Origin of the sequence: Bacillus sp. TL12, assembly GCF_022625245.1 — a bacterium.
GTDB lineage: Bacteria > Bacillota > Bacilli > Bacillales > Bacillaceae_G > Bacillus_A.
The window spans coordinates 115343-230685 of sequence record NZ_JAJJBY010000003.1 but is presented as its reverse complement, the minus strand read 5'-3'; the positions used below and the strand labels follow the sequence as shown (position 1 = coordinate 230685).

At 34.6% G+C, this 115343-nt stretch carries 106 protein-coding genes, 14 pseudogenes, 2 riboswitches and 1 other annotated feature (1 of these 123 cut by a window edge); of the genes and pseudogenes, 89 read left to right on the top strand and 31 right to left on the bottom strand.

The window, feature by feature from the left end; translation table 11 throughout:
• On the top strand, window positions 1-526 hold the final stretch of the coding sequence (locus tag LOK41_RS04760; protein ID WP_241815485.1) for an MATE family efflux transporter. 830 nt of this gene lie to the left of the window's left edge; 526 of the gene's 1356 nt are visible here — the last part of the coding sequence; the start codon falls outside the window, past its left edge; it ends in the stop codon at window positions 524-526.
• Between the two features lie 19 nt (window positions 527-545).
• Here LOK41_RS04760 and LOK41_RS04755 read toward each other — a convergent pair whose 3' ends face one another.
• Window positions 546-1223 (bottom strand): DUF421 domain-containing protein, encoded by a 678-nt coding sequence (locus LOK41_RS04755; protein WP_241815484.1) that lies wholly within the window; start codon window positions 1221-1223, stop codon window positions 546-548.
• A gap of 180 nt (window positions 1224-1403) precedes the next feature.
• Between LOK41_RS04755 and LOK41_RS04750 the strand changes: the two genes are divergently transcribed.
• The 8 genes and pseudogenes from LOK41_RS04750 (at window position 1404) to LOK41_RS04715 (ending at window position 8194) form a co-directional block, all read left to right on the top strand.
• The gene (locus LOK41_RS04750) at window positions 1404-1985 is read left to right on the top strand and encodes a YdcF family protein (protein ID WP_241815483.1); all 582 of its coding nucleotides are present in this window, start codon (window positions 1404-1406) and stop codon (window positions 1983-1985) included.
• Between the two features lie 112 nt (window positions 1986-2097).
• A complete protein-coding gene (locus LOK41_RS04745; protein ID WP_174103078.1) occupies window positions 2098-2415 on the top strand; it encodes a magnetosome magnetite crystal formation protein family in 318 nt (105 codons plus the stop codon).
• 129 nt (window positions 2416-2544) lie between these two features.
• Window positions 2545-3279: an oxygen-insensitive NADPH nitroreductase gene (gene nfsA / locus LOK41_RS04740; protein ID WP_241815482.1), complete on the top strand. Its 735-nt coding sequence runs from the start codon at window positions 2545-2547 to the stop codon at window positions 3277-3279.
• Between the two features lie 238 nt (window positions 3280-3517).
• Complete coding sequence (locus LOK41_RS04735; RefSeq protein ID WP_241815481.1) at window positions 3518-4489, top strand: ArsR/SmtB family transcription factor; 972 nt, start codon at window positions 3518-3520, stop codon at window positions 4487-4489.
• On the top strand, window positions 4480-5289 hold the full coding sequence (locus LOK41_RS04730) for an ABC transporter permease (protein ID WP_241815480.1): 810 nt from the start codon (window positions 4480-4482) through the stop codon (window positions 5287-5289). The genes LOK41_RS04735 and LOK41_RS04730 overlap by 10 nt, the downstream gene beginning before the upstream one ends.
• A 13-nt stretch (window positions 5290-5302) precedes the next feature.
• Window positions 5303-6286 carry an ABC transporter ATP-binding protein gene (locus LOK41_RS04725; protein WP_241815479.1) on the top strand — a complete coding sequence of 328 codons (984 nt, stop codon included), beginning with the start codon at window positions 5303-5305 and terminating at the stop codon, window positions 6284-6286.
• Window positions 6283-7086: an ABC transporter permease gene (locus tag LOK41_RS04720; RefSeq protein ID WP_241815478.1), complete on the top strand. Its 804-nt coding sequence runs from the start codon at window positions 6283-6285 to the stop codon at window positions 7084-7086. The genes LOK41_RS04725 and LOK41_RS04720 overlap by 4 nt, the downstream gene beginning before the upstream one ends.
• 286 nt (window positions 7087-7372) lie before the next feature.
• Window positions 7373-8194: pseudogene (locus LOK41_RS04715) on the top strand (GNAT family N-acetyltransferase).
• Window positions 8195-8278: 84 nt separating this feature from the next.
• On the opposite strand, the gene LOK41_RS04710 reads toward LOK41_RS04715, so the two are convergent.
• Both LOK41_RS04710 and LOK41_RS04705 read right to left on the bottom strand, forming a co-directional pair.
• Window positions 8279-8749, bottom strand: a complete 471-nt coding sequence (locus LOK41_RS04710) for a VOC family protein (RefSeq protein WP_241815477.1) — start codon at window positions 8747-8749, stop codon at window positions 8279-8281.
• A gap of 374 nt (window positions 8750-9123) precedes the next feature.
• Window positions 9124-9726 carry an HD domain-containing protein gene (locus LOK41_RS04705; protein WP_241815476.1) on the bottom strand — a complete coding sequence of 201 codons (603 nt, stop codon included), beginning with the start codon at window positions 9724-9726 and terminating at the stop codon, window positions 9124-9126.
• A gap of 401 nt (window positions 9727-10127) precedes the next feature.
• Here LOK41_RS04705 and LOK41_RS04700 point away from each other — a divergent pair.
• The 14 genes and pseudogenes from LOK41_RS04700 to LOK41_RS04635 all read left to right on the top strand — a co-directional run.
• Window positions 10128-10691: pseudogene (locus LOK41_RS04700) on the top strand (IS6 family transposase); the annotation flags it as partial.
• Between the two features lie 249 nt (window positions 10692-10940).
• Window positions 10941-11864 carry a DUF5667 domain-containing protein gene (locus LOK41_RS04695; RefSeq protein ID WP_241815475.1) on the top strand — a complete coding sequence of 308 codons (924 nt, stop codon included), beginning with the start codon at window positions 10941-10943 and terminating at the stop codon, window positions 11862-11864.
• 78 nt (window positions 11865-11942) lie between these two features.
• Complete coding sequence (sigI, locus tag LOK41_RS04690; protein WP_241815474.1) at window positions 11943-12665, top strand: RNA polymerase sigma factor SigI; 723 nt, start codon at window positions 11943-11945, stop codon at window positions 12663-12665.
• Window positions 12658-13800, top strand: a complete 1143-nt coding sequence (locus LOK41_RS04685) for an anti-sigma factor domain-containing protein (protein ID WP_277818477.1) — start codon at window positions 12658-12660, stop codon at window positions 13798-13800. The genes sigI and LOK41_RS04685 overlap by 8 nt, the downstream gene beginning before the upstream one ends.
• A gap of 600 nt (window positions 13801-14400) precedes the next feature.
• Window positions 14401-14559, top strand: a pseudogene (locus LOK41_RS04680) (IS6 family transposase); the annotation flags it as partial.
• A 135-nt stretch (window positions 14560-14694) separates the two neighbouring features.
• The gene (locus LOK41_RS04675) at window positions 14695-18048 is read left to right on the top strand and encodes a trifunctional glycoside hydrolase family 18/polysaccharide deacetylase/glycosyltransferase family 2 protein (RefSeq protein ID WP_241815472.1); all 3354 of its coding nucleotides are present in this window, start codon (window positions 14695-14697) and stop codon (window positions 18046-18048) included.
• 114 nt (window positions 18049-18162) lie between these two features.
• Window positions 18163-18447 (top strand): annotated as a pseudogene (locus tag LOK41_RS04670) (DDE-type integrase/transposase/recombinase); the annotation flags it as partial.
• 217 nt (window positions 18448-18664) lie between these two features.
• Entirely contained in the window at window positions 18665-19564 is a 900-nt protein-coding gene (locus LOK41_RS04665) for a DNA-binding domain-containing protein (protein ID WP_241815471.1), read from the top strand.
• A gap of 100 nt (window positions 19565-19664) precedes the next feature.
• The gene (locus LOK41_RS04660; protein WP_241815470.1) at window positions 19665-20072 is read left to right on the top strand and encodes an NUDIX domain-containing protein; all 408 of its coding nucleotides are present in this window, start codon (window positions 19665-19667) and stop codon (window positions 20070-20072) included.
• Between the two features lie 201 nt (window positions 20073-20273).
• A complete protein-coding gene (locus LOK41_RS04655; RefSeq protein WP_241815469.1) occupies window positions 20274-20987 on the top strand; it encodes an alanyl-tRNA editing protein in 714 nt (237 codons plus the stop codon).
• A 35-nt stretch (window positions 20988-21022) separates the two neighbouring features.
• A pseudogene (locus LOK41_RS04650) lies at window positions 21023-21853 on the top strand (TrmB family transcriptional regulator).
• A gap of 26 nt (window positions 21854-21879) precedes the next feature.
• Window positions 21880-22578: an AzlC family ABC transporter permease gene (locus LOK41_RS04645; protein WP_481748794.1), complete on the top strand. Its 699-nt coding sequence runs from the start codon at window positions 21880-21882 to the stop codon at window positions 22576-22578.
• Window positions 22569-22880, top strand: coding sequence for an AzlD domain-containing protein (locus LOK41_RS04640; RefSeq protein WP_241815467.1), 312 nt, complete (start codon window positions 22569-22571; stop codon window positions 22878-22880). The genes LOK41_RS04645 and LOK41_RS04640 overlap by 10 nt, the downstream gene beginning before the upstream one ends.
• A 62-nt stretch (window positions 22881-22942) precedes the next feature.
• The gene (locus tag LOK41_RS04635) at window positions 22943-23113 is read left to right on the top strand and encodes a DUF3951 domain-containing protein (RefSeq protein WP_241815466.1); all 171 of its coding nucleotides are present in this window, start codon (window positions 22943-22945) and stop codon (window positions 23111-23113) included.
• A 77-nt stretch (window positions 23114-23190) separates the two neighbouring features.
• On the opposite strand, the gene LOK41_RS04630 is transcribed toward LOK41_RS04635, so the two are convergent.
• From LOK41_RS04630 to LOK41_RS04610, 5 genes are all read right to left on the bottom strand, one after another.
• Entirely contained in the window at window positions 23191-23550 is a 360-nt protein-coding gene (locus LOK41_RS04630) for a hypothetical protein (protein ID WP_241815465.1), read from the bottom strand.
• A 12-nt stretch (window positions 23551-23562) separates the two neighbouring features.
• Window positions 23563-24168 carry a dienelactone hydrolase family protein gene (locus tag LOK41_RS04625; RefSeq protein ID WP_241815464.1) on the bottom strand — a complete coding sequence of 202 codons (606 nt, stop codon included), beginning with the start codon at window positions 24166-24168 and terminating at the stop codon, window positions 23563-23565.
• Window positions 24169-24171: 3 nt separating this feature from the next.
• Entirely contained in the window at window positions 24172-24507 is a 336-nt protein-coding gene (locus tag LOK41_RS04620; RefSeq protein WP_241815463.1) for an antibiotic biosynthesis monooxygenase family protein, read from the bottom strand.
• Between the two features lie 241 nt (window positions 24508-24748).
• Window positions 24749-24928, bottom strand: a complete 180-nt coding sequence (locus LOK41_RS04615) for an H-type small acid-soluble spore protein (protein WP_241815462.1) — start codon at window positions 24926-24928, stop codon at window positions 24749-24751.
• Between the two features lie 68 nt (window positions 24929-24996).
• The gene (locus tag LOK41_RS04610; RefSeq protein WP_241815461.1) at window positions 24997-26211 is read right to left on the bottom strand and encodes a helix-turn-helix domain-containing protein; all 1215 of its coding nucleotides are present in this window, start codon (window positions 26209-26211) and stop codon (window positions 24997-24999) included.
• 117 nt (window positions 26212-26328) lie between these two features.
• Between LOK41_RS04610 and LOK41_RS04605 the strand changes: the two genes are divergently transcribed.
• The 7 genes and pseudogenes from LOK41_RS04605 to LOK41_RS04580 all read left to right on the top strand — a co-directional run bounded on the left by LOK41_RS04605 (window position 26329) and on the right by LOK41_RS04580 (window position 30558).
• Window positions 26329-27597 carry an MFS transporter gene (locus LOK41_RS04605; protein ID WP_241815460.1) on the top strand — a complete coding sequence of 423 codons (1269 nt, stop codon included), beginning with the start codon at window positions 26329-26331 and terminating at the stop codon, window positions 27595-27597.
• Between the two features lie 137 nt (window positions 27598-27734).
• Window positions 27735-28259: a hypothetical protein gene (locus LOK41_RS04600; RefSeq protein ID WP_241815459.1), complete on the top strand. Its 525-nt coding sequence runs from the start codon at window positions 27735-27737 to the stop codon at window positions 28257-28259.
• Window positions 28260-28471: 212 nt separating this feature from the next.
• Window positions 28472-28633, top strand: a complete 162-nt coding sequence (locus LOK41_RS04595; RefSeq protein WP_241815458.1) for a peptidase — start codon at window positions 28472-28474, stop codon at window positions 28631-28633.
• 169 nt (window positions 28634-28802) lie between these two features.
• Window positions 28803-28948, top strand: a pseudogene (locus LOK41_RS29240) (cupin domain-containing protein); the annotation flags it as partial.
• A gap of 48 nt (window positions 28949-28996) precedes the next feature.
• Window positions 28997-29262: pseudogene (locus tag LOK41_RS29235) on the top strand (cupin domain-containing protein); the annotation flags it as partial.
• A 222-nt stretch (window positions 29263-29484) separates the two neighbouring features.
• On the top strand, window positions 29485-30051 hold the full coding sequence (locus LOK41_RS04585) for a histidine phosphatase family protein (protein ID WP_241815457.1): 567 nt from the start codon (window positions 29485-29487) through the stop codon (window positions 30049-30051).
• A 117-nt stretch (window positions 30052-30168) separates the two neighbouring features.
• On the top strand, window positions 30169-30558 hold the full coding sequence (locus tag LOK41_RS04580) for a hypothetical protein (protein WP_241815456.1): 390 nt from the start codon (window positions 30169-30171) through the stop codon (window positions 30556-30558).
• Window positions 30559-30600: 42 nt separating this feature from the next.
• On the opposite strand, the pseudogene LOK41_RS04575 reads toward LOK41_RS04580, so the two are convergent.
• The 3 genes and pseudogenes from LOK41_RS04575 to LOK41_RS04565 all read right to left on the bottom strand — a co-directional run.
• Window positions 30601-30891 (bottom strand): annotated as a pseudogene (locus LOK41_RS04575) (alpha/beta hydrolase); the annotation flags it as partial.
• A 21-nt stretch (window positions 30892-30912) separates the two neighbouring features.
• Window positions 30913-31242, bottom strand: a complete 330-nt coding sequence (locus LOK41_RS04570; protein ID WP_241815455.1) for a DUF3147 family protein — start codon at window positions 31240-31242, stop codon at window positions 30913-30915.
• Window positions 31226-31636, bottom strand: a complete 411-nt coding sequence (locus tag LOK41_RS04565; RefSeq protein ID WP_241815454.1) for a MarR family winged helix-turn-helix transcriptional regulator — start codon at window positions 31634-31636, stop codon at window positions 31226-31228. The genes LOK41_RS04570 and LOK41_RS04565 overlap by 17 nt, the downstream gene beginning before the upstream one ends.
• Window positions 31637-31796: 160 nt before the next feature.
• Here LOK41_RS04565 and LOK41_RS04560 point away from each other — a divergent pair, with 160 nt between their 5' ends.
• The 3 genes from LOK41_RS04560 to LOK41_RS04550 all read left to right on the top strand — a co-directional run bounded on the left by LOK41_RS04560 (window position 31797) and on the right by LOK41_RS04550 (window position 34469).
• The gene (locus LOK41_RS04560; RefSeq protein ID WP_241815453.1) at window positions 31797-32591 is read left to right on the top strand and encodes a PP2C family serine/threonine-protein phosphatase; all 795 of its coding nucleotides are present in this window, start codon (window positions 31797-31799) and stop codon (window positions 32589-32591) included.
• Between the two features lie 205 nt (window positions 32592-32796).
• Window positions 32797-33363: a sigma-70 family RNA polymerase sigma factor gene (locus LOK41_RS04555; protein ID WP_241815452.1), complete on the top strand. Its 567-nt coding sequence runs from the start codon at window positions 32797-32799 to the stop codon at window positions 33361-33363.
• Window positions 33360-34469: a DUF4179 domain-containing protein gene (locus LOK41_RS04550; protein WP_241815451.1), complete on the top strand. Its 1110-nt coding sequence runs from the start codon at window positions 33360-33362 to the stop codon at window positions 34467-34469. Before LOK41_RS04555 ends, LOK41_RS04550 begins: the two co-directional genes overlap by 4 nt.
• A gap of 50 nt (window positions 34470-34519) precedes the next feature.
• On the opposite strand, the gene LOK41_RS04545 is transcribed toward LOK41_RS04550, so the two are convergent.
• Window positions 34520-35590 carry a beta propeller repeat protein gene (locus LOK41_RS04545; protein WP_241815450.1) on the bottom strand — a complete coding sequence of 357 codons (1071 nt, stop codon included), beginning with the start codon at window positions 35588-35590 and terminating at the stop codon, window positions 34520-34522.
• A 224-nt stretch (window positions 35591-35814) separates the two neighbouring features.
• Here LOK41_RS04545 and LOK41_RS04540 point away from each other — a divergent pair.
• Window positions 35815-36002 (top strand): annotated as a pseudogene (locus tag LOK41_RS04540) (cation diffusion facilitator family transporter); the annotation flags it as partial.
• Between the two features lie 218 nt (window positions 36003-36220).
• Window positions 36221-36391: a Fur-regulated basic protein FbpA gene (gene fbpA / locus LOK41_RS04535; RefSeq protein WP_241815449.1), complete on the top strand. Its 171-nt coding sequence runs from the start codon at window positions 36221-36223 to the stop codon at window positions 36389-36391.
• Window positions 36392-36453: 62 nt separating this feature from the next.
• Here fbpA and LOK41_RS04530 read toward each other — a convergent pair whose 3' ends face one another.
• Both LOK41_RS04530 and LOK41_RS04525 read right to left on the bottom strand, forming a co-directional pair.
• Entirely contained in the window at window positions 36454-37125 is a 672-nt protein-coding gene (locus LOK41_RS04530; RefSeq protein WP_241815448.1) for a GntR family transcriptional regulator, read from the bottom strand.
• A 16-nt stretch (window positions 37126-37141) separates the two neighbouring features.
• Window positions 37142-38107 carry a DMT family transporter gene (locus LOK41_RS04525; RefSeq protein ID WP_241815447.1) on the bottom strand — a complete coding sequence of 322 codons (966 nt, stop codon included), beginning with the start codon at window positions 38105-38107 and terminating at the stop codon, window positions 37142-37144.
• A 158-nt stretch (window positions 38108-38265) separates the two neighbouring features.
• Between LOK41_RS04525 and LOK41_RS04520 the strand changes: the two genes are divergently transcribed.
• Window positions 38266-38601 carry a DUF3784 domain-containing protein gene (locus LOK41_RS04520; protein ID WP_241815446.1) on the top strand — a complete coding sequence of 112 codons (336 nt, stop codon included), beginning with the start codon at window positions 38266-38268 and terminating at the stop codon, window positions 38599-38601.
• Window positions 38602-38637: 36 nt separating this feature from the next.
• Here LOK41_RS04520 and LOK41_RS04515 read toward each other — a convergent pair whose 3' ends face one another.
• Complete coding sequence (locus LOK41_RS04515; RefSeq protein WP_241815445.1) at window positions 38638-39825, bottom strand: GTP-binding protein; 1188 nt, start codon at window positions 39823-39825, stop codon at window positions 38638-38640.
• 187 nt (window positions 39826-40012) lie between these two features.
• Here LOK41_RS04515 and LOK41_RS04510 point away from each other — a divergent pair, with 187 nt between their 5' ends.
• The 5 genes and pseudogenes from LOK41_RS04510 (at window position 40013) to fumC (ending at window position 46232) form a co-directional block, all read left to right on the top strand.
• Window positions 40013-40990 carry a permease gene (locus LOK41_RS04510; RefSeq protein ID WP_241815444.1) on the top strand — a complete coding sequence of 326 codons (978 nt, stop codon included), beginning with the start codon at window positions 40013-40015 and terminating at the stop codon, window positions 40988-40990.
• A gap of 12 nt (window positions 40991-41002) precedes the next feature.
• Complete coding sequence (locus LOK41_RS04505) at window positions 41003-41869, top strand: TIGR03943 family putative permease subunit (protein ID WP_241815443.1); 867 nt, start codon at window positions 41003-41005, stop codon at window positions 41867-41869.
• Window positions 41870-42214: 345 nt separating this feature from the next.
• On the top strand, window positions 42215-43618 hold the full coding sequence (nhaC, locus tag LOK41_RS04500) for a Na+/H+ antiporter NhaC (RefSeq protein WP_241815442.1): 1404 nt from the start codon (window positions 42215-42217) through the stop codon (window positions 43616-43618).
• 139 nt (window positions 43619-43757) lie between these two features.
• Window positions 43758-44544, top strand: a pseudogene (locus LOK41_RS04495) (TerC family protein).
• A 299-nt stretch (window positions 44545-44843) separates the two neighbouring features.
• Window positions 44844-46232 (top strand): class II fumarate hydratase, encoded by a 1389-nt coding sequence (gene fumC / locus LOK41_RS04490; protein WP_241815441.1) that lies wholly within the window; start codon window positions 44844-44846, stop codon window positions 46230-46232.
• A 548-nt stretch (window positions 46233-46780) separates the two neighbouring features.
• On the opposite strand, the gene LOK41_RS04485 is transcribed toward fumC, so the two are convergent.
• On the bottom strand, window positions 46781-48001 hold the full coding sequence (locus LOK41_RS04485; protein ID WP_241815440.1) for a macrolide family glycosyltransferase: 1221 nt from the start codon (window positions 47999-48001) through the stop codon (window positions 46781-46783).
• Window positions 48002-48501: 500 nt separating this feature from the next.
• Here LOK41_RS04485 and LOK41_RS04480 point away from each other — a divergent pair, with 500 nt between their 5' ends.
• The 3 genes and pseudogenes from LOK41_RS04480 to LOK41_RS04470 all read left to right on the top strand — a co-directional run bounded on the left by LOK41_RS04480 (window position 48502) and on the right by LOK41_RS04470 (window position 51048).
• Window positions 48502-49266, top strand: a complete 765-nt coding sequence (locus tag LOK41_RS04480; protein WP_241815439.1) for a DUF2087 domain-containing protein — start codon at window positions 48502-48504, stop codon at window positions 49264-49266.
• Between the two features lie 30 nt (window positions 49267-49296).
• Window positions 49297-49621: pseudogene (locus LOK41_RS04475) on the top strand (GIY-YIG nuclease family protein).
• Between the two features lie 98 nt (window positions 49622-49719).
• On the top strand, window positions 49720-51048 hold the full coding sequence (locus LOK41_RS04470) for an MATE family efflux transporter (RefSeq protein ID WP_481748793.1): 1329 nt from the start codon (window positions 49720-49722) through the stop codon (window positions 51046-51048).
• A 61-nt stretch (window positions 51049-51109) separates the two neighbouring features.
• Here the strand turns inward: LOK41_RS04470 and LOK41_RS04465 are convergent, their stop codons facing one another.
• Window positions 51110-51808 (bottom strand): Type 1 glutamine amidotransferase-like domain-containing protein, encoded by a 699-nt coding sequence (locus LOK41_RS04465; RefSeq protein WP_241815437.1) that lies wholly within the window; start codon window positions 51806-51808, stop codon window positions 51110-51112.
• A gap of 197 nt (window positions 51809-52005) precedes the next feature.
• Here LOK41_RS04465 and LOK41_RS04460 point away from each other — a divergent pair, with 197 nt between their 5' ends.
• The 6 genes from LOK41_RS04460 (at window position 52006) to kdpA (ending at window position 57487) form a co-directional block, all read left to right on the top strand.
• Window positions 52006-52419, top strand: coding sequence for a BlaI/MecI/CopY family transcriptional regulator (locus tag LOK41_RS04460; protein WP_241815436.1), 414 nt, complete (start codon window positions 52006-52008; stop codon window positions 52417-52419).
• A 4-nt stretch (window positions 52420-52423) separates the two neighbouring features.
• Window positions 52424-53236, top strand: a complete 813-nt coding sequence (locus tag LOK41_RS04455) for a M56 family metallopeptidase (protein WP_241815435.1) — start codon at window positions 52424-52426, stop codon at window positions 53234-53236.
• Window positions 53237-53291: 55 nt separating this feature from the next.
• Complete coding sequence (locus LOK41_RS04450) at window positions 53292-54005, top strand: cytochrome c biogenesis CcdA family protein (protein ID WP_174102275.1); 714 nt, start codon at window positions 53292-53294, stop codon at window positions 54003-54005.
• A 17-nt stretch (window positions 54006-54022) separates the two neighbouring features.
• Entirely contained in the window at window positions 54023-54577 is a 555-nt protein-coding gene (locus tag LOK41_RS04445; protein ID WP_241815434.1) for a TlpA family protein disulfide reductase, read from the top strand.
• Window positions 54578-54594: 17 nt separating this feature from the next.
• Window positions 54595-55278: a prolipoprotein diacylglyceryl transferase family protein gene (locus tag LOK41_RS04440; RefSeq protein WP_241815433.1), complete on the top strand. Its 684-nt coding sequence runs from the start codon at window positions 54595-54597 to the stop codon at window positions 55276-55278.
• Window positions 55279-55582: 304 nt separating this feature from the next.
• A riboswitch (cyclic di-AMP (ydaO/yuaA leader) is annotated at window positions 55583-55725 on the top strand.
• A 97-nt stretch (window positions 55726-55822) separates the two neighbouring features.
• A complete protein-coding gene (gene kdpA, locus LOK41_RS04435) occupies window positions 55823-57487 on the top strand; it encodes a potassium-transporting ATPase subunit KdpA (RefSeq protein ID WP_241815432.1) in 1665 nt (554 codons plus the stop codon).
• A gap of 79 nt (window positions 57488-57566) precedes the next feature.
• Here the strand turns inward: kdpA and LOK41_RS04430 are convergent, their stop codons facing one another.
• Complete coding sequence (locus LOK41_RS04430) at window positions 57567-58112, bottom strand: helix-turn-helix domain-containing protein (RefSeq protein ID WP_241815431.1); 546 nt, start codon at window positions 58110-58112, stop codon at window positions 57567-57569.
• A 149-nt stretch (window positions 58113-58261) separates the two neighbouring features.
• Between LOK41_RS04430 and LOK41_RS04425 the strand changes: the two genes are divergently transcribed.
• From LOK41_RS04425 to LOK41_RS04390, 7 genes and pseudogenes are all read left to right on the top strand, one after another.
• Window positions 58262-59608, top strand: a complete 1347-nt coding sequence (locus LOK41_RS04425; RefSeq protein WP_241815430.1) for a D-serine ammonia-lyase — start codon at window positions 58262-58264, stop codon at window positions 59606-59608.
• Window positions 59609-59857: 249 nt separating this feature from the next.
• On the top strand, window positions 59858-61105 hold the full coding sequence (locus LOK41_RS04420; protein WP_241815429.1) for a DUF445 domain-containing protein: 1248 nt from the start codon (window positions 59858-59860) through the stop codon (window positions 61103-61105).
• 176 nt (window positions 61106-61281) lie between these two features.
• A pseudogene (locus LOK41_RS04415) lies at window positions 61282-61899 on the top strand (hypothetical protein).
• Between the two features lie 403 nt (window positions 61900-62302).
• Window positions 62303-63112, top strand: a complete 810-nt coding sequence (locus tag LOK41_RS04405; protein ID WP_241815428.1) for a TrmB family transcriptional regulator — start codon at window positions 62303-62305, stop codon at window positions 63110-63112.
• A gap of 79 nt (window positions 63113-63191) precedes the next feature.
• The gene (locus LOK41_RS04400; RefSeq protein ID WP_241815427.1) at window positions 63192-63920 is read left to right on the top strand and encodes an AzlC family ABC transporter permease; all 729 of its coding nucleotides are present in this window, start codon (window positions 63192-63194) and stop codon (window positions 63918-63920) included.
• Entirely contained in the window at window positions 63911-64243 is a 333-nt protein-coding gene (locus LOK41_RS04395) for an AzlD domain-containing protein (protein WP_241815426.1), read from the top strand. The genes LOK41_RS04400 and LOK41_RS04395 overlap by 10 nt, the downstream gene beginning before the upstream one ends.
• A 766-nt stretch (window positions 64244-65009) precedes the next feature.
• Window positions 65010-66221: a phospholipase D-like domain-containing protein gene (locus LOK41_RS04390; RefSeq protein WP_241815425.1), complete on the top strand. Its 1212-nt coding sequence runs from the start codon at window positions 65010-65012 to the stop codon at window positions 66219-66221.
• 187 nt (window positions 66222-66408) lie between these two features.
• Here LOK41_RS04390 and LOK41_RS04385 read toward each other — a convergent pair whose 3' ends face one another.
• Entirely contained in the window at window positions 66409-66831 is a 423-nt protein-coding gene (locus LOK41_RS04385) for a GNAT family N-acetyltransferase (protein WP_241815424.1), read from the bottom strand.
• Window positions 66832-67154: 323 nt separating this feature from the next.
• Here LOK41_RS04385 and LOK41_RS04380 point away from each other — a divergent pair, with 323 nt between their 5' ends.
• Entirely contained in the window at window positions 67155-67823 is a 669-nt protein-coding gene (locus LOK41_RS04380; RefSeq protein ID WP_241815423.1) for a nucleoside/nucleotide kinase family protein, read from the top strand.
• A 160-nt stretch (window positions 67824-67983) separates the two neighbouring features.
• Here the strand turns inward: LOK41_RS04380 and pyrH are convergent, their stop codons facing one another.
• Window positions 67984-68727 (bottom strand): UMP kinase, encoded by a 744-nt coding sequence (gene pyrH, locus LOK41_RS04375; protein WP_174102262.1) that lies wholly within the window; start codon window positions 68725-68727, stop codon window positions 67984-67986.
• Between the two features lie 516 nt (window positions 68728-69243).
• On the opposite strand from pyrH, the gene LOK41_RS04370 reads away from it, so the two are divergent.
• From LOK41_RS04370 to LOK41_RS04345, 6 genes are all read left to right on the top strand, one after another.
• Window positions 69244-70515, top strand: a complete 1272-nt coding sequence (locus tag LOK41_RS04370) for a cation:dicarboxylate symporter family transporter (protein ID WP_241815422.1) — start codon at window positions 69244-69246, stop codon at window positions 70513-70515.
• A 21-nt stretch (window positions 70516-70536) separates the two neighbouring features.
• Window positions 70537-71979 (top strand): aspartate ammonia-lyase, encoded by a 1443-nt coding sequence (gene aspA, locus LOK41_RS04365; protein WP_241815421.1) that lies wholly within the window; start codon window positions 70537-70539, stop codon window positions 71977-71979.
• Window positions 71980-72031: 52 nt separating this feature from the next.
• The gene (gene malS / locus LOK41_RS04360) at window positions 72032-73765 is read left to right on the top strand and encodes an oxaloacetate-decarboxylating malate dehydrogenase (RefSeq protein WP_241815420.1); all 1734 of its coding nucleotides are present in this window, start codon (window positions 72032-72034) and stop codon (window positions 73763-73765) included.
• Window positions 73766-73848: 83 nt separating this feature from the next.
• Window positions 73849-75147 (top strand): ATP-binding protein, encoded by a 1299-nt coding sequence (locus LOK41_RS04355; RefSeq protein ID WP_277818476.1) that lies wholly within the window; start codon window positions 73849-73851, stop codon window positions 75145-75147.
• A gap of 4 nt (window positions 75148-75151) precedes the next feature.
• A complete protein-coding gene (locus tag LOK41_RS04350) occupies window positions 75152-76084 on the top strand; it encodes a response regulator (RefSeq protein WP_241815418.1) in 933 nt (310 codons plus the stop codon).
• Window positions 76085-76214: 130 nt separating this feature from the next.
• The gene (locus LOK41_RS04345; protein WP_241815417.1) at window positions 76215-76853 is read left to right on the top strand and encodes a LysE family translocator; all 639 of its coding nucleotides are present in this window, start codon (window positions 76215-76217) and stop codon (window positions 76851-76853) included.
• A 551-nt stretch (window positions 76854-77404) separates the two neighbouring features.
• On the opposite strand, the gene LOK41_RS04340 is transcribed toward LOK41_RS04345, so the two are convergent.
• Window positions 77405-77572: a hypothetical protein gene (locus tag LOK41_RS04340; protein WP_241815416.1), complete on the bottom strand. Its 168-nt coding sequence runs from the start codon at window positions 77570-77572 to the stop codon at window positions 77405-77407.
• 685 nt (window positions 77573-78257) lie between these two features.
• Here LOK41_RS04340 and LOK41_RS04335 point away from each other — a divergent pair.
• Window positions 78258-78470 (top strand): alpha/beta-type small acid-soluble spore protein, encoded by a 213-nt coding sequence (locus LOK41_RS04335; protein ID WP_241815415.1) that lies wholly within the window; start codon window positions 78258-78260, stop codon window positions 78468-78470.
• A gap of 310 nt (window positions 78471-78780) precedes the next feature.
• Window positions 78781-79296, top strand: a complete 516-nt coding sequence (locus tag LOK41_RS04330; protein ID WP_241815414.1) for a DUF3231 family protein — start codon at window positions 78781-78783, stop codon at window positions 79294-79296.
• A 35-nt stretch (window positions 79297-79331) separates the two neighbouring features.
• Here the strand turns inward: LOK41_RS04330 and LOK41_RS04325 are convergent, their stop codons facing one another.
• On the bottom strand, window positions 79332-79829 hold the full coding sequence (locus LOK41_RS04325; protein ID WP_241815413.1) for a YndM family protein: 498 nt from the start codon (window positions 79827-79829) through the stop codon (window positions 79332-79334).
• A gap of 295 nt (window positions 79830-80124) precedes the next feature.
• On the opposite strand from LOK41_RS04325, the gene LOK41_RS04320 reads away from it, so the two are divergent.
• The 3 genes from LOK41_RS04320 (at window position 80125) to LOK41_RS04310 (ending at window position 85807) form a co-directional block, all read left to right on the top strand.
• Window positions 80125-80421 (top strand): WGxxGxxG family protein, encoded by a 297-nt coding sequence (locus LOK41_RS04320; protein WP_241815412.1) that lies wholly within the window; start codon window positions 80125-80127, stop codon window positions 80419-80421.
• A gap of 337 nt (window positions 80422-80758) precedes the next feature.
• Window positions 80759-82432 (top strand): ribonuclease J, encoded by a 1674-nt coding sequence (locus tag LOK41_RS04315; RefSeq protein ID WP_241815411.1) that lies wholly within the window; start codon window positions 80759-80761, stop codon window positions 82430-82432.
• Window positions 82433-82591: 159 nt separating this feature from the next.
• Window positions 82592-85807 (top strand): DEAD/DEAH box helicase, encoded by a 3216-nt coding sequence (locus tag LOK41_RS04310; RefSeq protein WP_241815410.1) that lies wholly within the window; start codon window positions 82592-82594, stop codon window positions 85805-85807.
• Between the two features lie 86 nt (window positions 85808-85893).
• Here LOK41_RS04310 and LOK41_RS04305 read toward each other — a convergent pair whose 3' ends face one another.
• Window positions 85894-87096: an L-lactate MFS transporter gene (locus LOK41_RS04305; RefSeq protein ID WP_241815409.1), complete on the bottom strand. Its 1203-nt coding sequence runs from the start codon at window positions 87094-87096 to the stop codon at window positions 85894-85896.
• A 406-nt stretch (window positions 87097-87502) separates the two neighbouring features.
• On the bottom strand, window positions 87503-87631 hold the full coding sequence (locus LOK41_RS04300) for a DUF3934 domain-containing protein (protein ID WP_241815408.1): 129 nt from the start codon (window positions 87629-87631) through the stop codon (window positions 87503-87505).
• A gap of 220 nt (window positions 87632-87851) precedes the next feature.
• On the opposite strand from LOK41_RS04300, the gene LOK41_RS04295 reads away from it, so the two are divergent.
• The 7 genes from LOK41_RS04295 (at window position 87852) to cyoE (ending at window position 96918) form a co-directional block, all read left to right on the top strand.
• A complete protein-coding gene (locus tag LOK41_RS04295) occupies window positions 87852-87992 on the top strand; it encodes a hypothetical protein (RefSeq protein ID WP_241815407.1) in 141 nt (46 codons plus the stop codon).
• A gap of 131 nt (window positions 87993-88123) precedes the next feature.
• Window positions 88124-88384: a binding site (T-box leader), on the top strand.
• A gap of 71 nt (window positions 88385-88455) precedes the next feature.
• Window positions 88456-89439 (top strand): aspartate--ammonia ligase, encoded by a 984-nt coding sequence (asnA, locus tag LOK41_RS04290; protein ID WP_241815406.1) that lies wholly within the window; start codon window positions 88456-88458, stop codon window positions 89437-89439.
• Window positions 89440-89814: 375 nt separating this feature from the next.
• Window positions 89815-91830, top strand: a complete 2016-nt coding sequence (locus tag LOK41_RS04285) for a class I SAM-dependent methyltransferase (protein ID WP_241815405.1) — start codon at window positions 89815-89817, stop codon at window positions 91828-91830.
• A gap of 649 nt (window positions 91831-92479) precedes the next feature.
• A complete protein-coding gene (locus LOK41_RS04280; RefSeq protein WP_241815404.1) occupies window positions 92480-93370 on the top strand; it encodes an ABC transporter ATP-binding protein in 891 nt (296 codons plus the stop codon).
• A 37-nt stretch (window positions 93371-93407) separates the two neighbouring features.
• On the top strand, window positions 93408-94928 hold the full coding sequence (locus LOK41_RS04275) for a hypothetical protein (protein WP_347269287.1): 1521 nt from the start codon (window positions 93408-93410) through the stop codon (window positions 94926-94928).
• Between the two features lie 22 nt (window positions 94929-94950).
• Window positions 94951-95754 carry a DUF4097 family beta strand repeat-containing protein gene (locus LOK41_RS04270; RefSeq protein ID WP_241815402.1) on the top strand — a complete coding sequence of 268 codons (804 nt, stop codon included), beginning with the start codon at window positions 94951-94953 and terminating at the stop codon, window positions 95752-95754.
• A 246-nt stretch (window positions 95755-96000) separates the two neighbouring features.
• On the top strand, window positions 96001-96918 hold the full coding sequence (gene cyoE, locus LOK41_RS04265) for a heme o synthase (protein ID WP_241815401.1): 918 nt from the start codon (window positions 96001-96003) through the stop codon (window positions 96916-96918).
• 126 nt (window positions 96919-97044) lie between these two features.
• Here the strand turns inward: cyoE and LOK41_RS04260 are convergent, their stop codons facing one another.
• From LOK41_RS04260 to LOK41_RS04250, 3 genes are all read right to left on the bottom strand, one after another.
• Window positions 97045-98136 (bottom strand): sensor histidine kinase, encoded by a 1092-nt coding sequence (locus LOK41_RS04260; protein ID WP_241815400.1) that lies wholly within the window; start codon window positions 98134-98136, stop codon window positions 97045-97047.
• Between the two features lies 1 nt (window position 98137).
• Window positions 98138-98851, bottom strand: a complete 714-nt coding sequence (locus tag LOK41_RS04255; RefSeq protein ID WP_241815399.1) for a response regulator transcription factor — start codon at window positions 98849-98851, stop codon at window positions 98138-98140.
• 145 nt (window positions 98852-98996) lie between these two features.
• Window positions 98997-100226, bottom strand: a complete 1230-nt coding sequence (locus LOK41_RS04250; RefSeq protein WP_241815398.1) for an aspartate kinase — start codon at window positions 100224-100226, stop codon at window positions 98997-98999.
• 230 nt (window positions 100227-100456) lie between these two features.
• A riboswitch (Lysine riboswitch) is annotated at window positions 100457-100643 on the bottom strand.
• A 201-nt stretch (window positions 100644-100844) separates the two neighbouring features.
• Here LOK41_RS04250 and LOK41_RS04245 point away from each other — a divergent pair.
• From LOK41_RS04245 to LOK41_RS04230, 4 genes are all read left to right on the top strand, one after another.
• Window positions 100845-101753 carry a DoxX-like family protein gene (locus tag LOK41_RS04245; protein WP_241815397.1) on the top strand — a complete coding sequence of 303 codons (909 nt, stop codon included), beginning with the start codon at window positions 100845-100847 and terminating at the stop codon, window positions 101751-101753.
• A 4-nt stretch (window positions 101754-101757) separates the two neighbouring features.
• Window positions 101758-102378, top strand: a complete 621-nt coding sequence (locus tag LOK41_RS04240; protein WP_241815396.1) for a DUF4166 domain-containing protein — start codon at window positions 101758-101760, stop codon at window positions 102376-102378.
• Entirely contained in the window at window positions 102375-103991 is a 1617-nt protein-coding gene (locus LOK41_RS04235; RefSeq protein WP_241815395.1) for a YndJ family protein, read from the top strand. The genes LOK41_RS04240 and LOK41_RS04235 overlap by 4 nt, the downstream gene beginning before the upstream one ends.
• A 105-nt stretch (window positions 103992-104096) precedes the next feature.
• Complete coding sequence (locus tag LOK41_RS04230; RefSeq protein ID WP_241815394.1) at window positions 104097-105359, top strand: MFS transporter; 1263 nt, start codon at window positions 104097-104099, stop codon at window positions 105357-105359.
• Between the two features lie 47 nt (window positions 105360-105406).
• Here the strand turns inward: LOK41_RS04230 and LOK41_RS04225 are convergent, their stop codons facing one another.
• Complete coding sequence (locus tag LOK41_RS04225; RefSeq protein ID WP_241815393.1) at window positions 105407-105865, bottom strand: hypothetical protein; 459 nt, start codon at window positions 105863-105865, stop codon at window positions 105407-105409.
• 268 nt (window positions 105866-106133) lie between these two features.
• A complete protein-coding gene (locus LOK41_RS04220) occupies window positions 106134-106529 on the bottom strand; it encodes a hypothetical protein (RefSeq protein ID WP_241815392.1) in 396 nt (131 codons plus the stop codon).
• Window positions 106530-106633: 104 nt separating this feature from the next.
• Between LOK41_RS04220 and LOK41_RS04215 the strand changes: the two genes are divergently transcribed.
• Window positions 106634-106855 carry a hypothetical protein gene (locus LOK41_RS04215; protein WP_481748792.1) on the top strand — a complete coding sequence of 74 codons (222 nt, stop codon included), beginning with the start codon at window positions 106634-106636 and terminating at the stop codon, window positions 106853-106855.
• A gap of 82 nt (window positions 106856-106937) precedes the next feature.
• On the opposite strand, the gene LOK41_RS04210 is transcribed toward LOK41_RS04215, so the two are convergent.
• The gene (locus LOK41_RS04210) at window positions 106938-107402 is read right to left on the bottom strand and encodes an SMI1/KNR4 family protein (RefSeq protein ID WP_241815391.1); all 465 of its coding nucleotides are present in this window, start codon (window positions 107400-107402) and stop codon (window positions 106938-106940) included.
• A 384-nt stretch (window positions 107403-107786) separates the two neighbouring features.
• Between LOK41_RS04210 and LOK41_RS04205 the strand changes: the two genes are divergently transcribed.
• The 6 genes and pseudogenes from LOK41_RS04205 (at window position 107787) to mntA (ending at window position 113169) form a co-directional block, all read left to right on the top strand.
• Window positions 107787-108350, top strand: coding sequence for an undecaprenyl-diphosphatase (locus LOK41_RS04205; RefSeq protein WP_241815390.1), 564 nt, complete (start codon window positions 107787-107789; stop codon window positions 108348-108350).
• A 177-nt stretch (window positions 108351-108527) separates the two neighbouring features.
• On the top strand, window positions 108528-109799 hold the full coding sequence (locus tag LOK41_RS04200) for an MFS transporter (RefSeq protein WP_241815389.1): 1272 nt from the start codon (window positions 108528-108530) through the stop codon (window positions 109797-109799).
• Between the two features lie 109 nt (window positions 109800-109908).
• A pseudogene (locus tag LOK41_RS04195) lies at window positions 109909-110007 on the top strand (hypothetical protein); the annotation flags it as partial.
• A gap of 596 nt (window positions 110008-110603) precedes the next feature.
• Window positions 110604-111353 (top strand): metal ABC transporter ATP-binding protein, encoded by a 750-nt coding sequence (locus LOK41_RS04190; RefSeq protein WP_241815388.1) that lies wholly within the window; start codon window positions 110604-110606, stop codon window positions 111351-111353.
• Window positions 111350-112216, top strand: coding sequence for a metal ABC transporter permease (locus LOK41_RS04185; RefSeq protein WP_241815387.1), 867 nt, complete (start codon window positions 111350-111352; stop codon window positions 112214-112216). Before LOK41_RS04190 ends, LOK41_RS04185 begins: the two co-directional genes overlap by 4 nt.
• A gap of 17 nt (window positions 112217-112233) precedes the next feature.
• Window positions 112234-113169: a manganese ABC transporter substrate-binding protein/adhesin MntA gene (gene mntA / locus LOK41_RS04180; RefSeq protein WP_241815386.1), complete on the top strand. Its 936-nt coding sequence runs from the start codon at window positions 112234-112236 to the stop codon at window positions 113167-113169.
• Window positions 113170-113463: 294 nt separating this feature from the next.
• Here mntA and LOK41_RS04175 read toward each other — a convergent pair whose 3' ends face one another.
• Window positions 113464-114285, bottom strand: a complete 822-nt coding sequence (locus LOK41_RS04175) for a YwqG family protein (RefSeq protein ID WP_241815385.1) — start codon at window positions 114283-114285, stop codon at window positions 113464-113466.
• Between the two features lie 311 nt (window positions 114286-114596).
• On the opposite strand from LOK41_RS04175, the gene LOK41_RS04170 reads away from it, so the two are divergent.
• Window positions 114597-115013, top strand: a complete 417-nt coding sequence (locus tag LOK41_RS04170) for a hypothetical protein (RefSeq protein ID WP_241815522.1) — start codon at window positions 114597-114599, stop codon at window positions 115011-115013.
• A pseudogene (locus LOK41_RS29230) lies at window positions 115014-115235 on the top strand (UDP-galactose-lipid carrier transferase); the annotation flags it as partial.
• Window positions 115236-115343 lie beyond the last annotated feature (108 nt).

Genomic DNA, 115343 nt, shown 5'->3' with positions numbered 1-115343 from the left:
TAGTATGCACTCGATGACACTATTGTTGTTCTTTGGCGTTGGAGCAGCATTACAACCAATTGCAAGTTTTCATTACGGGGCAAATTTACCTGAACGGTTGAAAGAAGGATTACACTTTGCGGTAAAAATAGCTGTTGCACTTGGATGTGTGGCGATTGTGATTGGATTATTCTTTGGGAAATACATTATCGGTCTATTTGATGTCCAATCAACAGAATTACTTACACTAACTGTAACGGGAATTAGTCTTTTCTTTATTCAATATGTATTTTTAGGTTATAACATTGTATACGGAGAATATTTCCAATCGGTGAGACAAACAAGAAAGTCCGTCTTTATTATTTTGAGCCGTGGTTTATTATTCATTATTCCACTCTTATTGATTATGCCAAAGTTGTTTGGTGTAAATGGAATTTGGCTTGTAATGCCAGTCGCAGAGTTATTAACAGCGATTATCGTATTTGGAATGAATCGTGTTTCTCATCCTGTATCAGTACGACATATAGAAAGAGAGCATGTAGTATGATAGAAATCCCCTTAATATATTAAGGGGATTTCTTATTTTTTAAGCTAACTGTAAAAGAGCCATCTGTTTCTTGAACAGAAGCAAATGCAATGTTTTGGATGTCTTCAAATCCTTTTTTAAGCAACTCATTACGGAGCCATTTCTCATTTTTATGGATTAATCTTAAATTATCATATTGGATATGCGCATCAACAATAAGGGCGATTGGTAGACCGGCATATGTAACATCCATATGCATATCTTTAGGAGTAAGAGGAACAAGTTCCCTTTTAGGTAAAATGCTAATAGCACCATTTGCTTCTAAAATCGCATATTCGATTTCATTTACGCTAGGATATCCCGCTACTCTAAGGTTAGAGAGCAACTCAGCTATTGGATATCTGCTTTGTTTTAAGTTCTCGAATAGGATATTTCCATGTTTAATTAGAATCGTGGGCTGCCCTAGGATAAAGCGATTGAGCTTATTTAGTAAACTAAGTTTCGTAATGAAAAGGTGAAGACATGTAATAACAATCATACCAACTATACCTTCCCATATCCCATCGACTGGTATAGCTTGAAATGCTAGGTAGGATAAAAAAATAATGGCACCAAAATCATGTGGTGTAAGCTGTGCCAATGCTGATTTTCCTAATAGTTTAATCGCTATAATAAACAATAAAAAAAAGAATGTTACATTACATAAAAAAGCAATCAATGTCTGCACCTCTTATATAAAATTCATGCTGTAAATTGTGTATACGTTATTCAATATTCCCATATCTATTGTAAATATTACCTTTTCGGGGTAAATAAGGGTGGATTGGAAAGTTGAGATGTACAAATAAACAAGTGGATATTATGATGGGAATATAGAAAAAAATAGGAGTATGTGTAGATGTTAAAGAAGAAAAAAATTATTAAGTATAGCTTAATTTTAATTATGATTGTAGTAGGTTATATGAGTATTTTACAATATAACATTTATAAGCATGGGCATATGGAAGCGCCAGATGATGCAGATTACATGATTCTTTTAGGTGCGAAGGTGAAAGGAACGAAGCCTTCTTATTCTTTACAATATCGCATCGATAAAGCTGCGGAATATTTAAAGACACATGAACAGACGATTGTGATTGTATCTGGCGGGAAAGGAAAAGGAGAAGATATTTCGGAAGCGCTAGCTATGAAACAAGAATTAATGAAGCAGAATATTGCAGAACAAAGAATTATTATGGAAGATTGTTCAACAAATACAGACGAGAATATTGAATTTTCAAAGGCACTTATTCCAGCAAATAAGAAAAAAGGGATGATTGTTACAAATGATTTTCATATGTTTCGGGCCAAAAAAATTGCTGAAAAACAAGGGCTGAAGGTAGAGGGGCTTTCTGCGAAAACACCTAAACCGATTATTATTCAGTCAAATGTGAGGGAGTATTTTGCGATTACACAGTATTGGTTATTAAATCGAATATGACGATAAATCTTACAAAAGTGTAATCTGAGTGAAAGGTAAAGCGATAGTTTCTAAAGTAGTTGCATGACATAATAAAGGTAACAAAAACAACGAAACTTTAGAGGTGAATCGTATGAAAGGCAATAATATTTTATCTTCAATTTGTTACTTTAGCATTTTCTTTGCGCCATTTCTATTTCCAATTATCGTCTATTTTATTGCAGAAGATGACGTGAAATATCATGCGAAAAAAGCATTGTGGACACACGTTTTCCCATTTGTAATTTTGTTTGGTGGACTGGCGCTTTCGGGTGTGTTTGGTTTAAGTTTTGGAGAATCTACGAGTGTTGGAATTGGAATTGTTGTAACATATGTCGTCTTTGCAATTGTAGGCATCTATTATTTCATCTGGAATATTGTGAAAGGTATTAAAGTATTGAGAACAGCTTAATATGTGCAGGAGGATCAATCGTAAAGATTGGTCCTTTTGTATGATTATTTCCCGATGAGCATATCCTTTGTATGTAGGAAAAGAATGTGTTACTTATTGAGTATTCAGATTATAAAGGGTGGGGAAAATATGAATGAAATGATACATAAGATTGAACAACATGCATCGGTTCGGAAATATAAAAATGAATCAATTCCAAAGAATATAGTTGAAAGAATGGTACATGCAGCGCAGCACGCAGCATCATCACATTTTGTTCAAGCGTATTCAGTTATATATGTAACAGATGAAGTATTAAAAGCACAATTAGCAGAGCTATCTGGAAATCGGCATGTAAAAGATTGCGCTGCATTTTTTGTTTGTTGTGCGGATTTAAAACGTTTAGAAAAAGCATGTGAGAAACATGGAGCAGAGATAAATAGTGATACTGTAGAGGATTTTATTGTAGCAACAGTAGATGTATCGTTATTTGCACAAAACTTTGCGCTTGCTGCAGAGTCATTAGGATACGGTATTTGTTATATTGGTGGAATTCGTAACAACCCAGAAGAAGTGAGTCATTTGCTTCATCTGCCAGATAAAGTGTATCCGGTGTTTGGAATGACGGTTGGAGTACCTAATGAAAGTCATGCAGTGAAACCGCGTTTATCAGTTGAAGCGATTTTACATGAAAACACATATGACGAAAATAAATATGATGAATTACTAGAAGAATATGATAGAACAACGAATGAATATTATAAGGGAAGATATACGAATCAAAAAGATGTAACATGGACAGGATCAATGAGCGCTTTCATGTCAAAAGAGAAGCGAATGCATATGAAGGAGTTTTTGATTAAAAAAGGGCTTAATAAACGATAAGTTGAAATCATTAATCAACTCCATTTGTTTGATGAGGGAGAAGAGAAAGAAACGCTCCTATATTTTAAAAACATAAAAGAATGAAGTGAAAAGACCTTAGCGTAGCTGAGGTCTTTTTTTTATGAAAATATTTCTAATTTTCCATTGACGTTTATATCGTAAGTTGTTAATATACTGAATAATTTTGCAAAATTATAAAACTGATTCGATAGAAAACGAATCAAAGAGAGGAGAAATTATGTCACAAGTTACATCATGGTTTCAACGACATGTCAAAGTTGTATATTCACCATTTCGCGAAATGCTAGTAAGTTTACATGTTCTATGTAATCCCGCTCATCATATAAAACGATTAGAGTGGGCGGAAGATGTATTACATCAAATGAAAGAAGAAGAAAGAGAAATTATGCACGCAATTAATAATGCGAGTGATGATTGGTTTCGTTTTATAGATTGGTGCTCTGAATTTCAGCAAGAAGCTTATGTAGAAGAAGGAATTGAAAAATTACGAGTAGCAGATAGAAAAAAGTTTCAGGAAATATTCCCGAATTTAGAAAAAGAAATCGTATGTGATTTTTTACTTCAGTATCATCAACGTTACTTTGCACGGGAACTGTTTCGTATTGAACCATGGTTAGAGCAATCTGTATACGATGTGAAAGAAATATTGAAGCAAAATCCGATGTCTCTTTCTAAAAAGCTGCATCCGAGATGTTTAATTGATGAAAAGGAGATAACATTTTTGAAGGCCCGTACTTGGCAATACCGTTATGAGGATTTATCAGCAATTACGTTATATCCATCAACTTTCGTCGCACCGCATTTACTAATAGATAACCTTATTTCAACACATATAAAAGTATATTATGAGGTGGAAATTGCATCGTCATTTGCAGATGAGGTACCAAAGGATCTTTTAGGAATTTTACAGGCGATATCAGATGAAACGAGATTAAAAATGTTAAGGGATTTATCCTTTCAATCTTTTTGTACACAGCAATTAACAGAGCGATATAGTCTTACAAAATCAACAGTTTCCAATCATTTAAAAACGTTAGAGTCTACAGGGCTTATCGAAAAGGAACGAAAAGGTTACTACGTATTTTACAAAACAAATCGAGAACGATTAGAGCAAATTCGTGTTGATTTAGACCAATTTATGGATTTCCCAATTGTTCAAAAATCAGAGGAGGGAAGAACATGTGGCTAACGTTTAAAGCGACATTTCGCCGTGATTTCTATACGATGCGTAGAGCATACCCATGGTCATTTTTTCTAGGACATATTTTAACTGGTATATATATCGTATTGTTTGCTTATTTAACATATCATTTTATGTTTCAAGGAGAGTTAGATACAAATTTTGCAAAGCTAGGGAAAACGGATGATTATCTTTCTTACGTTATATTAGGAGCCGTTTTTTATTCTTTTGCTGTTTCTTTATTAATGATTGTGAGCCGGACGTTGATTACGGAACTGCGAGAAGGAACACTAGATGTTTTATTACTAACACCATCGTCTCGGCAAGGGTATTTTCTAGGAGCGGCAGCACAAGGTGTATTACGATTAGGGCTTGAATTTCTTGCGATTTTTATTTTTGGTTTGTTTTTTGGATTACATTTTCGAGAAGTGGATATGACTTCAATATTACTTTTATTCGTTATTTTCTTTTTTTCTATTTTTGCTCAAGCGTTAGTACTTGGCGCTTTTATGCTATATTTCCGTGATACGTATTTAACACAAAATACATTGTTTATTTTTATGAGCCTTGTAAGTGGTGTGTTTTTTCCAGTAGGTTATTTGCCTGCATTTTTACAGTCCATGAGTGTGTTGATGCCGTTATCACATGGTTTATCAGCATTTCGATTGTGCGTGATTGAGGGAGGAAATGTAGCTTCCATACAAATGGAACTGATGTGGTTATTGGGATTAGGAGCGGCATATTTTATTGCAGGTGTATGGACGATGAAACGAATGGAGAAGTATGTAATTGAAAAACATTTTGCATAGGAGGAGAATTCGTATGATACAAGCAAAGCAACTTGTGAAGCGGTATGAGTTGAAAGAGAAAGTAGGTTTTTTTCGTAAAAAGAAAAGGGTGGTTGAAGCGGTAAATGGATTGGATTTAACCATTCAAAAAGGGGAGATTGTCGGATTATTAGGTGTGAATGGTGCTGGGAAGACAACAACGATAAAAATGCTAGCGACGCTTCTAGAACCAACTTCAGGTACGATTGAAATTGATGGGATGGATAGTATGAAACAAGATTTACTTATAAAGAAAAAGATTAATATGATTGCAGGTGGAGAACGCATGTTATATTGGCGTTTAACAGGATATGAAAACTTGCAGTATTTTGGAAGTTTGTACGGGTTAAAAGGGTTTGAATTAGAAGAGCGTATTCAGTTTCTTCTGCAGCAAGTAGAGCTAAAAGAAGCAGCACATACACCTGTAGAACGATATTCAAAAGGGATGAAGCAACGCCTGCAAATTGCAAGAGGCCTTATTAATGACCCGGACTATTTATTTCTTGATGAACCAACATTAGGGCTAGATGCACCCGTAGCAAAAAAACTGAGGGAAATGGTCTATCGTTTGGCAAAGGAACAAAATAAAGGGATTTTATTAACCAGTCATTATCTTGAAGAAGTAGAGGAGCTTTGTAATCGTCTTTATATTATTGAAAAGGGGAAATTATTGTACGAAGGAACGCCAGAGAATATTATTCAATCAATTGTTCGTGAATATCGTTTAGAAATTGTAATTCCAGAAATAAAGAGTGAAACAATAGAGCGATTCGAACATTCTTTAGGAATGAAAGAAATCCAATATGAGAAAGAATATATGGGAGAACATATACGTTACCAATTGAAAGCATCTTTTGATATGACAGCAACGGTACTATCATTATTAACAAAATATCAAATTCGTATATTGCAGCTAGAAACACATAAAGCAAGATTAGAAGATGCAATATTGCAAATTGCAAATGAGGTGAGTGCATGAATATGTTTTTGGCGGAATGGAAAAAGAGTCACCGCAATCATTTTCATAGTAAGATGGTCTATTTTTCTTTATTCATTTGGCCGGTATTACTCTTTGCAACTGCTTATTTTTCGGTAAAACCATTCGATACGTCAAGTAGCAGTCCACTTGCCAAGTGGATGGATCCAAAGCAAATTACCTTTTTTCTTCTTACCGGTTATATTGGATATGTTTTCTTTTGGAGCCTCGTGCAATCTGCATGGCAAATGTCATGGGAGCGTCAAAATGGCACACTTGAACTTATCTTTTTGACACCAGCATCACGCGTATGGATGATGTACTGCAGAGCCGGCGCAAATTTAATAGAAGGTGTTTGGATGTTCACATTTTTTTCTATTCTCATTGCATTATTTCTAAATGATAGTCCGGTGCCACCGGTTGAAAATATTATATTTGCCTTTCTCATTTTATGCATTTCAGCTGTTGTTTGGGGTGGGTGTTTAAATACGATTTTCTTGTTTTCACGAGATGCTAGCATTCTCTTTACAATACTAGAAGAACCGATGCAGTTTTTTGCTGGTGTACGAATACCGATTGTTGTTTTACCACTATGGGGTAAAGTACTAGCAGCTTTATTTCCATTAACATATGTACTTCAAATTTTTGGCTCATTATTAATGGAAGGGAAAAGTATTATAGATGTACTTCCAGAGTTAGGTTTATTAGCTAGCTTATTAATTGTTTTAGTTGGCGTATCATATGTGCTTGTTCGAAAAGCAGAAAAGCATGCGAAACGAACAGGAAATATGGTTTTATTTTAAGGAATATGTGATTCAGATGGGTTAATTTATGAAGTAGATTGGAAAAGTAGTGAAGAAATGGCAGGTATTATCTTTTTCTTTCCAGAAAATAGAGGGTTAGTGCAGAGATTCATAGAGTATACAGTAGGTGATGAAATGTGGGCTCTGATAAATCGAAACTTTAATCAGTGTTTTTTTCATCCTCCACTGATTTAGCTCTCACCAATCTTCTTTGCTTTCACCGAATTTTGAGGTGGGAGTACTACTGCTCGCAAATAGCGGGATAAATAGGAAAGGAAAGAAAAAGATGATATACGAATTGCAGAAAAATCAGTTTATGAATTGTAAACATCTTCTAGACAAGGAAAGGCATATTGAAGTGCAAGCGATCATTGAAGGGAATAATTCGGGCCGCATATTTGTTGATAATGTAAGTGAACCACGGTCTGGTTTAGTTTGGCTTGGAAATTTAGACGGTTTTGTATTTATTGGTGATGCAAATAATAAAATATTTAACTTTGAAATAAAAAAGGTTTTAAGTGAACAAATTGCATAAGAAGCAGCCCAGCTGGATTTGAAGTGGTTTGAAGGTTTTGGTTACCAAGTAGGATGGGATAATGTAATTAGAGAAATATTGTGTGAACAATCATACGAGGAATCTAATCAAAAAGTATACAAATTATATGAGGGTACGTACAAAACATATAATGAACCAACGATTGATGATATATATACAGTATTAAAAGTAACGAAGGAAAACCTTGCGACATACTCTTTACTTGAACAATCATGTTTCGTTTCACAGATTACATCATTTTGGAATTCGGTAGAATTATTTTTTGAAAAAGGAATTGGGCATGTGATTTTGCATGAGAATCAAGTGGTGAGTCTTTGTTTTTCAGGATTTGTAAGTGGGGATACGCATACGGCAAATATTGAGACTATTCCGGAACATAGAGGGAAGAATCTTGCCAAGAAAGTCGCACATGCATTTGTTCAAGAATGTTTTAAACAAGAATATATGCCTTATTGGGACTGTATGGAAGTAAATAAACCTTCAATTGCTATCGCAGAGAGCTTAGGGTTTACAAATATTTTTGATTACACTGTATATGAGTATCAATTTTAATTTGACTTAAGAAAATAAAAATATACTATCATTTACAGCGACTTGAATAGAACAACTAAAAAGCTAGCATATGTATCATTTATGCTAGCTTTTTAGTTGCTTTTGTAAAAGCCTATCCCATTCTTCTAAAGAAAGTTTCTCGGTAATGTGCTTTAATTCATCTGGAGCATTAACGAAACTAATAAACTCAATACTATTATCATCTGGGTCTTTAAAATAAACCGAAGCATTGCCTTGGTTAGGACGAACGAAAGGTTCATTCGTAGTTCGATTCCCAAATGGAACTGGTTCAATGTCTCGGTCTTTCAGCCACTGAATGGATGTATGAAGAAACTCGAAGTCCACTTGAAATGCGATATGGCGAAGAGAAGGATGATACGGCGTTTTATATTCTTCTCCTTCCCAAAGTCCGAGCCAACTTTGCTCTTCTACGATCCAAAAGAAGGCAGTATCTTCATATCGTTTAAATAGTTTTAGGCCTAATAATTCATAGAATGGTATAGATGTTTCTAAATTGCGAACGGGTAGATGCGCTTCGTATAATCCTTTAATCATAAATACTCCCCTTTGTATGTTTTTGTACTTTTATTTTAATCTATATATTTCTATATGAAATCGGTAAAAAGGATGGTGTTTTTTCATACTTTTGTATGAAAAAACAGCTCATTCTAAATGAGCTGTTCAAAGAGTCTAGAAATAAATTCATATTTTTGTGCCGTTATTTGATGAATAATCGATATTCCTTGTCGAATCGCTGATATATTTGAATTTACGCCGATATATTATGAGGAATAGTCAATATATTTGAAAAATCGCCGATAAAATTTCATTTACCATAATTCATGAACATTTAGTTATACGATATTTCATAAAGTGTTCTCATTAATAATTGTTTTTCTCCATAATCTCATTATCATAGATGAGATTGTTTACTGTTTACATGCCTCAACATCAATGCCAGCAGCAATTAATTTCTTTTCGCCTTCTTGTTCAATCATTTTTTGTAATTTTGATAAGAACGAGTCAAAGTTTGTATGTTTGGCAACTTGGAATGTCATTTTATGCTCAATTGGAAGCCAAGTATCGATGTCTGCTTCGTTATGCTGAATTTTAACTTCTAATTTATCAAGAGCGTTTGCTACTTTTGCCTCGTACGTTTCTTTTGCTTCAAACTCCATCCATAAATCATAGAGCTCATTCCCAAGGGGGCCTTCTAATGTATGTTTAATATTTAAAATGGCCTTTTGTTCATTTTCTTGTTTTTGTAATTGTAATTGTTCACTGTTCATTGTGTCAAAAGCAGGGATATCACCAGCTTCCGCTTCTACAAGGTCATGGATAATAACCATTTTTAATAGTTTCTCTATGTTAACTTCTTGATCTAAATAAGGCTGAACTAAAATAGCCATAAGTGACATACGCCAAGTATGTTCAGCAACACTTTCCTGACGTCCGTTTGAAAGCCAGCTATGTCTCATTTCATATTTTAGTTTTTCTGCTAGTGCAATGACTTTTAAAATATTATGTTCCATGTAAATCCCCCTCATATTACTATACAACAATCTTAATATAAAAATAGAATGTGTCAATTGTAGAAAGACATAAAAGTCAAACTAAAGTTTCATGAACAAACATTGATAAACAGCTATTATCTCAAATTTCGTAGGTACTTTTTTGTCTCAGTAAAGAGACATGGAAGTCTAAAATTTTTGACCGCGAGACAAGAAATTCTAAACTATTTAGTCAGTAATAATAAAATTTTTATAAAAAAGAAACTAAAATCCTATCCCAGATTTTTTATACTTCTTAACAAAGAAGAGACTTTACGTAGTCACTATTAATTCTTATGGGAAGCAACAAGTTTAGGTTTGTGGAACATTTTAAAATAGATGAAACTAAAATGGAGAAAAGTCGTAAATCCATGAAGTGATACATAGCTCACACAACCATTATGCGTTGATTCATCAATATGGGCCTGAATTAGAGGTGGCATCTTAAGTCAACAAATGATTCCTGGCGAGTTGATGAGACGTATATCAAAGTAAAGAGGCGATGAATGTACTTGTATCGTGCCATAGATTCTGAAGGAAATACCATTGGTTTTTATCTAAGTGAATCAAGAGATAAACGAGCAGTCAAACGTTTTCTCAAGAAAGCCTTGGCTTTTTCGTATGTTTTCAGACCACGTGTCATAACAGTGGATAAAAACCCAGCTTATCCTGTAGCAATTCAGGAGTTAAAAGGGGAAAAGCGTATGCTCGAAAGCATACAAATCAGGCAGGTTAAATAGCTTAACAATATCATAGAACAAGATTATCGTTTTATAAAGAAGCGGGTTCGTTCGATGTTAAGATTAAAATCTTTTCGAACGGCCTCTTGGATAATAAGTGGTATGGAAGCCATACATATGATAAAAAAGGGATAATTTCACCAAGGGGTGAAGTCTGCCCAAAATGAAGTTGAATTCATCCATAAATTGTTTGAATTCGCCTCGTAATTCATGGATGAAAAGAATATCGGGGTTCTATGTCTCTAATAAGGTCATATTTGCACCAGAACCTTGATACGTGAGAGTTTTACCGCCCGCGAATAGCGAGATAAAATGAATGCAATTATTTTCTTGCATATGAATATATAAAAAAAATTGTTTATCTATTTTTATAAAAAAATATTTTTTTGACCCCTATAAAATTTTTATTTCCTTTGAATATGTATAGTGAAGAAAGTAAATGGGGGGAAAATCATTATGAAAAAAACACTATTAAAAGGCACTATGGTAACTATGATGGCATGCAGCCCGTTTTTGATGGGAACAGCAGCGTATGCTAGCGAAAACACAGATGCGGTAAAAACAACGGAAACTGAAAAACCATCTTTAGTACAAGGTGACGCCTTTTATTTTGTGAAAACTATGGTTGAAGATATTAAAATGGCTCTTGCGACAAACGATTTAGAGAAAGCGAAGCTATTGTCTGAGCAAGCCGCAGAACGAATTACTGAAGCAAGTGTACTAATTGAAAAAGGAAAAGGCGATCTTACACAAGATACATTAGAAAAAGCGGCGGCAGACTTAGAAAAAGCAGATAAGCTTTCTGGCGAAGAGAAAGAAGAAACAAAAAAACCTGCTGGCGAAGAAGAAAAAGAAGCAGCGAAAGTAAAAGTGCACATCGGAAACAACATCGAAGCATTAGCAAAAGTGCTAGATCAAGTAAAAAATCCGAAAGCAAAAGCTGCAATTACCAAAAATATAGAGAAGAGTTTTTCAAAGATTGCAGCTAAAATAGAGAAAGAGAAAGAAAAACAAGCAGACGCTATTGCAAAAGAAAACAAGAAAGCAAATCAAAATACAGAAGTAACTCCAGCACAAGTAACGCAACCAGCACAAGTAACACAACCAGAACAAGCAACACAACCAGCAAAACCGGCACAGCCAGCACAACCAGCACAACCGGCACAGCCAGCACAGCCAGCACAGTCAGCACAACCGGCAAAACCGGCACAGCCAGCAAAACCAGCGCAACCAGCACATAAACCGGCTGTTTCTCATGAGAAGCATGAGCAATCAAACCAAAAGGGTCAAACAGAAAAGAATGATCATCAAGACAACGGTAAAAAAGTCGGTCACGAAAAGCATGAAGAACAGCAAGAAGACAAGCACAAAGACAAGTAGTAAGAAAATGTGGTAAAATGGTCACTTCTTTAGTGACCATTTTGCTATTTGAAGCAAAAGGAGGGAGAGGGATTACTAGTGTTGAGTTTAGTGATGAAGATCATAAAAAAAACGATCATAGAAGATATCGTATTTAACATACAACACAACGGAGGAGATAAGGAAGCTTTTATCGCACAGTATCGGCCTTTTATTCGAAAATCAATCTCGTCTGTCTGCCGCCGGTATATTACGGAGCAGGATGATGAATATAGCATTGGATTGTTTGCGTTTAATCAAGCAATTGAACAGTATTCATATAAAAAAGGAAAATCTTTTCTAGCGTTTGCTGAGCTTCTTATAAAAAGAGATGTAATTGACTATATACGCAAGGAGTCTAAGCATAATCTCGTCTTTTTAAAAGAAGACCAGCAAGAGGAAATGGTAGAAATGCAGGTATCGCTTACGGAGTATATGAAAGAGATGGAAAACAGTAACCGTAAGGAGGAAATTCTTCATTTTCAAATTGTGCTAGCTGAGTTTAAAATCACATTTTCAGAGCTTGCTAAGGAATCTCCAAAGCATCGTGATACTCGTGAGCACTTAATAGAAATTGCAAAGATTATTATAAAAGAAGAGAAAATAATGGAAGAGCTGTTCCGAAAGAAAAAGTTACCGCTTAAACACATTGAACCGCGTGTTAGGGCAAGTCGGAAAACGTTGGAGCGGCATAGAAAATACATTATTGCAATGTGTATTATCTTTGCAAACAACTATATATATATTCTTGATTATATAAGAGGGGGGAAGCTTGATGAATAAAGGGATTGTGATGGATATAAAAAAACATAGCGTAGTTGTTTTAACTCCAGATGGAGAGTTTATTACTTTTAAAAGAAAATCGCACTCTTATATGATTGGAGAGGAAATCTCGTTTAACGAACAAGAACAGAGAGTACCGCGTTTTTCAATCCCTTCTTTCTTAAAGCCTGCATCATTACTTGTTGCTTGTTTTCTATGTGTGTTTCTATTTTTCTACAACCAACCGGAAGAAAAAGTAATCGCTTATGTCTCGGTTGATATTAATCCAAGTTTAGAGGCGGGCGTAACAAAGGATCTTCGTGTTATAGATTTGCGAGCTTGTAATGATGATGGAAAGCGCATTTTAAAAGAAATGAAACGATGGAAAAATGAACCTTTGCAAGACGTAGTACGTACCATTGTAAAGCAAAGTCAAGAGGATGGATACTTAACGAATGACAAGCAAGTTATGCTAACAACTGTTACAAAGGAAAAGTCGCTAGAACGACAGCTGGAAAAGGCTATGCAAGAATTAAAGAAAGAGTATGAGACAAAACATGTTACAGTCGTATATCAAAGCAGTACGATGCAAGTGCGAGAGAATGCCAAGAAAGCAGGAGTCAGCACAGGCGTCTATATAAAGCAAGAGAATGAGAAGAAGAAATCGCTTACTCCTCCTGCACCGCCGTCTAATCAGGAGGAACACCCTCAGGAGATACATTCGCAGCCAAAGTCATCATCCGATGCATCATCGGATTTGTCTCCTGTAAAAGAAGAAAGATATGAGAAGCAAGAGCAAATAGAACAAAAGCAATCCCAGGAACAGCAACCCGAGCAATCAAAAGGAAATAATGGGCATCAGCAAGAAAACAACGGTAAAGAGTATAAACAAGAAAATAAAGAGTCTCAACAAGAAAACAACGGTATAGAGGGTAAACAAGAAAATAAAAAGTCTCAGCAAGAAAACAACGGTAAAGAGTATAAACAAGAAAATAAAGAGTCTCAACAAGAAAACAACGGTAAAGGGTATAAACAAGAAAATAAAGAGTCTCAGCAAGAAAAGAAAGGCAATATAAACGAAAACAACGGGCATAAAAAAGAGGACAAAAACGTTCCTGCCACGCAACATCAAGAGAAGGAAAAGAAAAATCCATAAAATATTTAAGAAGTATAGGGTACATTGTTTATCAAGACCTAAATGGAAAATTCCCAATAAGTAAAGGACAATACATATTTTATATAACCCGAAATATGGTATTTTTATAAAAAGTTTAATCAAAATTCACTTAGAATTCTTTACGTGAAGGGATAAAGCATCGCATCTTTTTTTAAAACGTCGCGACTTTATTCTAAACATTTCATCTTTTTTATAAACATCGCGACTTTCTTAAGAACTTCGCGTCTTTATTCAAAGCATCGTGATTTTATTTCAAAGCCAGAGTAAGAGTAGAAAAAATTGTAACGCTAGGGAATAATGAAGCTAAGTATTTTTATTTTTGGGACTTAGATGGAAATATGTTCGAAGCGGCTTGGTCGATGTGGGATGAAACTGTATAAAGAATATTGATATGTGAGGGTTTTACTGCCCACGAATAGCGAGATAAAATGAATGCGAGTATTTTTACATATGAATCTATGAAAAAGTTGATGAAATTGTCAGCTTTTTATTTTTGGAAAAAATTGTTTATCTATTTTTATAAAAAAATCTTTTTTTGACCCCCATAAAATTTTTATTTCCTCCGAATATGTATAGTGAAGAAAGCAATTAGAATTGAAATCATTTCGTACAGCAACCTTGATTTTGAGAGGTATCGAAGCCATGCATATGATGAAAAAAGGGCAACTTCACCAAAGGGTGAAATCTGCCCAAAATGAGGTTGAAGTCATTCATAAGTTATTTGGATTAGTCGTTTGATCTCAAAATTAACAGGAAATTACTGTTCTATATTCCTATTAAGCTATTTTCACACCAGAACCCTAGAAGGTCTATCTATTAAAATAGTTTGCGGTTGTATTCAGAATAAAAAGAAAAGGAGTATGTAAAAAAATAATGGAGAAAAAAATTCAACAAGAGACAGATAACTCAAAACCCGTTTTTTATGATCCTAAAGGAAGAAGAAAAATAGCTTTCAGTTGGTTTCTATGTATCTCACTAGTTAGCGTAAGTATTGTATTTTATTTTTTCTTTCGAAGTATTTTTTCAACACCAGAAATTCCAAATATGAATCCTTCTGTAAAGCAAGATACTAAACTTGTACCTATTAATCAAAAACTCAGCGACCAGCAGTTAAAGAAGGAAGAATTCAAATCTCCTAATACCGAAATAAATAATAATGAAAATTCTGAAAAATCAACAAGCAATGGCGAACAACCTAAAGAAGTTTATGGTTTTTATGTAAACTGGGATGAAAATAGTACTGCTTCTTTAAAAGAAAATATCGATTCATTAACCATGTTAGTACCAGAATGGTATCACTTAAAAGCAGACTTAACAATTAGGAGTGAGATTAAGCCTGACATTGTAAAGTTAGCAAAAAAAAATCATGTGAAAATTATGCCTTTACTTACTAACTATACTCAAGAAGCTTCTGGTCCTGATAGTAAACTTATTCATAAGTTACTGAATGCTCCAGATCATGTACAGACAAAGTTTATTAATGATTTAGTAAAGCGAATTGAAGAGAATCAATTTGCGGGTATTAATATTGACTTTGAGTCAATACCTGAAGGCGATAGAGATAAATTAACAAATTTCATGAACGAACTTACTACGGTCTTTCATAAACATCATTTGCTCGTAACGCAAGATGTTCCTGCTAATGATAAAGCTTTTGATTATGGTGCATTAGCCAAAGTAATAGATCGTATGATAGTAATGATGTATGATGAACACTATGGGGCAGGGAAACCAGGACCAATTGCTTCAAATAAATGGTTTGAACATACGCTCAATGATCTAAACATTCCCTCCGAGAAACTTATAGTTGCTTTCGGTAGTTATGGATATGATTGGGAAGTAAATAGCAAAAAACCTGCGGAGCCTTTAACTTTCTCAGAAGTTATGAAAATGGCTCATGATTCAAATATAAAAATTCAATGGGATAAGATCAGTGGAAACCCTTATTTTCGATATAAAAAAGGAGCGAAAGAACATACTGCTTGGTTCTTAGATGGTGTTACTCTTTATAATCAAGTAAAAATCGCAATGAACAACAATGCAAAGGGGTTTGCATTATGGAGGCTAGGAGCAGAAGATCCTACTGTATGGAAAGCTTTAAAAGATCCTATTGAGGTCCAAAAAAATCCTGATGCATTACATAAAATCGCTAGTTTAGATGAAGTAAATTATTCTGGACAAGGCGAAATTTTACAGATTAAGAATGAAAGACAAAATGGATTGAGAGATTTTAAAGTAGGCAAAGAAGGTTATCTTACAGATGAAGTGTATCAATCACTACCATCTGCATATCAAGTGCAGCGCTACGGAAAACCAAAAGGAAAACAAGTAGTACTAACATTTGATGATGGACCAGATCCTAAATACACACCGGAAATTCTAGATATATTAAAAGAATATAAAGTAAAAGCAGCATTTTTTATACTTGGTGAAAACGCTCAACTAAATCCTAGTCTTGTTAAAAGAATATACGATGAAGGGCATGAAATTGGCAATCATACATTCAAGCACCCTAACGTAGCTGATACGTCTTTACTACGAACAAAAGTAGAACTGAATACAACTCAGCGCCTGATTCAGGAAATAACTGGACATTCTACGGTTTTATTTAGGCCACCATATGAAGCAGATGCTAACCCGGATTCATCAAATGAAATATTGCCTATTTTGCGTGCACAAAATATGAACTATACAATGGTGGCAGAAAAAGTTGATCCTGAGGACTGGGCGACGCCATCAACAAATGAATTGGTAAAACGTGCTCTTAATCCCATTTATAAGGGGGAGGGAAATGTTATTCTTCTCCATGATGCAGGAGGGAATCGTACCCATACGGTAGAGGCGCTACCAATAATTATTAAAGATCTTAAAAAGCATGGATATAGTTTTGTAACAATTTCAGATTTAATGGATAAAGAACGAGATGAAGTAATGCCTCCCGTTTCTTCTGAAGGTAAGCAATATTTATTTTACAACAAAGCTGTTTTTTTAGGAGCGGGGTATTCTAAGCACATATTAACAACTATTTTTTATATTGCTATTGGATTAGGTATTTTCCGATTCCTATTTTTAATTTATTTTGCATTCAAGCAAAAAAGGAAAACAAGATCTCGTTTATTTACTAATTCGTCTTATCAACCTTCCGTTAGTGTTGTGATAGCGGCATATAATGAAGAGAAGGTTATTACCAAGACGATTCGCTCAATTTTGGATAGTGATTATAGAGATTTTGAAGTTATTGTTGTTGATGACGGATCGAAAGATGGTACGTCAAAAGTAATTCAAGAAGCATTCCATAAACACCCTAAAGTTCGTTTAATTCAGAAAGAAAACGGTGGGAAATCATCCGCAATGAATTTAGGATTTCAGAAATCACGAGGAGAAATCATTGTCACTTTAGATGCGGATACTATTATTGCGGAAAATGCTATTTCTCTAATGATTAGACACTTTGAAGATCATAATGTAGCGGCAGTTTCAGGCAATGTCAAAGTAGGAAATAGACGAAATCTGTTAACTACTTGGCAACATGTTGAATACATTACAGGATTTAATTTAGAACGCAGAGCTTTTGATGATTTGAATTGTATCACGGTAGTTCCTGGAGCTATTGGGGCATGGCGTAAAAAGAATGTAGTTGAATCTGGATATTTAAGCGAAGATACACTTGCAGAAGATACGGATCTTACTATAACATTTTTACGTCAAGGGCATCGAATTGTATATGAAGAAAAAGCATATGCTTATACGGAGTCGCCTGAGGATGTGAAAAGTCTCATTAAACAGCGATATCGTTGGTCGTATGGTACACTCCAATGTCTTTGGAAACATCGAAAGGCGTTGTTTAATCCAAAGCATAAAACATTAGGGTTTGTTGCATTACCTAATATGTGGGTGTTCCAGTATGTTTTGCAATTCATTGCTCCTTTAGCAGATATATTAATGATTATGGGGCTATTTGGTAGTAATCCGCTAAAAGTTTTAGGATTTTACCTTGTGTTCTTTGCAATAGATCTTATCGCTTCTCTTTTTGCATTTAAATTAGAGAAAGAGAATCCTAGACCATTAGTTTGGCTAATTTTACAACGTTTTATTTATCGTCAATTTATGACTTATGTTGTAATTAAATCTGTATTTTCATCTATTCGAGGGGTAGCGGTAGGATGGAATAAACTAAAGAGAATGGGGAGTGTTAAGCATTCCTCTGAACATAATGAGGCATCATAAGAGAGCAGATAGTCTGCTCTCTTTTTGTTAAAAGGACTCCCCATATCAAAAAAGAAAATTGTATGTTTATTGAGTGTTTTTTTATATAAAAAAGAAAAAGCACCCTACTTGGATGCGTATCCTGTAGCAATTCAGAAGTTAAAAGGGGAAAAGCGTATGCTCGAAAGCATACAAATCAGGCAAGTTAAATAGCTTAACAATATCATAGAACAAGATTATCGTTTTATAAAGAAGTGAGTTCATTCGATGTTAGGATTAAGATCTTTTCGAACGGCTTCTTGGATAATAAGTGGTATCGAAGCCATGCATATGATAAAAAAGGGACAATTTCACCAAGGGATGAAGTCTGCCCAAAATGAAGTTGAATTCATCCATAAATTGTTTGAATTCGCCTCGTAATTTATGGATGAAAAGAATATTGGAGTTCTATGTCTTTAATAAGTCATATTTGTACCAGAACCAAAAAGTATTCATTTTCGTGTATTTCTACAATTTTAGATAAGTTTGACTAATAATTCAGAAATATTATAAAATATTTTTATAATATTTTTTATTTTTATAAAAGAGAAAAAAAGAAATTGAAATTGCAAAAATGTTGAGTGGGAGTGGAATGTAAATGTACCAACAGACAGCAATTCATGCACTAGATCTTTTGAAAAATATTACAAATAGAACAAAAAATATTCAAAAGGTAGAAGAGGAATGCAGAAAAATAGAGAGAGAACTCCATGTAACGTATGAAGAATTAATGGATTTATATAATAAAATGATAACTTTTCAAAGAGATGTTGAAAAAATGGGTGGTTTATTTGCATATGAACATTCTCAAATCATGTGGTTGAAATCTGAATTAGAACTTTTATATGCTACGTATCAATTTTGTCAGCAGCACCATTTAAATATTGCAGGTACTTCAAAGGCGATTAGTAAGGAACAGTTGCAATTATTTCCGAAAACTGAAAGCCAACTGCAAAATACGTATTATAAGTTAAAGAACAAAGAGCTATTCTTTGAAAACATCAAAAAGGGAAAGCCAGGTCGTAAGAAAAAGCAGGAATCAGAACAGGACTTGAATGAGACGGAAGTAGAAAGTATAGTGGTTCAAGGTGAAAAAACAGAAGTTAATCTGGTTACTATATTATCAGGAATTGTTAATAATTTTGAAACAATTGGTACAGAGGGAAAAAAACAAGAACTATATCAATTTATGGAAGGCATTTATACACTTTCAAGTATGGCGGCTGGGCATATAAAGGAAGATAATACACAAGATATACAGAAAGAGCTTCAAAGCTTGCGTGCTGAAAACGAGAGATTGAAGAAGGAAAAAGAAGAGCTGATTTCTAGTATGCGCGAAATGACAAATCAAATGAATCAGTTTATTGAGAGTTCAGATATTGATCAAATTCGAACTTTACCATCTTTTGTGAATATGTGTAAACAATATTTGGAGAAAAATAAACATCAGTATGGCAAAATGGATGCAAAAGAACAAATAGTACCTATGAAACAATGAGAGCTACTTTCTATTGGTTTTTATGAAGCTGATAGAAAGTAGCTCTATTATTTTGTATGTTAAAATCAAGTGAACTTATTAATTAAGAGGAGAAGTTAATATGAACCAACAATTATACCCACGTGTCGGGGCATTTATTTTAAACGAGCAGGGAGAATTGCTGCTTGTGCAGAGAAAGAAGGCACCGGAGCAAGGACACTGGAGTCTTCCTGGTGGAAAAGTAGAATGGATGGAAACAGTAGAAGATACAGTTATTAGGGAAATTAAAGAAGAGGTAGGACTAGAGATCACACTCACGTCGCTATTATGTGTGACGAATCACATTTTACCTAATGAAGAAGCACATTGGGTATGTCCAACGTATATTGCAAAAGTAACGAATGGGATAGCAGAAAACATGGAACAACATGCTATTAGTAAGATTGACTGGTTTTCATTAGATCATCTTCCAGAACCATTAACTTTAACTTTACAAAATGCTTTGAAAGAATATGAGAAACTGAAATAAGTATATGAGAATAAATGGTTAGTAAGAGACAGGAAGGGAATAGCTGCTGTTATTAGCATGGAAATAAATGTAGTAGGGCTATCTTGTTTTAAAGATAGCCTATTTCTTGATAATTAAAATAAAATTCAGAATAGTATTGACTATCTGTTTTTTTCTTTTTATATTAGTAGGTATAACAATAACTACTAAAGGGGTGAGAACATGACAGAAGCATTATTTTTACATGATGCATACAAAAAAAGCTGTCAAACAGAGGTAACAAAAGTTGCGGGAGATAGAGTATTTGTAAGGGAAACGATATTTTATCCAACTGGTGGAGGGCAGGATTGTGATACAGGTGTATTTACACAAGGTGAGCATACTTTTGAAGTTGTAAAAGTAAAGAAAGAGCAAGGTGAAATTGTTCACTATGTGAAAGATGGAGCCAGTCTCAAGGTTGGGCCGGTACAGTTAGAAATTGATTGGGAGCGTCGTCATAACTTAATGCGTCATCATTCTTTACTACACCTTATTGGAGCAATTGTATATGAAAAATACGGAGCGTTATGTACAGGGAATCAAATTTATCCTGATAAAGCACGGATTGACTTTAATGAATTAGAAGAGCTAACGAGCGAACAAGTTGCTGAAATTGAAGCGGAGACGAATCGATTGATTCAGCAAAATAAAGAAATTTCGACTAGATTTATCAGCCGCGAAGAAGCAGAAAACTCCACAGGAATGATAAAAACAGCAATCAATCTTCTACCAACTTCCATCCAAGAAATTCGCATTGTAACCATTCAAGATATTGATGAGCAAGCATGTGGGGGAACGCATGTAAAATATACAAATGAAATTGGTACTCTTGTTATAGATAAAGTAAAGAGTAAGGGAAAGCAAAATCGTCGTTTTGAAGTACGTGCTGTCATGTAAATACAAATAGAAGTAAATTGAAGTGAGGGATTACAATGGATGAAGTCATGAAAGAATTGCAAAAATTAGGGTTTTCGCAATATGAATGTAAAGCGTATATCGGTTTATTAAAGCATTATCCGGCAACGGGATATGAAATTAGTAAGCAAACGGGAGTACCGCGTTCTATGATTTATGAAGTACTCGGTAAATTAATGGATAAAGGTGCAGTGCATTTAGTACCTTCAGAACCAGTTAAATATGTCCCTATATCGGCAACTGAATTAATGAACCGCATGAGAAAGGATTTTGAAAAATCATTTGATTTTCTTGATCAAAAATTAAATTGTTTGGAGCAAGAGCGCCAAGTAGATGTAATCTCTCATATTCGTACGGATGAACAAATTTTAAAGGAAATAAGTAACATGATTGAGCGTGCAGAAGAAGAGTTATGGATTTCTGTATGGGACCAGCAGGTAACTGAGCTAGAGTCTCTTATTCACAAAAAAGAACAGGCTGGTGTACATGTTTTTTCAATACTTTTCGGGGCACCTCAAACGAAAATTGGCACAACCTTTCATCATAATTATATGACCCCGGATGTTGTGAAAGAGCGAATGGGTGGACAGTTAACAGTTGTTGCATGAGATGGGAAAGAGGTGCTGATTGCCAATTTTTCAGATCATAGTACCTCATGGGCTGTAACAACGTATGATCCAGCATTAGTTCTTGTCGCAACAGAATATGTTCGTCATGATATTATGGTCGAAGAAATTACGCAGGAATTTGGTCCGGATAAACTAGATGCACTATGGCGTGGTAATGCAGATTTAGTTCACGTTGTAACGGGTAAACGCTTAATGCACGAAACGAAGGGGGAAGAGTAATGGCGAGAGCTGAAGTGCAGATGTCAATGAATAGAAATGAAACATTTCAGCAAGGTGTGAAAGACTGTTTGCCAACTGTACTGGGTTATTTAAGTATTGGTATAGCAGCTGGTGTAATTGAAAAAACAGCGGGATTTTCATTAGCAGAAATTGCGCTCATGTCTACTTTGATTTATGCCGGGTCTTCACAATTTATACTCGCTGGTATGTTTGCAGCTGGAGCACCAGCATCTGCAATTATTTTTACCGTATTTTTTGTTAATTTACGTCATTTATTAATGAGTGCTGCACTTGCACCATATTTAATGAAAGTCCCTTTTTTCAAAAATATGATCATTGGTTCGCAGATTACAGATGAAACGTTTGGTCTTGCAGTTCAGCAAGCATCAAAAAAGCAATATTTAAGTGAGCGATGGATGCTTGGATTAAATGTGACAGCATATGTAAACTGGATTATTGCGAATATTATTGGCGGTATTTTTGGTGAATGGATACCAAATCCTCATACATATGGTATGGATTATGCATTACCTGTTATGTTTATTGGATTATTTGTTCTACAGTTAATGAGTAGTCATCCAAAAGTAGGAATTCATCTCACTGTAGCAATTGTAGCAATTGCAATCGCATATAGTATACATTTCTTTGTTCCAGCAAGTGTAGCTGTAATTATTGCAACATTGACAGCAGCAACGATCGGGGTGGTGATTGAAAAATGGAAGTAAGGTTAGATGTGTTATTACTTTTAGTTGGAGCAGGTGTAGTAACGTTAATACCGCGTCTATTACCACTCATTGTATTTAGTAAAATACAAATTCCAGAATGGGGTTTGAAATGGTTAAGTTATATACCAATCGCAATACTCGCAGCGCTTCTTGCCGAAGTATTATTTATGAATAAAACGATGCAATGGGATTATTTAATTGCGGCAATCCCAACATTTTTGGTTGCGATTTATACACGCAGTTTATTAGGGACGGTATTAACAGGGGTGATTGTGATTATTTTGTTACGTTTGTTCCTATAACAAGGATTTCGCTCATATTATATCGAAAAGTGTAATATCTTGATTTTAAAAGGGGTGGTGTTATGCTCATTTTAACAATAGGTGTTGTTCTGTTAACGTTATTTATCTTCTTTATTATTGGTCTACTTACTTTTACAATGCTTGTTAATAAAGCAACTCCGCAAATTTATTACACACCTTGTGATTCTATAACTATGCAATCCGATAAAAAAACGAGAGGAAAGAGAAGTTGATTTTAGGCTTTTCTTCCTCTTTTTATTTATTTGTATCATTCAGGAAAAGGAGCAGATCCTCAAAGTTCAGCACCTACTTACATTTTCGAAATTCCTTGTAATAGCATGCCAAAAAGCAAACTAATAAAAGAAAAAGCTCCGACAGATACAGCAATGATTCGGTTATTTTTCCATTCTTTTACTAAAACCATAAACCCTAAAATACAAAGAAAATACCAGATTGGTAGAAAAATGAAATCGCTAACATTGTCAGGAAGTAAGGTATAAAAACTAGTCAAAACTAAAACCCAATGTCCAAGAAATAAAGCGATAACAATAAGGGAATGTCGATAAGGACGGTTTAAATATTTTTGATTTTTAAGAGTGATAAAAATGAAAGCTAATGTTATGAGAATGATTAGAAAAACGAAAGCAAACAAAAGTAATGTAAATGACATATTAAAACTCCTTTAATACATTTGTTTTATTATAGATTTTTTAAGAAATGAATCTATTATTTTATATGCTTGTTTTGTAGATTCTTTGTTATATTTTACAGTGTAAGGATCTAGAAATCCATGTTCTCCTGGAAGCTGCTTTATATGTAGAGATGGATTGTTTTGTTCTTGTAATGTTGTAATAAGAGAGGAAACGGAACAGTTCAATTCTGTTTCTGGAAAAATTAAAAGAGTAGGACATGTAGGGATCATATAAGAATAGTCTCGTATGCGAGAGCCATAGCAACCGATAATAGATTGAACTTTTGGGTTGTTACTGCATAGCCAAGAGATGGTTGCCCCAATACTAAAACCTATGAGTCCTATATACGAATAGGTTTTTGAAAGTGTTTCAATCATTTCTTCAATATTCTCTTTTCCATGTTGGAATCCAACGTTTTGCATAAAATGGGAATAAGCTTTTTGTTCATCATCATAATGAAAAGGAGAATCTAGTTGTAAAAGATTCGGACAGAATACATCAACCAGTGTTGAAGAGAAGTTTGATATTATATCCTGCATATGTTCATTTACGCCGTATATTTCATGTACAACAATAAGAGCTACTTTTTGATTCATAAGTTACAAACCTTTCCTATGAAAGTCATATTCCTTTTCAACAAGACAAATCCGCATATGGAACTGTTCGTACCATTGTTCACGGCCTCTTTGCCTTGCTATAGTGTGTGCTGCATTTTCTCTCCATTGTTTAATTGCTTCAAGTGACTCCCAATATGAAATGGTAATACCGAGGCCAGATTGATCCCGTACGCTTTCAATGTCTATGAATCCAGGTTGCTTCTTAGCGAGTTTTTCCATTTTCTCAGCCACATCGTTATAATCAGTCGTGTCTTGTGAAAGCTGGGAAGTGAATATGACTGCATAATAAGATTTGTTACTTTGCTTTGTATCCCTCATCGTATCCCCCCAATTATACTTATGGATTGTATCATATCATAAAGATTGAATAGTGTGTCTTTTGCGTATAAAGATGTTTTGTAAAATATCACGTACCGTATGGGATAGATATTGAAAAAATAGAAATGCACTTTTTTTGTGTAGTGATAGTAGAAATATTTGGAAAGACAAATTGATGGCCTTTCATTTCATACGGTACAAAAGAAAAACCCCACTTCAAATAAAGCTGAAGTGGGATTTCTTATAGCTCCTCTAGACTATTAATTGGAACAGTTAACTCACGTTTTGGATTGGTTGCATCATATATTCGGGCGGTTTCATTGCTTTCATCAACATGTTGAATCATAACAGGTAGGCCTTGAAAACTAACATGCGCTTGTTCTGATGACTCGGACAGCTCTTTTGCACGTTGTACATTCATATTTACATTCCTCCCATCTTTATTATTTTTGCTAAAAAAGAGGGATAATATACCATTTTGAGATGAGTTTAAAGTTTTTGTATCATTTGTAATGTTTCTTTAATAAACACGGTAAATGTCGAATTAGGAAATTCTTGTATCGCATGAAAGGCTTCGGTTGCTTCTTGAAGCGCTTTTTTCTTATTTTTGAGTTCTATATAACAAAGGGCACGGTAAGCTCCGCCGGTGATGATCCATGCTTGATCTAGTGGATGGAACATGTAGTCTGGAATTGTTGCCCGCTCTAATGCTTTTAGCGCCTCCTCGTATCGTTTGAGACCATATAAAGATTTTCCTTTTTCAACGTAATATGCACCATCTTCTCGGAACAGATGTTCATCTTGGAGTTTTTTTCTGAACATTTCCAGATGTTGTAGGGCTAATGTGTATTCATTTGTAATTGTGTTGTAGTAATAAGCTTTTAATATGTCTACAATCGCAAGGGATAAAGTATTTTCCGTAAAAATAGCAAATTGCTCGGATTTTTTTATATAGTGTAAATATTTCTCTTTATCAGCTACTAGTACATTTTGGTAAGAGAGAATTCGGTAAAATTCGTCTGTTTTATAATACACTTGATTTTCTTTTGAGAAATCAAGGGCTTGTAAGATGATTTTTTCGCACCCCTCATAATTACCGTATGCGAGTAAAACCACTGCTTCACATAAGAAAAGTTCTATTTGTATAATTAGGTCCATTTCTAATTGTTTTTCTTCATATTCTTTGCGAATAGAAGTAAGAAGTTGTAGACATTCTTCATATTTTTTCTGAACAAATAATAAATAACAAAGTTTTAAACTAGTTTGAGTACTCTCACGGTATAAAGTATACTTTTGAAAAATTTCTACTGCTTTTTCAATATAGGAATGAATGTTGTAATCTCTCATATGAAATGCAACGCTTATAAATTGTTTATATAAACGAGCTGTACTTAAAGTAGGTGGCAGCTCTTTTTGAACGATAGGCAGTAGTGTATGAAACACTTCCTCAAATTGATTGTTTTTTATAGCTTGTTCCATTTTTGGAAGAAGCTTTGTTACTTCTTCGTTGTCTTCCTCTAGTAAAAAACTTGCTTCACATTCAAGCTTACTAGCAAGATATTGTAATGTCTTCATGGAAGGTGTTGCTTTCCCATTTTCAATTTGACTCAGCATGCTTTTCGTTAGCTCTGAGCCAGCTAATTCTGTTTGCGTAAGACGCTTTTCCTTTCGTAATGCTTTGATTTTTTCACCAAGAGTAGCCATATAGTTGCTCCTTTATTATAAGAAGTTAAATACAATTAAACTTTTTGTTGTAAAAAATTGAAAAATGATTATATAATAAGTTTAACACAATTTAACTTTTAAGGGGAGAGTGGCATAATGACGGATGCGAGTATAAGTCAAAATGATCCAAGAATGAAAATCGCAACGAGAAATATTATTTTAATGATGATTGGAAAAATGACTTCTTTATTAGGTGCAGGGATTTATACGTTTGCGATGGGGTTATATGTTTTAAAAACGACAGGATCGGGAGTTGGATTTGCAGTTACGCTTATTTGTGGCTCGATTCCAAGAATGATATGTGGACCGATTGCAGGGGCTGTGGCAGACCGTGTGAGTCGACGATGGCTTATTATTGGTATGGATGTATTAAGTAGTTTAACAATGATCACAATGTTTATTCTTTCTACTATATTTGGATCATCACTTTTATTTATTTATAGTTCGGCAGCACTATTATCAATTTGTGCAAGTTTCTACTCTGTTTCATTCACCTCTTCTATTCCAAATTTAGTAGATGTGGAGCGGATTCAAAAAGCAAGTGCTTTAAATCAGACAGCTGATTCATTATCAAGAATTTTAGCACCGATAATCGGGGGAGTAATATTTGGTTTATTTCCCATTACATCCTTTTTTCTTTTAAATGGAATTACATTTTTCTTAGCTGTTATTGTACAATTATTTATCGTATTTGATTTGTATAAAAAAGAAGTGGAAGAGGAGAAAGGAGATTTTTTTGCGAGTATAAAAGAGGGATTTTTATATGTGAAACAGCAGCATGAAATATATGGACTTATGAAGATCGCTCTTTGGGTAAACTTTTTTTCTAGCGCACTTTTTGTTGCGCTTCCCTATATTATTGTGCAAAACTTACATTTAACTTCTAAACAACTTGGCACTGTAGAAGGCATGTTGGCGGTCGGAATGTTAATTGGTGCAATTGTTTTGTCTGTTCGTAAGGAAGTAAATAACCCATTTCGATCTATTTATATTAGCTTGTTTTTGTTTGCAAGTTTAAGTTTATTTACCGTTTTTCCATTAATCGTTGCGCTTCCAAAGATAGCAAGTTTTATTTATTATATTGTTTTTATGCTTCTGAGTGGTATATCAATGATAGCAGTAAATATCCCAATGCAAGTGCATATTCAAAAAACAACAGATCCAGGATATTTAGGGCGTGTTTTTGGGCTACTTGAAACAATTGCTACTGCAATTGCCCCGCTTGGGATGATTTTGTTTGGTGTTTTATTGGATATACTCCCAACGAGTATCGTAATGTTAATATTAGGAACTGGGCTACTTTTAGTAGTTTTTGTTGGAATAAAGCAATCTAGAACGAAAAAACAAGTAGATGTGTCGGTTTAATTTATGAATTAATTATATTTATATGTAAGAAAACATCATCTAGTTATATGTACTGGATGATGTTTTCTTTTTGAAAGTATGTTTTAGCTATGATACATTTAATAAAGTGTGTAACAAAGAAAGAGGAGAAAAACATTATGAGAAAAATAAGTTTTGTTATGTTTTGTTTATTTTTTCTAATGGCTGGCTGTAGTAACTACGATACGTATATTGAAACAGGGATGAAATCATTGCAAGATGAAAAATATAGTGATGCAGTTATGTGGTTTGAAAAGGCTGAAGAGGAAAAATTTACGGAAGAAACAAAATCCTATAAGGATGTTGCCAAGCTAATGGATCACGGTGCATCGGCGTTAAAAGATGGTAAATATTTAGAAGCAAAAGATGATACAAATCAAGTATTACAAAAGAAAAAGGATGCTACTCTTGAGAAAGCCGTAAAGTCAAACGCAGAAAATATGCTTCAAAAGGCAAAAGACATTGAGGAAAAAGAAAAGGAAAGAATTGCAAAGCAGAAAAAAGTAGACGAAGAAGGCATTGATAAAGTAATCAAAGCTGTAGATAGTATTGATGAAGCAAGGGAAAAACAGAAAAAAGTCGGGGAAGCATTAGATAAGGCTGAAAATGCAAAAGAAAAAATAGAAGCGAAGAAAAATCAATAGAATAATAATTTAAAAGCTATATATGAGCTGTCGTTTGTTACGACGGCTTTTTTTTGAACGTTTTTTGACAAATGGAACAATTTCGGAAATAGCAGGTAATATTTTTTGTATAATTAGAAAAATCAATTTTGTTACAAAATCTTGAAATTCTACAATTCTATTAGAAAAAGGAATATAATAAATGCATAACCTATTACAAGGAAGTGTAATTTATGCATACTGTAACGATTGTATATGGCATTATTCTTTCTACTATTTTCACTTTATTTGTTGTTGGAGTATCACGTTATATCCATAAATGGAAAGAAGGGATTGCAAAGTTAAATCATATTGAAGAAGAATTCGATGATTTAATGTTACATCATAGTAAGTAATATGGTTTTATTTTTTAATTAAACAATGTGAAGTATATCACAAAACATGCTGGCATTTTGGAGCATGTTTTTTTGTTATATAAAAACGATAATAAATAGGCACACCATTTTTATTTCTTCCATATGATACGAATAGTATGGAATACTGGGATTAGAAAAGAGGGATAGAATGGCTAATTCAGGGTATGCTCCAGATAATAAAAATTTAAAGAAAAGTTCTGGAACACCAAATCTTTTCTTTGGCCTATGTGAAAATGTATTTTTTAAACGGGATAAAAAAACGTTGCTTATGAAGTGACTTCAACTCAATTACCGAATTTGTGAGCGAGAAAGCCCACTAACTTCAGCCGTGGGAGTGGTCAACGAGTGAAAGCTGGGCAAACAGTTTTTATTCCAATGGGCTGGTGGCACTGGATTACGGCTGTATCAGAAGAGGGTCATTTACACCTTTTCTTCAATAATGATCAATTTGAAACAGCTGAAGGGTCAGACATACTTAGGATGACACCTCCAGATGTATTCCAAGCTGCTTACGGTGTGAATGCTGAACATTTAGCTAAGGATCTTGCTCCAATTAAGGAGTCTGTCATGATTGGACTGCAAATTTAAAGCGTTCTACGGATGAATAGCGGTCCGATATAGTGGTTGTATTAAATGAAGAGGTGACCTCGTGTGAGATAGAGTAGCCCTTGTTCTCGAGTGAGGAATTCGAAAAAATTACAACAATATAATTTTATTATGTAAACAAAAGGAATTTTTTATAAAGTCCCATTTGTTTGCTATATATGGAAAAATTTCAAAAGGAATTAATCAATCTCTAATAGAACCAATTGAATAGGAGGAGGAATTTCATGACTCAAATATATTTTGTTCGCCATGCCCATTCTACATATACCCCGGAAGAAAGAGAACGACCACTCTCTGAAAAAGGATGGAAAGATGCACAAACTGTGGTAAATCTATTAAAAGAGGAACAAATAGAAGTTGTATTGTCTAGCCCATATAAACGGGCTATTCAAACCGTTCAAGGAGTCGCGCAACATTTTGATTTATCCATACAGATTGAAGAAGATTTACGGGAGAGACTATTAAGTAAAGAGCCGGTAATAGATTTTGAGAAAGCAATGATGAAAGTATGGGGGAATCCAAACTTTTCTTTTGAAGGGGGAGAATCAAATGATACAGCGCAGAAGAGAGGAATTCAGTGTATACAACATATATTAACGCGATATAAAGGGAAAAATATCGTAATTGGAACGCATGGGAATATTATGGTGCTAATAATGAATTATTTTGATGCTCAATACGGTTTTGATTTTTGGAAAGAATTAGAGATGCCAGATGTATATAAATTATCATTTGTTGGAGAAAAGCTTATATCTGCGAAAAAGATGGAAATGAGTAAGACAGTACAATAATCTGGTCATCTGTTGAATATTTTGTAATTTTTTATCAAAAAAGAAGGAAAGAGAGCGGTTATTAGAGAAGTATGCTTTTGTAACATAAAAAAATGTGTGATAAAGGAGGCTGTTTACATGTTTGAGAAAGAGAAGGGGTTAGTAGATCATCCAGAAGGACTCATTGAAGTTCATAATGTATATGAAGTTGTGCCACCAGATGGAACAATTATTGGCATGGCAACACCAGAAGAGATGGAAGCTGCTGCTGAACTAGAACTACAGCACTATGCCTATTCTCGTTTACTAGAAGCAAATGTTCAGTTAGACGGTTCCTCCTATAAAGATATACTTCAGGAGTTCCAGGAGTATGAAAGAAAGTCAATGAAATTTTGGCGTGCGCTACATAAACGCTTAGCTGTACCTTGGGCATGGGTACTTCGTGTTGATGTTGCCAATGGACCTATATATGTGAATAATGGAAACTCGTATTATGATGGTGATGAAGCCGAGGAAGATTATGAATAGATGAGTGCGGAAGCAGTGAGAACTGCTTCCTTTTTTCTAGCTTTAATTGAAATATTCATGGTTTCTAATGTTATATTTCTCACCGCCTTGTACGGAATGAACTGCATCAATAATAATATCTGGTCTATCATGTTCAATCCCGTGGCTAGCATGTTGAGCGAGGATATACCGGCTATTTTGAGAGAGCATAAGTAGTTCGTGAATAAGTTCTTGCCACATCTCTTCAAGCTTTATTGCTTCTTCAGATGTCATTCCACTTTCAAGCATTTTTTCAATGGAGTAATTTGGGTCCCGTCCGATGATAATCAATGGAGCTTTTAATGTTACTTCAAGTTGTTTCATCTTAATTCTCCCCTAGGATTGAAATAATTTTTGACAAGCGAAAACGATACACCAGATGCCGATACCGAATAGTACAGATGTACTTAGTGAAAAAGAATTTTTTAATCCGAGATACACAATAAATAAAAGAAGTGCTGATGCAGGAAATCCGTATAATACTCCTAAAGCAAATTGACTTAAGTCTTGTTTACCCCCGCCTTCAAATGAAATCCAAAACAAGCTAAGCAAACTAATGAGAGGAAGTGCTGCGATAAAACCACCAATTGCACTATAATGTTTGGCAAATTCAGTTACACCGCCGATGATAAGGGCGGAGACAATGACCTTAACGAGGAAATGCATACTTTGACTCCTTTGCTAGTAATGAAAAGGCTTTTTCGATTAATTGTTGTTCTTCTGTTGAAAATTGAGATTCTAATACTTTTAATTTTTCTTCATCTAATAATGTATGTTTCGCTAATGCTTCTTTACCTTCTGTAGTCAATGTAAGATTGACAACTCGTTCATCTTGTATATTTCGTTCCTTTATAACAAATCCTTTTTGAATTAGGCGTTTTACATGTTCTGATGCTGTATTATGGGATAATCCTAATTCAGATGCAACCTTGCCAATTTTAGTTTCCGTCTCTCGGGAAATGATTTGCAGAATTCGAATGGCTTGGTGAGAAAGATTGTCCTCATATTCATACCGTAAGTGATAATAAATAGTTTCCCAATTCTGATTGACATTTTTCATGATAATGGTCCTTCGTGTTTTATTTGTATCGTATTTTAAGATATATTCGTTTTGTGAGATGTAAAATCCTTTTATTTCACATGAAAATATTCAAAAAGTTTATTTTTCTTGCAATATACGGTACTCTTAGTGTAAAGGCATACAAATAGCAAGAGAGAGGATGATCGAAGTGCATACATTTAAATGGATTAGTCATGAAAAGATGTATTTAGACCAAATACATGTTGAAAAATGTGGTCCTCTTTCAGTTGGTATATATGGCGGGAATCAAGAGAGTGATGCGTACGAAAGAGGAGATGCAGTGCTAGCTTGGTGGGACCCGCAATTAGAATTTGAATTTGTTATGATTTTTGACGCTCATCATAAAACGAAAAATATACATTATATAATAGATGCAATTTCTGAAAGAAAAGAGAAGTTACAAGAATTATTCTCGTATCCCATCCATCTGGCATTTCATCATACGCATATGTACTTATTAGCGTTATTTACAGATGAATCGTTTATTGAGAAAAGTGAACAAGAAAATGCAGAACTAGCCTGTTTAATTTGTTTAAGAAAAGGTGAATTCTTGTATTGGTTATCAGTTGGAGAATGCTTTGCTTACTTATTTCATGCAGAACAATTACAAAATGGAAAAGGAAGATTAAATAAGCGTAAATTTTATGAGTATATTGGAAGAAAAAATGTGTTTGCTGCTAATACGCCGTGTTTCACTTCTGGCGTTCGTGGATTAGAGAAGGGGATGAACCATATTGTTTTAGCGACAGATGGAGTGTTAGAGTGTGATAAACAGTCGTTTGATGAGGATCAGTCTTTACTTGAAGTACTGTATAATGGGGGTGGTCTTCAGATAGAGCCTGTATTGGCAAACGTGCTTGAATGGAAGGGAAGAGATTGTGCGACTATTATCGGATGGTCCATTGATACGGAAAAGAGAGAATGTGCAAATTAATATTGTTTACAAAGTGAGCTTAGGATGGATCTTAACCTCACTTTATTTTTTGAATAGATAAGAATGTGAGTTATATTCTAATAATTTAATATGCATTTATATTAAAATTAAGAAAATAAAAAGATGAGAAATATGAGAGAAAAAATAATTTTGTACGTTATATAAGGTGTAAAAGCTTTTACAAAAAAATAAGGGGAATCGCTACATGAAATCAAATGAGAAAAATTTTATAAAAAGGTTGCAACGGCAAAAAGAAGATGCGCTAGAGTTTATTGTTGATACATATTTGCCATTAATAAAGGGGATAACACACAAGGTTCTCATTCCGTTAAAAAACGATGGATTGATAGAAGAGTGTATCAATGATATTTTTCTTTCGGTTTGGCATAACGCAAACAAGTTTCATGGAGAGGCGGAAGATTTTAAAAAGTGGATTGCAGCAATTGCGAAATTTAAAGCGATTGATTATTACAGGAAAGCGAATAAGGAAGTTGAGATTACTTCAGATGATTTGGATGTAAATAAAGGAAGATCCGCAGAAGATGAATTCATTGTAATAGAAGATAGAAATGAACTTGTGAAGATAATTAATGAATTAGAGCCTGTGGATCAAAAGATTTTTATCATGAAGTTTCTTCTAGGGTTCAAGACGGAAGAAATAGGAGAAAAGCTAGGTTTAACGAGGGCTGCGGTTGATAATCGAATTTATCGTGGGAAAAAGAAATTACAAAAAAATGCTACGAATCTTAGTTTAGGAGGTAGTGTAATATGAAAGACATCTACGAGCTATTAAATGACATTGATATAGATGAAAAAGAATTAGAGGAAATGAAGGCTTATGAATTTGAAAGAGAAAAAGTGAAGCGTAATTTAAAACAATCGATACACCAAAAGAAAAAAATGAAGAAATGGAAAAAGGGTGTCGCTGCTGCATCGATTTTAGTAGGGTTGTCAGTTGCAACGCTTGGTATTGGATTTCCTACATACGCTGGAGGGCTTCCTATAGTAGGTGATATATTCCGATTTTTAGATAATGGTAGAACCGGGCTATATGAAAATTATAAAGAGTTTTCGACTGAGTTAAATATGACGAGGGAAAGTAATGGGGTTAAAATCACGATTAATGATGTAATTTCTGATGGACGAACTGTATCAATAACGTATTCAATGGAAAGTGAGCAAGACTTGGGAGATGATCCTATTATAATGAGAGGATTAGATATAATGGAGGCTGATGGAGGAACAACAGGAAGTGGTCAAATGTCAAAAGTCGCAGATAAAAAGTATGTAGGTATGGTGACAACGACACATCATAGCAGTAACAAAAAAGGCAAAATAAAACTTAGGTGGAATATAGATAGAATAGAAATACCGGATAAAGAGAAAGGAATAGAAGGGAATTGGAATTTTGCTCTTACTGTGAAGGCAATGGATAGTAAAGAAAGAACAATTAGTGGAAGTTCCGAAAAAGAAGGCGTAAAAGTAAATATGGAAAAGATGGCTGTGTCCCCGATATCGTTTATTCTGTATTACAATCAAGAAGTTTCTAAAAATACAAGGAAGGAATGGGATGATGTAGAAGTTGAGTTGGAAGTTAAAGATGACTTAGGTAATCTTTATTCTGGTGAAGGGAATGGAGGAACAGGTACAGCTACAGAGCCAAATAAAATTCACTGGAGTACAACATTCCAAAAACTCAATGAAAATGCAACAAAATTAATTGTGACTCCTCATGCGAATTTGCGAACTCGAACTCCTGAGAACCATGGCGGGGTAGAAATGAGTGGCGGAAAAGAGAAGAAGATCGAAGTACCTAAAAAAGAGGCGAAAAGTAAAGATATTGTTTTAGATGATATCGTAATTGATTTAAAGAAATAACAGAAATAAAAGGGCGTCTTATAAAAATAAGATAGCCCTTTTATTTTTTGTTAGGAGGTAATCAGTAAAGCATGTGGATGTTGTGTTTTATATTCTTTTTTCCATGGAATGTTTAATTGCTCCCAAGTTTGCCCACTGTCTAAAGATTGGAATACACCATTATTATTTAAAGTGTAAAACGTATGAGGTTCTGCGGGGTTTGTTGCAAGCATAGAGATGACAGTGCCAATTGTTGACGGTAGCCCGTGCTGTACTTTTTGGAAAGGAGTGCTTTTTGTTTTCCGATAAATATAAGATTCATAAGGTATACGATGGTGAGCTAGGTCAGCACTTGGCGCAGCGGAGACAAGTATCGTATCACAATCACTAGGGTCGATCGCCATACTGTATAAATAGTGATGTTCTAAACCTTCGCTACAAGAAATCCAACTGTTTCCGCTATTATAACTTTCAAGATATGCACGTTCGGGTCCACTCATAAATCCATCGCCACATGATGCGTAAAGACGATTTGGAGCCAGTGGGTGCATAAGTAGTTGGTGAGCATCAATAGGAGCACCGAATTTTTTATCCTCCCAAGTTTGGCCACTATCTTTGCTTTGAATAACAGCTCCTGCTTCAATTGATACATGGATCGTATCTTGCTTATTTGGATCAACTGTAATCCAACGAACATGATGTGTAAATGGACGTGGTGGAAATGCCCATGTATATGAAGATAGCAATGATTTCATGTTCTTACACTCACCCCATGTTTCGCCACCATTTTCTGAATAAAACAAAGCGCTAGGCTCCGTTCCTACATAAACAATGCCGTAACCGTTAACTTGTTTAATAGGACTTATAGCGATAGAAGTAATGGCAGAATGTAAAATACCATCGTCCTTAGGAAAGTCAAAATAGCGGTAAGAATCTCCAATTGGTCGCCAAGAATCACCTCTATCATCGCTTACCCATAACCCTCGGCCAAATGTTCCGCAATATATACGATTTGATTGAAATGGATCAACCGCAATACAAGTAGGTTGCATATTTTGTAAGTGATACTGAACTTGAAATTCTTCATTTTTTTCTTCCACTACAAGAAGTTCACGTTCCATACAAAGGAATAATCGTTTCAATTTTATATCCTCCTCTTCATTTCTTAACAGTATTAAATAATATGAAAAAGAAAAAGAAGTAGTCTTATTTTTAATTGAGAAAAAAGGAAATGATAGTAGAAATAACGAAAGGGGTATAAGTGAAGGGATGGATCGTGGCTAGGGATGTAAGTGAATAGATTTAGATAAATTGGCAAGGCCTGTCACATAATAGAATGTAGGAATTATTGTTTATGGAGATTTATATGGAACATTCACATAATCATGGTCATTCACAAAATAAAAAAGCGTTAATGATTGCACTCATATTAACGACAGGTTTTATGATTGCCGAAGTCATTGGCGTTTAGCACTTTTACCAGATGCTGGGCATATGCTAAGTGATGCAGTCTCTCTTACTTTAAGCTTGCTTACCTTTAAAATTGAAGAAAAACATAAAGAACCACTTTGCGAAGTATGAAAGAAAAAAGATGATAAAAAGTGGCATAATCGATCTTACGAAACATACATATATATAATGTGGCCACAAACAGTTTGTAAGGTAAATATTTCATCATATTACTTTACTTCTAAAACATCATCTTTTATAATCAAAGTGGTAATTGATAAGGATTATCATTTTCAATTATTGTAGAAAGGAGTTTTAAAAAGATGAGTAGTCAACTCCGTTTTGCTGTTGAAAATCGTAAGAGGCAGTTAATTGATCAGTTAATTGGGGCAGGTGTATTTAAAGTTCTTGATCGACAATTATACGAGCTTTCCTTAGAGGAACTAGAAAAAGAGTATAGAGACCTTGAGAAATATGCCGAGATTCGTGCATAGTCATATAGAATTGTAAAGAAAGAGCCGTTTGTGTTGAGAGAACACGTAAACGGCTCTTTTCATTATTCCACAGAGATTATTTTTTGGATTTCTTTCATTGGCCGTAACCAGTTTTGAGACATGATTTGTTCTATTTGTTCCGTATCCTGTTTTTTTAACGCCTCAATGATTAAATTGTGTTCTTCAATCGATTGACGTGCAGGAATGAAGTTCTGGAAAAATAGGTATTCAAGACGTAATACATGAAGCTGGATGTTTGCTAAGAACGGTTCGATGTATGTGTTTTTAGCGATTGTTACAATTGTGTTATGAAATTGTATATCTAAATGTAAAGCTTGTTTTGAATTTTTTTCATTTATAGCATTTTCGAATGCTGCATTTATTTCAGAAAGTTTTATTAGATCTGCTTCCATTATTTGATGAATTGCTTGTTTTCCAATAATGGTATGAAGACCAGCAATTGTTTCATAGATAACAGATACATCTTCTAGTTTTATAGGGGCAATTTTTGTTTTTTGTCCTGGAACCATTTCTACCAATCCGGAGAGTTCTAACACTTGCAACGCTTCTCTAACCGGCGTTCTACTCACACCTAAAGCTTCGGCTAGCTCTCCGTCATTAATTTTTTCATCAGGTTGTAAAATACCTTCAATAATCCAATCTTGTAATTGATTTAACACAAGTGACTTAGCAGATACTCTTTCTTGCTTTCGATAGTTTTGAGGAATGGGCATGACCAGACAGTTCCTTTCATTTTATGTTTTGTTTTTTTGTCTCGACAAGTTGTAGTTTCGGTTTTCCTTCATCAGGCTTTTGACTAAGTACAAGTACCATAACAATAACACAAAGAGCACCAAACAATTGAAATGATTGAAACGGAACATGCAAAATGAGAATCGAAGAAATGATAGCTGCAAGTGGTTCTGTACAACCAAATAGTGTCGTCTCTTTCGGTGTAAGGTAGCGGATGCTATCTAAGTATAAGTAGAACGCAATAAGTGTTCCGAAAATCACAACGAATGTAATGAGAAACAGATTGTTAGGCTGTAAATATTTCATGCCTGATAATAAGATGAACTCGTTTGTAGCAAAAAAGTGTAGGATAGTTACACCAATCCCTCCAATAATCATCCCCCATCCAACAATGACAGATGAAGACCACTTCTCTAATAATTCCTTTGAATAAAGGCTATAGAATGCTAGTGATAGACCAGATAAAATGCCCCAAATGATAGCCGGTGTTGAAACAGCTAAATTATCAATGGATCCATTTGTTAGTAAGAAAAAGGGTCCGATTAAAGATAGTGCGATCGAAATAAAATCGATTTTTGTAGGACGAATATTCCATTTAAAGATGAGATAAACAGTTATAAATATTGGTGCTAAATATTGTAACAATGTTGCGACTGCAGCATTTCCTTCCCTAATAGAAGCAAAATAGGTGTATTGCACTGCAAGCATGCCTAACAATCCAAATAAAATCATTTTGTTTGCATCGGCTTTTCGTCTCCAAATGCCGAGTACTTCTGATTTTTTACTTCTAAATGAGGAGAATAAGAGCAAAATAATTCCGGATATAAGTAAGCGGATTGTAACTAACCATTCTGTAGAGACATTTTCTTGTTGAAAAAGTTGCTGTGCAGCAGTTCCGGATAATCCCCATAAACTTGCACCTGTAATGACCATAATAATACCTTTCAATCGTCCTGAATCCATAGCAAGATCCTCCTTCCCGAAAGAAAATCGAATTCGAAATATTGAATACAATATGTAATATATCACGAGTACTATTAAAAATAAACAGAATTTTTTAATAGTACATTTGAACAAGTAATAGGTGTGATTATGGTAAAATATTGTAAAGGAGGAGTTTGATGATCGGCGGATTTATAATCTGTTTTCTTGTAGGTATGTTAATTCTTATTCTGGGATACCAAATCCATATAAAAAAGCGGTTATTTCTCCTTGCAGGATATCAAGAAGAGCCGTTTGTAGGGGATAAAGAAAAACTTGCAAAAATAGCTGGGATTTTTTCTTACGTAATAGGAATCGCTACCGCTCTGCTGCCATTTGGATTAGAAGCGTTTGGTGATGCTGCGGGGATTGGTTATGGAGTTTTTGTTGTTGTGAGTACGGTTTTACTTGTTATATGGGGGAATGTAATAAATAAGCCTAATAACTCTAAAGAACAAACGAAAACAAGATGGTAACCTTTGAGGGAAGCCATCTTGTTTTTCTACTTTACATTACGATGCCACGGTAAAAGGAGGAATTGGATCAACAAAATCATCCCAATTCTGTCTCATTTCTTCCTTGGTTAATAAGCATGTATCTAAAGAACGTTCAATTTCATATTGATTCATTTCAACTCCAATAAAGACCAGTTCTGTTATTCGATCCCCGTACTGCTCATCCCAATTATTTAAGACTTCTGGTTCTTCAGCAATTACTTGTTGCTGCTCAGCTTTAGGTAATGCTGCAACCCATTCACCAGCTCCTTGGATGGTAATCGAAGAACCAGCTTGAGATAGAAGCCCCATCATGTGGTTACGGGATGCAAGCCAGAAAAAACCTTTTGCTCTTACAACATCCAAAGGCCATTTTTTTAACCAATTCATAAGTCGAACAGGATGAAATGGACGTTTGCGGCGATAAACAAAGGAATTAATGCCGTATTCTTCTGTTTCTGGTGTATGGTGTTTGCTATTTAACTCCTGAATCCAGCCTGCAGCTTGACTTGCTTCATCATAGTCAAATAAATTCGTATTTAAAATTTCATTTAGTGGTACTGCGCTAAATGAAGATTCAATAATTTTTGCACTAGGATTTAATTTTTGTAATAGAAGATGGAGTTCGAGAATATCTTCTTTTTCTAGTAAATCTACTTTGTTCAAAAGAATAACATTTGCAAACTCAATTTGATCTATTAGTAGATCGATAACTTCTCGTGTATCTGTTTCATCAATTGCTTGCTTTCGATCTAATAAGCTTTCATCAGCTGCAAAATCATCCCAAAATCGATTGGCATCGACTACAGTAACCATCGTATCGAGACGACATTTGTTTGTTAAATCAATTTCAAGTGCCTCGTCTATATACGTAAATGTTTGAGCAACAGGAATTGGTTCACTAATTCCGGAAGATTCAATCACAATATAGTCAATATCTCCTGCCTCTACAAGACGATTTACTTCTATAATTAAGTCTTCTCGCAGAGTACAACAAATACAACCATTTTGAATTTCTACTAACTTTTCTTCTGTACGAGAAAAACCTCCTTGCTTTACAAGTGCAGCGTCAATATTTACTTCGCTCATATCATTTACAATGACAGCTACTTTTAAGCCCTCTCTATTTGTCAAAATATGATTCAATAATGTTGTTTTACCAGAACCTAAAAAACCACTTAATACGGTAATGGGTACTTTTTTCATTATATATTCCTCCTTATAAATCGTAATCATTACGTTTTATGATAAATGACCTTAAAAAGAAATGCAAGAATAAATCATAATGATTACGATTTGTGAATAGAAATGAAATGTGAAAAATGTTTGGGAATTGTCATAGAAAAAAAGGACAAGCATACGTTTAAATATGAATAAAGTGGAGGCGAGGAATTTGGTTTTTAATAGAATATCAAAGGAGTTAATTGGTACGATTCTCATTGCTATTTTTCTTTTTTTATTCTTTTTTGTAGATTTCACAAACCTAGCAAATTTGCATAAGACTATTCCAAAAGAATGGTTGAACGTAAATACAATTTTTTTAAGTATTTTCTTTGAGGCAGTACCTTTTATTTTATTAGGAGTTCTTGTTTCTTCTGTTATTCAAGTATTTGTGACAGAGGAGATGATCCAAAAAATATTACCAAAATCAGCAATTGTTGCAATGGTTCCTGCTGCATTTGTTGGTGTCCTTTTTCCAATGTGTGAGTGCGTCATCATTCCAGTAGTAAGACGGCTTATTCAGAAAGGTTTGCCCTCGCATGTAGGAATAGTGATTTTAGTAAGTGCTCCGATTTTAAATCCAATTGTGTTTTTATCAACGTATTATGCATTTCGAACGAATCCAAATGTTGTATATGCTCGTTTTTGGATAGCATTATTTGTTGCATTATTGATAGGCTTAGTTGTGCATTATGTATACCGTAATAAAAGTATTTTAAAAGAACAAAAAGTGATTCCTCATGATGAGAAGAAAAAAAGTTGGCGAGACGTAATAAGTCATGGAGTGGATGAGTTTTTTGATACAGGAAAGTATTTATTAATTGGTGCGTTCTTAGCAAGTTTATTTCAAACATTTTTAGATCGTAACTTGCTTGTAGAAATTGCAAATAGCGAGGTGATTTCACCTTTTGTCATGATGGTTTTTGGCTATGTACTATCGCTTTGTTCAGAAGCAGATGCATTTATCGCAGCTTCATTTGGTCATATATTTTCCGTAAAAGCACTCGTTGCTTTTTTAGTATTTGGACCGATGTTAGATTTGAAAAATACTTTGATGTTATTTGCTTACTTTCAAAAAAGATTTGTTTTCTTCTTTATTGGCATTGTCACGATTAGTGTATATATCGTTGTTCAGTTTGCAATGAGTTAGGAGATGGCGATCATGAAAAAGCAAAGGAAACAAGAATTTCATGCATATATTCGAGGGATTATTTTACTTGGGTTTGCAATGCTTCTATTTAAACTACTAGTAACAGGAAATATTGATAATTTTATCGCACCCAAAATGATAAAGTTTATCTATTTCGCGTTTTTTCTTTCGATCATTTTAGGCTGCTTACAAGTATGGAATGGGAATGAAGAGAAAAAAAGAAACTGTAACTGCTGCGAAAATCATACAGTACCAAAATCAAAAGTTGGAATTTGTATGTTATACGCAATTTTTCTCATTCCGATTGTGAGTGCATTTTTATTTTCTAATGTGACAATTGATGGTAGTGTAGCAGCAAAACGTGGCATGAATCAAAGTGCAGGAGCGAAGAAACAACCCGAAAGTTCTGATTGGAGGGAGCTATTAGTTGATCAAGAAGAAGAACCAATTCAAAATCTTCCTGCATCAGGGCAGTCACCGGGAGAATTAGAAAGAAATATGATGAAACAAAATACAATCCAAGTAGATAATCAAAATTATATTCAAACGATGAATGTAATTGGTCAAGATGTGCTTGGATTTAAAGGGAAAGAAATCACATTTACGGGTTTTGTTTATCATGATAAAGAAGTAAAGGGAGATAAAATAGTAGTTGCTCGTTATGGAATTACGTGTTGTGTTGCGGATGCTTCTGTTTGGGGAATGATTGTTTCAGGAGAAGAGGTGAAAAGTCTTCCGGAAGAAACATGGGTGAAAGTAACAGGGACACTAGATGAAACGACATATAAAGGGACGCTATTTCCACTTGTAAAACTAAATAAAGCAGAAAAAGTGGAACAGCCGAAAGATCCGTATGTGTATGATGCTTTGCCGCAGTGATATGTTGCAATATCTATTCATACTGCTAAGGAATAAAGGTGGAAGGGTAAGGGGATATTTGTATTGTAAAATGATAGAAGGTGAAAAACTGTTGACTAATGTAGTTCAACGGTTTTTTTTCTTTTTAGGCCATTTTTAGGCAAATATAAATAAAAATACGATTTTTTAATAATTTTCATTGCGAAATATCGGCGCTACTTTTACAATATAAAAGGTGTATATTTATTATACTAAAAAACAAATCGAAATAATGTGAAAATTATAGTTTGTCTTTGTGCAATATATATACAAAAGTACATATTAGGCGACATACATCATGTTATCGACTTGTAAGGAGAGAAGCAAATGAAAAGTGTAAGATTACCATCGATTCCAGAAATCATTATTCTTTTATTACTGTTTCTTGCTGTTGTCTTTTCCTTTCAAACGATCTTTAATTTGCCGATTCAATTAGCGCTATTTATTTCATGGTTTTTAGTAATTGCGCTTGGATTAAGATTAGGGTTTCGTTATCAAGAGTTGCAAGATGCAATTACAAAGGGAATTTCAAACGGATTAGAAGCTGTGCTCATCTTAGTTGCTGTAGGAGCACTAATTGGAACATGGATTGCTGGCGGTGTTGTACCGACATTAATCTATTACGGATTAGAATTTATTCATCCGAGTATATTCTTATTAGCAACGTTAATTATTTGTTCGATTACTTCTCTTGCAACGGGTACATCGTGGGGAACGGTTGGTACAGCTGGTATTGCTATGATGGCAATCGGTGAAGGTCTTGGTTTACCACTTCCATTAGTTGCCGGAGCAGTACTTTCAGGGGCGTACTTTGGGGACAAGTTATCTCCGCTTTCTGATAGTACAGTACTTGCTGCTTCAATGGCAAAAGTGGATGTTATTGCACACGTTCGTGCGATGCTTGTGCTAGATGTTCCAGCATACATTATTACTGGAATTATGTTTACAGTTGCTGGTTGGATGTATGGTGGGGACAACGTTGATTTAAACAAAGTTGAATTTTTAAAAGAGGCATTATTAAAGGAATTTGATATTAAAATATGGATGCTTGTTCCAGTGGTTATTGTTATTGCGCTATTAGCAATGAAAAAACCATCAATGCCAACAATTGCGATGGGTGCGCTTCTCGGTGCAGTTTGGGCAACCTTGTTCCAAGGTATGCACTTTGGAGATGCAATTGGAACAGCATATAACGGTTTCTCTATTGAATCAGGTGTGGATTTTATTGATAAGTTGCTAAATCGCGGCGGAATCAATGGTATGCTTAGTTCAGTAGCTGTTATTATTTTTGGATTAGGTTTCGGGGGATTACTTGAAAAACTAGGTGTTTTAAAAGTAATCGTATCAAAATTTGAGAAGAAACTAAACTCTGCAGGAAATGTAACGCTTTCCACATTAATCGTTGCTTTCCTAGCAAACGTATTTGGCTGTGCCATGTACGTATCACTTATTTTAACTCCAAAAATCATGCAAGACAGTTATGATAAATTAAAACTTGATCGCCGTATATTAGCACGTAACTCAGAAGTGGGTGGAACACTAACTTCAGGTATGGTTCCATGGTCTGATAATGGGATTTTCATGGCTGGTATATTAGGGGTCGCAACATTATCGTATATCCCATTCATGTGGATGAGCTTCGTATCATTAGCACTAGCAGTTATATACGGATATACAGGGAAATTCATTTGGTATGTTGATGATGCTGAAAAAGGAAAACAAGCGTCATAATAACTAGGATTATCTCTTTCAATATTAAAACAACCCGTAAGTTCAATGTGAACTTACGGGTTGTTTCGTTTCTAGTGATATTCGTATATTTCCCCTATCAGAAAGCAAAATATATAGTATCAAAAATAGGAGGAGAGCTATGACTGAATCATTATTGCTGGAGTATGGGGGAGTTATATTAATTTTGATCGCATTAGAAGGTGTTTTATCTGCGGACAACGCTCTTGTACTTGCCATTATGGTTAAGCACTTACCTGAAGATGATAGGAAAAAGGCATTATTTTATGGATTATTTGGGGCGTTTCTCTTTCGTTTTGGATCATTGTTTTTAATCTCATTTCTTGTGAATGTGTGGCAGATGCAAGCAATTGGTGCAGTGTATTTATTGTTTCTTTCGGCTAGAAGCCTAGTTAAAAATATACCGAAAAAAGAGGTGGCAAAGAGAAGGACATGGAGAACAGGAGAAAAAGGTTGAGAAAAATAATTCGAAAAAGAAAAGTGGTTTTTGGATAACAGTTCTAAAGGTAGAAGTTACAGATATGGCGTTTGCAATTGATTCTATTTTAGCTGCGGTAGCTCTTACATTGACAATTACCCCGTTAAATAAAGGGATGATAGGTGGCCTTGATGCAGGAAGGTTTTTCGTTATTTTAACAGGTGGAATGATTGGTTTAGTTATTATGAGGTTTGCAGCTACTTATTTTGTAAGGTTATTGCGCGCAAGGCCTGGTCTTGAAACTGCAGCGTTTATGATTGTTGGGTGGGTCGGTGTGAAGCTTATTATTTCAACGTTAGCACATCCTATGGTTGGAATCATTGATAAGGATTTCCCTCAATCAGTTACGTGGAAAGCTATTTTTTATATCGTATTAATTGCGATTGGTGTTTGCGGTTGGTTTTTATCACCTGATCCATCTAAAACATAAAGTGAAACTTTAATCAGTGGGGGTTTTCCTCATCCCCCACTGATTATTAGTTGAACCAATCGGGCCTTTACGGGCAGTCTATCTCCCACCTCACTTCTTTAGAAAAGCGGAAGCCGCTCGCTCAGAATCGCAGGACGTTGCTCCCGCCGATTTTTGAGGTGGGAGTATTACTGCCCGTTAGTGCGGGATAATTTTTTAAAGATAGAATTATGAGTAAATAAGAGTGAGAATCCTTATCATTTGAAGGGAAGTCTGTTACAATAAAAAAGTAGCAATTATATTTTCAAGGGGATGAAAACATGGAATACAGAATTGAAAGAGATACTTTAGGAGAAATGAAAGTTCCAGCTGATAAATTATGGGCAGCGCAAACACAACGTAGTAAAGAAAACTTTCCGATTGGGACGGAGCATATGCCACTTGAAATTGTACAAGCATTTGCAATTTTAAAGAAGAGTACAGCAATTAGCAACCAGAAGTTAGGAAAGTTATCCGAAGAGAAGGCTCATGCAATCGTAGAAGCAGTTGATGAAATTTTAGCAGGAAAATGGAATGAACATTTCCCACTTGTCGTATGGCAAACGGGTAGCGGTACACAATCGAATATGAATGTGAATGAAGTAATTGCAAACCGTGGGAACCAAATTTTAAAAGAAAAAGGGCTTGATGTACATATTCATCCGAACGATGATGTCAATATGTCTCAAAGTTCAAATGATACATTCCCAACAGCTCTTCACGTTGCTTGCGTGATCGCGGTAGAGAATCAAGTGTTACCAGCAATTATAAAATTAAAAGAAACGTTAGAGAAAAAAGTAAATGAGTTTCAAAGTATTATTAAAATCGGTCGTACGCATTTGCAAGATGCAACACCTTTAACATTAGGGCAAGAAATTAGTGGTTGGCATCGTATGCTAGAAAAAACGGAGCGTATGATTGCTGATAGTAATACATATATGAAGGAACTTGCGATTGGTGGTACTGCAGTTGGGACAGGCATTAATGCTCATCCTAAATTTGGTGAGATGGTAGCAGAGGAAATTAGCCAGTTTACAGGTAAGCAATTTGTATCAGCGCTAAATAAGTTTCATGCATTAACAAGTCATGATGAAGTTGTGTTTGCACATGGTGCATTAAAAGCATTAGCAGCTGACTTAATGAAGATTGCAAATGATGTACGCTGGCTTGCAAGTGGTCCACGTAGTGGTCTTGGTGAAATTATTATTCCTGCAAATGAGCCAGGAAGTTCAATTATGCCGGGTAAAGTAAATCCAACGCAAAGTGAAGCACTAACAATGGTGGCAGCGCAAGTTATGGGAAATGATGCAACGATTGGCTTTGCGGCGAGCCAAGGTAACTTTGAGTTAAACGTATTTAAACCAGTAATTGCATATAATTTCTTACAATCCGCTCGTTTATTAGCCGATGCGACAATTTCGTTCAATGATAAATGTGCGGTCGGTATTGAAGCGAATGAAGAAGTGATTAATCAGAATGTAAATCGTTCTTTAATGCTTGTTACAGCATTAAATCCACATATTGGATATGAAAATGCAGCGAAAATTGCGAAGCATGCTCATAAAGAGGGATTAACGTTAAAAGAAGCAGCGCTGCAATCAGGATTATTAACAGAAGAACAGTTTGATGAAATTGTAGATCCGAAGAAAATGATTGCACCGAAAGAATAAGCTTTAATGAATAATGAAGAGCCAAGATTCTAAATTAAGAATTTTGGCTTTTTTATGGTGAAATAATGGAAATGAACGTGAGGTGAGAATAATGAAGTGTGTTGTTTCTACACTATCAGTGCTTATCACATTTATCCCGCTATTTTAGGGCAGTAAGACCTCCACCTTAAAATTCAGCAAAAGTAAAGAAGTTAAGTGGGGGAATGAAGAAAAAACCAAATAATTAAAGTTTTACTTTATCGCTTTACAATCGATATTCAGAATTATATTCACATCTTTTTATATGTCTGATTCACCGAATTGGACGAGTATTGTAATACTAACTACAGCAGTATCTACGTATCACTTCTTTGAGATTGGCTACATATAATTACTCTTCTACTCTTCGTTTTTTATCTCCCATCATAGTAGGATTTGCAATTCTTAAACTTATTGAAAGAAGGGAAAGAGGGCAAAATCAAAGTAAATTTAATAATTAGTTTCACACGATAACGCTTATGTGCTATAAAAAGCTCCATATTAGTGAAAACATGGAGCTTTCATAATTTTTATGAACGAGTAAATTTGAAAATTTCATTAGCAGCTCTAGCATAACCACCCGCGTTACGAAATGATTGACTAATTTTTTGGGTATTCTTTTTGTAAATGGGGTTTCTTAACATTTCATTAACAGCCTCTTTGATATCCTCCACTGATAGTTGTTGAATATTTAACATCGTTCCTGCACCAAGTTCTTTTACTCGTTCAGCAATCGTATGCTGGTCATTTATGATAGGAAGCATAACTAAGGGTACTTCAAAATAAAGCGATTCATTGGTGCTGTTCATTCCACAATGGCTAATAAAGAGATCAGTTTGACGAAGTATATCTAATTGAGGAACGTAGCTACGTACAATAAAGTTATCAGGTATATCCTTTAGCTGCTCTGCCTTTAATTGTTTGCCTATGTTTAGCACCACTTTAACTCTTAAATCTTTTAAAGCGGTAAAGCACATTTGATAGAAGTCTGGCTGATTGTTCATTATCGTTCCCAGAGAAATGTAAATTACACGTGTTTCATTTAATAGATTCATTGGAAAATCGTTTGCGATTTCATTTTTTGTAATGGAAGGACCAACAAAAATATAGTCCTTCTGAAAAACGCTGCTATTTCTTTGGAAATAGGAAGAAGTGAAGACGATATTTAAATCTCCTGAACCAGGGCAAAGTAAGAAATTGTAAGGTAATGGAAGTTTGTATTTATTTTCTAAATATTGTTTACGTTTGGCGATTTCTTCTAATTGTAAAAATGCATTTAACATAGCCAAACGTTCTTGTTTTTGTTCCATATTATCTATTCCTGTCAGGGACATATTTATTTTTGCATCTTGTGAATATGCAAAAGTGGTCCATGTTGCAATAGATAATAATTTATTTTGGTTGGCAATCCATTTGCCAGGTAAAGACTGTGCATCGTATATGAGATAATCATACGTTTCGTTGGAAATGTCTTCTAGAATAGAGTCGGTGATTGATTCCATTGCACTTAGAAAGTGCAATAAATATTCTTGAGGCTGGGAAGCCATAAGATCCATACTTTCTGCAAGCTTTTTTTGTGCCTCTTGATTAACAGGGCGAAACTGGGCACCGACTTTTTTGATTTTTTCTTCAAAATGATTGGATGAATAATAGACAATATGTTCTCCTTGTTTTATTAAATCACTTACTAATCCAAGTGTTGGGTTTACGTGTCCTTCTCCACCAACGTTGATGTAAAGTGCTTTTTTCATCTTTAGCCCTCCATTAAATATAGTTTGGTACACGCCTTAGCGAAGAGAATATACGTTTTATCATTGATTATCCCTATAACAGTGCGAAGTATAAATATGATGGTTGTCAAAATCAAATCTCAATTTTTTAGAGGTGTATAGTATTTATGAATGAATAATGATATTTTGTGTAAACGAAATTGATTATTGTTTGGATTATAACAAATTATTTTTGAATTTGTCTATGTTTTTCTTTTTTATGCGGGATTAGAGGTTGTGTTTATTCGAGTATTTGCGAGCAGTAAGACCTTGATAGATGTTGTAGTGAGACAGTAATCCATTGTTTTTATTCATTATAAAGTTCCTTTTATACATTATATACAAACGTTTTAAAATTTGTTTATAAAATAAGTAAACGTAATGTTGAAATGTTTGCTTAACTTGTGATAATATGATGAGGTGGATAAACGATATCGTGATTTGTTTGTATTAATAATAAACCATTTGGAGGATTGTTTAGCATGAGTGATATTTCAGCGAAGTTTTGGGATGCATCTATTGAAGAATTGAAGAAGGGGTATATCTTTGAAGAAGATACAGAAGAATACATCTGTTTAGCTTGTGGAGAGAAGTTTATAAAAGGGGTTATTTATCAAAACCAAAATGTTTTATATGAAGCAGAGAAATTTGTTCAGCTTCATATAGAGAATGAACATACGTCTATGTTCGAATATTTATTAAATCTTGATAAGAAATTTACAGGTTTAACGGATTTACAAAAGAAGATGGTTCAGTTTTTTTATATGGGCTTAAATGACAAAGAAATTGTGAAAGAAATGGATGGAGGAAGTACATCAACAATTCGCAATCATCGTTTTACATTACGAGAAAAGATGAAACAGGCTAAGGTGTTTTTAGCACTGATGGAACTATCAGAAGAAAAATCGAAAACGCATCCTAAATTTTTGCCAATTCACAGAACAGCTACAATGGTGGACGACAGATATAACATTACGGAAGAGGAAAATGATGAAGTGCTGAAGTTGCATTTTACAGAGGGGTTAGATGGACCACTTGTTAAATTTCCAAAGAAACAAAAACGTAAACTGATTATATTAAAACATTTAGTGAAAAAATTTGATAATAGTAAGAAGTATTCAGAAAAAGAAGTGAATGAAATTTTAGAAAATGTGTATTCAGATTTTGTAACTTTAAGAAGGTATTTAATTGAGTATGGTTTTCTAGATCGAACAGCTGATGGAAGTCAATATTGGGTTAAGTTATAAGAAAAAGGTAAGAAGGAAGGAGAATGAGAAATGAATAGGAGAGCAGAATTAAAGCAACTATACAAAGAAACAGAGATTGAGGCTGGGGTTTATCGTATTACAAATACAAAGAATTTGAAGACAATGAGCGGGAGACGTTTTGAACTCAATGTAGGTTCTCATACGAATAGGGCATTACAAGATGACTGGAAGCAGTATGGTGCAGATGCCTTTGAGTTTGAAGTATTAGAAGTCTTGAAGAAGAAAGAAACTGGGTATTTTTAATGTTAAGAAAGAATTGGAAAAATTAGAAGAGAAGTGGCTGAGAGAATTACAGTCATATGGAGAGAACGGATATAACCGAGCACTCTCTTAATAAAGGAGAAATGAAATTTGAAATCACAGGCAGATCATGGTCAAGAAGGTGCAGAATCACAAAATCAACAAAAGGAAGAGAAACCGATATGGAAATCAATGTCCATGTTTTTAGTTCCGTTACTGTTAAGTAATGTCTTACAATCAGTAGGACAATTATTTGGGATGGTAGTGGTAGGGCGTTGGCTTGGAGAACAAGATTTAGCTGCTATTTCAGCATTCTTTCCATCGTTTTTCTTACTTGTTTCGTTTGTAATTGGAATTGGCTCTGGTAGTTCTATTTTAATTGGTCAGGCTTTTGGAGCGCGTAATGAGGAGCGTTTAAAGGCTATTGTTGGTACAACACTTACATTTACGTTTATCATAGGAGTTGTTTTGGCAATAGTAGGAAGTGTATTCGCCATGGATATTATGCGTTTTATGGGGACACCGGAAAATATTATTGATATGAGTGTACATTATGCACGTATTTTATTTATTTCCATGCCAGTTTTATTCTTATATTTTGCATATACAACATTTATGCGAGGTACAGGAGATTCTAAAACGCCATTTTACTTTTTAATAGTTAGTACAGTATTGAACATGATACTATTACCTATTCTTATTTTTGGCTGGCTCGGAATGCCGAAGCTTGATGTTTATGGCGCTGCTTATGCCTCTGTTATATCAACAATTATAACATTTGTTGTTATGCTTATTTATTTAAAGAAGAAAAATCATCCATTACAATTGGATGAAACAGTGCGAAAATACCTTCGTATGGATTGGGAATTATTAAAGTTATTACTACGCCTTGGTATTCCTGCAAGTATCAATATGATCTTAGTTTCGCTATCTGAAATTGCAGTAATTGCATTTGTAAATCGCTTCGGTTCTGATGCGACCGCAGCTTATGGAGTCGTGAACCAAGTAGCAAGTTATGTACAAATGCCAGCAGTTAGCCTTGGGATTACTGTATCTATTTTTGCTGCACAATCCATTGGTGCGAATCAATTCGATCGATTACAGAAAGTCGTTCGAGCTGGGATTGTGCTGAACTATATTATCGGTGGCGTATTAATCGCACTAATTTACATGTTCTCAAGAGAGATTTTATCACTGTTCCTAACAAATCCAGATACAATTGAAATTGCGCATAGTTTAGTTATGATTACGCTTTGGAGTTATTTAATTTTCGGTCATGCACAAATTATTGGTGCGACGATGCGGGCGAGCGGAACCGTACTATGGCCAACTATTATCGGTGTTGTATCGATTTGGCTTGTGGAAGTACCGGTTGCTTATTTCTTATCATACCATACGGATCTTGGTATAGAAGGGATATGGATTGGATATCCAGCAGCGTTTATTGTAAGTTTAATTTTACAATACGCGTACTATAAATTTTCATGGCAGAAGAAACGGATTACAAGGCTTGTGAGTTAAATAGAAAATAAATAAAAGTGTCCCTGAGCTTTCTAGTTTAGGGGCACTTTTATTTGAGTGCTCATAAATAACTTTTTAACGTTACATCAAAGTGGTGTCTCATGAGTGTTCCATCATGCATATAGAATTCCCAAGCTTTCTCTGGATCTCCGATAATCTCAAAGGAATTTTCGGTTATATATAAAGCACAGTTATCCTCCAAAGCAATTCCTTCTATATTCCGTGCATGGTTTTGTAAGAATAAATGAAAAGCGGTTGCTCTATCCGGTTGATTGTAATGAGGGCAGAAATGTTTGGTTATTTTATTCCAGCCATCGATTTCCATATAACCATCTCCTTTATAATTAGAACGGAGTCCGGTTGTAAACCAGCACATAGCACCAGCGCTATATCCTGCAATGAATGTTTCATTGTGCAGTGCTGCTATTAACTTTTCATCTATTTTGTTTTCCTTCCATTTTTCAAGCATATTAATATAGTTTCCTCCACCTAGATAGATAAAATCAGCGAAATGAATCATTTCACTTATTTTATCTTCGTTAGGACTTTCTTGTGTGCAGCGTAGAATGTGAACATCACATTGTAACTGCTTTTCAAATGTTTCTCTAAAGTCGTTTATATAACCTTCATCATCATTGCTTGCCGTTGGGATAAACAATACTCTTGGAGATTGTTTCCCAGTTAACTCTATAAGTCGTTGATTTATATGGAAATGATCTATTTGTTCAAAGTAACCCCCACCAATTACAGCTAATTTCATAATGAATCACCACCTAATAGATTTTTGTTATTGATAAAGTTTCGATGTAGAGAAGTTTCTTTCCTTCTGTAACAAAAGATGAAAATGAAAAAGCATGTATGAATAAAGAGAAAGGATGTACGTTATATTTTAGTAAATCTATATTTGACCTTTCGTCAATTTTGTACTACAATCCGTAGTGTGAAAGGAGACATGGTATGTTTACCCAAAACTATAAATTAAATGAGCAAGGATTAAATCATTTCTTTGGACCGCTCGAAGCGAAGATTATGGAGATTATTTGGAATATCCCGGATATTACGATCAAAGAAGTTCAGCAAAAACTAAGTGAAGATTCTCCTGTGAATTTTAATACAGTAATGACTGTAATGAATCGCTTAGTAGAAAAAGGACACTTGCAAAAACAAACGGTAAAAAGAAGCGGTGTATATCGTGCTGCACAAACAAAAGAGTCTTTTTTATCAAATCAAACAAAGAAAATGACACAGGAACTGATGGGGGAATTTGGTGATCTCGTTGTGAATCACATGTTAGATGAACTAGACCAAGCTGATCCAGTTTTAATAAAGAAGTTAGAAGCAAAACTCAATCAACTGAAAAAAGAGGACTAGTGTGATGAAGTGGCAAATACGAAAATTAGTATTGTTTGCAAGCATCATTAGTCTTCTCTTTTTCGGTATGTTAGTGTACTACGTTACATATCCATTTTTCTTCGGAAATAAGGTTTTTTTTCTATCACAGTTTTGTCTATTTGAGTTGCAAAAGCACATGAGAGAATTATCAATCATTCGTATTGTAATGGGAGGCTTGTTAGTATTCACCTTATTTGTTGTGTGTAAAAGAGTATGGAGGCAGTTTTTCTATAGCAAAAAATTAAAGCGAAATTTAGTTGAGATTACTCGTAAAGGGAAACAACTGTACTTGCTGCCGTCATTAGAAGTTACGGCATTTACAGTTGGATTGATTCAACCGCAGATTGTTCTTTCGGAAGGTGTGTTTCAATCATTTACAGACGAAGAAATTGATGCGATTGTTTTGCATGAAGAATATCACCAAAAAAATCGTGATCCGTTAAAATTGTTTCTTTTTACGGTGTTAGCTGAAGGAATGATGTATATTCCAGTATTGAAAGGTATGTTACAGCGCTATCATACGTATCAGGAGCTATTGGCGGACAAATATGCGATGGATCAAATGAAATCATCGTTTGAGCTAGGTAGCGCGTTATTGAAATTAATGAAAATAAAAACAGCATCTAATCCGTTTATAACAGCTTCTTTTGCGAAGACAGCAATCAATTTACGTGTAGAGCAAATCATTAGCCAGTCATCTATAAAGCTCAAGATGCCGTTATATACAAATTCTGTTTATGTGACAATGGGGCTATTTCTCATTTCGTTTGTACTTATTATCGGAGAGTGCATATAGCCTCTTTTTTTAATATCGAACACTACTTTATGTAGTGTTTTGTAGGAGGAGTAAAATGAACGCAGCAGACTTAACGATATGGCTTGTAGTAGGCGCAGGGATTCTTTCGTTTGTATCACCCTGTTCGCTGCCACTATATCCATCTTATTTATCGTATATTACAGGTGTTTCTATTCAAGATTTAAAAGAAAAACGCGGTATGATGCAAAAAACAGCACTGATGCACACATTGTTCTTTATAATAGGTTTTTCCGTTATATTTTATGCATTAGGTTTATCTGTAAGTTGGATTGGTGTAACATTTTCATCCAATCAAAGACTCATTCAACAAATCGGTGGAATCTTTATTATCATCATGGGTTTATTTATGACAGGGCTCATTCAACCGAAATGGCTTATGTCTGAAAAGAAATTTCATTATAAAAGTAAATCAACTGGATATATTCGTTCTATTTTTGTTGGCATGACATATGCAGCTGGATGGACACCATGCGTGGGACCAATATTCTCTGCAGTATTAATGCTCGGTGCAACTAACCCAGATGAGGCGCTTCTTTATATTACAGCTTATACACTTGGATTTGCGGTTCCGTTCTTTGTCATGGCATTTTTTATAGGTAAGGTCAAATGGATTGTTACATATGCGGGTGTCATGATGAAAATTGGCGGTAGCATGATGGTTTTGACAGGTATTTTACTTTATACGAACCAAATGACGAAAATAACAGCATTCTTTATCAGATTATTTGATGGATTTACAGGATTTTAAAAATAGGGGGAAAGAACGTGAAAAAACTAATTGCAATTATACTGGCTGGAGCACTTATTTGGGCTGGAGTTAACTTTTATAATTCTAAGCAAGAAGAAAAAGGAAGGAAAGCGAAACAATCGGCACTGCAAGAGAAAGAAGTATTGCCTCAAGTAGGATTTAAGGCACCGAAAATTACACTTAAAGGACTAGATGGAAAGCTTTATTCATTAAATGATGCAAAAGGGAAACCGTATATTATTAACTTTTGGGCATCGTGGTGTGGGCCATGTGAAATGGAGGCACCGGACTTAGTACATCTTTATGATAAATATAAAGGAGAAATCGAAATTTTTGCGGTGAATGCAACGGTTAGTGATCCAGTACAAGAGGCAAAGGCATTTGCGGATCGTTTCGGATTTAAGTTTCCTGTTTTACTAGATATGGATGGGGTAGCTGGACTTGATTATAAAATTTTTTCATTACCAACAACGTTTTTTGTTGATAAAGACGGCATCATTGTAGAACAAGTGCGCGGAGTATTACCTCCGGATCAATTGGAAAAGAAATTTAAGCAATTAATTAAGAAGTAAAAGGGGACATCAAGATAATGATGGACTGGATGGTAAAAATACAGCCGATTTCTCCCATAGTGGGAAGTTTGTTTGGACTCATGTTCATGAAATTAAAAATGAAAAGTCAAGGTCTTTTATATGACAGAATGATGGATGCCGTAACAAATGGATTTTTAATCATCATTTTAACATGGAAATTCGCACCAGTAATTTTGAATCCAGGGTGGGCTTTTCAATCGCCATGGCAAGCGTTATTAGCTGTAGGGAGTACTCAGCACATTATAATTGGTTGTTTCATTGCAAGCGGATATATTGTATGGCGCAGTAAAAAGGTTGATTACTCGCTTTCTATTTTATTAGACATACTTCCATTTGGAATAGGAAGCATCATCATTTTCTATTTTTTATTCCATCAAAAGGTTGGTTTACAGACAACAATGCCGTGGGGAATGAAACTTTATGATTCAAAGTTTTCTTATCATCCTATATACATGTATGAAATCATTATAGCAATTTGTATAATGGGATGGTTGTGGGGGCAAAAAGAGAGACTAGGGACTAGAAAATACATAAGTTATTTTCTAATTGTAGAAGGAACTGCCCATATTTTTATTTCGCTTATAAGTGAGCAAGTTCCGTTATTATTTGGTCTGTCTATGCAGCAGATACATAGTTTTGGTGTGATTAGTATAGGGGTTGTATTACTTCCAAAAAAATAAAAGCAGCAATGTACGAACGGTTGTTCATACATTGCTGCTTTTATCATTTTTATAGATTGTAAGAATTGATATCTTTTTGTTTTATCCCGCATTAACAGGCAGTAAGCCCCCACCTGAAAGTTCAGCAAGAGAAAAGAAGTTAGGTGGGTAGGGCTACCCATAAAAGCCCGATTGGTGAGGGGTAATAATCAGTGGGGGATGAAGAACCCCCCAGTAATTAAAGTTTCACTTTATCTCTCTTTACAACCATCATTTAGAGGAGTATATTAACAATCAGAATAGCTCAATAGGGATTTTACAGCCAAATAATAAATCGCTTAATCCACTTCAGGAGCGGGGGAACCAAATTTGTGCATTTGTCACTAGGGGTGAATCCTTTTATAGGTAGGGCTACTCTCAAGGTCCGAATCCGACAGCTAACCTCGTCAGCGTTTTGAGAGGGGGGACTTGTGTGTATAAAAACACTAGGTGCAACCTAGTGTTTCTTTTTATTCTCTTAATGATAAAAAAGTAATTTGTTATTTAAAAAGAGAGGGGAAAAAGAATGAATTGGCTTACAAGTCTAATTACAATTGGTCTATTCGTTTTAGTTGCAAAACCTATGGGGAATTACATATACAATGCTTTTCAAAAGCATGATTTTTTTCAAAGAGTATATGGCCCGTTAGAAAGAGTATTATTCAAAGTAGCTGGTATTAAAGGACATAATCAAAGTGGGGAAAAATATATATATTGTTTAATCATGACAAATTTCTTTTTCATTGTAGTCGTATATGCTATATTTCGATTACAAGGGATGTTGCCATTAAACCCTAATCATTTTGAAGGATTAGAACCTACTCTAGCATTTCATACAGCCATTACATTTATGACAAATGCAAATTTACAACATTACGGAGGAGAAAGTAGTTTATCTTACTTTTCGCAAATGACCGGTGTGACGTTTATGATGTTTGCAGCGCCTGCTACTTCAATGGCGATTGGTATTACATTTATTCGTGTATTAGCAGGAAAAAAGGTAGGTAACTTCTTCGTCGATTTTGTACAAGCTATCACAAGGGTGCTATTACCGTTTGCGTTTGTAATGTCATTGTTTTTTGTATCGTTAGGGACACCTCAAACACTTGATTCGGCAGTTACTGTGAAAACTGTGGAAGGAACAATGCAAGAGATCCCTCGTGGACCAGTAGCGTCTTTACTATCTATCAAGGAGCTTGGTGACAATGGCGGAGGCTTTTTCGGAACCGTTTCTGCACATCCTTTTGAAAACCCTAATATGATTAGTAACGTACTGCAGATGATGCTACAAATGTTAATTCCGATGGCTTTTCCATTTGTATATGGAAGAATGGTTGGGAATCGAAAACAAGGAAGAATCTTTTTCGCATCAATGCTTATTCTTTTTGTTATCGGATTTAGTACACTTGCGGTTGCTCAATTAAAGGGAAATCCACTGTTAAATCAATTTGGTATAGAGAGTTCACAAGGGAATATGGAAGGGAAAGAAACACGTCTTGGTGTTATTTCTTCTGCTCTTTATGCCAATGTTACAAGTGCCTCTGGAACTGGTGGGGTGAATACGACGCACGATACGTTAACACCAATTGGAGGATTGGTTCCACTTGTCAATATGCTTTTCGGAACTGTGTATGGAGGCATTGGAGTCGGCTTTATGAATATCGTTATGTATGCGATGATTGCTGTATTCTTAACGGGGTTAATGGTTGGCCGTACGCCAGAGTTTCTGAATAAAAAATTAGAAGGAAAAGAAATGAAATTAATCGCGATTACAATTGTATCTCAGCCTTTACTCATTCTTGGGACAGCAGCGATCGCCTTTTCGACTCAATATGGCACAGATGCTATTTCTAATCCGGGCTTTCATGGTTTAACGCAAGTCATATATGAGTATACATCATCTGCTGTAAACAATGGATCTGGATTTGAAGGCTTAAAAGATAATACACCATTTTGGAATCTTTCAACGGGTATTGTTATGTATATTGGTAGATACTTGGGATTCATTACGATGTTAGCTGTCGCAGTTGGGTTAAGAAAGAAGAAAGTTATGTCTGAAACTGTAGGTACTTTTCAAACAGACACTCATTTATTTGGGGGAATCTTGCTTGTGACGGTATGCATAGTAGGTGCATTAACATTTTTGCCAGTGCTCGTGCTTGGACCGATCGCCGAATATCTGACCATATAATAATAGCGTTGCTTCAAAAAAGAAGGGCAATACATATTACTTATGTATTGCCCTTTTACTGTGTTTTTAGCTGAAAGTATTAGAAGATAGGCGGGGTAACTGAAAATAGGACAACTGCATTTTGATTAAAATTATTTATCCACTTATGTTTTAAATACGCTGGTATTTTTACACTATCACCAGTTTCTAATATATACTCTACTTCATCTAAATACACCGTAATCCTTCCTTCTAAAACAAATGCTAATTCTTCTCCTTTATGCTCTAAAAGATTTTCTGAGGAAGAAGTGTTCGGAGGAACAGTCATAATTGTTGTTGCTAAACTTCCTGTGAAATCTGGTGATAACGATTCATAGGATAAATTGTCAATAATCATTTTTTTTCGTTTACTGGACCGTACGATTAAATCATCTGTATTTGTTTCTTCTAGTAAAAAACTAAATGTTGGAACATCAAGAGATTTAGCTAATACTTTCAATGTTTGGATGGAAGGATTAGCGGAACCACGTTCAATTTGACTTAGCATAGATGGTGTAATTTCAGCCATCTTTGCTAGTTCTCTACTACTTAATCCTTTAGCTTTTCTTTGCTTTTCGATTTTTTTACCGATATCTATATTTTCCATGGTGCATTCTCCTTAATAATTTGTTTAATTATATTTAAATAAATTAAATTAAAATTAACATAAACATGATTTTGTGTTAAACTGTATTAAAATTTATTTAATTATAATTTATTATACAACTGGCTACAAGGACATGAGGAGGAAGAGAAATGAAGGGAATAGAGGAATTGAAAGAACAATATCCACTATTAAACAATCTAATTTCATTGGAAGAGATATTTTGGGTGAATTCGAACATTGAAAATTTCCAAACAGCGATACAAGCTTCTCCGCTTACGAGGGACGATGTAAAAGATGCTGAAGAGAGATTAAAGCGTTTCGCACCATATATTGCAAAAGTTTTCCCAGAAACGAAAGGAACGAATGGGATTATAGAATCACCTTTAGTGAGAATACCGTCTATGAAACGTTCTTTAGAGCAAAATTATGAGCAATCTATATTAGGGGAATTATTACTAAAATGTGATAGTCATCTTCCAATATCAGGATCAATAAAAGCAAGGGGCGGCATTTATGAAGTGTTGAAACATGCAGAGGAATTAGCTTTTCAGCACGGAATGCTAACGAAGCAAGATGATTATTCCGTTCTAGATAGTGATAGATTCCGAGACTTCTTCTCGAAGTATTCCATTGCAGTAGGATCGACGGGCAATTTAGGGCTTAGTATTGGCATTATGAGTGCTAAGTTAGGCTTTGACGTAACTGTTCACATGTCAGCTGATGCGAAACAATGGAAAAAAGATTTACTAAGAAGTAAAAAGGTAACGGTTATTGAATATGAAGCGGATTATAGTAAAGCGGTAGAAGAGGGGCGTCTGCAAGCAAATGCAGATCCTACCTGCTATTTTGTTGATGATGAAAATTCTCATGATTTATTTTTAGGGTATTCGGTAGCAGCATCTCGATTGCAAAGGCAGTTAGAAGAGTTAGAGATTGTAGTAGATGAAGAACATCCTTTATTCGTTTACCTTCCGTGCGGGGTAGGTGGTGGACCTGGAGGAGTAGCATTTGGCTTAAAGTTATTGTATAAAGACAATGTTCATTGTTTCTTTGCAGAGCCTACTCATTCACCATGTATGTTACTTGGTTTAATGACAGGGCTTCATGATAAAATTGCGGTTCAAGATATTGGTATCGATAATGTAACAGATGCGGATGGTCTTGCGGTAGGAAGAGCATCTGGATTTGTTGGAAAAACGATGGAACCATTTTTAAGTGGGAGTTACACAGTTAGCGATGAAGAGTTATATAAGTTGTTAAAAGAGCTTGCTGATACAGAAAAAATCTACTTAGAGCCTTCTGCACTAGCAGGGATGATTGGACCGGTTAAATTATGTAAAGAAGAAAAAGAGTATTTGCAAAAGCATTATTTAACAGAAAAAGCAAGAAAAGGTACACATATTGTTTGGGGAACTGGTGGTAGCATGGTTCCTGAAGAAGTGATGGTGCAGTATTATCAAAAGGGTTTGAATTTAGCGTTAGAGGAAAGAAAGTAATAAAAGATGAGGCTTGGATAGCCTCATCTTTTTTATTTAAATAAGAATCCCTCTAAGATTGGATGGAAATTAGTTCAATTTACTGTATACCTAATTGGTCATTCTAATAAATGCTAAAATTCTTTGTTATTTTTAACTAGGTTGATTATAGTATAGATATAAACTTTTATAAAATATAAAGAGTTACGAATATGTATTGAATATAATGAAGAAGCTTCATTTTACATAATAAGAGGATGTGTATATACAATGTCATTACAGTCAAAATATTTAGCGGGTATTTCTCTTGGAGTAATGGGGGTTGGCTTTGCTGCAACAATCCCGTTTCAAGGAACGATAGCAGGAGAGATTATACAAGGTGGATTTGAAGCAGGATTAGTAGGAGGACTGGCCGACTGGTTTGCTGTTACAGCGTTATTTCGCCATCCGATGGGTATTCCGATTCCGCATACAGCGCTGCTCCCTAAAAACAGGAAACGGGTTACAAAAGGACTCATTTCTACACTAGAGAATGAGTGGCTGACGAAGGAAAGCATAACAGGTAAAGTGAAAGAAATGCAGTTGGCGCAATTGGTGTTACAAATCGCTGAAAGAGAGATGCAATCGGATACTGTAAAAAAAGGGATTGTGACAATTGCTGAAAAAGCAATTCTTCAAATGAATACTGAAAAGTTAGCTACTGTAATTGAAAAAGAATTGAAAACGTATTTACATACGATTAATACAGGAAACATACTGCAAGTCCTAATTGATCAATTAGTTGTACAGGAATATGATGAAAAAACACTTGATTATATGTTAGTCAAGGCGAAAGAGTGGACAGCCCAAGAGGAGGCGCGTTATCAGCTTGGGAGCTTGGGAATGAAAGCGATGGAAAATATAAAGGTAGATGGATTTTTGCAGTTTACTCTTAAATCGTTCATGAATATTGTGGATGAAGATAAAATTGGGGGGATTTTACAGAAGTTTGTTGTTAGTAACATAAGTAGTTTGCAGGATACTGATAATAGTACAAGACAGCTTATATTAATGAAAATTCGTCAAGAACTTATGAATGTTAAGGAAAATGAAGCAGTATTACGAGAACTAGAAAAGTGGAAAGAAAATTGGATCACAAATTGGAATGCTGCTGAAAAAATAAAAGAATTGTTAGGACAAGCACAAGAAAAAGTAGTTGCTTCTATTAAAAAAGAAGAATTTGTAGATCAGTATCTTCTCCCATTTTTAACAAAACAAATGAACAAAGTGAAAGAAGATCCAGTAACAGTTCAAAAAATGGAAGACTGGTTGCAAAAGCAAATTGCTAATCTTGTTGAAAATAATCATTCTAAAATTGGAAAGCTTGTCCAAGAAAATCTTGATAAGTTAGATGATCAAACATTAATCGAAATGATTGAAAATAACGTCGGCAAAGATTTGCAGTGGATTCGAGTGAACGGTGCTGTTTGTGGATTTATGATTGGGTTGGTGTTAGAAGGATTGAAGGCTGTGATATAAGCTGAAGGTAGAATATGTATCATGAGGTGTTTCAGCTTGATGTGACAACACTTACATAAAGTCTTTACTAAACGATTTATGAGTGAAAGATAAAAAACTGTTGATAGATGAACTAGAAAAGGAATATGTAGATGAAAAAGATAAATTGACATAGAAATAACCTTTAGAAAGGGTGTATGTTAGCTTCAATTGTTCACGCAATCAATGTTGCGCATAGTCCTGAATTTGCTCACGAACAATCTTGAGAGGGCTTTAATTATAGCGTGCATGATAGTTCAGGAGCACGAGGAACAATTACATTTCATCCTAACTATTTGGTAGCCGCTTTTTGTGATGATAATAGCGAACGAATATCGGATAATAAAAACGCTTTAGACTACTTTAAGGGTTCACCTGACGTAGTACAAGGGTTAGCTGGCAGCGAAACACTTCAATATTTGTTAGATGATATGTATGGGGAGACAGTACCGGTAATTACCACAGCCTTTTGGAGGAATAGCGATGGACTCTATTCTAAAGATGAACTGGATGAGATGATTGATAATGGAGGATTTCTTATAGAGAGACAAGCAAGGGACATTGAACTGGCTATAAATGAATGGCAAGAAGAATATGAACTGTCAGATGGACAAATTAAATTACTCAAATCTATTTTTAAACGTAAGATAGAACAACCTTTAGATGGTATTATTTTAACGACAGAAGAGGTTCAAATGATAGAATTCGATGATGAAGAGGGATTAGCGGAGAGCAAGGTAGTTTTTGAAGAGCTGGGTATTCAGTGGAGAGTATAACATTGTTGAATGATGATACAATAATGAGACTACTCTTTTCAATAGGTCATATTAATTATGAAAAATGAGTAAAAAACCTTTTACACAGCATAATAAATGTGAAAGGTTTTTTATTATAGATTTTTAATTTTCAAGAACATTAACATTATAAGTTTTTTGGATATATAAATGATGAGCGCCGTTCCAAAACTTTAATGTATTTTTATACCATTGTTCTTGCTTGTTTGTATCTGGATGTTCTTCTGAAGAATTATACTAAAATATAGCATCAAAATTGTGAAGATTTTCATTTAAACAAATGGGGCAGTTTAGTTGAATAAGGAACTAGGATTAGTAAAAAGCTTTGACAGATAATTCATTTTATTCTATAGTAAGTAATACACTAACTACTAAAGGAGTTATTATGGAAGAACTTTATAAAGAACTTCAGAAATGGGGCTTTTCGCAATATGAATGTAAAGCATATATAGGACTTTTAAAAAATTACCCCATAACAGGATATGAAATCAGTAAAAGGTCAGGTGTACCTCGTTCAACAATCTATGAAGTGTTGGCAAAATTAATAGATAAAGGTGCGGTTTATACAGTACCTTCTGACCCTGTAACCTATGCACCCTTACCAGCAAAAGAATTAATCCGTCGATTACGTAATAACTTCGAAAATTCTATGGATTATCTTGAAAAGAATTTATCTGCTTTAGAAAGTGAACAGGAAGTAGATGTCATTCGACGCATCAGCAGTGATGAGCGTGTTGTGGCTGAAATGATTGACATGATAGATAAAGCAGAAGAAGAAATATGGTTGTCGATTTGGGAACCACAAGTCTCTTGTATAAAAGGTGCTGTAGATAGGCGTTTAAATGATGAAATTCATGTTTTTTCTATTCTTTTTGGAGCACCTGAGATTCAGCTTGGTGTAACCACTCATCATAATTACATGGCTCCAGAAGTAGCTGAGGAGCGTATGAATGGTCGATTAACGATTGTTGCACGGGACAATGAAGAAGTATTAATTGCAAATTTTTCTCCAAATACGTCTGCATGGGCGATAAAAACAGAAGATCCAGCACTTGTATTAATTGCTATGGAATACATCAGGCATGACATTATGTTTTCAGAATTAGTTAAAGAAGTTGGTCCTGAGAAAACAGAAGCTCTCTGGAAAAACAACCTTAACCTGTTTCATGTTGTTACTGGAAAACGGTTCAAATAACTTGAACCGTATTTTCTTTCATATTTTCGTAGTAGTTAGTGTGTTAGCTTCTAGTTTTTAAAAATAAGGAGGGAATGAAATGAGTCTATCGAACGTCCAAATGAATTCGTCTCAGAGAGATGAAGATAGCTTTATTAAAGGAGTAAAAGATTGTATCCCTACATTACTGGGTTATTTAAGTATCGGAATAGCTGCTGGTGTTATTCAAAAGGCTGCGGGACTTAGCATAGCTGAGATAGCTCTGATGTGTTTAATTCTTTATGCTGGCTCAGCTCAGTTTATTGCTGCAGGAATGATGGCAACAAGTAGTTCTCTTACTGCCATTATTATTACTATTTTCTTTGTTAATCTTCGTCATATTTTACTTAGTGCAGCCCTAGCACCTTATTTTCGGCATCTTTCACCACTTAGGAACATGCTAGTAGGTTCTCTACTCACCGATGAAACATTTGGTGTCGCTATTAACGAGACTGCGAAAAAAGACCGAATCAGTGAAAAATGGATGCATGGCCTCAACATAACAGCTTATTTAAATTGGCTTGTAGCTAATTTAGCAGGAGCATTATTGGCACAATGGATTTCAAATCCTGAGAAATTTGGTCTAGAATTTGCCTTACCAGCCATGTTTATTGGAATTCTCATACTCTCAATGTTAGGGCGTAATAAAATCAGACTTGATATAGTTGTCGCAATTATAGCAGTTGTCATTGCTGTGGGAAGTTCTTTCATGTTGTCCAGTAGTATGGGTGTTATTGTTGCTACAATTATTGCTTCAACAATAGGAATGGTGGTGGAAAAATGGAAGTAAGATGGGAAGTTTTTTTGATTATTCTAGGATCAGCTTTTGTAACGTTCATTCCAAGGGTCGTTCCTCTTATGATACTAAGTCGTTTTGAATTACCAGAATGGGGAATGAGATGGTTAAATTATGTCCCCATTTCTGTTATAGCTGCTTTGATAGGTCAAGAGATATTTATACATGATGGAAAGATTTCCTCTCTTACAAATAACATTGAATTTTTAGCAGCCATACCGACTTTTTTTATTGCGATAAAAACACGTAGTTTGCTGGGAACCGTACTGGGAGGTATTATTTCTATTATAATTTTACGCTTTTTGTTTCAAAACTAAATACTTTATTTGGGCAAGTACCACGTTTAAATGCAACAGCCATTGCAGGAAAGGATAACAATAGAACGGTAGGATAAAAAATAAGGGTTGAAATCGATGTTGAATTTAATTGCTATGATAAAAGCATAGCTTATTGTAAAGAGCATATTGCGTTCCCGCAGATAAATACATGTCCAATAATGAACGAAGTGGTGTTATTTTTAGTTACCCCCATTTTTTAGGTGATTTATTTACAGTTCAATATAATGAGTTATCATTATGGAAGCTCTGTTTCTTCTTAAACGGAGGCGTTAATTAGGGGGCAGCCGAGATATATGCAATTTGGGATCATAAGCTGTATTTTATTTCCACAATCAGATTACGATGTGAAAAAAGGTCTTTTACTAATAATATTACGAATTATTTTTGATACAGCTAGTTCAACAGTTAGGATATTTCATATTTTCAAATACACATCCTCTCAGAAACTGTTAGTTGGTAAATAGTATATCTCTTTGACTTGGTTTCACACGTATCTCGGTTGAACCCCAATATATAGAAGAAAAATAAAGAGAATTATTCATCATTATGAGTATATATTATAATGTTGAGAAAACGTTCAGTTATTCTCATTTGTATTATATAGTAATTGTTGAAACGGCTTGCTTGCTGGATGCTTCTTTCCGTTTGAAATTATGCCCACATCCTTTTCCGTAATTGTTCATAAAACATAATCGCTATTGAAATACTATCCGAAGACAATTATTTTGTACGGAAGGAAAACAAGATGGCGAAAAAGATATTACGTATTATTTTTATTATCATGAGCATAGTAATTTTTCTCTTTATTTGGATGTATATTGATGTAACTATGGGAAGAAAACTAGAGGCTGAGAAAAATCAACCGAAAGAATATGCTCCTCATTATAGTGACTTTCAGTTGTATGTGGAGGGCAAATCGTTATATAAACAGCTGTTTTCTGATATAAAAGAGGCGAAACATTCCATTTTCACTTTTTTCTATATTATTTCTGATGATGAAAGCAGTCATTCATTTTTAAACTTGTTGAAAGAAAAAGCAGAGGAAGGAGTTGAAGTATATTTATCGGTCGACTGGATTAATGATTTATCATTCCAAAGAAAGCTTACGAAGGAATTGAAAGCGAGTGGTATCCATTTTACATATAGTAGAAAGCCGGATTTTCCATTCTTTTTCTATTCACTACACCATCGCAATCACCGCCGTATTACAACGATAGATGGGAAAATAGGATATAGTGGTGGATTTAACATTGGTAATGAATACCTAGGGAAGGACAAGCGCTTTGGCTATTGGCGAGATTATCATGTGCGCTTGGAAGGAGAAGGAGTGAATGATTTAGAAGAACAGTTTGTGTTAGATTGGAAACGAGATACTTCAGAAGAAATTACGAGAACAGCTCCACCTAATATCAAAGGAAAAACGCTACATACGATGTCTAGTTATAATGGACATAAAGTTGTTGCGAAGTATATGGAATTAATAAAACAAGCGAAGGATTCTATCATAATTGCTACATCTTATTTTATACCGAGAGATAAAGAACTTATGAATGCTTTAATTCAGGCAAGAAAACGTGGTGTCTCGGTAAAGGTGCTTTGGTCTTATAAACCGGATATCCCGCTTATAAAAGAAGCAGCGTATCCATATATTCGTCAGTCAGTGCAAAATGGGATGGCTGTACATGGTTATAAAAAAGGAATGTTTCATGGGAAATTAATGTTTATTGATAATGAAACAATAGTTATAGGAACAACGAATTTTACTTCACGTAGTTTTTATATTAATGATGAAATGGATTTCTATATATATGGTGGTCCAATGGTTCAACAAGTGAATTATGCGTTAGAGCAGGATTTTCAAGACTCAAAAGAGATGACTTTGGAATTCTTTGAGGATTTGTCATTTGTAGAGAAGAGTAAAGAAAAAATCGCATGGTTATTTAATTACTATTTATAATGAAGAGGGATGGAGGATTGATGAGAAAGAATGCCATTGTTGTGGATGGAATTTTAAATAGTAAATGGAATAACATTGTAATTCTTAGTAGAAATAAAAAAGAATTAGTATTCAAAAACGCTCGGAGAATAAACTCGGAGCGTTTTAATGTTTATTGTAGGACTTTTTCAGTCCAAGCCTAAATCATTTATAAATCTTTTTTTAAATAGTGATGCTGAAAATCTCTGCCGACATGATCAAGGACACCAAACTCTTGATAACCGTGCTTTTTATAAAAATCTAATGCTTGAAAACTTAAAGTATCTACTTTTATGAAATCACAACTTTTTTCTAAAGCTATTTGTTCGATTTCTAATAAAAGTTTAGTTCCATAACCTAGTTTGCGTATGTCTTCATCAAGTATAAAAGTATGAATCTCTAACCAATTCCAGCAAATTTCACCTAATATTCCTCCGCGAACCTTGCCGTCTTCATCCTTAAGGAATAACTGAATCTCCTGATATCTACCCCTTAAATCTGTTGGGAAATGCTTTACATTATATTCATAAAGTTTATTATTAATGTTGTTTTTATTAGTGGTATTTAATTCTTTTGTAATATGTAAATCCATGCCTTTTCTCCTCCTGCAATTTTTGTGAAATGATGAATTTGAGACAAATTTCTCTTATGAATAAGCATCATCATCTATTTATTCTAACACAAAGTTTTTAATATTATGTTATTATTTTCTAATATTCAAAAATAATAATTCGATCTAACCTCCAACTTAGGCGTATAATATCTATTATTAACTTATGGAAAGTAATGCTAGTTCGAGTTTTATTTTAACTGTTCAAACCATATAACATTTAAAAAGCGAAAATAAATTCTATAATATTTCACACTCGGAACCTTATTTTTCCATTAAAATATTCTTTGAAGGAGGAGTGGCATTTGAATCGTCAAATTGCTATTCGTGAGATTGTAGAGCGCATACTCATGTTTAAACTAGATCATCCATTAAGAGTCGGTGTTAGCGGTATAACAGCATCTGGGAAAACAACATTTGCAAATGAGTTACAAAAAGAAATTCATTTGCAAGGAAGAAAAGTCGTTCGGGCGAGTATAGATCATTTTCACAATCCAAGGACAATTAGATATTCACAAGGAAAAGAATCAGCTAAAGGATATTATGAAGATGCTCATGATTATAAATCATTTGCTGAGCAATTATTGATTCCGTTAGGGCCTGATGGAAATATGCGATACGTGATGAAATCACATGATTTAGAAACGGATATGTATATGAAAACAGAGCCCATACTCGCTTCAAAAGATATGATATTTATAATAGATGGTACTTTTTTATTAAAAAAAGAGCTTCAACATTTATTCGATTATAAAATATTTGTAGAAACAGATTTTGAAATCGCGAGAGAACGTGGTTCGAGTCGAGAAGCGAGAGCCTTTGGGAATAAGGAGAAGGCAGAGGAAATGTTTTTACAAAGATATCATGCGGCTTGTCATATGTATAGGGAAGAACACGCGCCAAAGCAATGTGCAGATGTAGTTTTTCTGAATAATGATATTGAAGCTCCAAGGGTTGTATTTCAGAATTTGTGATTTTAGCAATAGTATTGGTAGCAGTTAACATAAGAGTATTTCATGACTTGTGGATAATAGGGGCATTATTCGTTATGATACTACTTTTTAGAAAGTGTATAGGTGTGCTGAAATATCACACCTATAACACAGTATTGCATTCGAGTTATTCTTGAAAAAATTACTTTTCTTCTACGAGTTCTGTTAACTCATGATTAATTAACGTGCCAATATGCTCACCTAAACATATTTTTTTCATAACTCCTGGTTCATCGAAGTTAAAAACATGTGCTGGTAAATGATAGTCACGAGCAAGTAATAAGGCTGATTGGTCCATCACTTTAATGTTGTTCCGAACAACATCGTTATAATTTAAATGACGATACATCTTTGCTGACTTATTTCTTTTTGGGTCACTTGTGAAGACGCCATCTACACCTTGTTTTGCGACCAAAATCGCATCGCTATTCATTTCAATTGCGCGCTGGACGCTCGGGTAATCCGTAGTAACGAACGGTTGCCCGTTACCGCCGCCAAAGATGACGATATATCCTTTTTCTAAATGGTGAACGGCCCGTAAACGAATATAGGGCTCTGCCACCGCTGTAAACGGAATAGATGTCATAACGCGCACTTCTTTATCTGTCTTGCTTGTGAGTACACCGCGTAGCATTAAGCTATTCATAATTGTACCTAATGTGCCTATATTGTCTGCTTCTACGCGGTCAATTCCCCATTCCTCAGCTAAATTGCCTCTGAATATGTTACCCCCGCCAACGACAAGAGAAACTTCAATACCTAAATCGACAATTGATAAAATCTCAGTTGCGATATGTTCTAAACGTTTGGAACCGAAACTATTTCCATCTTGATCAGCGAGAGCGCCGCCGCTGAGTTTAATTAAAACGCGATTGTATGGCCTCATTATCATCACTCCTTATTTAAAGCAAAGTATTTTTCAGTGGAGTCCGTAACTACCACTGAGAATTAGTCTTCATCATATAGGGTTCTTATAGGCAGTTTATTCCTGATCTAATTGCTTTGCTCATGTAAAAAATTTCTACATGCTAGTAGCATATTAAGTTCAATAAAAAAGGAGCAGAGGCGAATGCCTTTGCTCCTTTACGAGAAAGTGAAATAGAAAAGGAAGAGTTATAATGAAATCTTTCTTAAGTTTCTTCATAATATCCACTCCTTTTCATCTTATTTATGTTCGAATAAACTTATCTTTTAGATTATACAAAGAAATCAGATATTTTATCAATGTTATTTTCACTTTTTTATCGCCAAAGGATGTCAATGAATAATTAAAGAAAAAAATTCGAATCTTTTGTGACGAAGTTGTAGGTTTTTGTCTGATTTTGTAGGTTTGCTTATATCATGTGAATGAGCGTTTATTATTATAAATTGAAAGCGTTCGCATGAAGGGGATGGAAAACATATGAAAAAATTCGGATTGGCGACACAAATATTTGTCGCACTCGTGTTAGGGATTGTGGTAGGGGCAATCTTTTATGGCAATAAAACGGCGATTTCTTATATCACACCAATTGGGGATATATTTATTCATTTAATTAAAATGATTGTTGTACCAATTGTTATTTCCGCATTGGTTGTTGCGGTAGCTGGTGTAGGGGATATGAAGAAACTAGGAAAACTAGGTGGTAAAACAATTCTTTACTTTGAAATTATCACGACAATTGCGATTTTAATGGGATTAATCGCAGCGAACTTGTTCCAACCGGGAACAGGTGTTGACATGAATAGCTTACAGCAAAGTGACATTTCATCATATAAGGAAACAGCTGATGCAACAGAGAAAAAAGGCTTTGCGGAAACCATTGTTCATATTGTACCAACAAACGTATTTGAATCACTGGCACAAGGTGATTTATTACCGATCATTTTCTTCTCGGTGTTATTTGGTTTAGGAGTTGCAGCAATTGGTGAGAAAGGAAAGCCAGTTTTTAATTTCTTTGAAGGTGTACTCGAAGCAATGTTTTGGGTCACAAACCAAGTTATGAAATTTGCTCCGTTTGGCGTATTTGCACTAATCGCTGTCACGGTTGCAAAATTTGGTGTGGCAACACTACTTCCTTTAGGAAAGTTAGTGCTAGCTGTGTATGTAACTGTTATACTATTTGTTATTGTTGTATTAGGGATTAATGCACGTATGGTAGGTGTAAATATTTTCACCTTAATGAAAATTTTAAAAGAAGAACTAATCCTTTCGTTTACAACAGCAAGTTCAGAAGCTGTTTTACCTAATATAATGAGAAAAATGGAAGATTTCGGTTGTCCGAAGGCAGTTGCATCTTTCGTTATTCCAACGGGCTATACGTTTAACTTAACAGGATCGGCTATTTATCAGGCGTTAGCAGCATTATTCGTCGCGCAAATGTATGGTGTACACATGTCGTTAACGGAGCAAGTAACATTATTATTCGTTTTAATGTTAACGTCAAAAGGTATGGCAGGGGTTCCCGGTGCCTCATTTGTTGTAGTATTAGCAACATTAGGTTCAATGGGATTGCCATTAGAAGGTATAGCGTTAATAGCTGGTATTGACCGCATTTTAGATATGATTCGTTCGTCTGTTAATGTGCTGGGAAATGCATTAGCAGCCATTGTTATGTCGAAATGGGAAGGCGAATTTGATCATGATAAAGCAAAACAATATGTAGAAACTGTCAAGCAAACAGAAGCAGCATAAGAAAATAGATAAGGAGTGGTAATGTTGGCAACATTAACTGAAACTACCAAAAATGTACGAATTGAAAAAGATTTTTTAGGTGAAAAAGAAGTACCAATGCATGCTTATTATGGAGTTCAAACAATGCGTGCTGTAGAAAACTTCCCAATTACAGGCTATAAAATTCATGATGGTCTAATTAAAGCGTTTGCGATTGTGAAAAAAGCAGCGGCACTTGCGAACGTAGATGTAGGAAGATTGGAACTAAAAAAAGGCGGTGCTATTGCCGAAGCTGCACAAGAAATTCTTGAAGGGAAATGGCATGATCACTTCATCGTTGATCCAATTCAAGGCGGCGCAGGAACTTCTATGAACATGAATGCAAATGAAGTCATTGCCAATCGTGCTCTTGAATTATTAGAGATGGAAAAGGGAGACTATCACTATATTAGTCCAAATAGCCACGTGAATATGGCGCAATCAACAAATGATGCATTTCCAACAGCAATTCACATTGCGACATTAAATGCACTAGAAGTATTATTGCAAACAATGGGCTATATGCAAGATGTATTTGAATTAAAAGCAGAGCAATTTGATCATGTGATTAAAATGGGACGTACACATTTACAAGACGCTGTGCCAATTCGTCTTGGGCAAGAATTTAAAGCGTACGCTCGTGTACTTGATCGCGATATAAAACGAATTAAGCAATCTCGTCAACATTTATATGAAGTGAACATGGGGGCGACAGCAGTTGGTACAGGATTAAATGCAGATCCAGAGTACATTGAAGCAGTAGTGAAACATTTAGCTTCAATTAGTGAGTTACCTCTTGTTGGAGCGGAAGATTTAGTAGATGCAACGCAAAATACGGATGCGTATACGGAAGTATCAGCAGCGCTGAAAGTATGTATGATGAACATGTCTAAAATTGCAAATGACCTTCGTTTAATGGCATCAGGTCCACGTGTTGGATTAGCAGAAATTATGCTTCCAGCTCGTCAACCAGGTTCATCTATTATGCCAGGGAAAGTAAACCCTGTTATGCCAGAAGTGATTAACCAGATTGCGTTCCAAGTAATCGGAAATGATCATACGATTTGTCTTGCTTCAGAAGCTGGTCAATTAGAACTAAATGTTATGGAGCCGGTACTTGTCTTTAACTTACTTCAATCCATTAGCATTATGAATAACGGTTTCCGTGCCTTTACAGATAATTGTCTAAAAGGAATTGAAGCGAATGAAGGACACTTGAAAGAATATGTTGAGAAAAGTGTAGGAATTATTACAGCTGTGAATCCTCATATTGGTTATGAAGCAGCCGCTCGCGTTGCAAAAGAAGCAATTGCAACTGGACAATCTGTTAGAGAACTTTGCGTGAAAAATGGTGTATTATCACAAGAAGAATTAGATTTAATTTTAGATCCATATGAAATGACACATCCGGGGATTGCGGGAGCAACTCTTCTAAAGAAAAATTAAAAGAAGAGGGGACATTCCCCTCTTTTTTGTTTACAATATGGAAATGGTATATATGAATAAAGGTAGGGATGGTATGAGTAAATTTACAGTTTCTTCTAATGGTGCGTTAGAGACAACATTAAGAGGAGTAGAAGTATTAGCAACGCCACTTTTAAATAAAGGTGTCGCTTTCACGAAAGAAGAAAGAGAAGAGTTAGGACTGAAAGGGTTATTACCGCCAGCGGTATTAACATTAGATGAACAAGCACGCCGTGCATACGAACAATTTTGTTCGCAGCCGGATGATTTATTAAAGAATGTATACTTAACAGCGCTACATGATCGTAACGAAGTATTATTTTATCGTTTGCTTACAGATCATTTACGAGAAATGCTTCCAATTGTGTATACGCCAACTGTTGGTGTAGCGATTCAAAGGTATAGTCATGAGTATCGTAAACCGCGTGGAGTTTATTTATCCATTAATGATCCTTCTGGTATAGAAGAAGCGTTCTTTAACATTGGTGCAACGGCTGACAATGTAGATTTAGTAGTTGTAACAGATGGTGAAGGAATATTAGGAATTGGTGACTGGGGCGTTGGTGGTATTAATATCGCCATTGGAAAGTTAGCTGTTTATACGGCAGCAGTTGGAATCGATCCTAGTCGTGTATTACCTGTAATTTTAGATGTAGGAACAAACCGAGAGGATTTATTAAATAACCCGTTTTATATCGGAAATCGCCATCCACGTATAACAGGTGAAGCCTATGATACGTTTATTGATACATTCGTAAAAGCAGTGTGTAATAAGTTTCCGAAAGCGCTATTACATTGGGAAGACTTTAGTTCACGTAATGCACGTAGAATTTTAGATAAATATCGTAATGATGTATGTGCATTTAATGATGACATTCAAGGAACGGGTGCCGTTTCACTTGCTGCTGTATTATCAGCAGTGAAAGCTTCTAATGTTCCTTTATGTGAGCACCGCGTTGTTGTATTTGGTGCTGGAACAGCCGGAATTGGAATTGCAGATCAAGTGCGAGATGCGATGGTTCGTGCGGGCTTGTCAGAGAAAGAAGCAAACGAGCGATTTTGGTGTATTGACCGCAATGGTTTACTTACAGATAGCATGAAGGATCTTCTTGATTTCCAGGTGCCATACGCACGTAAGGAATCTGAAGTAAACGAATGGAAGCAAGGGGACATGATTGGGCTTGCAGAAGTTGTGAAACATGTAAGACCAACAATTTTAATTGGTACATCAACAGTTGCTGGTGCCTTTACAGAGGAAATTGTAAAGGAAATGGCTTCTCATGTAGAAAGACCAATTATTTTACCAATGTCTAATCCAACGCCACTTGCAGAAGCAAAACCAGTAGATTTAATTCATTGGACAGAAGGAAGAGCATTAGTGGCAACAGGAAGTCCGTTTGAACCAGTTACATATAATGGTGTAACGTATGTGATCGGACAATCCAATAATGCGCTTATTTTCCCAGGTCTTGGGCTTGGAACAATAGTTGTTCGTGCAAGTGTAATGACAGATGGTATGTTTGCGGCGGCAGCAGAAGCAGTGGCAAGTATGGTAGATACAAGTCAGCCAGGAGCACCTATTCTTCCAGAAGTAGAAGAACTGCGTAACATCTCAGAGATAGTAGCGATTGAAGTAGCAAAAGCAGCAGTTGCTGAAGGAGTTGCTCGTGAGGAGCTCAGTGATAACGATATCAGAAAAGTTGTGAAAGAAGCAATGTGGCAGCCTGAATATCGTCAAGTAAAAGCAGTAGAAAAGGTAACAATATAGAAATAAAGCCCGTTTATATCATAAGCGGGCTTTCCTTTTTCAATTTTTGAAAAACTATATTTCATAAATAGGAAGTGGCATCTTTGAATTGGAATCAATTGTGGAAGAAAGATATGTCCCTTTTAATCATTTTAGTGTTAATTGTTCCAATAGCAGGGGAATTAAATTTTCATCCGTTTAATGATACATTTCGTGTGAGTTTTGGAACACCAATCTTTTTCTTTTTGTTATTATTTTTACGGAAAATACCAGGTGCTATAGCGGGTTTACTCGTTGGGCTATCCGTTGCTATATTTCGAATTAGCCTTGATTGGATGATGCAAGGAAACTTTGATTTAGCAGAATCTTTTTATTTGCGTTATCCAGTTTTCTTTTATTATTTTATTTATGGAAGCTTGTTCTCATTATGTGGAGTAAATAAATTTCATCAAAAACCATTCATCATAGGATGTTTTGGTATTTCAATTGAAATTATATCGAGTATGTCGGAACTTGCTTTTAATCATTTTTTGATACTTGGTACAACGATCACGGTTTCAGAAGTAAATAAACTGATTATTATCGCGGTTTTTCGAAGCTTCTTTGCCCTTGGTTTCTTAAATATGATGAGTTTATATGAAACGAAATTAAAAGAAGAACAAGTTCGGAAAGAAAATGAAAAGATGTTGATGCATCTTTCTAATTTATACGTGGAATCTGTTCATTTAAAAAAGACACTTCAAAATGCAGAATTAATTACACAAGAAGCATATCAATTATATCGAAATTTACAAGCTAGTAATGATGGTAGCATAGAAATACATAGTAAAAAAGTACTGAAAATTGCTGGGGAAGTACACGAAATTAAAAAAGATAATCAAAGGATTTTTGCAGGATTATCAAAACTTCTATTAGATAAAAATCTTTCTGAATACATAGAAGGGCATGAATTAGCAGAAATGATTGTCAGGATAAATGAGAAGTACGCTCAGCTATTAGGGAAAGAGATAACCTTTTCTAAAAGTATAGAAGGCGAGCATAATGAGTATCATGTGTACACTATATTGTCGATTTTAAATAATCTAGTTGCAAATGCTGTAGAGGCAATAGAGGGTGTTGGTGCAATTATAATACACACCAAAAAACAAGATAAAAATGTAATATTCGAAGTAATAGATAATGGTCCTGGTATTGCACAAAAATATAAAGAATTAGTATTTAAGCCGGGATTTACTTCGAAGTATGATCAAACAGGGACACCGTCAACGGGAATAGGTTTGTCCTATATAAAAGAGATGGTTACAGAACTAGGAGGAGAAGTAAGCCTTGAAGACGGAGAAAATGAAAGAGGATGTAAGTTTGTCGTACGTTTACCTGTGTCTAGTTTAACCAAGGGAGGATGATGGGATGTTTTATTACATCGTAGATGATGATGAAGTCTTCCGCTCTATGCTATCACAAATTATTGAAGACAAGGATCTTGGAGAAGTGGTAGGAGAAGCGGAAGATGGTGCTTTTGTTGAAGCGAATCAGCTAAATTTTAAGAAGGTAGATATTTTATTTATTGATTTATTAATGCCAATTCAGGATGGAATTGAAACAGTACGTCATATTCTACCGGCGTTTACAGGAAAAGTGATTATGATTTCTCAAGTTGAATCGAAACAATTAATTGGAGAAGCTTATTCTTTTGGAGTTGAATATTATATTACAAAACCATTGAATAAAATTGAGGTTGTATCTGTTGTACGAAAGGTGATGGAACGTATTCGGTTAGAACGATCGATCCAGGATATTCAAAAATCATTGAATAACGTCTTCCAATGGGAACAACCACAAGTTCGAAACGAACCCGTGAAAGAAGAGAAAAAAATAGCGGACTCAGGTCGTTATTTATTATCGGAACTCGGAATCGCTGGAGAGAATGGAAGTAAAGATTTAATGAGTATGCTGGAATATTTATTAGGCCAAGAAAAAGAAAAAACATTTGAATATGGTTTTCCAGCACTGAAAGACATTTTTCATTATATTACAGTCAAAAAATTAGGAGAAAGTGCGTCGGAAGTAGAAATTGATAAAGAAAGAAAAGCGTCGGAACAAAGGGTGCGCCGAGCGATTTATCAGTCATTAAATCATTTGGCTTCCCTTGGACTAACAGACTTTTCGAACCCTAAATTTGAAAGTTACGCTCCGAAATTTTTTGATTTTACCATTGTTCGTAAGCGTATGACAGAAATGACGAAGGAAGAGGTAACAACATCAGGGCATACAAGAATTAATACGAAAAAGTTTATTCAAGTGTTGTATTTTGAGGCAAAGAGATTAATGGAGATAGAATAGAGGATGCTTCTAAATGAGCATCTTCTTTTCGCGGATAAAATTCTGAATTTTTGTTGTTTTATGGTAATAAAAGGGTATAATTGAATGTAAATTTGTTTTGGAATACGTATATAAGGATGTGAAATGAAAAATGATAGGTACCATTTTTAGTTACTTGTTACTTGGAATTTCTCTATCAGCGCCTGTCGGGCCAATAAATGTTGCTCAAATTAATAAAGGAATAAAAAATGGTTTTTTAAGTGCATGGCTTGTTGGAGTAGGAGCAATGTCAGCAGATGTTATTATGATGCTCTTAATTTATTTTGGGGTTTCTATCTATTTAACAACGCCTGTTGCGAAGTTAATCATTTGGATATTTGGTTTCTTTACGCTGTTGTATCTTGGATACGAAAGTATAAAAGATGCTTCTAAGCAGGTGGAGAATCAAGGGAATGGAGAAAGAGAACATCCAATGAAATCATTTGCATCAGGATTTTTAATTGCAATCTCTAACCCGCTTAATATTGTATTTTGGATTGGCATTTATGGAGCCGTTTTGACAAGTGCAATTAGCACTGTCGGTAAAGAACAAGCGCTATTATATAGCATTACAATATTTGTTGGGATTATGATTTGGGATTTGTTTATGGCGACTTCCATTCATTTTGGAAGAAGATTTGTAAATAACCGTATGATGAAATGGATTTCTATTTTTGCGGGAATTGTTTTAGTTGGGTTTGGGCTGTATTTTGGATATGAAGCAATTAAAGGAATTGGGGATTTCATATAAGAATGGGGTGCTTTGTGATGTTGTATTAAAAGTTAAGATGTTTCATAAATCACTTGATAAAAGAGAGCATTTATAAAATGTTACACATGATATAAGGAATAAGAAAAGGATAGCCAAGGCAGAAAATAATTATGCTTTAGCTATCCTTTTTGTACGGCACATGACTTTATTTTATAATTTAATAAAACATAGCTTTAGACAGGTGGCTTAGCTTTAATTCGTACAAGGAATTTTTATTAAAATATAGCTTTAAGGGGAGAGTAGAACACTTAGATTAGATGTAGATGTGGTCGTATTCAAACAGAAGGATTACTTGGTATGGTATATAAGATGAAAATTAGTAATACAAAAGAGGAACATACGAATTCAAGGAATGGATGGGACTTTCTAAAAGGTAAAGCAAAATGTTCATATTATGACTTGAAATGAACAAAAAATGATATCTCATTGATGTTCAACCCATCGAAAACAGAGAATAAATTGAAGAAATGAAAGGGCAGGAGGATACTTCATCCTCCTGCAAAATGATTCTTTTGATTCATAAAGAATGATTATTTCTTATTAAACTTTACATCTTTGTTGTTTTTATCTTGGTTATTATCTGTAAAGAATTGAGCGTCATTTTCATTTGCGAACTCAAGGTTTGCGTTTACATTCAACTGTTGTTTTTTGTTATCCATGTTACGATTATTACGGTCAAAATTTTTGTCTTTTCTCATGATAATCCTCCTTAAAACAGATGTAGTAGTTAATAGGGATGGTGAAAAATTACAATCTATATTCCATATTTATTTTGTCACTCGTCTGAAATATTAATACAAAAATAATGTTTTTTAAATATAATTGGATCAGTTCTTTTTTGATGGTAAAAGCCCTTTTGTTAGTATTTTTGAATAATACAATCTGTCATTGGTATCATACCTATAATATTTTGTATGAATTTATCCTTATTCATTTATTTCACTTTTTTATTAAGACGGTAGGTTCTACAAGTCTTGACAATGTTTCATAGAGATCTTCATATCTTGTTTTAATAGATCTTATAGAACTAGATCTTACGCTACTCCAATCATAACAACTGATTTTGTTGTATATACATTTTAAAATGTCAATATTTCGTGTAGTTCGTTTACGTCCTGAATACTTATTGTATGAATTTCATTTGTTTATTACTTTCTTTCGTTTTAATTTTAAACAGAGAGAAGAAGAAGATTAAGAAGAATAACATACAAACCTTATTATGAAACGATTTTAAAACAGGTCCTCTTCTTGTGCCTCTCAGCTATATTTTAAGGGGAAAGCTGAAACTTATACTTTCAAACTGGAAAGTTAAAAATACCAAAAAAAGGGATATTTATTTTTCGATGATTCGTAGCATATTAAAAACACAGGAGGTGATATAACATGGCAAACAATAATAGCAAAACCCGTAATGAATTATTAATTCAAGGTGCAGAAAATGCAATTGATCAAATGAAATATGAAATTGCACAAGAGTTTGGCGTACAACTTGGTGCAGACACAACATCTCGTGCAAATGGATCTGTTGGTGGTGAAATCACAAAACGTCTAGTAGCATTAGCTGAACAGCAACTTGGTGGTAGATTTACTCACTGATTTTATCTAAAAAATAGTTAATTACAGTAAGTAGTAGCATATTAGATATATTTTCTTTAAGTATATTTAGTTTATGAAATAGACCCTCATAACAATTGATTTTTTCTCAAAGATTGTTGATATACTCAAATGATAATCTTTGAGTATTTTGTTTGGGGAAATTTTATTAAAATAAACGACATAAATTATGGGTAAGGTGTTTCCCATGAGTTATAAGGATTTCTTTGTAGGAACAAACATACTTAAAAATATATTTTCCATATTAAAAAGTATACTTATTATGATATTTTCTAAAGGGAGGCATCTTAAAATGGGTGTATTAAGTGGAAATCCCCAGAACGAACCTTTACATTATGGAGAAGTATTTGACATTTGGAGTTATCTTCTTTCGGCACAGGGAGCGGTTGCTGGACACCAAGTATATATTAATCACACTGGTGATGAGGATTTAAAGAAGTTCTTAGAAAACCTAATTGAGAATGATATGACTTCTGAAATAGAAGAACTAAAAACTCTTTTAAAGGTAAACGGAGTAGCTTTACCACCAGCACCTCCAGAAAGACCTGTTGCCTCTATTGAAGATATTCCTCCTGGTGCACGCATTAACGATGCTGAAATTGCAGCAGCTGTTTCTGCGGGTCTTGCAGCAGGACTAGTAACTTGTAGTCAAGTTATGGGAAAGTGCCTTCGAGAAGATGTAGGGATGCTCTTTGGACAATTCCATATGAAAAAAGCGCAAGCAGGGGCAACTTTACTACGTCTAAGTAAGAAAAAGGGTTGGGTAGTTCCTCCACCGTTACATGTTCGAAATTCTGAACAAGCTTAACTGAATAAATAAAAAAGTGGCCGAGGGCCGCTTTTTTATTTTAGTTTATCATTTGTATTTTCCATTTTTTCAGATGAATGCACTTTTTGTATTTTAGAGTGATCCACATATTCATCTGAAAACTCCATAGCATACTTATCGCGATGATGTATGTTAGATGACGGACGTAAATCTTCATTTTCATGTAAAACCATTCTTTTCATGTAAATATGAAAAAATATTTCTACTATACCAATGAGAAGAGCTGCCCAAAAGGAAGATGCTGTAATATTACGAGTTAAATCTATATTTGTAAGAAGATAAGTTAACAACCAGATTCCTAAAAAACTCAACCCAAAATCTGTAATTGTAGCAACCGTATTTCCATACTGAGGTAAAATAAACAAATCTCCTATTAAATAGGCTGCCCCTGTAATTGCTAAAGAAATAAACAATACCCTAGGGATTGAGATATCTTGAAAAATAGCTAATATCATGAGTAGTACAGCGCTAACAGCAGTATATTTAATTAATAAGGCCACAATATGTTTCATTAGTGTCCCTCCATTTTTTACTTTGTAAGTAAGGATAAAATATTTATTAACATACTCTATATTAGGTTGTGTTGATACTTTAAAAAAAATACAGGAAATTATCAACATAAAATCGATGCAATACCCCCATGACAAATTGGTTTTATCTTCATTAAGAACAGCTAGTCTATCATGTTTTGGAGGTGCTTTTATTCAAATGATCCACATATTTTTAAACGAATCGGTTTTATATAGCCTTGAACGAATAATACCCAAATAAGCTGGAGACATTACTAATTATGAAAGGAGGGTAAACATGAAAAAAATATCATCTATTTTAGGAGCATTAGTGATAGCTATTATGGTTTTTGGTACAAATGTCCATGCTGAATACGATGGCAATAACATGAATCGAATTAATAATAATGATATTACGAATAGAGTTAATGATAATAATATGAATAGAGTTAATAATGATATGAGAACTCGAAATGTAAATACAACAAATGATTTGAATAATGATCGTAATGATAGTAATAATTGGGCGTGGTTTGGTTTATTAGGACTATTAGGTTTATTTGGTCTTAGAAGAAGAGAAAAAGAAACACGTTAATGTTAATGCAGAACATTGTATGTAATTTTAACAGATACTTCTTGATTAAAAAGAATGGAAAAAGCAAAAAATAAAAATCGCCTTTAATAAGGCGATTTTTTAATTTCTAAAATTAATAACTATATGGAAGAAAATCAATCCAAATGGAAGATAGGCGGAATAATCGCTGTTATGTTTATATAAATAGTAAAGCTAAGGAAAAACATGTTTTATAACATAAGGAAAAATATTCATTCGGCTATAAATCAGAATAATCTTTAGTTAAATGGGTTAATCATAAAAAGAATTCCATATTTCTTCGAATATATTTGAATGTTTTCCCATAGGGGGGGTAATTTTGAGCACAGTAGAACATACACTATCCATTTTTGCTTTAGGCGGAGTAAATGAAATAGGGAAAAATATGTATGCCGTACAATATTCAAACGATATTGTGGTAATTGATTGCGGTTCTAAGTTTCCAGATGAAAGTTTATTAGGAATTGATCTGATTATCCCGGATATTACATACTTGCAAGAAAACAAGGATAAAATTCGAGGTTTAGTTGTTACTCATGGACACGAAGATCATATTGGAGGTATCCCGTATCTATTACAACAATTGAATGTACCAATCTATGCAACAAAATTAACAATCGGTTTAATTGGTATTAAATTAAAAGAACATGGGCTTCAAAATTCGACCCAACTATTTGTTATTGATTCTGAATCGGTTATTGAGTTTGGTTCAATTAGTTTGACATTTTTTAAAACGAATCATAGTATTCCTGACTGCCTTGGTATTGCTTTTCATACACCAGAAGGTACTGTAGTACATACAGGCGACTTCAAATTTGATTTGACGCCTGTAAATAATCAATATCCAGATATTCATAAAATGGCTAAAATCGGAAGTGATGGCGTTTTAGCTTTACTCTCTGAAAGTACGAATGCAGAACGTTCTGGATTTACTCCATCAGAACGATCTGTTGGTGAGCGCATTGAAGAAGTGTTCATCAAAGCTCGTAGAAAAGTCATTATTTCTACCTTTGCTTCTAATGTTAATCGTGTACAGCAAGTGGTAGATGCAGCTATAAAGACGAATAGAAAGCTTGCTTTGCTTGGGAGAAGTATGGTAAATGTAGTGTCTGTTGCTCTAGAACAAGGTTATTTGAATATTCCTGAGGGAATGTTAATAGATGCAAATGAGATCAATCAAATGGATCCAGAAAGGGTAGCTATTCTTTGTACTGGAAGTCAAGGTGAACCTATGGCTGCTTTATCCCGTTTAGCCAGTGGAAACTATCGACAGGTAGATATTCTGCCAGAAGATACTGTCATTTTATCTGCAACTCCTATCCCAGGAAATGAACGTAATGTTTCACGTATTATAGATAATTTATTTTTATTGGGAGCCAATGTGATTTATGGGTCGGGGAGTTCAACGGGAATGCATGTTTCTGGACATGCCTATCAAGAAGAATTAAAATTAATGCTTACTTTAATGAAGCCTAAATATTTCATTCCTATTCATGGTGAATTTAGAATGTTACACCATCATAGCCTATTAGCAGAGTCCGTTGGCGTTAAGAAAGAGAATATTTTTGTTATTAGTAATGGTGATGTTATTGACATAAAGAAGCAAGTCGCTTGGAACTCTAGACGAATATCTGCAGGGAATGTATATGTAGATGGATTGGGCATTGGTGATGTTGGAAACGCTATTTTACGCGATCGTAAACAGCTTTCTGAAGATGGTATGCTTGTGATAGTGATCACTCTTAGTAAAACAGAAGGAAAAATTATTTCTGGCCCGGATACGATTTCTCGTGGATTTGTATATGTTCGTGATTCGGAAGAATTTTTGCAGAGCATTAACCAATTAGTTGTAACAACCATTAATAACTTACAAAAAGAAAACGTTAGTAGGTGGAATGTTCTTAAAAAAGAAATAAAAGAAGTACTTGGAAAGTTTGTATACTCACATACAAAAAGAAAACCAATGATTCTTCCTATAATAATTGAAGTTTAAACTGATTGTTTTAAGGAATTGCTGTTTGATATTACTGTGTATGCATGTAAAATGTTGTATAAGAGTAGATAAAAAACATTAGAAATGCTTGTATTCTAATGTTTTTTTTATATAACGTTAAGAAAGATAAATTTGTATGTTTAGGGAAGGGTCAAAATAATGAGCTTTACATTAAATAAAACAATAATTAAACAGTTATGTGGAGAAACCTCATATAAAAAAGGTGAGGCCTATTATAAGACGAACAAGGTTGATATTACAAATTATAATGCTCAGAGAAATATTTGCGAGGCAATAGTGAAAGGAAACGAAGATTTCTATGTCAAGATAGAAACTGGTGGTAATGGTGATGTTGTTGGGGAATGCACTTGCCCTTCACTAGCTTCGTTTCATACATACTGTCAACATATTGCAGCTGCATTACTATATATGAATAATTTTCAACAAGGTGGTGGGTCATTAGAAGCTAATTCAAAAAAGAATTCCACGAACGCTAGAGATACTCAACTAGCGAATGGTATATTGGATTTATTTGATGAAAAGCCGCTGCGACCAAAAAGTAAGCAGCATCGATTTGATACACGAAAAATACTAGATGTGGAATTCGTTTGTACTCCAGTTGCTTCAAAAAGTGGGGGAACGTTGTTTGGGATTCAAGTAAAGTTAGAGAAATTATATCCTGTCTATAAAATTAGAGAGTTTCTTAATAGAGTGGAACAAAGAGAGCCTTTTATATGTTCAAATGATTTTACGTATATACCAGAGGTCTACAGCTTTCAACAAGAAACGGATGCTGTTATTCAACTGCTGATTCAAATGTATCGGAATGAAAAAATGTATGTAGAATCGTTGCAAATGAGCTCTGAACAAAATGAAAGTATGATTTTAATTCCACCAGCTTCTTGGAAGGAAATGCTTTCTCTGCTTTCTAGTACTTCATTTGTAAGGCTACACTATGATGGGAAATCATTTCATGGTGTACATGTCTCAAAAGGGTTACTACCCTTAGATTTTGAGTTCAATAAAGGGACAAATGGAGGGTATACACTTCAAATTGATGGAGTACAACAAGTTGAAGTAATGGATACATATGGTTATGCTCTTTTTGAAGGGAAGCTATATCATTTAAACATGGAAGATTGTAATCGACTCATTGAATTAAAAAGAATGATGAATCGTTCTCGTAGTAATCAATTTCATATTTCTGCTGAGAAAATGGAGCATTTTGTAGCGAAGGTAGTACCAGGTTTAATGAAGCTAGGAAATGTTCGAATTGACGAGGTTATATCGGAGCATGTGGAAACACCTCCTTTGAAAGCGAAACTATTTTTAGACCGAGTTAAAAATCGCTTATTAGCAGGACTAGAATTTCAATATGGAAATGTGGTTATCAATCCGTTAGAAGAGGATGGACAACCTTCTGTCTTCAATCGGGATGAGAAAAAAGAACGAGAAATTATAGAGATTATGAATGATAGCACCTTTGCGAGGACTGAAGGCGGTTATTTTATGCACAATGAAGAAGCGGAATATCATTTCTTATACCATGTTGTCCCGACGTTAAAGAGTTTACTTGATATTTATGCAACGACGGCTATTAAATTGCGTATTCATCGAGGGAACAGTGGACCTCTTATAAGAGTGAGGCGGAAAGAACGAATTGATTGGTTAGCATTTCGTTTTGATATAAAAGGGATTCCAGAAGCTGAAATTAAAGGTGTATTGGCAGCGCTTGAGGAGAAACGGAAATATTATCGGTTAGCAAACGGTTCTTTACTATCGCTGGAGAGCAAAGAATTTAATGAAGTGAATCAGTTTATAAAGGAATCGGGTATTCGCAAGGAATTTCTAAAAGGAGAAGAAGTGAAAGTACCTCTTGTGCGCAGTGTGAAATGGATGAGCTCACTTCAAGAAGGAAATGTTCTCAATTTAGATCAATCCGTTCAACAATTAATGGAAAACATTCGAAACCCTAAAAATATGAAATTTGCTGCACCAGACAGCTTAGTTTCAGTGCTTAGAGAGTATCAAAAAGAGGGATTCGAGTGGATGAAAACACTGGCACATTACCGTTTTGGTGGTATTTTAGGAGATGATATGGGCCTCGGAAAAACGCTGCAAAGTATTGCTTTTATCGCTTCGGTTTTACCTGAAATTCGAGAGAAGAAACTACCTGTACTAGTTGTATCACCATCTTCTTTAATTTATAACTGGCTGAGTGAGTTGAAAAAATTCACTCCAAATATACGAGCTGTTATTGTAGATGGGAATCAGGCGGAGCGCCGAAAGATTTTAAAAGATGCTATAAAATATGACGTCATTATTACGTCATATCCTTTATTACGAAGGGATGTAAGGCTATATGCCCAGCCGTTTCATACGTTATTTCTTGATGAGGCACAAGCGTTTAAAAATCATATGACGCAAACCGCAAAGGCAGTGAAGACGATTCAAGCAGAGTATCGTTTTGCACTGACCGGAACGCCTATCGAGAATTCTTTAGAGGAACTTTGGTCTATTTTCAATGTAGTATTCCCGGAATTGCTTCCAGGAAGAAAAGAGTTTGGAGATTTAAGGCGCGAGAGCATCGCAAAGCGGGTAAAGCCGTTCGTATTGCGTCGCTTGAAAGAAGATGTATTAAAAGAGTTGCCAGAGAAAATTGAGCACTTGCAGTCTTCAGAATTACTTCCAGAACAGAAACGATTATATGCAGCTTATTTAGCGAAATTGAGAGAAGAAACGTTAAAGCATTTAGATAAAGATACATTGCGTAAAAATAAAATTAGAATCTTAGCTGGTTTGACGAGACTTCGACAAATTTGTTGTCACCCAGGTTTGTTTGTAGACGATTACAAAGGAAGTTCAGCTAAGTTTGAACAACTACTTGAAATTGTAGAGGAGTGCAGAAGTACTGGGAAAAGAATTCTTATCTTTTCACAATTTACGAAGATGCTTTCCATTATTGGACGTGAATTAAATCGTCAAGCTATACCATATTTTTATTTAGATGGGAATACGCCGCCAGCTGAGCGTGTAGAACTATGCAATCGATTTAATGAGGGGGAAGGCGATTTATTTCTTATCTCTTTAAAGGCAGGCGGTACAGGGCTGAATTTAACTGGGGCTGATACTGTTATATTATACGATTTATGGTGGAATCCTGCGGTCGAACAGCAAGCGGCAGATCGTGCTTATCGAATGGGACAAAAGAATACTGTACAAGTAATCAAATTAGTAGCACATGGCACAATTGAAGAAAAAATGAATGAGCTACAAGAGAGTAAGAAGCATTTAATTGCAGAAGTGATTGAGCCAGGGAAAGAAAAATTCTCCTCTATTACGGAAGAAGAGATTAGGGAAATTCTTATGATTTAACATAGTAAAAAAAGCGATTCTTTCTTATTGATGAAAGAATCGCTTTTTTATTATGATAAGTATCATGAAATGAAAATTTGGAATGCTTACGCCGCACTGTGATAATTTTCTTGTGTTTCTTTTTGCTGTTTAGGTGCTTGAATGAAAATAGCGATAATAAGTGAAATGACACATAATACGCCAATTACCATGAAAGTAGGTTTGAATTCACCTAAAAGTGCACCAATAAATGAACCTGCGAGTGCTCCAAAACCGAAGCCTTGATACACGATTCCGTAGTTTTTGCTATGGTGTTTCATACCGAAGAAATCACCAACAATAGCTGGGAAAATAGTGATATTTCCACCGAAGCAAAACGCAACACTTGCTACACAGACGAAATAAATGCCATAATTTAAATCTACAAAGCTGAGAACGAAGACAGATATAGCCATCACGATAAATGTTGCGGTAACAATTTTTAAACGGCCGATTTTATCTGATAACGGTCCCAGAATGATTCGACCGATAGTATTGAAGATTGCAACCATAGCGACAGCATTAGCTGCTGTTGCTGCACTAAGCCCTACAAGTTGAACACCAATGTCTTTTACCATACCAATTAAGTATAGACCACTCATACATGATGAAAATAGCATAATGAATAACAGATACACTTCTTTTGTGCGCAGCATTTCTTTTGTTGTATAGTCTTGACTGTTTGTTGCATGAGCCGTACTTTGTTCAGATGCTTGACGGATCAAACAAGCGCCAAGCACGATCATAGTTGTAACAATTACACCCCAGTATATAAATGCTTGCGATACACCAACTGAATCAATTAATTTTGCATTAATGTATTTAAATATTAAGCTACCTGTACCATATGCAGAGACAGATATACCGGCAATTAAACCTTTACGCTTTGGAAACCATTTTATTAAGTTAGATAGTGAAGTAATATAAGCTGTACCATCTGCATAACCTACAACAACTCCTGCTAGTACATAAAGCATTAGTAATGAGGAAGCTTGTGAACTAAGTATTAATCCAATTCCTAATGCTAATCCAGATATCATAATGAGTTTACGAAGTCCCCATTTTTCTTGTAATTTACTCGCAAACAAGGTTGAAAATGCTAAAGAAAGGCTAGTGATTGAGAAGGTTATAGCAACAGCGTTAAGACTCCATCCGTATTTACTCACTAAAGGCTGATTGAATAAGCTCCATGTATATATCGTTCCAAGTCCCATTTGTACAATGACTGTACCGAGGACAATAAGCCATGGATTAGTAGGTGATTTTTTCATACTATCCCGCCCTCTCTCTTTGTTTCAATTCTATTCCATAATCGTCTATCGACGTTTGATTTAACCACAATACAACATGCTAGAAAATCGTATGCTTTTTTTGCACCCATTTTTGCCACCTATTAAGATTTGATAGCTTTATTGTATAGGATGAAAACGATTACGTAAGCGATTTCAAGGTGGAACGTCAAATATATGAAACCAGTTACAGAAAAAGAAGGATGAAATGCAAAAAGCTGCTTGTTAAATACGAAGCAGCTTTTTGCATAAATATGATTTATAGGTACTTTTGAACAAACTTTATTTTAAAGTAATGCCCTTTTTTGTAATTAAATTATACGTAGAGTTAAACTCAGGCTGTATTTCAGAAATATGATTTACACTTACTTTTCACGAGGGTTTTTAGTTATTTTTTTGTACCTTTACTTTTATAAGGTTTCGCATTTTTCTTTTTCTTAGCACTAGATTGCCAACGGTTCCAGCCTTTACTTCCTGTTCCTTGACCGGTACCTTTCTTAGCTTTTGCTTTACTCATATTATCACTCCGTTACTATTCTATAAAAAATCTACTTTGATAGCAGTCAATGTCTTTGAAACATAATCTCGAGCTATGACTATGTTTGTTCCTATTCGTTATGAATCAGAACAAACAACTGAATGATATAGTATATCATAAAATCGGCAGTAATTTGATGTATTATGAAATCATTATCAAAATTTGCATAGATCTATTCAAATTGTAGAACGTTATACATATGAAAAGAAGTACAAAGGAACTGAAAATGATGAGAAATACAATGGATTCTATTTTTCGAACGCTTACCCTTCTTGTCATATATATGATGGCTACTTTAGGTAAAGTGTTTTTCGGAGCGAAGCCACAAAAGAAGCGATAACTCTCATAAGGTTTTAAAGAATCGATAAAGAAATAAAATAAAGAATTGAAAAATATTTTCAAATTTTTGTTGACTTTCTTATTTTTTTGTATAGAATAATCATTAATAAAATGTTTCAGAGATGTGACAACAAAACGACTGTGAAAGGACGAGTAGTAGTAGGACGTAGTCAAAGCGAGTCAGGGGTGGTGTGAGCCTGATATGAAGCCTGTTATGAAGAACCTCCTGGAGTCGCTAACCGAAATCCTTTAGGGGAAAGTAGACTTAGCCGGGAACTTCGCCGTTACAAGAAGAACAGTATCGAGATTTCTCTAATCTCCGTACTGAATAAGTGAGCAACCTCTGTTGCTAATTTGGGTGGTACCGCGGAACCAAAGCCTTTCGTCCCAGTTTTTTTGGGAAAGAAGGGCTTTTTTTGTTGGCTTCTTTTCACTACATCCAAACATTTTAGGAGGAAATAGGCATGTATCAATCATTAATGACAGTAAGAGAGACACAAATCGCAATTAAGGAAGTTAAAACATTTTTTGAGGATCAATTAGCAAAACGTCTTGGACTATTCCGCGTATCTGCACCACTATTCGTAACGAAAGAATCAGGTCTAAACGATCACCTAAACGGTGTAGAACGTCCAATTGAATTTGATATGCTTCATTCAGGAGAAGAATTAGAAATTGTTCATTCACTATCGAAATGGAAACGACTTGCACTGCATGAATATGGTTACGAAGTTGGTGAAGGTTTATATACAAACATGAACGCGATTCGCCGTGATGAGGAACTTGATGAAACGCATTCGATTTATGTTGACCAATGGGATTGGGAAAAAATCATTCAAAAAGAATGGCGTACAGTGGATTACCTACAAGAAACAGTACGAACAATTTATGGAATATTCAAAGATTTAGAAGATCATTTGTTTGAAAAATACCCGTTCCTTGGAAAGTATTTACCAGAAGATATCGTATTTGTTACGTCTCAAGAATTAGAAGATAAATATCCAGAGTTAACGCCGAAAGATCGTGAGCATGCGATTGCGAAGGAGCACGGGGCAGTCTTTATTATCGGAATTGGTGATGCACTTCGCTCTGGTGAAAAACATGATGGACGCGCATCTGACTACGATGATTGGAAATTAAACGGGGACATCTTATTCTGGCATCCAGTACTACAATCTTCATTTGAATTATCATCAATGGGGATTCGTGTTGATAGTAAATCACTTGATGAGCAGTTAACAAAGAAAGGTGAAGATTTCAAACGTGATTACGATTTCCATAAAGGTATTTTAGAAGACATACTTCCACTTACAATTGGTGGTGGTATTGGGCAATCAAGAATGTGCATGTACTTCTTACGTAAAGCGCATATCGGTGAAGTTCAATCTTCTGTATGGCCTGATGAAATGCGTGAGGCATGTAAGAAGGAAAACATTCATTTATTTTAATGAAAAATGAATTGAATTATTTTTTGAACATGACGATTTGTAAGTCTACAAAAAGAATGATTTAAATTCGATTTACCTTTTTAATGGTTTTGAAGTGTGAAGTTCTTCAAAAAAGCATCCGAAATATCAAAGGTTATCTTTTTCTGTTGAAGATAAAGCAGAAGAAAAGAGACACATGATATTTTTGGATGTTTTTTTACGTTTCATAAATTGGAATACCGTACATGATCAAAAGAAATAACAGCTATTGTATGCTAGACTGAAGTTTGAAATAACATGTATGGAATCATGAGTCTATTAGGGTACAGATTACGCATTTGCTTTATAGATGTCTCTGACAGAATGTGCATTGAATAACCAAAAGGGGAGAAGAGTATGCTACATAGTTTACATGCAATAGAAGAAGCAAGAAACGGAAACATATATACGAAAGAAGCAAATATATGGTTAGGGTTTTTATTAGAAGAATATGGGACAGTAAGTATAGAAAGAAATTACCGGAGTGTATTAGAGTATGTGGAACGGACGCTAAGGCATTTAGAAAAAATGAATGTTTCATATGGTATTCGTGCTCGTGTAGAAACTGTATTGTGCTGGAGTGAAGTACCAAAGTGTGGTTCTGTAACGCAGCGCAAGAAGTGGAAGGATTTGGGGGTATCGTTTTTAGCGCATAATGAAGATTCAGCTTATATTTATAGACGCTATTTTCCATATGATGATGTAACGTTTACACTTATTCGTACACATGGATTAATAGGGCAAGTATTACGAGGAGAAGTATCCATGAATTCTCATAACGAATTGGTAAGATTATGGAAGCAAGGTGTGATTCAAAAGGATGAACTGCGTGATGTGCTTCGTGTTTTAAATGAATGTATTATTACTGGGGTATCGGATAAGTTATGGACAAGAGTAAAAGGAGAGGTATATGAACGTATTGAACAAATACTTTCTGGAGACCTGATTGAATATAGTGTAAAGGAACGAATTCGGCGGTTACGTATGAATGCTTCACCTAATCATACATATTTTGTTCAAGAATATGATTCAATTATGAATGATAGGTTAGAAGAAATGTTTACAGTTCTATTTAATTATGACCTTTGGTATGTAGAAGCAGCATTAACTCATTTTAGTTTTGAAGAGTTCGTGAAAGTATTTGCATTAGTCTACCAACGTATTACTGAGAAGAATGTAGATCATATCAGTTTCCAGCCTCTTATGGACGCATTGTATTATGAGAGAGAGGGGGAAAAATACTTAAATATTTATACGAAACGAGCAATTGAAAAAGTATTGCGAAGTGTATCAATAGTAGAATTGCTAAATATGACTCAAACTCCTCAATCAGAAATGTATCCTGAATTAAAGGAAACTGAAAATGTATTAACAATTGGTTTTGGAACAAGTGAAGTTGGAAAAACACTCATTGAGTTTTGTTTAGCTTGTAAAAAAGAAAATAATGCTCATTATGAACAAGCAGTCATGATGTTATGTGAAATATTTGGCTTACGCCGGGATGTTTTCGATCGGTTGGAAAATGAGGACGAATATCTTTCGCATATGAATGGGAGTGTAGATGATAAAGTTGCGGTTCTTCCGTATGTAGTAGGAGATATAATAGTAGAAATTGGTCCCGGTGGGGGCGCAATGATGAATAAATTTAAAGAAGTTTATCCGAATAAATCGGTTATTGGTGTAGATTTGTCACGAAATGTAATTGAAAAGTTAACAAATGATAAATACGAAAAAGGCTACGACTGGGAAGTTAAACTAGGCGATGCTTTACACCTTGCAGAAACATTTCATCCGGAAAGTATTTCTACAGTTCATTGTGGCTCAGTGAATCATGAAATCTTTTCTTATGGAGAAACAGAAGGTAAGAAGTTTAATATTGCAACAATGGAACGTTTAGTGAAGAGTGTATTTCAAATATTGACTCCTGGGGGACGTTGGATTATTCGTGATGGAGTAAAAACAGAAGGTGAAGGATGGTGTGAATTGCAGTTTCATGATGAAGCCGCAATGCCTTTCTTAAAAAACTATCAACGTGATTTTAAAGGAAGACAAATTCAAGTTAATACATTAGACGTGGATCGGGTAAGGATGCCGGTTAACGATGCAATGGAATTCTTATATACGTATACGTGGGGGGAGGAAGCATACCCACATGAAGTACAGGAACAATTTGGTGTATTTACCCTTCAAGAGTATATTGACTTTGTAGAGAATGTTGTAGGTTCAGAGAATGTAAAAGTAATCGAAGCAAAGCAGTACCTTTTAGAAGGCTATATAGAACATTTATCATCGAAAGTTACATTATTTGATGAGCAAGGTGAACAAATAGCATTGTCAAATAGTACATGTTTGCTTGTATTTGAGAAAATATAAATTTGTTTGCTGTTTGTACTTTATTATACATTAATGGGCGGTAAATTCCTGTTGATTAAAGATTTACTTTATTATATAGGTGATTAAATACCATGAAAAATATACGGGAAATATGTATGTAGGAACAGATTAAAACATTAATTTAGCATATATTTCAATAGGTATCATCAAAGCATGCTATTCTATAATTGAAAAGAGTTTTGTAGAGGGAAAAATAGGAATGTTTTGGTTGTTAGTAGGTTTGTTATTACATTCTATATTTTAGGTTTTAAGAATTATTGTTGAAAGGAATAAGGTGTGAAAAAAGATTCCGAAACAGAGTCAAAAATAATCTGTTTCGGAATCTTTTTTTAGAACATATATTGAGTTTTAGAAGTTTTATCTCATATAAACTAACAGTAAAATTCCTACCTCGTAATTCAGTGAAAAAAATGAGGTGAGAGGTGACCAGACAATAAAATACGGGTTAGTACGGGCTGATAATTAGTAGGGGATGAAGAATATTCCCAATGATTTAAGTTTCAATGTATATTTTAAGATGATTTTCTCTAGATTTTACTTAGATTTTACTTTCACCACCTACAATGAAAATAAGAAAACGTAAGTGAAAAAACTTGCACTTATTTCATAAGGTGAGGGGGAAACAGGAATGGAATTAATAATTGATCATGTAACGAAACGGTACGGCGGGAAAGTAGCGTTGAATGATTGTAGTTTACATGTAAAGCCTGGTGTATTAGGGCTTTTAGGACCAAATGGGGCAGGGAAATCTACTCTTATGCGTATATTAGCAACAATTGAACAACCGACGAATGGTAGTGTGATATGGAATGGGGAAAACATTCAAAAGAAACCAAAGTTGTTACGTTCACAGCTTGGTTATTTACCACAAGATTTTGGGGTATATCCAAATATGAATGCGGTTGAGTTTTTAGAGTATATCGCAGCGATGAAAGGTTTAGCCATGAACTCTTCAAAAAAGCGAATTAATGAACTACTTGAAGCACTGAATTTAACGAATGATAGAAAACGACTATTAGGTAACTACTCTGGAGGAATGCGACAAAGAGTTGGCATTGCACAAGCTTTATTAAATGATCCCAAACTATTAATTGTAGATGAGCCAACAGTAGGATTGGATCCTGAAGAAAGAATTAGATTTCGAAATTTATTGTCAACTCTTTCTGCAGATAGAATTGTTATTTTATCAACGCATATTGTAACAGATATTGAATCCAGTGCGACGAATATTGCTTTACTATCAAAAGGAAATGTATTAGCTCATATGGAACCTGAACAATTATTAAAACGTGTCGAGGGAAAAGTTTGGGAAGAGGTGATCCCAGCTTCAGAACTACACCATGTTCAAAAGAAATATATAGTAAGTGGTGCTGTTCATCGGACTGATGGCATTCATGCTCGGATTATTTCGGTTCATGCTCCTAGTAAGGCGGCACGTATGATCCCAGCTTCTTTAGAAGATGCTTATTTGTATTATGTTTCTGCGAAGGGAGGAACCCGAATTGAACAATGTATATAATCTATTTTACGTTATTAAAAATGATGTTAGAAAACAAATGAGAAGTTATTCATTTTTAATTGTAATCGGCGTAACGATTCTTTTTGGATATGCCTGTGTACCGGCAGCCTCAGCGGGATATGAAGTATTTTATCTTGGCGGAGTGAGGGGGATTTATAATTCAAATTGGCTTGGTGGTATGGGGGCGATGACATCTGCTTTATTTATTTGGTTACTCGGCTTTTATGTATTAAGGAGCCAAATTTCAGACGAGCAGCGATTAGGCGTTGGGCAATTAATTGCTGCTTCACCGATAAGCAATTTTCGATATATTTTTAGGAAAACAATTTCTAATTTTATTGTATTAGTAGTGATTAAGATGGTATTAATTGTTGCTTTTATCGCAATGCAATTTATACGTGGAGAAGATCTTTCATTTCAATTAGGTGGTTATTTGTACCCACTTATTTATATTGTGTTTCCTTCACTTCTGCTTCTCGCTGCGTTAACAACCTTTTTTGATATATTTCCTGGTTTGAATGGTGTGATCGGTAATATCGTATTCTTTTTCTTATGGGTGTTATTAGCGATTTTGTCTTTTGAAGTACCAAATCGTTATTTAGATGTATTTGGTTTAGGAATGATTCGTTCAGATATGATACATGATGCGGTTAGCGAGTATGGATTTTTAAAAGAAAATGGCGAGGGAGGATTTGGATATAACCCTGTTGAGGGAGCGATACAAACATTTGATTGGAATGGAGTAGATTGGAATCCTGGAATGTTTGTCGTAAGCTTGACTTGGCTTGGGGTGGCGCTTTTATTCATTTGGATCACTTCTCTTATTTTTAATAGATTTCGTACATGCTCTAAAGTGAAGGAAAAGGAAGAAGAGTTTGAGAAGAAATATCAGTCTGCCATTGTGAATGAGAAAAATTTGAACAATTTTATATTTACTACGATTAAGAAGACAAGAGGAATAAACATGTTTCTATTAATCAAAGCGGAGTTATCTATTATGTTAAAAGGCTTTACAGTTTGGTGGTACGTTCTTGCAGCTGGGTTTATAGCATTTGGCTTGATATGTCCAGTACATATAGCAAGAGAGTGGATAGCTCTTATTCTAATTTGGCCCATTGCAATTTGGTCACAAATGATGACGAGAGAAACATACTACGGTACGGATCAAATTATTATGTCGAGTTGTTCTCCATTTTATAAGTTTTTTGCAACATGGATTTCAGGTATTATAGTGGGTTTTATTATCTCTAGTGGTGTTATCATTCAATTTATATTAATTGAAGATATTTCGCTCTTGCTTTCTTGGCTTAGCGGTATAGTATTTATTCCAACGCTAGCCTTAGCATTTGGAGTATGGAGTAGGACACGTAAATTGTTTGAAGTGGTGTATATGCTTTTATGGTATTTAGGGCCAGTGAATCATCTTCCATATGTAGATTTTTTAGGAATATCAACATCATATGTGATTATGTATATTACGCTATCTATTTTATTACTATGTATCGCATTGGTCGGACAGTTGCAGCAAATGGGAAGGTTACGGCTAATATTTAAATAAATAGCCAAGAAGGAGTGACGGAATGAGAACTATCAAAGAGAAAATATATTTGTTTTCATTTATAAGTACAATGATTTTGAGTTTAGTAGCTTGTGATGAGAAAGGGAATGAAGCACCAGTCTCCAAAAAGTTCGCTGCGGAAAATATAAATGAGATTTATGTAAAAACAGTAGGACAAAATATTAAACTTCACTCTACAACAGGAAAAGATATTAAGGTGGATACAGGAGAGATGAAAGATCTAAAAGTAAAAGAAGATGGGGAGAAACTAGAGATTATTACAGAGAATTCGTCGTCTATTGTGAATTTGAAAACAGCTGCAGTACATATATATCTTCCCGAAAAAGTATATGAAAAAATAGATATTAAAACAGAATCAGGAGAAGTAATAGGAGAGAATATAACATCAAAGCAATTGAATTTGTATAGCGATTCAAGTGATATGACAATAAAAGATTATAAAGGAAACAGTATAAAAGGGGTTTCTGAATCAGGAGGGATTACGTTACAAGGAGTGGAGGGAAGCTTCGATATTCAAAACAATACAGGAGAAGTGAATGTATCCGCTGCTTCAAATCTAAAAAATGAAAGTAAAATAAAAACGGAATCATCTAATGTAAATATACAATTGAGAAAAGAGCCGACAAGTCTTGAGGTTGATTTGTCGACACCTGCGGGGAAAATCAAAAATGAATTTTCACTTTCAACTGGTGAAAAAGGGAACGATCATAAAGTAAAAGGTCATATAGGAACTGGAAAAGAAAATGATACAAAGTTAACCGTGCATTCTATGACAGGAAAGATTGAATTAAGGCATGAAAAATAACGGAGGCATGAAAAACGATATGTTCTGAGCGGTGATTTCAGATTTGTTTAGAATATGTTTTCACTGAATATACCTTTTCAGGGATATTTATATAAGAATTTTCCAATTCTCATAGATTAACCTTCAAAGGCGCAACGTATACTCTCTTTTTCTTGACATGCATATCATATAGTATTAATATACCGAGGAGTATGTTAATACTATATGTATGGTAGAAATGCCTGATGAAAAGGAGTACAGAGTGTCATGGGAAGAAAAAAAAAATTAACAAATTCGAAACGACAGTTATCGGACATTTTAGCCCAAACTGTAAAGACTGGAATTATTAAATCGAATTTGGTCCCGATGTTTGCTGGGTTGACATTGGCTTTATATAAATATAAAATTAGCCCGTTTGAAAAAATTCCAGAAATTATATTTGCGATGATTGGTTCGATTTTAATCATAGGAGCAGCAGGAGCTTTTAACAATCTGTATGATCGTGACATTGATTCGATTATGGAGAGAACAAAAAATAGACCGACTGTAACGGGAGAAATCAGTTTTAAAGCTGTATTATGGCTTGGGATAGTCATGATGATTTCTGGTTTAGCATTTCTTGCGCTAACGACATATTTAGCAGCGTTATTGGGATTTTTAGGTTTATTTTTGTATGTCGTACCATATACAATGTGGAGCAAAAGAAGAACAATTTATAACACGGAAATTGGAAGTATTTCAGGAGCAATGCCGCCGCTCATCGGGTGGGCTGCTATGTATCCGGATATCACGCATCCAGCTATTATCGGTCTTTTTATTATCATGATTATTTGGCAAATGCCTCATTTCTATGCGATAGCCATTCGTAAACATGATGAGTATAAGGCTGCAAAGGTTCCGATGCTTCCAGTAGTAAAAGGTGTTAAAAGAACATATATACAAACGAACGTGTATTTAATGATTTTAATTATTATCAGTATTCTTTTAGGGTCATTAAGTATTGGTCTTATGTTAGTATCACTTCTTTTAAGCATACTATGGCTTGCTTTAAGTATTTATGGTTATAGAAAAATGGATTCAGAGAAATGGGCAAAATCGTTGTTTATTTTTTCTCTGTTCCATATGACGATTTTATTTTCTACAATTATTATCTATTCTCTAGTAGGTATCTTTTTCGGAAGCTGAAAATAAGGTGCTGATACAAGAGTTTTGTAAAAAGTAAAAAACCAATTTCTCCTCTATAAAAGGAGAAATTGGTTTTTTTATGTAAAGAAGAAAGTTTCATTTCATGTAGGCAATCTTATCATAAGACTATTGATTTGAGAGTATGATATGAATCTTTGAACCTGTACCGATTTTACTCGTAACACGAACCGTCCCGCCGTGTGCTGTTATAATTTTATGAGCAATTGTCATCCCAAGGCCTGTTCCTTCATTTGAAACATTTGTAGTTGTCCCACGATAGTATTGCTTAAATAAGTTTTGAACGGTTAATTCATCCATGCCAGCGCCAGTATCTTCTATTATAATATGTATATCTTCTTGTAATAGAATAGAGGTATGGATTTTTGTTTCTGGCGGATTGTGTAAAATAGCGTTCATAAACAAGTTTTGTAAAGAACGGTGGAATAATTTTGTATCAATTGGAATCATTATGTTTGTATTGCTTGATTCAAAACTAAAATGATAATGCTGAGAGCGTGGATCGTTTGTTATATCAGCTATCAGTCTTCTTGTAAATTCAACGATGTTTATTTCTTCTTTTCTTAATGGGATTTGTGAATCTTGAAGACGAAAGGAAAGGTTTAAGTCTTCAATTAACTCTTTCATATGATCGCCCTTTTGCTGAATTTCTTGTAAAAATTTTTCTTTTTCTTCGTGACTCCAAGTATGATCTGGTGATAACATAAGCGCGCTGTATCCTGTAATATAGGTAAGTGGTGTTTTGAGATCATGAGAGATTCCTGCCATCCATTCCCGTTTCATTTTCTCAAGTTGTTCACGTTCAGTTTCTATTTCTCGTAATCTATTTGTTAAGTGCTCTATATTTAGAAAGACGTCTTTATATAGGCGGTACGGCCCTTTTAATTTCCCTGTTTTTTTCTTATACATTTGTTTTGTATTTGCTGGCGTCGCGTAGGATCCTTCTGCTAGTTGGTTAATCCAAGAAATCACTCGGAATAGAGGCTTACTAATATGCCACCCATATACAATGGCGCCGATAAGAAGCGTACATATAAAGAGGGAAAAAACGATAAGAGCTTCTGTATCCTTGTCATCTTTGCCTATTCCTATAAGAGGGAGTATGCCTTCCATAAAGATTGCCATAAAAATACCCATGAAAAAAGTACCGATACATAAACTGCGAATAAAATGGAAGCCTAATCTGAAACCAATTTTCATATTATTGCTCCTTCGTATGTGGGATAAATTTATAACCAATCCCTCTTAAATTGACAATGTATGTAGGTGATTTAGGGTTTTCTTCTATTTTTTTACGTAATTTAGAGATATGCATGACGACTGTTTTATCATCACCCATAGAAGTCAATCCCCATACTTGCTCGTACAATTGTTCAGCAGTAAAAATTCGGTTTGGGTGTGTGCATAAGAAAGTAAGTAATTCTAGTTCTTTAGCGGTGCAATGTACAGGTTCGTTGTTTACTGTTATCAATCCTTCGCTAGGATATAGAGAAAAGGATTTAAAATGTAGGTTAAATTTTTCTTCATTGTGCAGTTCTTGTATCATATGTTGTCTACGCAATTGGACGTTAATTCGGGCAGCAACTTCTAAAGGGTTAAATGGTTTTGTTATGTAATCATCTCCGCCAATTCCTAGTCCTGTTAATTTATCTAAATCACTCGAGCGCGCTGTTACAAATAAAATAGGAGTATTTGTATAGTTTCGAATTTGTCTGCATAGTTCAAATCCATCAATATCCGGTAGCATCACATCGAGTAAGATAATATCGAATGGATGATTTTTAATAAGAGTTAATGTCTCAGCTCCATTGGTAGCGGTTGTTATATGAGAGAAGTTTTCTTTTTTTAGTGTAAGTACTAACATATCTAGTATGCCTTGTTCATCATCTACTAAAAGTATTTTTTCTATTCTCACTACGGATCCACCTTTACATGTTTTTTGAATCTATTAAAAGATATTTGGAAAATATTTCACATGTAATAGTGTAACATAATACTATTTTGCTAGATAAAAAAATAACAACAAAGAAAGATTCTTTGTTGTTATTTTCAACATCAAATTAATTCATTTGTACCATAGGTTCAATTTTTGCCATAAATGATTGATGAAGTGCTTCTACACCATCTACTAAATGGAGGCGATCAATGACAACAGATACTTTAATTTCAGATGTACTTACCATTTTAATATGAATATTTTCTTCTTTTAATGTAGAAAACATGCTAGCCGCAACACCAGGATTTGATACCATGCCCGACCCTACGATAGATACTTTAGCTAGGTGATTTTCATATTCTACAGATTCATAATGAAGCGTTTCTTGATTTTGTTCTAATACTTCGAGTGTTTCTTTTAAATCATTCGAATGAATAGAGAAGGATAGATGTACAGTACCTTCATTTGTAATACTTTGAATAATAATATCAACATTAATATGAGCTGTAGCTAGTGTAGAGAAAACAGTTGAAAGTGATTCTTGTTCTAACCCTTTCATTGTTACACGTGTAATGTTATCTTCAAATGCAATACCTTTTACCACTGATTGTTGTTCCATGTTACATTCTCCCCTTACAATTGTTCCATTTTCTTGTTCCATGCTTGAACGAACTTCTAAAACGACGTTATAATTTTTTGCAAATTCAACAGCGCGTGGGTGCAGTACACCAGCTCCAAGATTTGCGAGTTCTAACATTTCATCATAAGAAATTTCATCTAATTTATATGCGTCTTTTACAACGCGGGGATCAGTTGTGTAAACGCCTGTGACGTCTGTATAAATATCACATTTTTTCGCTTTCAGCGCAGCTGCTAATGCGACAGCAGTTGTATCAGAACCGCCGCGGCCAAGTGTAGTAACCTCGTTCTCTCCACTTAATCCTTGGAAGCCAGCAACGATTACAATCGTACCTTCTTGTAAATAGGATTGAATACGTTCTGTGTTAATATCAGTGATTCTTGCGCTTCCATGTACAGATTCAGTTGTAATACCAGCTTGCCAGCCCGTTAGTGAAATAGCTTGATATCCTTTTGCTTGCAATGCCATTGTTAATAAGGAAATTGTTACTTGTTCGCCAGTTGTTAGGAGCATGTCCATTTCACGTTTACTCGGATTTTCACTAATAGCGGTAGCGAGTGCAACAAGCTCATCTGTGCTTTTTCCCATTGCAGATACAACAGTGACAACACCGTTCCCTCGTTCATATTCTTCAATAATTAAATCTGCTACATGTTGAATGCGCTGGATACTTCCGACAGAAGTACCACCGAATTTTTGAACAATCGTTTCCATTGCAAATTCCTTCTTTCATCCATTTTTTATTCGTAAATTAGGAAAGGTGTAAAAACATATAAGAGCGATATACAAGTCCCTAAGTATTCCTGTAGTTACCGGAAAGAAAAACAAAAAACACCATCTCAAATAGGTGAGGATGGTGCTGTTACAGGAAAAGGGAAACAGAAAAAGGAGCTAATAAAAAAACCGCCAAAAAAGGAATATCATATAGAACATGATATCTCTTTTTTGTAGATAGCTCTTCACATATACACGTCTGTATATATGACAGTTCTGTTTCTATTCGAAAACAGCCCCAATTGATAAATGCAGAGAAATTTATCAATTTCGGCAACACTTCCTTTTTTCTAAACTCATAGACATCTCTGTGTCTCCTTTAGAATACTTATAAGCGTTGCAACCTCTATCTCACGTTTTGGGCGAGAGTGTTTGGTTTATGAAGTTATTTGGTAACATTTGTTTTATAATAATTAAAATATTTTAGGAAATCAAGTGCTTTATTAATATTTTGAAAATTTAATCTTTTTAAATAAATAAAAAGAAATATTTGAAAAATATAGATGGAATTGGATTTTATATATACATTAGTAATATAGAGGGAGTGGGGGAGAGAGGGTGAAGAGGCCGAAACCAATTTATGTTCGAGCAGAAATGGAAACATCAATGGAAGAACTATGGAAGTATACACAAGATCTAACGTTACATACAGAGTGGGATGCGCGGTTTACTGAAATATCGTATTTAGAGAGAAAAGAAGGTGAACCGCAACGTTTTTTATACAAAACGAAAATGGGTTTTGGGCTTGAGATAGCTGGAGAAGGGGAATCGGTAGGTCAATTACGAAAGGAATCAGGGGAGAGAATATCTTCACTAAAATTTTGGACAGACAGTAAACTTTCGTTGATAAAAATAGGAAGGGGGTATTGGAAGTATACACCGAATGGAGAAAAGATTTGCTTTGAAACGCAATATGATTATGAGACGAGGTTTGGCCGTATAGGAAGAATGATAGATTCATATGTATTTTGGTCACTATTAGGGTGGGCTACAGCATGGAGTTTTGACGTTTTAAAGTTATGGCTAGAAAAGGGGGTTCACCCTCGGTTGCTAATAAAGAAATCGATTATTCACTGGATTGTTTGTTTGATACTTTCTTTTGTATGGATGTATCAAGGACTTGTGCCAAAAATATTATTTAATCACCCAGAAGAGGTACGGATGCTTTCTGTACTTAGTGGTTCAAACGAAAATAGTATTCTTGCTCTTAAAATAATTGGTTTTTTAGAAATAGGATTCGGGATCATATGGTTGTTGCCATTTCAAAAACAGAAGTTATTGCTGTTAGACATTATTATTTTAATTGGTTTAACCATTGCAGCAGGATTCATAAATATTTTGAGTTTTATCCAACCATTTAATCCCATTACCTTAAATTTTATATTAATTGGATTATCATTTATTGGTTATATGAACAGTGATGATTTACCAAGAGCGAAAAATTGTATGAGAAAAAGAAAGGGGTAAATGTGTGGCTAGCATCTATGAACGATTATTAGGAGAATCTTATCAGCAGCTACATCCAAAATTACAAAAACGTTATGCAATTACGGAAAACAATAGTTTTATAGGTGAAGGGAAAATGGATGAAATTAATAAAGGGTCATTCCTTGTCAAAATGTTTTTAAGAGTTACATCGAAATTTCACATGTTCTTTTCAGAAAGAGGAACAGAAGTACCGTTTACGATACATAATACTGCTGAAAAGGATGCGAAGGGAACTACCTTTGTAAGGTGGAACCGGATGTTTCTGTTTGGTAACAAAAAACGTTACTTCAATGCTGTTATGTACTTGGATACGAAACAGCATGAAATTATTGATTACTTTGTTGAACCGCATTTGCTTGTATCAACACTTGCATTTTATGTTGATAAAGAAGGAGCAATGCACATCTTATCAAAAAAACAATGGTTTTACATACTTGGGAAGAAAATATCACTACCGAAATTTTTATATGGAGAGGCGAAAATTACAGAGAGCTATGATGATACATTAAACTGTTACAAAATTCATGTTCAAGTACGAAATCCATTATTTGGCCCGCTTTTTTCATATAAGGGAACATTTGTAGAAAGGGATCAAAACAAATGAAAAATATAGTTGTTGGACTTATTTGTTATATGATTTTTCTTATATTGGAATGGCCAGTACTAAATCCTGTTGAAGCGATTATATCACTATCTATTCTTCTATTCATACCAATGTCATTTTGTATTGTTGATAAGGATAAAAGAGATGGATCACAGGTTTTATTTTATAAAACAGTATCGTTGTTTTATCCGGTTGCTGCAATTAGTGCGATGCTTGCGTTTGTAACAAATTATTTTTTATTTGCAATGATTTGGTTTATATATACAGGCATGATTGCATTGTTTGGTGTAAGTAGATTGTTTGAGAGAGGATGGAAACCTTTAGAGGAGACGGCAATTGATAGTGGGTTTATATATTTGTTTTTAGGTGGGTTTTGGTTTTTTGCCTCTGTAGCAAATATATCAATTATGCATTTTAGTTCTGATATCGTTTTACTTACAGCAGCTCACTTTCATTATTCTGCATTTTTACTTCCCTTATCTGCAGGATTACTCGGGAGAAAGCAACAAAAGAAAAGCAAACTATTTGAGATGGTTACATTTATTATTATAATTTCTCCGATGACCGTAGCGGTTGGCATTACTTATTCGAGGACGTTCGAGTTCGTTGCAGTATTCATTTATCTTATTTCTCTTTATGTTTATGGTATTTATGTATGGAAAACAAAATTCACTTCGATTATTGCAAAAATCCTTCTTATCATTTCATCAAGTACACTTATGATAACGATTTTGTTTTCGCTCGTATACTCGTATGGAAACTTTAAACAAGTTATGACGATCACAATTGCTCAAATGATTTGGATTCATGGTGTTGTGAATGGAATTGGGGTAGCATTGCCTGCCTTTATTGCTTGGATGCTTGAAAGGAGTGTGCCAGCGTACATTCATTACGGAAAACCGATGAGTCGCCTGAGGGGGAAAATGAATGTGGAAGGGACGAATGTTGTAAAAGAGAAGATATATACAGGTCTTGTAAATCAAATGAGTGATTTTCATAGTGTGCAGTTTGATGAAAGAGAAATATCTCCACTTATCATTGATTTTTATGAGCATACGAAAGATTATCAATTAAAAGCAAATATTATGTGGTCTCAATGGTTTCGTCCCTTTGCTTTTCTCTATGAGAAAATGAGTAGACATATGCAACAAATTCATTTAGGGATGGGGAATAAATGGGAATCTATGTCTGGTAATATCATTGCGATAGAAGAGGAACAAGATGTTAGGGAGGATGTGAGAGCGTGGATCAGAAAAAACGAACAAGGTGAAACAATTTTTGTAGCCCTTTACTCGCAGCATACATATGACGGAGAAACTTATATGAATATTGCCTTGCCATTACTATATTCGAATATGACAGGCATTTTAAAATTACGTAATGAGAATAAGAATCTTATCATTACTAGCAGGTTAAGGGAGAATGCAAAAGGGGATGAAGGAATTTACTTACATACTCGTTTCTTTACGCTTCGATTACCATTATCTGAGACGTTTACGATAAAAGAAAAGGCGAATAAGGCTTTGGTAGCCCATCATCAAATGTGGATATTTGGTGTGAGGTTTTTAGAGATTGAGTATGAGATTGAGCGGATGGAAGAGAGAGGTCATTGAATTACTTTTTAGCATATCTAAATATTTAATTGTTAGAAAAAAATGAAAATTGAATGTTATAATAAAAGGAAAAAGAAGGAAGATATTTAAGGGAAGGGGATACATATGCAAGGAGAGGTGCAAACGGAAAATAAAGGGAGTTATGTAAGTAATTTATTGTTACCTGTTACAAAATCACGTCATTTTACTTTCTTATGGATCGGGCAACTTCTTTCCGTTCTAGGAAGCTCTATTACAATGGTAATTCTTCCAATAGTCGTATATACGTTGACGGGATCAACAGTTGTTATGGGAACGACGATGGCGATGTATATGCTACCGAATATTCTTATTTTACCGTTTTCTGGGTTAATTGTTGACCGGATGAATCGGGTTAAATTAATGTTATTTACGGATATCGTTCGATGCATAGTGATGATAACAATTGCGACACTGATTTTTACAGACACTTTAACAATCCATATTTTATATGTATTAATAGCATTATATGGACTAATGGAAGGGCTATTCCAACCTGCATATGCAGCAGTGCGAGCGAAGGTGTTTGTACCAGAAATTCGCAATGCAGCTAATGCATTAACACAAATGAGTAGTCAAGGCGTGCGTTTAATAGGTCCAGCACTTGGGGGGCTTATTGTTTCGGTTACATCGGCTGGGGTCGGATTTGGCTTAGATGCATTGACTTACTTGCTATCTTTTACTTGTTTGTTATTTTTAAAAGGTGTAACAGCTAAAAAAGTACAGGAACAGACAAATCAAAAAATGAATTTCAAAAAAGATTTTATAGAAGGGATCGTTGTTTTAAAAAGTCACCCGTGGCTATGGATTACAATTTTAGCATTTTCATTTATTAATATTTGCCATGCTGGTATTGTCGTTGTATTAATCCCTTGGCTATTTAATATATATCATCAGTTTGAACCGTTTGTGTATGGACTTGGAATGGCGTGTTCTGGGGTAGGGGCTGTTGTGGCAGCTCTTATTTTTGGCGGAAGACAGAGGTGGCATAGAAGGGGATTGCTTGCTTATGGAGGTGTCTTTATTAGCGGGGCGGCACTTTTAATCATGCCTTTTGTTTCATGGGCTCCGGGATTAATAGGATTAATGGCACTCGAAGGGTTTGGAATCATGATTTTCGGTTTAATTTGGGAAACGAGCTTGCAAGAGCTGGTACCAGAAGAGGCATTTGGAAGAGTGGTAAGTCTTGATATGTTAGGATCGTTTGCATTATTACCGCTAGGATATATAGTCGTTGGGTGGTTAGCGAGTGTAATTGGTGGTACTGTGACAATTACGATTTTAGCTATTGCGGCAATTGTCGTAGTAGCAATCGCGCTGCTTGTTCCGAGTATTCGCCAGTTTGATTAGTGTATATTTACAAAAAAACAGTAAGTTCTGCTAAAGGGCAGAGCTTACTATTCGTGAAAGAAAAATATTTGTGAATACTGCTTTGCTTCTTTTTCAGGATGACCGTTATAACTAAATTGACTGTCTTCCCAGCTAATAACAACTTCAAATGAATTGGCATCTTTATATAATGGGAATTTCATTTTTGAAAAACTAGTTTGACTATATGACACACTCATATCAGACTGATTGAAAGGTTTGAAGACAGCTTTTGATTTTGGGTTATTGTGACGAATTTCAATTGATACGTTACTTACGTCCTTACCGATATTCTTTACAAGTAAGCTGTATGTATGATACATATCTTCTTTTGATTGCAATGCTTGAGGCTCTTTAGCCTGATTAACTTCAATACGCCACTGCTTAGATTTTGATGTAACAGGGAGTTCTGTAAAAGTAAAGGCGCTTGTTTGAAGTGGAACTGCAAAACATATGAAAAAAAGTAACAACAATATTTTTCTTTTCATGTACCATTCTCCAATTCGCTATAGCTGATTATTTTGATTTTGTTAGCATGTTCTAAAGGTGAAAAAGTTATACATAAATATTTGGTTTAGTAGTTATAGAAACGTGATGTTACATTTTTTAAGTTTATATACTATATGTAACTATTTACTTCTTGTTTTTTAGATATAAGTTTATCTTTTAGCTATAAATATAAAAAGAAAAAGAATGGGGACGATTTTCCCTGAACAATCTGCTAGCTGTCCCCGATACCTTACAATATAATCATCTTCAATTGTCTGTGGATGTTTTTTTGCATTTTTTCTTTATTATTTTTATTGATTCCTGTCCGCCTTGTTCATCGTTTCCTTTTCCAGCAACTCCACTTCTTCCATTTCCATTTGCGAACTGTGATTTATTATTTGCACTTTTGCTACCATTTATAGCATTTTGTCCACCTTGATTTGCGTTTGTTCCAACATCTTTATTAATTTGTCCGCCGCCTTCTGCCCTTTGTTCAATGGTGCCAGCATTACTGCCTCGGTCTGCGAGATTATAGATGTTATATATGGTAATATGAATTGAAAAATTGTTTTTATCGAGTTCGAAATAGATATTTTCGTTTGATTCATTTTTATCATAGTGGTTATCGCTTTTATCATTTTTATGTTTTTTATCGTTTTTCATAGAGTTTTTCCTTCTTTCTTCTTTGATTTGGTATATCTCTTAGTATTAATGTATTAAATTAGGTTTGTTTTTCTTGTATGCTTGTCTAATAAAATTCATGATATATGTTATTAGTAAAAATTAAAGAAGAGAAAGTAAGGGGAGAGATTCTTGCATTCTCAAATGATGTTAGCCACTATGCAGAGAAAAAGATGACAATACGCTTTACAGATTTATATAAAGCGAGTGTACCGATTATTTTGATTTGTGGTTTGGTTAGCTTGGTGTTTTATGAAGGGGAGTTCTGGGTTGGTAGGAGAAGAAAAGTTTTAATAAGTAAAGGTTAGAAAGTAAGTTTAATGAGAGAAAAACATTCCACAGATGCATTAGTGGAATGTTTTTTCTATTTTATATAAAATGGCTACTATCTCAAAGTTTTTTCCAAAATATGTTTTGAGCAACTTCTTTAAAATTCTTTTCCTCCCTTGGTACGATTGATAAGTCCTCATGCCAAATCTCAACAATTTTCCAGTTGTTTGTTTTATGAAAGCCTATAGCATCGCCGGCATAGTTATCACCAAATAGTAAAACATTTTTCAGTTCTGGATTGTCATCTACATCATATATTTCATCTGCTTCAATAAGTCCTCCGTAAAACATAAAATAGGAATTAGAAACAGATCCATAGCCGACTTCCTTTAAGAAGGAAATATAGTCTTGGGGTACACCGTTAAGCATGGATTCTTCCTCAATAATGGAATCAGTTAATGTACTAAAATCATAATCAGTTGGTGCATCATGAATTTTTTTTATAATATCTTTGTATACCATTTGTAAACACTCCAAACGTATTTTGAGTTTTAGTATAATGGTGGTTGTTTCGTTACCTACCATATTTTTTACAAACTATTATAGAGATATAGACTAGCGAAGTATTGAAACAAAAGATATCCATACCAACTACATACTTCGTTTGTTAGTGTTTTAATGTTAACATACTATTCTGTTTTTCTGGAATGTACTATTTATATTTACCTTAAAGTGTTTCATATAAACACTTTAGATAAGTTGAACTGTCAAAATGGAAAGGAACCTTACAAAAATGTAATGTTTATGTCACGAAATAAGATAGTACATCGTGAGTAATCTTATTAAAATGGAATAGATTATGCTTTTTGGCTAGAAAGCAACAGAAAATATAGTCTGCTGCTAAATGATTTCAAAAGGTATATTTTATTAAAATGTAACGTGAACGAAGGAATTAAAGGAGATTATGTAATGAATTTGAAAGATTTAGATTATGAATGGTTTAACTTTATAAATGATAAAGTACAGCAATATCCATTAATAGATTATGTAATGATACTATTTGCAGAATATGTACAATATGCTTTCGTGTTATTGCTTGCCCTATTATGGATAAGGAATAAACCGAATTTTCGTGTAATGGCTTTTCAAGCGATGGTCGCATTTACTTTAGCTTATTCGATGAATAGGGTTATTGAACAATTTCTATATAGAGATCGACCTTTTGTTTCACATAACATCACACAACTCGTAGATCACGCTGCTAACTCTTCTTTCCCAAGTGATCATGCAACATCAGCTGTCGTGATTGCAGCTACATTATTGCTATCTGCATATCGTTTTAAATATACTTGGTTTTTGTTAGCGCTTGGTGTAGCTTTTTCGAGAGTATGGGTAGGCGTACATTATCCACTTGATGTAATTGCAGGAATTGTACATGGAATATTGATAGCTCTATTTACACAGTATGTTGTATTTAAAATATGTCCTGTTGCTAGATTAATTGCGAAACCCATTTTTCAAGGGGGAAACTAATTTTATAAAGTAAGATGCTTATATCTAAGAAAAAACTGTCCTAAATCAAAGTATTTAGACAGTTTTTTTGTTGGTCTCTTTTAGAACGAAAAGAACGGATGAAAATATTATTGAATATGAAATGTTAACCATAGTACATTTAACAAGGGGAGAATTTTTCAAAAAGAAGGTGAGGAATTGCTTAATGAAGCAAATGGCCTAATAAGGGGGCATATGTATACAGCGGAAGAACAACAAAAGCTGTATAAACGAACATTAATCATTGTAAGCATTTCACAAATGTTTGGTGGTGCAGGATTAGCCGCTGGAATTACAGTCGGGGCACTGCTTGCACAGCAAATGCTTGGAACAGATGCATTCGCGGGACTGCCAACAGCGATGTTTACAATGGGATCAGCAGGAGCGGCTTTCATAGTAGGGAGGCTTTCACAACGTTATGGGCGCCGGATTGGGCTTGCGTCTGGGTTTATGGCGGGAGGAGTTGGTGCTATTGGTGTCGTAATGGCAACTCTAACAAATAGTATTATCCTTCTACTAGCTTCTTTACTCATTTATGGGGCAGGAACAGCCACAAATTTACAAGCTCGTTATGCTGGTACGGACTTGGCGAATAAGAAACAGCGGGCAACAGCCATTAGTACGACAATGGTTATGACAACTTTTGGAGCGGTCGCTGGACCGAACCTGGTCGGGATAATGGGAAATATTGCTCTTTCCATTGGGATTCCGAAACTTGCGGGGCCGTTCTTATTATCAGCAGCTGCATTTTTACTAGCAGGGCTCGTACTTTTCATTATGCTTCGCCCAGACCCATTAATAGTAGCGAGTGTAATAGAAACATATAAACAGAAGCAAATAAATAAAGAAAATTCAATGATTAAGACGTCGATAGAAAATAAAAGAGGCGTTATAGTTGGTGCGGTCGTTATGATACTTACGCAAATCGTAATGGTCGCAATTATGACAATGACTCCTGTACATATGAAGCACCATGGCCATGGCTTGCATGAAGTGGGCCTTGTTATTGGTTTCCATGTAGGGGCAATGTATTTGCCATCACTTGTTACAGGAATTTTAGTTGATAAGGTTGGTAGGATGACAATGAGTATCGCTTCTGGGGTAGTATTACTTAGCGCAGGAGTGATAGCTGCTGTCGCACCAAGTGACTCTCTCATTCTCTTAGTCGTTGCTTTAGTTTTACTTGGATTAGGATGGAACCTTGGTTTAATAAGCGGTACTGCTCAAATTGTTGATGCCACAGAACCTTTAACACGCGCAAAAACACAAGGGAAAATCGACGTTTTAATTGCATTAGCTGGCGCTTCCGGTGGAGCGATGTCTGGCATGGTAGTAGCGAATTCAAGTTATGCAGCATTATCATTAGCTGGAGGAGCCTTAGCCTTGTTACTTATTCCTGTTGTGATTTGGTCTCAGAAAGGGAATAGATAGCGTTTACTAAAAGAATATAAAAGTTTTTTTTATAAAATGGTGAGGGGTATGTCTCTGTTTGGGGGAGATACCCTTCTTTTGATTCAAGTTGTAGTTTCTTAGAGGGCTTGTCTGTAATCATATTAGTAAGGCAATGCAAAAGCTAGGGGTTAAAGAACGTTCGCAAGCAGTTGTTGAGCTTTTTCGTAGAAGAGAACTCGAATTGTAATGATTGGGAGATGCCTCATAAGTCGTTAAAACCGACTTATGGGCAGCTCTCTTTTTTTATTTTTCTATTTGGACCTTGCAATTGACTATGACCTTATCCTGCACCGATGCGTCCTTTTCAAGGTTCAACGTTTTTTGCCATATGAATGCTCCTTCCCTATGTGCTGATTGTTGTATGCTTTATATTATTTTTTACGAAAAATAATCATTAGATTTTTAGGAAAAGTATAATCCATTATAAAACGAATAACTATTAAATAGAGGTATTAACTATGTCGTACAGTGACTTTAAATTACTTTTTTAGAGGGAGTTATCTGGAATCGTGGAGCTTATAATAAAAGTTGTGTGTATTGAGGTGAAAGTAATATATTTTAGATGAATTTTGAAAGGGTATTCATAAACTAATAAAAAAACAGTTTACAAATTTGAGTTCGGCTTATATAATTTGACTCATATAAAAAAGTTTCCTTAAGGAAACATAAGGTTTGATCTACATCATATGTATAATATAATGTATCTTATATTTTTTTGGCTTAAAGTTGCCTTTGTGCAAAATACTTATACTGACGAAAAAAAGAAAGGGGAATGCATAAAAAATGGCTGAGGCTATAGTTGTCAAAGATTTGTTTGTATCATATCAAGGGAATCAAGTGGTTCAAAACGTTTCCTTTGATATTGAAAAAGGAAAACTTGTTGGAATTATTGGTCCAAATGGAGCGGGAAAATCTACTTTGATGAAAGCTGTTTTAGATTTAATTCCAAATGATAAGGGATATGTTCGGATACTTGGAGAGAATATTCGGAGCGCTAGAAAGTATGTTGCCTATGTACCACAAAGAAGTGATATAGATTGGGATTTCCCGATTACAGTTTTAGATGTCGTGCTAATCGGAGCATATCCATCTTTAGGTGTGATGAAAAGACCAAAGAAAGAACATCGGGATTGGGCATTTGAATGTCTAAAAAAAGTTGGAATGGAAGAGTTTAAGAATCGCCAAATTGGTGAGCTTTCAGGTGGACAACAACAACGTGTCTTTTTAGCGAGAGCTTTAGCGCAAAAGGCGGAGATATTCTTCTTAGATGAACCATTTGTTGGAATTGATGTAACAAGTGAAGAGACAATTATTAAAATTCTTAGAGAATTACGTAAAGAAGGAAAAACGATTGTTGTTGTACATCATGATTTAAGCAAAGCAGAGTCCTATTTTGATAAATTACTATTATTGAATAAAAGCTTAATTCATTATGGAGAAGTACGACAAGTATTAGAACCAACTGTTATGTCAAAAGCGTATGTGAATCAGGGAATATTCTTTAATAATTCAGCGGAGGTACATTCATCATGAAGATTGTAGAATTTATAGATGCATTAATGCAGTACGGTTTTCTACAGAAGGCGTTATTAACTTCCGTTATGGTAGGAATTATATGTGGTGTAATTGGATGTTTTATTATTTTACGAGGCATGGCATTAATGGGTGATGCCATTTCACATGCCGTTCTTCCAGGAGTAGCACTGTCTTATATGATTGGAATGAATTATTTTATTGGTGCGGTTTTAACAGGGATTATTACTGCAGTAGGAATTGGATTTGTAAGTCAAAACAGTCGTATTAAACATGATATGGCGATTGGGATTATGTTTACCTCTGTATTTGCTGTAGGGATTATTTTAATTACCTTTATGAAGAGTAGTTCTGATTTGTACCATATTTTATTTGGGAATGTCTTATCGGTTCGTTCTTCTGATATGTGGATGACACTTATTATAGGAGTTGTAATTATTGGTCTTGTATTTCTATTCTACAAAGAATTACTGGTGTCTACTTTTGATCCAACAATGGCACAAAGTTATGGATTGCCGAACAAATTGATTCATTATGGCTTAATGATTCTTCTTACAATGGTTACAGTTGCTTCACTTCAAACTGTAGGGATTATTCTAGTTGTCGCTATGCTTATCACACCAGCAGCTACAGCGTATCTATTAACAAACCGTTTATGGGTCATGATTTATTTAGCAGCAGGTATTGGTGCGCTTTCATCTGTAGTAGGACTATATTTTAGTTTCTCTTATAATCTTGCTTCAGGTGCAACGATTGTTCTTGTCGCAACATTCTTGTTCGGATTGGCATTCTTTTTCTCACCGTCACAAGGTTTATTTTGGAGAGCTATAAAAATTAGAAAAAATAGAGCAGAGTTGTCATAATTGATTGGAGGATAAAGATGAAATTAAAAAATGTGTTATTTTCGATACTTTGTATTTTTGTTTTTGCACTAACAGCATGTTCTAGTAATACAAATGGAAAAGAAGAAAAAAGTGGGAAATTAAAAGTTGTAACAACATATTCCATTATTTATGATATGGTGAAGCAAATTGGTGGAGATAAAGTTGAAATTCATAGTCTTGTTCCAATTGGCGCTAATCCCCATGAATATGATCCGCTGCCAAAAGATGTTATGAAAATGACAGATGCAGATATAGTGTTTTACAATGGTTTAAACTTAGAAGAAGGTGGAGCATGGTTTAAAAAACTATTAAAAACTGCAAATAAATCAGGAGAAGATGCACCTGTTTATAAGGTAAGTGAAGGTGTAGAGCCGATTTATTTAGAGACAAAAGGATTAGAAAAAGAACCAGACCCACATGCATGGATGAATATTAAAAATGGTATTTTATACGCTGAAAATGTGAAAAAAGCATTAATTAAAGAAGACCCTAAAAATAAAGAGTTCTATACTGAAAATGCGAAAAAATATGTAGCAGAACTTCAAAAATTACATGATGAGACAGTAAATAGAATTCATCAAATCCCTGAAGAAAAACGTTTCCTAATCTCTAGTGAAGGTGCTTTTAAATACTTTGGAAAAGCATATGGAATTAAGACGGGATACATTTGGGAAATTAACTCAGAAAATCAGGGGACTCCAGATCAAATTCGAGACGTTGTAAGTTTAATTCAAACAAATAAGGTTCCAGCTTTGTTTGTAGAAACAAGTGTAGATCGACGTAGTATGGAAACTGTTTCAAAAGAAACGAATGTGCCGATTGTTGGTACAATCTTTACAGATTCACTTGGTAAATCAGGTGAGGATGGAGATACTTACTTGAAAATGATGAAGTGGAATACAGATACAATTATTAATGGATTACAGAAGTAGTGTTAAATAAAACAAGCACCTTTAGGGGTGCTTGTTTTATTTATATTACTGGGGTGTAACCTCTGTTACTTTTTTTCTTCTTAATTAGTAATAATACTTGAGAAATACTTGCAAGTACAGGAAGTTCGATTAATGAGGAAGAAGCTCAAGGTGTTCAAATGATGTATAAATGGAAGAACTGAAAGTATACTAGATGGGCCAACTTTTTGATAAAAGTTGGCCATTTGTTCTATTCTTTTTTGCTTTATACGAAGTACAGTATAGGAATAGAGGGTACAAGTTGAAAATGTATGGTTAGCAACATTGTAAAATCAACCATGTATTTTCAAAGTTTTGTCGCAATAAATCTTCTTTTTTGATCCAGAAATACAATAGACCAGTGTCTCCCCAATCCATTTCAGATTCATTGTTCGTATCAAGTTGCAATAGTAACATCCAATCTTGAGGACTGCCAGGCAAAAGTTTTATTTCTTCATCTGAAGGGTATCCATTTCCTAAATATATCTCGTTTGTAACAAGATGACACTCTTCTGCCATTTCTTCTGATTGTATAGCTTGTGCGGAGCCGAGTAAATGATGCAATCCATCGAGATACAATTCTTCTATTTCTTTATAAAGATCCCATTCATCATCATATGATAAACCTGTTTCGCCGACCTTTTCTTTCGCTAATGTCCACGCTTCTTTAAAGGAGATGATGGAGGGAGGAAACACTTCTGTTTGAAGTTCTCGTCGTTTTAGATTTTCTATATTTTCCGTGTATAGAACTCGGTGTCCTCCGGTATCTCTTGGATCATATCCCCACGGTTGTTCTTCTGCGTCATAAAAGAAATACAATATGCCCTTTGTAGGCAGTAGGTTTTCTTTATGATAAGGTTGTACTTCTTCTAAATTTAGTTGTCCAATAAAGTGTAGCGGTATGTCATTGTATGTTGGAATCTTTAATTCATCAGGTAAGTCTGGAAAGCCTCCTAACTTTGATGTTCCTATCGCTATTTGCTCATCAGATCTTTTATGTAGATGAATTTGAATTGCTCGGTCAAGAGAATTTAAAATCTGTTTTTCTAGATGTATGGCATTATATTTTTTGAGCACATTTTGTAGTGTTTGTTTCACTATGTATCACCTCACCTTTATTGTATAACAGCAGAGTTCTAACTCATAGTATCATTGATAATAGTTAAAAAGGTTACTCATTATGAATAGCGTTGATTTTTAGTTACGTATAAAAAACATTAATATAAGTTGTTTTTAATATTAAACTAATACAATGTTTGTGTGAGAAGTAAGACTTGTGATCTTATACATGAGAGCATAGCGCGGCGTGGAACTGAATTTTCTGCCCATTATAAAAGAATAAGTTGTGTTCATGAGAATACACCAGTTTAATTATCGTTTGACTTCTAGGGTAAAGGTGAAGGAATGAAATGAAGAAAGTAATTCAATTTTTAATACTACTCACATGTATTATATATGTGAATAATTTTGTATATGCCTATGTAAATGGGTATAAAATTTTAAAGGGTGCTAGTGCCGTATGGTCTATTTCACCGTACTTATTGTTAACAGTATCTTCTTTTATATTAGCAAATGATTATAAAAAAGAATATTCTATAGTGAAGAAAGAAGCTAGAATAGGCATGGTTTTGAAAATTATCGCTTGTATAGTAGCCTTTTTTAATTACAAATTTGAAATAGGGTCTTTGGAATATGCTATGAGGTTTGTAATTTTAGCTATCTTATTCATTATAAATATTACATTAGAATATAGGATGTATAAAATAGCTGAAGGATATGTTCCTAAAAGAAGTGTAGGTGAAGCTGTAACAGAGCGAGAAAAGTGAGATGAATACGCCGAGGCAATGGAAGACATGTTTGAGAAAACAGATAAACCGAATGCCAGCTGGAATATTATCGCCAGTAACGATAAATTATATGCACGCGTGAAAACGTTGAAAGTGATTATTTCATTAATTGAAGACTATTTTGTAGAGCACGGAATAGAACTGCCACCATACTATCATGAAATGAAAGAGAACATGCAAGAGGAAAGCGAACGTGTATAACATATCATGTATTCATCATATGAAAAAAATGAAGAATACAATAGAAAATTGATGATTTTGTTTATGCCCGTAATTGAAGTTTATTCTTGTGAAAAATAAATAAGTATG

Bases quoted from the DNA above. Each gene is read 5' to 3' on its own strand.
- LOK41_RS04750 (WP_241815483.1), top strand. From the start codon at position 1,404: ATGTTAAAGAAGAAAAAAATTATTAAGTATAGCTTAATTTTAATTATG.
- LOK41_RS04745 (WP_174103078.1), top strand. From the start codon at position 2,098: ATGAAAGGCAATAATATTTTATCTTCAATTTGTTACTTTAGCATTTTC.
- nfsA (WP_241815482.1), top strand. From the start codon at position 2,545: ATGAATGAAATGATACATAAGATTGAACAACATGCATCGGTTCGGAAA.
- LOK41_RS04735 (WP_241815481.1), top strand. From the start codon at position 3,518: ATGTCACAAGTTACATCATGGTTTCAACGACATGTCAAAGTTGTATAT.
- LOK41_RS04730 (WP_241815480.1), top strand. From the start codon at position 4,480: ATGTGGCTAACGTTTAAAGCGACATTTCGCCGTGATTTCTATACGATG.
- LOK41_RS04725 (WP_241815479.1), top strand. From the start codon at position 5,303: ATGATACAAGCAAAGCAACTTGTGAAGCGGTATGAGTTGAAAGAGAAA.
- LOK41_RS04720 (WP_241815478.1), top strand. From the start codon at position 6,283: ATGAATATGTTTTTGGCGGAATGGAAAAAGAGTCACCGCAATCATTTT.
- LOK41_RS04710 (WP_241815477.1), bottom strand. From the start codon at position 8,749: ATGATTAAAGGATTATACGAAGCGCATCTACCCGTTCGCAATTTAGAA.
- LOK41_RS04705 (WP_241815476.1), bottom strand. From the start codon at position 9,726: ATGGAACATAATATTTTAAAAGTCATTGCACTAGCAGAAAAACTAAAA.
- LOK41_RS04695 (WP_241815475.1), top strand. From the start codon at position 10,941: ATGAAAAAAACACTATTAAAAGGCACTATGGTAACTATGATGGCATGC.
- LOK41_RS04685 (WP_277818477.1), top strand. From the start codon at position 12,658: ATGAATAAAGGGATTGTGATGGATATAAAAAAACATAGCGTAGTTGTT.
- LOK41_RS04675 (WP_241815472.1), top strand. From the start codon at position 14,695: ATGGAGAAAAAAATTCAACAAGAGACAGATAACTCAAAACCCGTTTTT.
- LOK41_RS04665 (WP_241815471.1), top strand. From the start codon at position 18,665: ATGTACCAACAGACAGCAATTCATGCACTAGATCTTTTGAAAAATATT.
- LOK41_RS04660 (WP_241815470.1), top strand. From the start codon at position 19,665: ATGAACCAACAATTATACCCACGTGTCGGGGCATTTATTTTAAACGAG.
- LOK41_RS04655 (WP_241815469.1), top strand. From the start codon at position 20,274: ATGACAGAAGCATTATTTTTACATGATGCATACAAAAAAAGCTGTCAA.
- LOK41_RS04645 (WP_481748794.1), top strand. From the start codon at position 21,880: ATGAATAGAAATGAAACATTTCAGCAAGGTGTGAAAGACTGTTTGCCA.
- LOK41_RS04640 (WP_241815467.1), top strand. From the start codon at position 22,569: ATGGAAGTAAGGTTAGATGTGTTATTACTTTTAGTTGGAGCAGGTGTA.
- LOK41_RS04635 (WP_241815466.1), top strand. From the start codon at position 22,943: ATGCTCATTTTAACAATAGGTGTTGTTCTGTTAACGTTATTTATCTTC.
- LOK41_RS04630 (WP_241815465.1), bottom strand. From the start codon at position 23,550: ATGTCATTTACATTACTTTTGTTTGCTTTCGTTTTTCTAATCATTCTC.
- LOK41_RS04625 (WP_241815464.1), bottom strand. From the start codon at position 24,168: ATGAATCAAAAAGTAGCTCTTATTGTTGTACATGAAATATACGGCGTA.
- LOK41_RS04620 (WP_241815463.1), bottom strand. From the start codon at position 24,507: ATGAGGGATACAAAGCAAAGTAACAAATCTTATTATGCAGTCATATTC.
- LOK41_RS04615 (WP_241815462.1), bottom strand. From the start codon at position 24,928: ATGAATGTACAACGTGCAAAAGAGCTGTCCGAGTCATCAGAACAAGCG.
- LOK41_RS04610 (WP_241815461.1), bottom strand. From the start codon at position 26,211: ATGGCTACTCTTGGTGAAAAAATCAAAGCATTACGAAAGGAAAAGCGT.
- LOK41_RS04605 (WP_241815460.1), top strand. From the start codon at position 26,329: ATGACGGATGCGAGTATAAGTCAAAATGATCCAAGAATGAAAATCGCA.
- LOK41_RS04600 (WP_241815459.1), top strand. From the start codon at position 27,735: ATGAGAAAAATAAGTTTTGTTATGTTTTGTTTATTTTTTCTAATGGCT.
- LOK41_RS04595 (WP_241815458.1), top strand. From the start codon at position 28,472: ATGCATACTGTAACGATTGTATATGGCATTATTCTTTCTACTATTTTC.
- LOK41_RS04585 (WP_241815457.1), top strand. From the start codon at position 29,485: ATGACTCAAATATATTTTGTTCGCCATGCCCATTCTACATATACCCCG.
- LOK41_RS04580 (WP_241815456.1), top strand. From the start codon at position 30,169: ATGTTTGAGAAAGAGAAGGGGTTAGTAGATCATCCAGAAGGACTCATT.
- LOK41_RS04570 (WP_241815455.1), bottom strand. From the start codon at position 31,242: ATGCATTTCCTCGTTAAGGTCATTGTCTCCGCCCTTATCATCGGCGGT.
- LOK41_RS04565 (WP_241815454.1), bottom strand. From the start codon at position 31,636: ATGAAAAATGTCAATCAGAATTGGGAAACTATTTATTATCACTTACGG.
- LOK41_RS04560 (WP_241815453.1), top strand. From the start codon at position 31,797: ATGATCGAAGTGCATACATTTAAATGGATTAGTCATGAAAAGATGTAT.
- LOK41_RS04555 (WP_241815452.1), top strand. From the start codon at position 32,797: ATGAAATCAAATGAGAAAAATTTTATAAAAAGGTTGCAACGGCAAAAA.
- LOK41_RS04550 (WP_241815451.1), top strand. From the start codon at position 33,360: ATGAAAGACATCTACGAGCTATTAAATGACATTGATATAGATGAAAAA.
- fbpA (WP_241815449.1), top strand. From the start codon at position 36,221: ATGAGTAGTCAACTCCGTTTTGCTGTTGAAAATCGTAAGAGGCAGTTA.
- LOK41_RS04530 (WP_241815448.1), bottom strand. From the start codon at position 37,125: ATGCCCATTCCTCAAAACTATCGAAAGCAAGAAAGAGTATCTGCTAAG.
- LOK41_RS04525 (WP_241815447.1), bottom strand. From the start codon at position 38,107: ATGGATTCAGGACGATTGAAAGGTATTATTATGGTCATTACAGGTGCA.
- LOK41_RS04520 (WP_241815446.1), top strand. From the start codon at position 38,266: ATGATCGGCGGATTTATAATCTGTTTTCTTGTAGGTATGTTAATTCTT.
- LOK41_RS04515 (WP_241815445.1), bottom strand. From the start codon at position 39,825: ATGAAAAAAGTACCCATTACCGTATTAAGTGGTTTTTTAGGTTCTGGT.
- LOK41_RS04505 (WP_241815443.1), top strand. From the start codon at position 41,003: ATGAAAAAGCAAAGGAAACAAGAATTTCATGCATATATTCGAGGGATT.
- nhaC (WP_241815442.1), top strand. From the start codon at position 42,215: ATGAAAAGTGTAAGATTACCATCGATTCCAGAAATCATTATTCTTTTA.
- fumC (WP_241815441.1), top strand. From the start codon at position 44,844: ATGGAATACAGAATTGAAAGAGATACTTTAGGAGAAATGAAAGTTCCA.
- LOK41_RS04485 (WP_241815440.1), bottom strand. From the start codon at position 48,001: ATGAAAAAAGCACTTTACATCAACGTTGGTGGAGAAGGACACGTAAAC.
- LOK41_RS04480 (WP_241815439.1), top strand. From the start codon at position 48,502: ATGAGTGATATTTCAGCGAAGTTTTGGGATGCATCTATTGAAGAATTG.
- LOK41_RS04470 (WP_481748793.1), top strand. From the start codon at position 49,720: ATGTCCATGTTTTTAGTTCCGTTACTGTTAAGTAATGTCTTACAATCA.
- LOK41_RS04465 (WP_241815437.1), bottom strand. From the start codon at position 51,808: ATGAAATTAGCTGTAATTGGTGGGGGTTACTTTGAACAAATAGATCAT.
- LOK41_RS04460 (WP_241815436.1), top strand. From the start codon at position 52,006: ATGTTTACCCAAAACTATAAATTAAATGAGCAAGGATTAAATCATTTC.
- LOK41_RS04455 (WP_241815435.1), top strand. From the start codon at position 52,424: ATGAAGTGGCAAATACGAAAATTAGTATTGTTTGCAAGCATCATTAGT.
- LOK41_RS04450 (WP_174102275.1), top strand. From the start codon at position 53,292: ATGAACGCAGCAGACTTAACGATATGGCTTGTAGTAGGCGCAGGGATT.
- LOK41_RS04440 (WP_241815433.1), top strand. From the start codon at position 54,595: ATGATGGACTGGATGGTAAAAATACAGCCGATTTCTCCCATAGTGGGA.
- kdpA (WP_241815432.1), top strand. From the start codon at position 55,823: ATGAATTGGCTTACAAGTCTAATTACAATTGGTCTATTCGTTTTAGTT.
- LOK41_RS04430 (WP_241815431.1), bottom strand. From the start codon at position 58,112: ATGGAAAATATAGATATCGGTAAAAAAATCGAAAAGCAAAGAAAAGCT.
- LOK41_RS04425 (WP_241815430.1), top strand. From the start codon at position 58,262: ATGAAGGGAATAGAGGAATTGAAAGAACAATATCCACTATTAAACAAT.
- LOK41_RS04420 (WP_241815429.1), top strand. From the start codon at position 59,858: ATGTCATTACAGTCAAAATATTTAGCGGGTATTTCTCTTGGAGTAATG.
- LOK41_RS04405 (WP_241815428.1), top strand. From the start codon at position 62,303: ATGGAAGAACTTTATAAAGAACTTCAGAAATGGGGCTTTTCGCAATAT.
- LOK41_RS04400 (WP_241815427.1), top strand. From the start codon at position 63,192: ATGAGTCTATCGAACGTCCAAATGAATTCGTCTCAGAGAGATGAAGAT.
- LOK41_RS04395 (WP_241815426.1), top strand. From the start codon at position 63,911: ATGGAAGTAAGATGGGAAGTTTTTTTGATTATTCTAGGATCAGCTTTT.
- LOK41_RS04390 (WP_241815425.1), top strand. From the start codon at position 65,010: ATGGCGAAAAAGATATTACGTATTATTTTTATTATCATGAGCATAGTA.
- LOK41_RS04385 (WP_241815424.1), bottom strand. From the start codon at position 66,831: ATGGATTTACATATTACAAAAGAATTAAATACCACTAATAAAAACAAC.
- pyrH (WP_174102262.1), bottom strand. From the start codon at position 68,727: ATGAGGCCATACAATCGCGTTTTAATTAAACTCAGCGGCGGCGCTCTC.
- LOK41_RS04370 (WP_241815422.1), top strand. From the start codon at position 69,244: ATGAAAAAATTCGGATTGGCGACACAAATATTTGTCGCACTCGTGTTA.
- aspA (WP_241815421.1), top strand. From the start codon at position 70,537: ATGTTGGCAACATTAACTGAAACTACCAAAAATGTACGAATTGAAAAA.
- malS (WP_241815420.1), top strand. From the start codon at position 72,032: ATGAATAAAGGTAGGGATGGTATGAGTAAATTTACAGTTTCTTCTAAT.
- LOK41_RS04350 (WP_241815418.1), top strand. From the start codon at position 75,152: ATGTTTTATTACATCGTAGATGATGATGAAGTCTTCCGCTCTATGCTA.
- LOK41_RS04345 (WP_241815417.1), top strand. From the start codon at position 76,215: ATGATAGGTACCATTTTTAGTTACTTGTTACTTGGAATTTCTCTATCA.
- LOK41_RS04340 (WP_241815416.1), bottom strand. From the start codon at position 77,572: ATGAGAAAAGACAAAAATTTTGACCGTAATAATCGTAACATGGATAAC.
- LOK41_RS04335 (WP_241815415.1), top strand. From the start codon at position 78,258: ATGGCAAACAATAATAGCAAAACCCGTAATGAATTATTAATTCAAGGT.
- LOK41_RS04330 (WP_241815414.1), top strand. From the start codon at position 78,781: ATGGGTGTATTAAGTGGAAATCCCCAGAACGAACCTTTACATTATGGA.
- LOK41_RS04325 (WP_241815413.1), bottom strand. From the start codon at position 79,829: ATGAAACATATTGTGGCCTTATTAATTAAATATACTGCTGTTAGCGCT.
- LOK41_RS04320 (WP_241815412.1), top strand. From the start codon at position 80,125: ATGAAAAAAATATCATCTATTTTAGGAGCATTAGTGATAGCTATTATG.
- LOK41_RS04310 (WP_241815410.1), top strand. From the start codon at position 82,592: ATGAGCTTTACATTAAATAAAACAATAATTAAACAGTTATGTGGAGAA.
- LOK41_RS04305 (WP_241815409.1), bottom strand. From the start codon at position 87,096: ATGAAAAAATCACCTACTAATCCATGGCTTATTGTCCTCGGTACAGTC.
- LOK41_RS04300 (WP_241815408.1), bottom strand. From the start codon at position 87,631: ATGAGTAAAGCAAAAGCTAAGAAAGGTACCGGTCAAGGAACAGGAAGT.
- LOK41_RS04295 (WP_241815407.1), top strand. From the start codon at position 87,852: ATGAAAAGAAGTACAAAGGAACTGAAAATGATGAGAAATACAATGGAT.
- asnA (WP_241815406.1), top strand. From the start codon at position 88,456: ATGTATCAATCATTAATGACAGTAAGAGAGACACAAATCGCAATTAAG.
- LOK41_RS04285 (WP_241815405.1), top strand. From the start codon at position 89,815: ATGCTACATAGTTTACATGCAATAGAAGAAGCAAGAAACGGAAACATA.
- LOK41_RS04280 (WP_241815404.1), top strand. From the start codon at position 92,480: ATGGAATTAATAATTGATCATGTAACGAAACGGTACGGCGGGAAAGTA.
- LOK41_RS04275 (WP_347269287.1), top strand. From the start codon at position 93,408: ATGAGAAGTTATTCATTTTTAATTGTAATCGGCGTAACGATTCTTTTT.
- LOK41_RS04270 (WP_241815402.1), top strand. From the start codon at position 94,951: ATGAGAACTATCAAAGAGAAAATATATTTGTTTTCATTTATAAGTACA.
- cyoE (WP_241815401.1), top strand. From the start codon at position 96,001: ATGGGAAGAAAAAAAAAATTAACAAATTCGAAACGACAGTTATCGGAC.
- LOK41_RS04260 (WP_241815400.1), bottom strand. From the start codon at position 98,136: ATGAAAATTGGTTTCAGATTAGGCTTCCATTTTATTCGCAGTTTATGT.
- LOK41_RS04250 (WP_241815398.1), bottom strand. From the start codon at position 100,226: ATGGAAACGATTGTTCAAAAATTCGGTGGTACTTCTGTCGGAAGTATC.
- LOK41_RS04235 (WP_241815395.1), top strand. From the start codon at position 102,375: ATGAAAAATATAGTTGTTGGACTTATTTGTTATATGATTTTTCTTATA.
- LOK41_RS04230 (WP_241815394.1), top strand. From the start codon at position 104,097: ATGCAAGGAGAGGTGCAAACGGAAAATAAAGGGAGTTATGTAAGTAAT.
- LOK41_RS04225 (WP_241815393.1), bottom strand. From the start codon at position 105,865: ATGAAAAGAAAAATATTGTTGTTACTTTTTTTCATATGTTTTGCAGTT.
- LOK41_RS04220 (WP_241815392.1), bottom strand. From the start codon at position 106,529: ATGAAAAACGATAAAAAACATAAAAATGATAAAAGCGATAACCACTAT.
- LOK41_RS04215 (WP_481748792.1), top strand. From the start codon at position 106,634: ATGTTATTAGTAAAAATTAAAGAAGAGAAAGTAAGGGGAGAGATTCTT.
- LOK41_RS04210 (WP_241815391.1), bottom strand. From the start codon at position 107,402: ATGGTAGGTAACGAAACAACCACCATTATACTAAAACTCAAAATACGT.
- LOK41_RS04205 (WP_241815390.1), top strand. From the start codon at position 107,787: ATGAATTTGAAAGATTTAGATTATGAATGGTTTAACTTTATAAATGAT.
- LOK41_RS04190 (WP_241815388.1), top strand. From the start codon at position 110,604: ATGGCTGAGGCTATAGTTGTCAAAGATTTGTTTGTATCATATCAAGGG.
- LOK41_RS04185 (WP_241815387.1), top strand. From the start codon at position 111,350: ATGAAGATTGTAGAATTTATAGATGCATTAATGCAGTACGGTTTTCTA.
- mntA (WP_241815386.1), top strand. From the start codon at position 112,234: ATGAAATTAAAAAATGTGTTATTTTCGATACTTTGTATTTTTGTTTTT.
- LOK41_RS04170 (WP_241815522.1), top strand. From the start codon at position 114,597: ATGAAGAAAGTAATTCAATTTTTAATACTACTCACATGTATTATATAT.